Origin of the sequence: Pseudomonas sp. NFR09 (assembly GCF_900111535.1) — a bacterium.
Lineage (GTDB): Bacteria > Pseudomonadota > Gammaproteobacteria > Pseudomonadales > Pseudomonadaceae > Aquipseudomonas > Aquipseudomonas extremorientalis.
Map to the genome: position 1 here is coordinate 1 of NZ_FOIH01000007.1, position 110,303 is coordinate 110,303.

Below are 110,303 nucleotides of genomic sequence, written 5' to 3' on the forward strand. Positions count from 1 at the left end.
CGCAAGGGCGAACACCGCTACCACTACGACCCACTCAACCGCCTCACCCGCGCCGACCACACCCAAGCCGATCAGGAACGCTTCGGCCACGACCCCGCCAGCAACCTGCTCATGCAAAACCGCCCCGGCCCCGACATCGTCGCCGGCAACCGCCTGATGATCCAGGGCGACCACCACTACGACTACGACGCCTTCGGCAACCTGATTCGCGAACGACGCGGCAAAGGTCACGCACTCGTCACCGAATATCGCTACGACTGCCAGCATCGTCTGATCGGTATTAAAAAACCCAACGGCCAGACCGCCAGCTACCGCTACGACCCGTTTGGTCGCCGCATCAGCAAAACCGTCGACGGCATCACCACCGAGTTCTTCTGGCAAGGCGACAACCTCATCGCCGAACACCACGCCAATCGGCACCGCAGCTATCTCTATGAACCGGACAGCTTCCGTCCGCTGGCCTTGCTGGAAGGCTTCGGCCCCAAGGAAACCAAGCCCTACCACTACCAACTTGACCACCTCGGCACCCCGCAGGAACTCACCGCCCCGGATGGCGAAATCGTCTGGTCCGCGCATTACCGCGCCTACGGGGAAATCACCCGCCTCGACATCGGAAAAGTCGACAACCCGCTGCGTTTCCAGGGTCAGTATTTCGATCAGGAAAGCGGGCTGCACTACAACCGCCATCGCTACTACAATCCGGATGTTGGTCGTTACCTGACGCCGGATCCGGTGAAGCTGGCTGGCGGAATTAACACGTACCTGTACGTGCCTAATCCTACGGGCTGGATAGACCCAATAGGATTTGCCTGCGCGCGCGGTAATTGTCCGGGACAAAGAAGCAAATTAAAAAAACCACACGAGAAAGCGCCCCCTGAAATAGGAGATGTGGTTCACTCAGTCACTTATGAACAGGCTTTAAACAAAGCTCTAGTGTGGTTATTAGAAAATAATTTCCGGGCAGAAATACCAAAGCCAGGAAAATTCGGAAAAAGAAAAGGGGATCCCATAGGAATGCAAACATCCGATAGACAAACTGGCTTTCGTGTTGAATACGACCAAAATAGTGGCGCACATATCAATGTATGGACCCATAAAAAAAACGGCCCACATTTTACATTTGAAGGAGACGAAAAATTGGTGATCCAGCTAATTAAAAGGTTTGCAAAGTAATGAGCTATCTTGACGATGAAATCATTGCCGACTTCAAAAAAATCAAAATAAAAATCACCACCCTAACAAAAGTCAAACATGACCTCATGGTAGAAAACATCAGTCAAAACATCCCATTCTCCGTAACAAATATCGCATGGAACTTATTGAAAGATAGTATCTATCTGGGTTTAGCAACATCACAAACGTCAATGGATGCACTTGCAGAAAAAATCACACACACCACAAAAGCGGACATCATTATTATAGGCGACGCCACCGATGAGGCTTATTCAATAGGTATCAAGCAGCTCTCCCCAGCATTGAGGATATTTTCGACGATTCCGCAGCATACATACATAACTCAAGAAGGCTTAGATTGGATAGCAGGCATATCTTTTGAAGGCCATATATATTTTTGCAAACTCTAACCCCCCAAAAAACACAATCCGACATCAAGAAAAAACCGAGTAAAAATAAATGTTCCAAAACACATGCTAGATAAAACTGAAACCCAAGGGTTGCTGCGTTTACCTATCGAATTTATACATCGACTTTGATTGCGGGCCTGATGATAGGGTCGACAGTTTTGACCTCTGGCGGTTATATGTTTACGCATATTAGCTGCCGCAAAAATATAAAAAGTACACCGACAAAGAGTACCTGGCGCATGAATTCGATGAATACTTGAAACTGGGCAAAGCCAAGAAAATCCCAGGCTCCATGTCCAGTCTGTACTTCATTCAGCAATGAACATGACTGCCCAGCCTGATGAGCAATCAGGCCCTCACCCCCACGCCACCACCAACAACCCCACCCCCAACACCAAACACAACGGCGAATAAAAATACGTATACCACCTCGCGAACCCCGCTGCGCTTCCAGGGCCAGTATTTCGATCAGGAAAGCGGGCTGCATTACAACCGCCATCGTTACTACAATCCGGATGTTGGGCGTTACCTGACGCCGGACCCGGTGAAGCTGGCGGGTGGGATCAATGCGTACTAGTGCGTGCCCAACCCGGAATTATTGAGCGCTACACATCGGGTCCAAAAAATGGGGAACCTAAATACCCACCTGCTGCAACACATTATCTCAGCCATAGAGATCAGTTAAACTCGATATACAGAGCCCAGCTTATTTTCAGACGAAACGGACACGCTGCATCACTAGAACCAATGGATATGGGCAAAATTGTTGGCGAAGGATACTCAAGAGAGGGAATGGAATATAGCCAACAACGTAAAGCAAGGGTGATATTAAACAATCAAGGCCACCCAAAAACTGCGTACACGGAGAAATGACTAAAAATGAAAAACAAGCCTAGCATGTCAATAATTCGTGGATTACTGTTCACTTACGATATCGAAAACACTGACGACTTAGAGCGAGAGAAACTAATTGCATCAAAAGACGTAAATAACGAAAAAGAACTTACAGATCTTTTTGACGAATTAACCAAACCAGAATTTCTCAATTACACAAGGAGTGAGCAGGAGTGGTTCATTGCCTCGATCACACATTTCTTAGCCATCAATGATAATTTTAATGCAGTTTTCAAAAGCATGACAACCTATTTCAGCGCACCTTTAATTAATCAGAGAAAGTTTATGCAGGTCTTATTGATATGTTTAAAAAACTACTACGACTCGCCAAGATCGGTAAATTAAGAAAACAAGCGCATCTGGCTTCTGCCGGGGTAGGTATCGAAGAATTCTAAGAAGCCAGCCTCCCTCCTTGTGGCAATCGAGCTTGCTCGCGTTGGGTCGCGAAGCGGCCCCAGTCCAGGCGATGGGTTTTTTAAGTAAATCGGCATTGCCTGTTTTTTGGGCTGCTGCGCAGCCCAGCGCAGGACAAGCCTGCTCGCCACAAGAAGGCTGCGCCCGGTTTGATAGAAACAATCCCACTCGACCATTCACCGCATTCCCGAAGTGAGCAGACGATGCTGAAATGCCCATTTATGAACACTCCATACACCCCTAATATCTCTCATATACTAGGAGCTTTATCCATATACGATCTTGAGGAAACAGTTGGAAAAGAACTATGGAAATATGATCCTAACAATCAGAAAGACAGGGAAGAGATCATAGTTTCTTTTATCCTCAAAGACCTTATGTACCTATCATACAGACATCGTTTCGTATTGATGTCAGCTCTCAGGGATGCACTGGACAACCACGACTTTGACTTCTCAAAAGAATTCAAAAGCGACTACGACGAATACATAACGATGGCCTGGGACGAAACAGAAATCGCCGATCCGCGGGGCTTTTTCGCCGACATCTATCGACTAGCCAATGAGGTTTGGCGAGATGACCTCCAAAAGGCCAGCCTCGAAGACCAGTCAACCTGGTAACCGAAACACCGCCCTCCAAGGCAACACCGCCCCTCTGTGGCGAGCAGGCTTGCCCTGCGTTGGGCCGCGAAGCGGCCCCAATCCAGACGATGGGTGTTTTCAGGTAAATCGGCATTGCCTGTTTTTGGGGCTGCTGCGCAGCCCAACGCAGGGCAAGCCTGCTCACCACAGGAAGGCTGCGAACCACAACAAGCGGGATCACCCAAACAAAGGGAGTTCACCAACCCTCTTTAAGCATCCGCAACTCCAAATGCTGCAACAACATGATGGTCTTGCCATCCACAATCTCGCCGTTTTGCACCCTTGCCAAAGCCTCCTCAAAGCCCAGCTCCAGCACTTCGATATCTTCGCCCTCCTCTTCCAAGCCACCGCCAGTCCCAACCCGATCACCCGGCTGGTACTCCCCCATGAAAAAGTGAATCCGCTCGGTCACCGACCCCGGGCTCATGAACGCTACGTAGATTTTCTCGACATGGCCGACGCGATAGCCGGTCTCTTCCTCGGCCTCCAGGCGAATGCGCTCTTCGGGGCTGGCGTTATCCAGCAGCCCGGCCGCCGCTTCGATCAGGTAACCATGGTAGTCGTTGACGAACGTCGGCATGCGGAACTGGCGAATCAGCAACACCGTACGCTGGGCGCGGTTGTACAGCAGGATGGTCGCGCCATTGCCGCGGTCGTACACCTCGCGGGTCTGGGTTTGCCAGCTGCCGTCGCGGCGGCGCAGGTCGAAGCTGTACTTTTTCAGCAGGTACCAGTTCTTCGAAAGGGTCTCTTCGGCGGTGATGCGAACGGGGCTGGTGTCCATGGTCGTACTCTCAAGAAAGGGCGAGTGTTTGTTTCATGCGATCCCAGGCAAATGGATCATTGCTGGCGCGCAGGATGTAACCCACATGCGTCGCCGGTGACGATCACCCACCCTAACAATCTCTGCACGTCTTGTTCAATGCAGTAACACTTTGTAAGAAACACCCATGGGCGGCTGTCGAATTAATACCTGCCTGGGCAAGCCATCTGGTAAAACCCCTGCTTGACCTTTTACCTGGAACCTTCATGTCCTCACGTTTTTTCTCGCGCCTGAGCCTGCGCTGGTTTCCGCTGCTGTGCATGGCGCTGTTGATCGTCGGCCTGCCGGTGGGCTGCGCCGTGCTGCAACACAAGGAACGCGAACTGGTGTTTCGCATCGAGCCAGGCACCGCCAGTTGGTACAGCGGCTTGCCCAAGGCGGTGCAGGAATTCGAACTCAAGCCGGCCAGCTTCAAATCGGGGCAGAACATCCATGGCTGGTGGTACCCGGCGGACAAGAAAGATGCTCCCGCGATCCTCTACCTGCACGGCGTGCGCTGGAACCTCACCGGGCAGCTGTTTCGCATCGAGCAACTGCACGCCCTGGGTTATTCGGTGCTGGCCATCGACTATCGCGGCTTCGGCAAGAGCCACGGCGAGCTGCCGTCGGAAACCACCGTGTACGAAGACGCACGCATCGCATGGGAACGCTTCCAGGTGCTGCAACCCGACCCACAGAAACGCCTGATCTACGGGCACTCGCTGGGGGGCGCGGTAGCCATCGACCTGGCTGCCGAATTGGGCAAACAGACACCGTTGCCGGTACGTGGCCTCGTCATCGAATCCACCTTTACGTCGCTGGCGGATGTGGCCACCGCCGTGGCGAATACCTCACTGCCGGTGCGTTGGTTGCTGTCACAGAAGTTCGACTCCATCGACAAGATCGCCGACATCCATATGCCGCTGCTGGTGGTGCATGGCCTTGACGACCGCTACGTACCGCCGCGCTTCAGCCAGCAGTTGTTTGAAGCCGCCCGGGAGCCCAAGCGGCTGTTACTGGTGCCCGGTGCCAGCCACAACAACAGCATGAGCCTGGCCGGTCGCAGTTATGGCCAGGCGCTGGACAAACTGATGCAAGCGAAGATGCCGACGCAGGTTGTCACCCACTCCACAGGCCGCAACGGCGACTCGTAAAAATGTTTTTCGGCACTGGGTTCGTGCTTGCCTGTCAAGCGCAAACCCAGGCCATGCTGGGCCAAATCCGAAGTTGATCAAATATTGATCTTGGCTTAAATCGCCAACCCTGCCGGGGCTTCGCAAAGTTATCCACAGAGATACCCACGGTTTTCGTGGACAACTCTTTTTATTTTTTTACGCTTTTTTTGCTCAGTAAACGTTTTCCGGGAATGTCCCCGGCAACAAAATTTCGCGATTCACATCGCGTATATCGTTATACCCACACAGCGCCATCGTCACGTCCAACTCGCGGGCAATGATCTCGAGCGCCTTGGTCACACCCGCCTGGCCCATCGCCCCCAGGCCATACAAATGCGGCCGGCCGATCATCGTGCCTTTGGCACCCAACGCCACCGCCTTGAGCACGTCCTGGCCGGAGCGAATGCCGCCGTCGAGCCACACCTCGATGCGCTCCCCCACCGCTGCCACAATCGCCGGCAACTGGCTGATGCTCGACGGCGCGCCATCCAATTGCCGTCCTCCGTGGTTGCTCACCACCAGCGCATCGGCACCGGCATTTGCGGCCAAGCGTGCATCCTCCACATCAAGAATGCCCTTGATGATCAACTTGCCGCCCCAGCACTGCTTGATCCACTCCACATCGTCCCAACTCAGGCGCGGGTCGAATTGCTGGGCGGTCCAGGACGACAGCGAACTCATGTCGGCCACGCCTTTTACATGCCCGACGATATTGCCGAAGCCGCGTCGTTTAGTGCCCAGCATGCCCATCACCCAACGCGGTTTGGTGGCCATGTTGAGAATATTCGGCAACGTCAGTTTGGGCGGCGCGGACAGGCCATTGATCAAGTCCTTGTGGCGTTGCCCGAGGATCTGCAAGTCGAGGGTCAGCACCAATGCATCCACGCCGGCGGCCTTGGCGCGCTCGATCAATTGCTCGATAAAGGCGCGGTCGCGCATCACGTACAACTGGAACCAGAACGGCTGGCCGACGTGCTCGGCGATGTCTTCCAGCGAACAGATGCTCATGGTCGACAAGGTGTAGCGCAGGCCAAATGCAGCGGCAGCGCGGGCGGTGAGAATCTCGCCATCGGCATGCTGCATGCCGGCCAAACCGGTCGGCGCCAGCGCGAGGGGCATGGCCATGTCCTGGCCGATCATGCTGGCGCGGATCGAGCGCTCGTCGATATTGCGCGCCACCCGCTGGCGGAACTTGATGCGGGCAAAGTCGCTTTCGTTGGCGCGGTAGGTGCTCTCAGTCCAGGAGCCGGAATCGGCATAGTCGTAGAACATCCGTGGCACACGTTTTTGCGCGAGCTTGCGTAAATCTTCGATGGTTGTGATCAACGACATCTAGGTCACCTCTCCCTGGACTGAATGCTGAGAGTAACCGCCCATCGCCCGCACAACCAGCCATTGCGTTTACGGCATGAGACGACTAATCTCGCACAAACCCGCAAAAAGACGCAAAACCATGCACAACACACATCAAGCCATCGACCTGCCTTCTTTGCGCAAACAGAAGATTTTGTTGCTGCTGGAACGCGACGGCAAAGTCACCGCCTCGGAGCTGGTGGAGCACTTCGCCGTGTCCCAGGACACCATCCGCCGCGACCTTGGCGAGCTCGCCGCTGCCGGCCTGCTGCAACGCGTGCACGGCGGCGCCCTGCCCCGACCCAAAGACACCGGCAAGGATTTTTTCACCCGAGTGGGCGAAACCAACGACGCCAAGCGCCACCTCGCCCGCCTGGCCGCCGAACGGGTCGAGGATGGCCAGATCGTGCTGTTCGATTCCGGCTCCACCACCCTGCAGATCGCTCAGTCCTTGCCGCACTCGATCCGCCTGACGGTGGTCACGACCTCGCCGATGATCGCCATCGCCCTGGCGGACCATCCCGATGTAAAAGTGATCCTCACCGGCGGCCAACTCAACCCGGCGACGCTGTCCACCAGCGGCCATGAAACCGTGCGGTTGATCCAGAGCATCAAGGCCGACCTGCTGTTTACCGGCGTGTGCGCGCTGCATCCGCAAGTCGGTATCAGTTCGCTGCATTTTGACGAGGTCGCGGTCAAGCAAGCCTTGCTCGACAGTGCGTCCCATGTGGTGGCGGTGACCATGGCCGACAAGATCGGCGCCGTGGAGCCGTTTGTGGTGGCACCGTGCAGCCGCATACACACCTTGATTACCGAATGGCACGTGCCGAATGTGCAAGCGTATGAACAGCTAGGTGTGGAAGTGCTGCGGGTAGAGGTCGAGTAGGCACAGCGCATCGGAGGTTGCCAGGCCGCTGGCCGTGTTGTCGAAGATGCACCAGGTGGGCACGCCATCCTCCATGGACGCGCTGACCAAGCGGGCATAGGCCTGGACCCGTTCAGGTCCATAGCCGCTGTGATAAATGCGCGGCGTCCCGTGCAGGCGCCAATAACGCACGCCCTGCCAACCGGCCGGTGTGTCTCCCGACGCAATAAGCGGCGGGTCGGCCGCCACTCGCCCGACCTGCAGGTGGCGCAACATCTCCTCAGCCGCAAGCCAACTCCCATGACGTGGCTCAAGCACTACGTGGCCCATGAAACGTTGGCGCAACGCCGTGAAGAATGCGTTGGCAACGAGCGGTTCGTAATGCAACGAAGGCGGTAATTGCACCAACAGGCAACCCAGCTTTTCGCCCAGTTGCAGGCATTGCCCAAGAAACTCATCCAGTGCAGCCTCACAGCCTTGCAGGCGCAGCTCATGAGTGAGGCGCTTGGGCACTTTGACCGAGAAACGGAAGCCTGAGGGCACCGAATCCGCCCAGCGTGCATACGTCTTCGCCAGGTGCGGACGATAGAAGGAGCTGTTGATTTCCACCGCATTGAAGCGTGAAGCATAGCGCTGCAGGTGCGTGCCCTCACCGCTGAACCTCGGCCAGTATTCACGCGGCAAACTCCAGCCGGCACAGCCCACATAGGGAGCTGCAGTCAAAACAGCACCTTGGCAGCATCGCGCATGAAAATCTCGATGGTCTTGGGGCCCACCCCGTCGAATTCCCCAAGGCGTTTTTCGAAGGCCTCACGGCTTTCGCTGACACTGCGCATATGGGTGATCTTGCCGGCGTATTCGGCGTTCAACCTGGCGCTGAGGTCGAGCAAGCGTTGCGCGGTGGTTTCGTCATAGCGCACGTAATGCGCGCGTCCCAGCATGGCCACCAATTCACGCGATGTGCAGTGCTGCAGCTTGCGCGCAGTGTCACGGCCTTCTTCCTCGACAATCACCTTATAGGCCTGCGCGGCAATCGGTGCCTGGATACGCTTGCCCATCAGGAAGCTGGCGATAAACCACTTGAACAGACTGTGGTCGTCGCCGGGCTTGAGTTCAATGCCCAACTCCGACGCGCTGATGGCGCGGGCCATGTTCAGTGGCCCAGTTTGCGCTCGGCCTTGGCGGCCTGTTCATTGATGGCATCGGTCTGACGCTCGATGTCTTTGATCTCGGTGGGCGTCACTACTTTATCGACGGTTTCGGTCCTGGGATTCGGGCGTTCCAGAGTCTGGCCCTTGTCAGCCTTTTCGGTGCCCCGCTGGGCTTCTTCAGAGCTGATGGGTGCTGGGGTTTTATCGGCATTCATGGTGAGTCTCCAGTCAATTGAAGGCCCGTGAAAATGACGGGCGCTTAAGCAGCAGAGGCCTGCCGATGTGGATAGTTCAAGGAAATTGCCCGCGCCAACCGCCCGGAAAATAAGCGCAAATTAATTTAAACCTTTGTCGCCCGCGCTGGATCAACTCTCTCAGATCCCATTCCCCATCAGGAGACACTCGATCATGAGTTCACACCTAAACGGCAAGAATATTCTGGTTATCACCTCCAATACCGGCATTGAGCGCGATGAACTGCTCAAACCGTTGGAAGCACTGCGCGGGCATGGCGCGACGGTGACCCACGCCTCCAGCAAGGGCGGCACCACACAGACCTTCGTCGGCGACACCGAGAAAGACCAGACGGTGGAATCCGCTGCAAAACTGTCCGAGCTCTCCGGTGCTGATTTCGATGCACTGGTCATTCCCGGCGGCACCGTCAATGCGGACACGCTTCGCCAGGATGCAGCCGCACTGAAGCTGATCAACGAATTCGTGCAGGCGGGTAAAACCGTAGCGGCGATTTGTCACGGACCCTGGGCACTGATTGACGCAGGCGTGATCAAGGGCAAGACCCTGACCTCCTACAAGAGCGTGCGTATTGACCTGGAAAACGCCGGTGCCGCCGGCTGGGTCGATGCCGAGGTCAAGGAATGCAAGGCCAACGGCTGGACCCTGATTACTTCGCGTACGCCGGACGATCTGCCGGCATTCAATGAGGCAATTGCAAGGGCTGTGGCAAGCTGATGCCCGAGCGCTGAACGAAAACAGGCGCCGTCGAGGCGCCTGTTTTTTATGGGCTGATGCCTCAGCTTTTACGATGCTCCGGCATTTCCCGTTTCGGCCCGAACATCGCCCAGGCGATCAGCCCCAACAGCGGCACAAAAATCAGCACCACCAGCCATAATCCTTTGGACTCCCAGCCCCCCGTGCTGCGCAAAACGATATTGATCGCCCACAACTCCAGCAGCAACAGAATCACCGCCAGCCCAATCCAGATATATTGAATTTCCATGCTTCACCTCCTAGGTCGTATGCGTTAGGTCAAGCATCGGCCGTGAGGGTTCATTTAAATTTGCGCGAACCTTGCGCCGTGGTGGAATGCAATGCGCCACAGGGCCAACCATGCAACCTGCACGAACAGCACCGTCACGCACTCGCTGTAGGCCATTGAATTTGTAGAGGTATTTCAAAAAGCTCAGGTTGGTACACCTGATGCACTCCTGCACTGGACGAGGCGTGCATTTCGACACGCCCTGAGTTTCCCGTGAGGTGTCACCCATGAATGCGATTGACCTGCTCAAAGCCGACCACGAACGCGTCAAAGCCCTGTTGACTCAACTGAGTGAATCCACCGAACGCGGGGTCAAGAAACGCACTGAACTGCTGGCCAAGCTGGAAGCGGAAATCAGCCTGCACACCAAGCTGGAGGAAGAAATCCTGTACCCGGCGTTCAGAAAAGCCGGCGGCAAGGAACAAGACATCATGTACCACGAGGCCAAGGAAGAGCACCGTACCGTCGACGCCCTGGTACTGCCCGACCTGAAGCAGACCGAACCTTCGACAACAGAGTTTTCCGGCCGCGTCAAAGTGGTCAAGGAGCTGTTGGAACACCATATCGAAGAGGAGGAAAGCGAGATGTTTCCTCAAGCGAGAAAATTACTCGGGAAAGCACAACTTGAAGAACTGGGCGCCGAGATGGAAGCGATGAAAACAGCGCATAAAAAGCAGCAGGCAACCAAGACCCTGGCAGCCTGAAGCATGTTTCACCGAAGCCTCACGGGTAGTGCCGGGGCTTCGGTGCAGGGTGCTGGCGAAGGTTCGGGCGCCAATCCCCAATCGCCCTGTTCGTACCAGTCATCACCGAGCATTTCGGCCGGATGCATGGTGCGATCGGCACCGTTGCCGCAGGCCAGGTCAGAGGCGCCGCAATAGCGGTCACACCCCCAGCAGATGCGTTCAGGGTGTTTGGGATGCAGCGGAAATGGCTTGGCCATGAAGCAGCTTCCTACCGGTGAACTGTAGGTCAAGTCTAATGCCACGATACCAACCCGGCCTTGACACGGATCAAGCCGGGCAATCATGAAATATCCTGCAAATTTGACAAGAATCATTATTATTCACGGCAGACCTTCCTAGACTCGGGCCCTCTCCCCTTTCCCGTCAGGAAGCCCTCATGCGTACCTCATCCCTGCTGCCCATTCTCCTGTTGATGACCACCTTCGCGGTGTCCGCCAAGGAGTACCCGATCGGCGAACCGCAACACTGCCCGGGGCTGGAAATCGGTGCGGTGTACCTGCAACCGATCGAGATGGCCCCCGCCGGCATGATGCGCGCCACCGCCGATTCCGACGTGCACCTGGAAGCCGATGTGCGCGCCACGGCAGACAACGCCCAAGGCTTTCAGGAAGGCAGTTTCGTGCCTTACCTGAACCTGTCCTTCGCGCTGAAAAAACAAGGTGACACGCCGCCCATCAACGGTGACTTCCACGCCATGGTCGCCAATGACGGCCCGCACTATGGCGACAACGTCAAACTACAAGGGCCGGGCAAGTACAGCCTGACCTTCACCGTTACCCCTCCTTCCGGCCACCCCTTCCTGGGCCGTCACACCGACAAGGAAACCGGCGTCGCCCCTTGGTTCGAACGCTGCGAAGTGCATTACGAATTCGTCTATGCCGGCATCGGCAAGAAAGGCGGCTATTGATGCGCCGCGCCCTGCTGCTCGGCGTTTTTTCGCTGAACGGTGCAGCCTTGGTGGCGCCTTTGCCCAGCTATGAGCTGACTCTGCAAGACGGCCGCTTCACGCCGCCCCAGTTGGCGGTCAAGGCCGGCGAGCGTTTCAAGATCGTACTCAAGAACCTCGGCCAAGGCCCGGCCGAATTCGAGAGCACACCGTTGCGGGTGGAGAAAGTCTTGTCCCCTGGGGTGACCACCTTTGTGGTGATCCATCCTCTGAAGCCAGGCACCTATCCGTTCTTCGACGAATTCAACCCCCAACTGCCCCAAGGCAGCATCCGCGCCGAATAGGAGCTGTTGATGAACACATCGATGTTTATTGTGTGGCGCGAAAGCGTCGAGGCGCTGCTGGTGATCGGCATTCTGCAGGCCTGGATCAGCTGCCAGGCCGGTCGCTCACGCCTGGCCCGCTACCTCTGGGCCGGCATCCTGCTGGGCCTGCTCGGTTCCGCCGGGCTGGCGGGGTTGATGCTGTGGGCCGGCGAAACCATGACCGGCCCCGAGGGTGAATGGCTGCAAGCGGCGCTGACCCTGGCCGCCAGCGGCCTGATGGTGCAGATGGTGTTCTGGATGCATCGCCATGCGCCCACGCTCAAACACCGGCTGGTCAATGAAGCCGACCAGCACCTGGCCCGGCACGGCGGTTGGGGCGTGTTGCTGCTGGCCCTGCTGGCAGTGAGCCGCGAAGGCAGCGAGACCGTGGTGTTTTTGTATGGCGCCGGTGCCCGTCTGCACGACGAAGCTCTGGGCCTGTTCGCCGTCGGTGGCGTGCTGGGGCTGCTGCTGGCCGGGCTGAGCGTGGTGCTGTTGCGCAGCAGCCGACGCTTTATTTCCTGGGCACGTTTTTTTGCCGTCAGCGAAGCCTTGCTGTTGCTGCTGGGCGGCGCTTTGCTGGTGTCTGCGGTGGACCGCATCAGTGGGCAACTGTTGGCGATGGACATGCCCGACTGGGTCTACTCGGCCTTTGGCGACAGCCGCTGGGACAGCAGCCTGCTGCTCAGTGACAGCCATGGCCTGGGCGCGTTGCTGGCAGACTTCGCCGGCTACCGTGCCGCGCCCAGCCTGATCACGGTAATGGTGTTGCTCGGCTATTGGCTGCTGGTGGGTAACGGCCTGCGCCGGTCACGGCAAGCCGCATGAGCTGGCTACAGCGACTGGGCGATGGCATGCGCCGCCATGGGCGGCTGATCCGAATCGTGCAATGGATGGTGGTGCTGATGTACGCCGTGCTGCTGGTGTTGCCGACGCTGCTGCCCCTGCCGGACAGCCAGGCGCGCCTGCTCAACAACCTCACGCTGCTTGCACAATTCATCTTCTGGGGCCTCTGGTGGCCCTTCGTGTTGCTGTCGATGGTGCTGTTCGGGCGCCTGTGGTGCGGCGTGCTCTGCCCGGAAGGTGCCTTGAGCGAATGGGCCAGCCAGCACGGACGCGGCCTGGGCATTCCGCGCTGGCTACGCTGGGGCGGCTGGCCGACCCTGGGTTTTTGCTTGACCACGCTCTATGGCCAGTTGATCAGCGTGTACGACTACGCCCCGGCCGCGCTGCTGATCCTCGGTGGCTCGACTCTCGCGGCGGTTGTGGTGGGCCTGCTGTTCGTGCGCGGCAAACGCGTCTGGTGCCGCTATCTGTGCCCGGTCAGCGGCGTCTTCGCCCTGCTCGCCCGCCTGGCGCCGGTGCACTTCGCCGTGGATGAACAACGCTGGAAGGCCAACGCCGCGCCGCGCCTGCCGTTGCCCAACTGCGCGCCGCTGCTGGACATCCGTCGCCTGCAAGGCGCCAGCGAATGCCACGCCTGCGGCCGCTGCAGCGGGCAACGCGGCGCGGTGCAATTGATCGCCCGCTCATGCAACCAGGAAATTCTGCAGGCTCCGTTGCAACACGGTTCGGCCTGGGACGTACGCCTGCTGCTGTTCGGCGTGATCGGCCTGGCCATGGGCGCGTTTCAGTGGACGCTGAGCCCCTGGTTCATCGCCCTCAAGCAACACCTGGCCGAGTGGATGGTGAGCCGCGACTGGCTATGGCCGCTGCAAGACAACGCCCCCTGGTGGTTGCTCACCCATTATCCGCAACTCAATGACAGTTTCAGTTGGCTGGATGGGGCGTGCATCGTGCTGTATCTGGCCGCCAGTTCGCTGGTGGTGGGCGGCGGGTGCTGGCTGTTGTTGCACCTGGCTGCGCGCTGGGCGAGTGATGGCGCAATGTTTCGGCCCCTGGCATTGACGTTGACGCCCCTGGCGGGCGCAGGATTGTTCCTGGGGTTGTCGGCGACCACGGTGAAGCTGTTGCGGTATGAAGGCTTGGTATTGGCGTGGGTGCAACCGCTGCGAGCGGGGATCTTGATGGCGGCGATCGGCTGGTGCCTGTGGTTGGCGTGGCAACGACTCGAGGGACTGCCTCGCGGACGGGCGTTCCTATGCATGCTGATGAGTACCGGGTTGATCGGCTATGGCTGGTGGCTGCAGTTCTGGGGCTGGGCCCACTGAAGCAAGCGCTATATCAGAACCTGCCAGGATTGAAACTGTGGGAAGGGGCTTGCCCCCCGATGGCAGTGGGTCAGCCAGTCCATCTGTCACTGATACTGCGTCATCGGGGACAAGCCCCCCTCCCACATTTGCCAACCCGCGCACTGCTGCGGTGCATGGCTGGGGGCCAGCCAGGTCGTGCAAGGCGTAGGGTGATCACCCGCGCAAGACAAACGCGGGAAACAACTCGCGCAAACGGCCCCACAGCTCGGGTAACGCGGCCTGTGCCGGCGCACTCGGCAATTGCCGGTCGAGCATGCTGACGGTGCGCACCATTTGCACGGCGAAGCGCTGCACACCGGTGGCTTGCAGACGCTGGGCCAGCAGCAACAACCGGGGTGGGTCGATCAAGTGCCAATGCACCGTGGTGCGGCATTCATAGTCCACGCCACTGGCGAGCAAAGTGTCGAGGCTACGCCAATTGGCGGCGCCGCTGCCCTTGACCTGGGTGATCGACTGGCAGTCTTCGGCCAGGGCCTTCACGTCGAACCCGACCCAGTCGGCATGACGCAACGCATTGGCAAACCCTGCCGGTTTGATCCCCGCGCTGTGCAAGCCGATGTGAAAACCCATCGCCCGCACTTCATCCATCGCCGCCGGCAAGCCTTCCTGCAAGGTCGGCTCGCCGCCGCTGAACACCACGGCATCGAGCAGGTCCCGGCGCCGTTGCAGAAACAGCAGCACCCGGCGCCAATCCACTTGCGTGCTGGCGCGCGGCGGGATCAGGTCCGGGTTGTGGCAATAACGACAACGCCAGGCACAGCCCTGGCAGAACAGCACGCAGGCGAGCATGCCGGGGTAGTCGAGGGTGGTCAGGGGCACCAGGCCCCCGACCCGTAGCGCTCGGCTCATTGACGCCCGGCCGCCGCAGCCGTTTCGGTGAAGTGCACGCGCTCCTTGTGCTCGGACTGCTTGCCGGGGTTGAACGCCGACACCGGCCGGTGATAACCCATCACCCGGGTCCAGACTTCGCAGCGCTGACGTTGTGGCTGGGATACTTGCATGGTGAATCTCCTTGGGGTTGAAAAGCTTGGTTTAACGGACGGCTGCCAGCACTTCATCGCACTTGGGGCAGAACTCGTGTTCACCGGCCAGATAGCCATGCACCGGGCAGATCGAAAACGTCGGCGTCACCGTGAGGTACGGCAGGCGGAAGCGCCCCAGCGCCTTGCGCACCAACTGCTTGCAGGCCTGGGTCGAGGAAATCTGCTCGGCCATGTACAGGTGCAACACGGTGCCGCCGGTGTATTTGCATTGCAGTTCGTCTTGCAGTTCCAGGGCTTCGAACGGGTCCTGGGTAAAGCCCACCGGCAGTTGCGACGAGTTGGTGTAGTACGGCGCGACATCGCTGCCCGCCTGCAGGATGCCGGGGTAGCGCTTGCGGTCTTCCTTGGCGAAGCGATAGGTGGTGCCTTCGGCCGGCGTCGCCTCCAGGTTGTAGAGATGGCCGGTGTCCTCCTGGAAGCGCAGCAAGGTGGCGCGCACATGGTCGAGCAACTTGAGCGCAAAGGCGCGGCCCTGCTCGGTGTGCATGCCCTGTTCATCGCCGCTGAAATTGCGCAGCATCTCGTGCATGCCATTGAGGCCGATGGTGGAGAAGTGGTTGCGCAGCGTGCCCAGGTAGCGCTTGGTGTAGGGGTAGAGACCGGCGTCCATGTGATGCTGGATCACCTTGCGCTTGACCTCCAGGCTCTCCATGGCCATGTCCATCAGGCTGTCCAGGCGTTGCAGCAAGCCCGAGGTGTCACCCTTGAACAGGTAGCCCAGGCGCGCACAGTTGATGGTCACCACCCCCAGGCTGCCGGTCTGCTCCGCCGAGCCAAACAGCCCGCCGCCACGCTTGAGCAATTCGCGCACGTCCAGTTGCAGGCGACAGCACATCGAGCGCACCTGGTTGGGCTGCATGTCCGAATTGAGGAAGTTCTGGAAGTACGGCAGGCCGTAACGTGCGGTCATCTCGAACAGGCGATCGGCGTTGTCACTGTCCCAGGGAAAATCATGAGTGATGTTGTAGGTCGGGATCGGGAAGGTGAACACCCGGCCCTTGGCGTCCCCGGCCTGCATCACTTCGATGTAGGCGCGGTTGATCAACGCCATTTCGGCTTGCAGGTCGCCATAGGCAAACGGCATTTCCTCGCCGCCGATCACCGGCACCTGTTCACGCAGATCTTCGGGGCAAACCCAGTCGAACGTCAGGTTGGTAAACGGCGTCTGGGTGCCCCAGCGTGACGGCACGTTGAGGTTGTAGATGAACTCCTGCACCGCCTGGCGCACTTGCGGATAGCTCAGCTGATCCTTGCGCACATAGGGCGCCAGGTAGGTGTCGAAGGAACTGAACGCCTGTGCACCGGCCCATTCGTTCTGCAGGGTGCCGAGGAAGTTGACCATCTGCCCGAGCGCGCTGCTCAAGTGCTTGGGCGGCCCGGCCTCCACACGCCCCGGCACGCCATTGAGGCCTTCGTGCAACAACGAACGCAGGGACCAGCCGGCGCAGTAACCGGCGAGCATGTCCAGGTCATGGATATGCAGGTCGGCTTCGCGGTGCGCACGGCCGATCTGCTCGCTGTAGACCTCATCCAGCCAGTAATTGGCGGTGACCTTGCCCGCCACATTCAGCACCAGCCCACCGAGGGAGTAGCCCTGGTTGGCATTGGCCTGCACGCGCCAGTCTTCGCGGTCGAGGTATTCGTTCATGGAGGTGGCGACTTCCACCAGGGTCTTGCGGTCGCGGCGCAGGCGGCCGTGTTGTTCGCGGTAGACGATGTAGGCGCGCATCGACAGGAAGTAGCCGGCGTCCATCAACACGCGTTCGACACTGTCCTGGATTTGTTCGACGTCCAGTTGGTCGATGCCCCTCAGGCGGGCCAGGACGGCGCCCAGCAGCAGGTCGACGTCGGGGGGCTGGTATTCGCCGGTGGCGGTGCCGGCGGCGATCAGGGCCTGGCGGATTTTTTCGGCGTCGAAGGGGACGAGCGTGCCGTCGCGTTTGTGCAGGCGGGTGCTGGCCAGGGGGGTGAGCGTGGTTTGCATTGGGGAGGCTCCAAACACTACATATAGGTATTTTTTAGTCTTTAAACACAATATGCGGTGATATTACGAAGATTGGTCTTGGGTGCCCTTGATCGGGGTCAAGGTTTTTCAGATCGGGGGCATATCCGTTTCTTCGGTAACGGCGGCTCACTTTTGAAAAGCACAAAAGTAAGCAAAACGCTCTTGCCCTAACACTCGGCACCTCGCTTAGGCTCGGTGTGCCCGTAATTCGACAGTGATTTGGGGGGCCGCCTAAAATCAAAATCAAAAGCCAGATCAAAAGCAGATCAAAAGCAGGCGGATATCTAACTGATGTATGGAGATCAAACTGTGGGAGGGGGCTTGCCCCCGATGGCGGTGTGTCAGCCAACTCATCAGTGACTGACCCACTGCCATCGGGGGCAAGCCCCCTCCCACACTTTGACCGAGTACCGGCCATACAATCCGGTCGGCTCTAAGGCCGCCGCGCTCTTGCTTTTGATCTGGGATCGCCCCGTCAAACACGCTGGCCGAACGCAGGCTTGAATCCGTGGGTAACCCGGCAGGACGCCGGGTTAGCCGCACTGGGCCATGGATGGCCCATTGCGGCGGAACCATAAGCCGCCGTGACCGAAGAAACGGATATGTACACGACGACCAAACAACCCACGATCACCCCCCACTCACGCTCATAAACCTCACCACCTGCACCTCCCCCGCCCCCGTAAAATCATGCCCCAAAGGCTTCCCCCGCAATGCCCGATGCAACGCCTCAACCAACGGCCCATCCTCCAAGGGATAGCGCCTGAGCAACCCACGCAGGTCCAGCGCATCCTCCTGCCCCAGACACAACAACAACCGCCCCTCCACCGTCATCCGCACCCGATTGCAACTGCCGCAAAAACTCTGCGAATTAGGCGAAATAAACCCGATCCGCGTCCGCGGATGCCCCACCAACCGCACATACCTGGCCGGCCCACCGCTGCTCTCGGTGCTGTCGAGCAACACATGCTCACGGGCAATCACCCCACGCACGTCATCACTGGCACAGAACGTCTCCCCGCGCGAACGCCCCACATCCCCCAAGGGCATTTCCTCGATAAAACTGATATCGATCCCGTGCTTGATCGCATACCGCACCAACCCCGGCACCTCGTCGAAATTGCGCCCTTTCATCACCACGCAATTGAGCTTGACCCGCTCGAACCCCGCATCCCGCGCCGCCTCGATACCGTCCAGTACCTGGCGCAGGTCACCGTTGCGGGTGATCGCCCGAAACCGCTCGGGGTCCAGGCTGTCGAGGCTGATGTTCATGCGCTTGACCCCTGCGTCCACCAGGGGGCGCGCCAATCGCGCCAGTTGCGAGCCGTTGCTGGTCATCACCAGTTCACGCAAGCCCGGCAGCGCCGCGATGTTGCGGCACAGCCCGACAATCCCCGGCCGGATCAGCGGCTCACCGCCGGTCAGGCGGATCTTGCGCACGCCCTGGCCCACGAACAGCCGGGCCAGGCGCTCCAGTTCCTCCAGGCTCAACACCTGCTGGCGCGGCAGGAAGGTCATGGTCTTCGCCATGCAGTACACACAGCGAAAATCACACCGGTCGGTCACCGACAAGCGCAGGTAATCGATGGTACGGCCGAGCCCATCCACCAGGCTCATGTCACTGCACCAGCGGCGAGTCGGCGCCCTGCAGCGCAAGGCCACGAATGTCCGCCGCGCCGATCAGGGTTTGCAGGTACTGCACCAATGCCCTCTGCCACACGCCTTGTTGCAGCTGGGTGCGAATCGCCCCGGCCACCGCTTCATAAGGCAACGGCTGCCCTTCGATACGCTGGTCGATGCTGATCACATGCCAGCCATAGCGGCTTTCCAACGGTTTGTCGGCCAGGCCCGGTGCCAGGGTGAACAGCTGGCGCTCCAGTTCAGGCACGGTCTGGCCCTTGCTGATCTGGCCCAGCGAACCGCCCTGGGCCTTGGAGGGGCACGCCGAATACTTCAGCGCCAGCTCGGCGAAACCGCCGGGGGTCTGTGCCAGGCTCAGCAACAGGATTTGCGCCTGCACATGGGCCATCTGGCGCGCCTCGGCATCGTCTGGCGCGCACTCGAACAGGATGTGCCGCACCGCCAGCAACGGCGCGCTGTGGAAGCGCCCGCGATTGCTCTCAAAGTAATGCCGGCATGTCGCTTCGTCGCACTGCGGCACGCTGATTTCACGCTCCAGCAGCAAGCGCGTGGCCGCTTCCTCTTCGTTCTCGCCGGGGGCGATGTCCACCGTCAGGCCGAGCTCGGCAATGCGCTGTTGCAGCAACTCGCGAATCACCAGGGCGCGGGCCGCCAGGTACACCGCTGCTTCGCGGCTTTCGGCCGGGTGGTATTGCAACTCCAGGGCCATCGCCTCGGGCGTGATCGACACGCCGTTGACGCTGACGATGGGCCATTCCTGTTCACTGCTGGCAATCAATTCAGGCTGGGTCATCACGCGCTCCTCACGACTTCTGCCGCACGATTTGGTAGCGCCGCCCCAGGTACCAGATCGGCGCGCTGACCATGTGCACCAGGCGGGTAAACGGGAACAGCACGAACAGGGTCAAGCCCAATGCCACGTGGGCCTTGTAGATCAGCGACACCGGCGCAATCGATTCCGCCGCCTGCACCGGCCGCAGCAACACCACGTTCTGCGCCCAGTCGGCGAGCATCACCATCACCGAGCCGTCCATGTGCCCGGTCGAGGCGACGATGGTCAGTAAACCGAGCAGTAACTGCGCGAGCAGCACCAGCAGGACCAGGATGTCCGACGCACTCGATGTGGCGCGTACCCGCGGGTCGCTCAAGCGACGCTTGACCAGCATCAGCAACCCCACCAGACACAGCAGGCCGAAGAATCCGCCGGAGACCATCGCCAGCAGTTGCTTGTTTTCAGTGCTGATTACGTGGTGATAGACCGACGCCGGTGTGAGCAGGCCGACAAAATGCCCGGCCAGCACAAACAGCACGCCGATATGGAAAAAGTTGCTCGCCACGCGCATGCCACGGTTGTTCAGCATCTGGCTGGAGCCGGCCTTCCAGGTGTACTGCGACAGGTCGAACCGCGCCCAACTGCCCAGCAGACAGACCGCCAGGGCCACATAGGGGTACACCCCGAATACCAGCAAATTCCACTTAGACATTACCCACCTCCCCGGCCGGCATGGCGGCCGGCGCTGCTTGCTGAAAATCCACCCAATGCAGCGGCACGGCGCTTTCTTCCCGTGCCTTGCCGGGTGCGCTTGGCATCGCGCTGCAACGGTCCTGCTGCTCGGCCTGCATAAAGTCCACGGCCTCCTCTTCCCAGACCTTGTCGAGGGCTTCGAGGGAGTCGTCGCGTGGCTCGGCCGCCACTTGGGCGCGCACCTCGGCCACGGCCTGGTGCGGCTCGGTGCCGGCGATCTGCAACAGCGCACGCATGCAACTGGCGTAGGCGCTCTCACGCTCTTCCAGGCGCGCCGCAAGCAACGCCAACAGGTGCGCCACATCCGCCAGGCCTTCGCGGGCTTCGATGTCTTCGCGGGTGGAGAGGAACTCCAGGTACAGCGGGATATAGTCCGGCAGCTCCTTGACGCCGATGGCAAACCCCGCGGCCTCGTACTGGGCCATCATGTCGACCATCGCCTGGCCACGATCCCGGGACTCGCCGTGCACGTGTTCAAACAGCAGCAGCGACAGCGAACGACCACGACCGAACAACGCGCCGTAGTGTTCCTGGCCATCCATCAGGTCATTGGCGCAGATCAGCTCCAACAGCTCGAACAACGCGCCGCGTTGCTTGGGGCTGATTTCCCGCGACTCGATAATTGCCTGCTCCAGTTCATCGCGGCCATTCACCAGGGCCTCGGTGGGATAGTCCAGCAGCAACGAAATCACTTTAAGAATGCGCATGGCTCAGTCCTCCCAGATCTGGACGGTTTTCAGCACGTCGCGACGGTTGGCTTTCCTGGCACCGAACATGTTGGTGTCGGAACTGCCGCTGCAACCGCTGCCAAAGCTGAAGCCGCAACCGGAGCGTTCGGCGAAGGCGTCGCTCATGGCGTCCTCACGGTGCGCGCTCGGCACCACAAAGCGGTCTTCGTAGTTGGCAATCGCCAGGTAGCGGTACATCTCTTCCACCTGCGGCACGCTCAGGCCCACGTCTTCGAGCACTTGCAGGTCCTGCACGCCGTCCACCTGCTGCGAGCGCTTGAAAGCCCGCATCGCCAGCAGGCGTTTGAGGGCACGCTTGACCGGTTTCTCATCGCCGGCGGTGAGCATGTTGGCCAGGTAGCGCAGCGGAATGCGCAGGCTGTCCACGTCCGGAATCACCCCGTTCATGCCCACGGTGCCAGCAGCGGCAGCGTTCTGGATCGGCGACAGCGGCGGCACGTACCAGACCATCGGCAAGGTGCGGTATTCCGGGTGCAGCGGCAGTGCGAGCTTCCAGTCCACGGCCATTTTGTACACGGGGGAACGCTGCGCCGAGTCGATCACCGACTGCGGCACGCCATCGGCCAGGGCCTGGCGGATCACCGCCGGGTCATTCGGGTCGAGGAAGATCTCCAGTTGCTTTTCATACAGGTCGTGCTCGCTGGCCGTGCTCGCCACTTCGCTGATGCGGTCGGCGTCGTAGAGCAGAACGCCGAGGTAGCGGATGCGCCCGACGCAGGTTTCCGCACACACGGTGGGCATGCCGGCCTCAATGCGCGGGTAGCAGAAGATGCATTTCTCGGACTTTCCGCTCTTCCAGTTGAAGTAGATTTTCTTGTACGGGCAACCGCTGATGCACATACGCCAGCCGCGGCATTTTTCCTGGTCGATCAGCACGATGCCGTCTTCTTCACGCTTGTAGATCGCACCACTGGGGCACGACGCCGCGCACGCCGGGTTGAGGCAGTGCTCGCACAGGCGCGGCAGGTACATCATGAAGGTGTTTTCGTACTCGCCGTAGATATCGGCCTGGATCTGGTCGAAGTTCTTGTCCTTGCGGCGCTTGGCGAACTCGGTGCCGAGGATTTCCTCCCAGTTCGGGCCCCACTCGATTTTCTGCATGCGCTTGCCCGACACCACCGAGCGCGGCCGCGCGGTCGGTTGGTGCTCGCCCAACGGCGCGGTGTGCAGGTGCTGGTAATCGAAGTCGAACGGCTCGTAGTAGTCGTCCAGGCTCGGTAGGTCCGGGTTGGCGAAGATATTCGCCAGCACGCGGAACTTGCCGCCGATACGCGGGTTGATGCTGCCGTTGGCGTTGCGCACCCAGCCGCCCTTCCATTTGTCCTGGTTTTCCCACTCCTTGGGGTAGCCGATGCCGGGCTTGGATTCGACGTTGTTGAACCAGGCGTACTCCATGCCTTCGCGGCTGGTCCACACGTTCTTGCAAGTGATCGAGCAGGTGTGGCAGCCGATGCATTTGTCCAGGTTCAGCACCATGCCGATCTGTGAGCGAATCTTCATCTCAGTTCTCCTCGATATCGGTCGGCAATGGGCGCGGCAAGTCATCGCCGGTGGCACCGTCGAGCCAGTCGACCTTGGCCATCTTGCGCACCACGACGAACTCGTCGCGGTTGCAACCGACCGTGCCGTAATAGTTGAAGCCGTAGGCCTGCTGGGCGTAGCCGCCGATCATGTGGGTCGGCTTGAGCACCACGCGGGTCACCGAGTTGTGATGGCCGCCACGGGTCTTGGTGGTCTCCGAACCGGGCACGTTCACGATGCGTTCCTGGGCGTGGTACATCATCACCATGCCCTCCTTCACGCGCTGGCTGACCACCGCGCGGGCGGTCAGCGCGCCGTTGACGTTGAAGCATTCGATCCAGTCGTTGTCCTCGATGCCGGCGCGTTTCGCGTCGATCTCCGAGAGCCACACGATCGGCCCGCCACGGCTCAGGGTGAGCATCAGCAGGTTGTCGCTGTAGGTGCTGTGGATGCCCCATTTCTGATGCGGGGTAATCCAGTTCAGCACGATCTCGGTCTCACCATTGCTGCGCTTGCCCTTCACCCCTTCGATGGTGCGGGTGTTGACCGGTGGCCGGTAGCTCATCAGTTGTTCGCCGAACGCCTGCATCCACGGGTGGTCCTGGTAGAACTGCTGGCGGCCGGTGATGGTGCGCCATGGGATGTTTTCGTGGACGTTGGTGTAGCCGGCGTTGTAGCTCACGTGGTCGTCTTCCAGGCCCGACCAGGTGGGGCTGGAGATGATCTTGCGCGGCTGCGCCTGGATGTCGCGGAAGCGGATCGCCTCATGCGCCTTGGGCAGCGCCAGGTGGCTGTGGTCGATGCCGGTGAAGGCCGACAGCGCCGCCCAGGCCTTGACCGCCACATGGCCGTTGGTTTCCGGGGCCAGGGACAGGATCACCTCGGCCGCATCGATGGCGGTATCGATCTTCGGCCGGCCATGGCTGATGCCCGCGTCGCCTTCGTGATGGTTCAGCTCGCCGAGGAAGGCCACCTCGTCATCGGTGTTCCAGTTGATGCCCTTGCCGCCGTTGCCGAGTTTTTCCAGCAAGGGCCCAAGGGAGGTGAATTTCTTGTAGATGTTCGGGTAGTCACGCTCCACCACCGCCATGTTCGGCGCGTTCTTGCCGGGTACAGGCGCCACACCGGCGCTTTTCCAGTCGGTGCCACCGAACGGCTGGGCCAGTTCGCCGACGCTGTCGTGCATCAGCGGCACGGTCACCAGGTCCTGCTCGACGCCCAGGTGCCCGACCGCCATGGCCGAGAACGCCTTGGCAATGCCCTTGTAGATTTCCCAGTCGGAACGCGACTCCCACGCCGGGTCGATGGCTGCCGACAACGGGTGGATGAACGGGTGCATGTCCGAGGTGTTCATGTCGTCTTTTTCGTACCAGGTGGCGGTCGGCAAGACGATGTCGGAGTACACGCAGGTGGACGACATGCGGAAGTCCAGGGTGGTCACCAGGTCGAGCTTGCCGATGGCGCCGTCGTCGACCCATTCGGCTTCGGTGGGCTTGCTTTCGCCGCCAAAGCCAATGTCTTCGTTCATCACGCCGTTCTTGGTGCCGAGCAGGTACTTGAGCATGTACTCATGGCCCTTGCCCGACGAACCGAGCAGGTTGGAACGCCAGATGAACATGTTGCGCGGGAAGTTCACCGGGCTGTCCGGTTGCTCGCAGGCAAAGCGCAAGGTGCCGTCCTGCCAGGCCTTGATGACGTAGTCTTTGGGCTCCATGCCGGCGGCGGCCGCGTCCCGGCAGATATGCAGCGGGTTGGTGTTCAGTTGCGGCGCGCTGGGCAACCAGCCGGCGCGTTCGGCGCGGATGTTGTAGTCCAGTGCATGGGTGGGGAACTGCGACTTGTCCGCCATCGGCGACAACACGTCGTGCATGTTCATTTTTTCGTGGCGCCACTGCGAGCTGTGGCCGTAGAAGAAGCTGGTGCCGTTCATCTGGCGTGGCGGGCGGCTCCAGTCCAGGCCGAACGCCAGGGGCAACCAGCCGCATTGCGGGCGCAGTTTTTCCTGGCCGACATAGTGGGCCCAGCCGCCGCCGGTCTGGCCGACGCAACCGCAGAGCATGAGCATGTTGATCAGCCCGCGGTAGTTCATGTCCATGTGGTACCAGTGGTTCATCGCCGCGCCGACGATGATCATTGAGCGCCCCTTGGTCTTGTCGGCGTTGTCGGCGAACTCACGGGCGATCTGGATGGCTTTCTCGCGGCTGACGCCGGTGATCGCTTCCTGCCAGGCCGGGGTGCCCGGTACGCTGGCGTCGTCGTAGTCCCGGGCCACGTTGCGGCCGCCCAGGCCACGGTCGATGGCCAGGTTGGCCGCCGACAGGTCGAACACCGTGGCGACCTTGGCCACGCTGCCATCGGCCAACGTCACGTTGAGCACCGGCACGCGGCGGAACTGCACCGCGTCACCGGCCACGTGCTGGAAGTGTTCGTGGGCTTCACCGGCAAAGTACGGGAAGCCGACTTCGGCCACGTCTGCGCCGATCAGGCTGAGCTTGAGGTCGATGGCACGGCCTTCGCCGCCCTCTTTGGCGAGAATATTCCACTTGCCCTTCTCGCCCCAGCGGTAGCCGATGGAACCTTGTGGCGACACCAGCTCACCGCTCTCATCGAGGGCGATGGTTTTCCATTCCGGGTTGTTGTCCTGGCCCAGGTTGCCGGTGAGGTCCGAGGCGCGCAGGAAGCGGTCGGGCTGGAAGCCGGCGCCGGGGGCAAACCCGGTCACGGGTTTGAGCATCACCAGCACCGGCAGGTCGGTGAAGCGCTTGGCGTAGTCGGTGAAATAGGTACTCGGGTGGTCGAGATGGAACTCCTTGAAGATCACATGATTGAAGGCCTGGGCCAACGCCGCGTCGGTACCCTGCTTGGGGTTGAGCCACAGGTCGGTGAGCTTGGCCACTTCCGAATAGTCGGGGGTGATGGCCACGGTCTTGGTGCCCTTGTAGCGCACCTCGGTGAAGAAATGCGCGTCCGGCGTACGGGTCTGCGGGACGTTGGAACCCCAGGCAATGATGTAGTTGGAGTTGTACCAGTCGGCCGATTCCGGCACGTCGGTCTGCTCGCCCCACACCATCGGCGAGGCCGGTGGCAGGTCGCAGTACCAGTCATAGAAACTCAGGCACACCCCGCCCAGCAGCGACAGGTAACGCGAGCCGGCGGCGTAGCTGACCATGGACATGGCCGGGATCGGCGAGAAGCCGACGATGCGGTCCGGCCCGTATTGCTTGATAGTGTAGACGTTGGAGGCAGCGATGATCTCGTTGACCTCCTCCCAGTTGGAGCGAATGAAACCGCCCATGCCGCGCTTGCTCTTGTACGACTCGGCCTTGGCCTTGTCCTCGACAATGCTCGCCCAGGCCTCCACCGGGGCCATGGTCAGGCGCGCTTCACGCCACAGCTTGAGCAACGGCTTGCGGATCTTCGGGTACTTGAGCCGGTTGGCGCTGTAGATGTACCAGCTGTAGCTGGCGCCACGCGGGCAGCCACGGGGTTCGTGGTTGGGCAGGTCGTTGCGGGTGCGCGGGTAGTCGGTCTGCTGGGTTTCCCAGGTGATCAGGCCGTTCTTCACGTAGATCTTCCACGAGCACGAGCCGGTGCAGTTCACCCCGTGGGTGGAGCGCACGATCTTGTCGTACTGCCAGCGCGAACGGTAGACGTTTTCCCAGTCGCGGGACTCCTTGCGGGTCTCGCCGTGGCCGTCGGAGAACTCGTCTTGCTTGCGGTTGAAGAACCGCAGTTGATCCAGTAAGTGACTCATGGTGCTTTCCTCATCAGGCGTGCCGTGGGGTGCGTTGCCCCGCGAATTCAGGTCGGACTAGCAGGGTGTGGCGCAGCCCTTGCGGGCGTACCACCACCAGGTCACGACGATGCAGCTCAGGTAGAAACCGACAAACATGTAGAAGGCCATGGCCGGGCTGCCAGTGGCGGCCATGGAACTGCCGAAGGATTTGGGGATGAAGAACGCGCCGAACGCGCCCATGGCCGAGCTGAACCCCAGCACCGCAGCTGATTCCTTGCCGGCATCCTTCAGGGCCTGTTCACGCACCGCAGCGGGTCTGCCGGCACTGGCCTTCTCGTGAAGGGTGCGGAAGATCACCGGGATCATGCGGAAGGTGGAGCCGTTGCCGATGCCGGTGGTAATGAACAGCAGCATGAACAGGCCGAGAAAGCCGTAGAAGCTGCCGCCCTGCCCGTTCTGCGGCAGAAAGTGCAGCACGCCGAACACCATCGCGATCATCAGCACGAAGTTCCACAGGGTCACCCGCGCACCGCCCAGTTTGTCCGCCAGCCAGCCGCCGAGCGGGCGTACCAGCGCGCCCACCAGCGGGCCGAGGAAGGCGAATTTCAGCGCCACCACCTCGGGAAACGAGGTCTTGATCAGCAGCGGGAACGCCGCCGAAAAACCGATGAATGAACCGAAGGTCGCGAGGTACAACCAGCACATCAGCCAGTTGTGCTTGCGTTTGAAGATCACCGCCTGGTCGCTGAACGACGCACGGGCGCTGGACAGGTCATTCATGCCGAACCACGCGGCCACGGTGACGGTGAGGATGAACGGCACCCAGATGAAACCGGCGTTCTGCAACCACAGCTGGCTTCCGTCGGCCAGGGTTTGCGGTTGCCCGCCCATCAGGCCGAACACCCCGAAGGTGATCACCAGCGGCACGCAGAACTGCATCACCGACACGCCCAGGTTACCCAGGCCGGCGTTCAAACCGAGGGCGGTGCCCTGCTGCGCCTTGGGGTAGAAAAAGCTGATGTTGGACATGCTCGAAGCGAAGTTGCCGCCGCCGAAACCGCACAGCAACGCGATCAATACGAACACGCTGTACGGCGTGTCGGGGTCCTGCACCGCGAAGCCCATCCACAGCGACGGCAGCAGCAACGACGCGGTACTCAGGGCGGTCCAGCGGCGCCCGCCGAAGATCGGCACCATGAACGAGTAGAACACCCGCAACGTCGCGCCAGACAGGCCCGGCAGTGCCGCCAGCCAGAACAGTTGGTCGGTGCTGAAGCTGAAGCCGATGGCGTTGAGGCGCACGATCACCGTGCTCCACACCATCCACACGGCAAAGGCCAGCAACAGCGCGGGGATCGAGATCCACAGGTTGCGGGTGGCGGTCTTCTTGCCGCTGGCGCCCCAGAACGCCGGGTCTTCGGGGCGCCAGTCATGGATCACCGGGCCCGAGGTGGGCTTTTGCGCAATGGACATGATCATTCTCCTTGGAGCGCGGGCTTGCCGAGCAGCGGTTGTTTGCGGATTTCGCTGAAGTACATCCAGGCCAGGGACACCCAGACCACGCCGTACATCAACATGAAGCAGGAAGAGCGCACGCCGGTGAGGTCCACCAGGGCGCCGAACATAATCGGCAGCACAAAGCCACCCAGACCACCGGCCAGGCCGACGATGCCGGACACTGCGCCCATGTTTTGCGGGTAGTCATTGGCGATGTACTTGAACACCGAGGCCTTGCCGAACGCGAAGGCGATGCCCATCACGAACAGCAGCACGGTGAACAGCGCAGGGGTGAGGCCGATGTGGAAATCCAGCGGGCCGTTGACGGTCATCACCTGCAGTTGGGTCTGCGGGTAGCTGAGCAGGAACAGGCACACCCAGCTCACCCACAACACCCACCAGGTCACGCTCTGCGCGCCCCAGCGGTCGGACATCCAGCCGCCCACGGCGCGCAGCACACCACCCGGCAGCGAGAAACACGCAGCCAGCAGCGCAGCGCTTTGCAGGCTGAAACCGTATTCCTGCACGTAGTACTTGGTCACCCACAGCGCCAGCGCCACATAGCCGCCGAACACAATCGAGTAGTACTGGCAGTAGCGCCACACGGCCGGGTCTTTGAGGCACAGCAACTGCTGGCGCAAGGAAGCGCCGCCGGCGCTGCGGTGGGCCTTGTTTTCGCTGGTGAGGAACCAGAACAGCAGCGCGGTGATAAACAGGATCGCGCTGAACACCTTGGGCACCAGGTGCCAGGTGCCGAGGGCGATCAGGCCCGGCGCGAGAAACTTGGTCACCGCCGCCCCCGCGTTGCCGGCGCCGAACACGCCCATGGCGAAGCCCTGGTTGTGCTTGTCGAACCATTTGGCGACGTAGGCGATGCCCACCGAAAACGAGCCGCCGGCCAGGCCGACAAACAGGCCCAGCACCAGGAACTGCCAGTAGGCGGTGGCGTAGGTGATCAGGTACAGCGGCAACACGCAGGCGAGCATCAGCAGGAAGAACACGATGCGCCCGCCGAAACGGTCGGTGAGCAGCCCCAGTGGCAGGCGTACCAGGGAGCCGGTCAATACCGGCGTAGCGGCCAGCAGGCCGAACTGGGTTTCGTTGAGTTGCAGCAGCTCCTTGATGGGCACGCCAAGCACGGCGAACATCATCCACACCATAAAGCAGACGGTGAAGGCCAGGGTGCTCATGCCCAGCACCAGGCCTTGTCTTATACGGGGTTGAGTCACGGTATGCGCTCCAGAAAGTGATTCCATGGGCGCAGGTTAGGGGCGGCACTTGGGTGGAACTTGACCCAGGTCAACGTCCGCCGGGTGGGTATGGGGCTATGCTCGCCGCGTCTACCTCCAAGGAGGTAGGCACCAGAACAAGAGAAAGCCTTTATTTATCAATGGATTGTTCTCTTGTGCCGGCTTTTGTCCGTGGGAGGGTTCGCCGGCAATTCTTTAGAGGTAGTGCGCCAGGGAAGGCCATTGACACCCCCCTTTCCCGCTCCAGGTGCGACCATGCTGCTCTGCCATCCACTCCGACTGCACCGTCATGCTTGACTGGCTGCGCAGCTCCCTGCCCGCCCGCGCCGGCCTGGCGGTGATCCTGATCGCGATCCTGGCCCTGGCCAGCTCCCTCAGCGCCGGGCTGATCGCCTGGTTCAGCCAGGGCGACGCCGCAGCGATCAACACCGCAGGCTCGGTGCGCATGGAGACCTACCACCTCAGCTGGAAGCTGGCGGCCGGCGCGCGCGCGGATGAGGTCGCCGAGGTCAGCCAGAGCCTGCAACGCCGGCTCGACAGCCCCTCGCTCAAGGCGGCGCTGGAAGACGGCCCGCAAAGCGCCCTGTTGCAGAGTTACCAGCAGATCCGTCAGCGCTGGGACAGCGAACTGCGCCCGGCGGTAATCCGCGGTGATGCCGACTTGTTCCAGGCCCGCGCGCCGGCGTTCGTCGAGCAACTGAACCAGTTCGTCAGCCTGTTGCAGCAACAGAGCGAACAGAAGCAGAGCTGGCAGCAAGGCATCCAGGGCCTGGCATTGTTCAGCACCTTGATCATCCTGCTGCTCGGTCTGTACGAGTTGCAGTACGGCGTGGTCAACCCGCTGGAAGAACTGGTGCACGCCACCCGGCGTTTTCGCGACGGCGACTTCAAGACCCGGGTCAACCACCGCTCCGAGGATGAACTGGGTCAACTGGCCCTGAGTTTCAACGCCATGGCCGAGACCATCGAGGCCTCCCATCGCACCCTGGAAACCCAGGTACAGCTCAAGACCCTCAACCTGCAACAGGCCAATGCTGCCCTGGAGTTGCTCTACCAGAGCAGCCGCAGCCTGGCCACGCGCCTGGCCAACGCCGAGGGCCTGGATGAACTGATCCGGCGCTTCCAGAAACGCCTGCCGGGCCTGCGCCTGTCGCTGTGCCTGCAAGGTCACTTCCTTGCCCCGGCCCAGCAGATGCTGGCCCTGCACGGCGAGAACAGCCGCAACGTGTGCGCCATCGGCGACTGCGCCACCTGCCAGAAACACAAGGCCGCACCACCGCAGGTGTTCAGTATCAGTAACCAGGGCACGGAACTGGGCGAACTCAAGGCGCACTTCCTCGATGGCCACCCGCCCCAGGACTGGGAAAAACAACTGATCCAGGCCCTGGCCAACCTGATCGGCACCTCGCTGTCGCTCAAGCGCCAGCGCGAGCAGGACCACCGCCTGTTGCTGCTGGACGAGCGCACCATCATCGCCCGCGAACTGCACGACTCCCTGGCCCAGGCGCTGTCCTACATGAAGCTGCAAGTGAGCCGCATGCAAACCCTGATCCGCCGTGGCGAGCCGGTGGAAACCCTGGCCTCCGTCACCAGCGAACTGCGCGATGGCCTGAACAACGCCTACCGCCAACTGCGCGAATTGCTCACCACCTTCCGCCTGCAGATCCACGACGCCGGGCTGGTGCAGGAGCTGCAGGACACCGCCGAAGAATTCTCCCGACGCGGCGAATTCCAGGTGCACTTGCACGCGGACGCCCTGGCCTTCCAGCTGTCGGCCAGCGAGCAGATTCACATGCTGCAGATCACCCGCGAGGCGCTGTCCAACTGCCTGCGCCACGCCCATGCACAGAATGCCTGGCTGCAACTGCGCCAGGTCGGCGAAACCGTGAGCCTGAGCATCGAAGATGATGGCCGGGGCTTCTGCGGCGCCGTCGACCAGCGCGAACACCACGGCCTGACCATCATGGACGAACGCGCCCGCAGCCTGCACGGCCTGCTTGAGATCAGCCCACGCGAGCCCCAGGGCACCCGCGTGCAACTGCGTTTCCAGCCGGAATTCCTCGGCCACACCCTACAAGGCAGCACCTCATGAACGTCCCTCTTCGTCACCGGATCCTGCTGGTCGACGACCACCCGATGATGCGCCACGGCATGCGCCAGATCCTCGAACTGGAAGATGACCTGCACGTGGTCGGCGAGGCCGGCAACGGCCAGGAAGCCCTCGACCGGATCGCCAGCCTGCAACCGGACCTGGTGCTGCTGGACAACAACATGCCGCAGATGAACGGCCTGGAAACCCTGCGCCGCCTGCGGGCCATGGACTACGCGGGCAAGGTGTTGCTGTTTACCGTGTCCGACGCTGAAGACGATATTCGCGATGCGCTGCGCCTGGATGCCAATGGGTACCTGCTCAAGGACATGGAACCGGAATTGGTGGTCGAGTTTATCCGTGATGCGTTGCATGGTGCATTGGTGATCAGCCCTGGCTTGACCAGGGTCCTGGCCCAGGCGTTGCGCTCGCCGCAACCCCATGCGGCGGTGGAATTGACCGAGCGGGAGCGGCAGGTGTTGAAGACGATTGCCAGTGGCTACAGCAACAAGGTGATCGGGCATAAGTTGGGGATTACCGAGGGGACGGTGAAGGTGCATGTGAAGAATTTGCTGCATAAGCTGGGGTTGAGGTCGCGGGTGGAAGCGGCGGTTTGGGCGATGGAGCATTTGAGGCAGGTCGGGTGAGTTTTTTTTGAGGTTGAGGGGTGTGAGTACATATCCGTTATTTAGGTAACGGCTGCTGACGGTTCCGCTCTTACAGCGGGTCACTTTTGGAAGAGCGCTGTATGGACCGGACACAGGGTTGACGGGGCGCCGAAGATCAAAAGCAAGAGCGACTCGCTGCGCATCGCAGATACGCTTTTTGTGCTGTGTAACCCACTTACTGTGGCGAGCGGGCTTGCCCCGCGTCGGGCTGCGAAGCAGCCCCAAAAAACAGTGAGGTCGCCGCGTTCATCCTGGTTTGGTTACTTTTGGGCTCTTTTCAAAAGTGACCCGCCGTAAGGGCGGAACCATAGGCGGCCGTTACCGAAGAAACGGATATGCCCACCGACATATGCCCACCGAGCCCCCCAACGAGGCATACCCCAACCCCCAGGGCGCAGATGCCGTCAGGTCGCAAGCCCGCGCCCGGCCCGCTCCAGATTGCGCCACAACCAGGGCGGCAAGACCTCCGGGTCGAGGCTGTCGATCAGGTTCTTCAAACCCAACCCCAGCTCCGTGTCCCCTTCGATCACCAGGCGCCGCCGGAAGAACAACGTATCCGGGTCTTCCTGCCGACTGGCCAGCAATAGAAATTCGCGCCAATTGCCGCTGATGGTCACCTGGGCCTGCGCCTTCTGCGCAATCCGCAACCCGTCCCGCGTCAATGTCAGGTACCAGCACAAACCCAGGTCCGGAATGCGCAGGCACAGCCAGCGCCCGCGCAGCAGGTCAAAACCGCCGTCGCGCAGCGGCTCGGCCAGGCAGCGGTTGAGCCCCTGTTGCAACGCCAGGCGCTGCACTGCGAAAGGCACACGGCGAACCAGCGGCAATACCCGGTCAGCGCCCTTGAGCAACCATTGCTTGCGACTCAACACAACCCCACCTCCTCGACCCGTAACATGCCGGCCTGCCCATGCCAGTAACCGTTGCAGCCACTCACCACCAACGGCGGCGTGGCTCCCTGGCGCACCTCGTCGAAGGCACGCACCACCTCGGCCATGCCCTCGGCGCGTGGGCTCAGGCGCAACAGGTCGGCGCCACAGGCCACCAGACCGGGATAGTCCGCCAGCAAGTTGGTCACCTCGGCGGACATCGTCTGAATCCCATTCAAGGTAAACAGCGCCTGCCCCTCCTGGCTGGTCAACGCCATGCCATCCGGGTAATTGATGCAACAGAACTGACAGTCGTCCTTGGGCCGGTTTTCCGCACGGGCGCTGAAGCAGCGCGCCGAGTACGCCAGGGGCAAATGGCCGTAGGCGAAGATCTCCACCTCGGGCAGCGGCCGCCCCAGTTCGCGGACCTGCTCCAGCACATCGGCGATCAGCCCGTGGGAGCATTCCACCGGCGGCACCCAGCGTTGCATGCCTGCGTCGAGCAGTTGCACCAGAGCGTGGCCGTTGTAGAGGTTGAGCGCCGGGCCACCGACAAAGGGCACTTTGCGCTCGATCAGCAACTGCACGGCGCCCATGTCGTTGGCCTCCACCAGCAACTCGCCGTTGTCGCACAGGCGGCGCAGGCTGGAGAGTTCGGAGGCGGCTTCGATCAGGGTGAGGCTCGACAGCACGATCTGCGCCGGGCTGCACGCCTGCAACTCACGCCCCAGGCCCAGCCATTGATCCAGGTTCAGCGCGCGGCGTTTGGCGCACACGGTTTCCCCCAGGTAAATCACGTCCAGGGGCAAGGCGGCCATGTCGGCGTAGAAGCGCCCCAACTGTTCCTTGTCCCAATAAAACAGCACCGGTCCCAGGCTGAGTTTCATGTGTGTGTCCTCATTGCCATGCACGATGGTAAGCCCCCAGGGTGGTCTGGCTGCCTTCGGAAAGCCCGGCAAGCACCTGGCGCCATTGGTCCTGGACCGCGAAATGGGCCGGGCTGCTGCGATGGGCGTCGAGGGCGGCGCGCCATACGCGGGTAACTTGCTCCACATAGGCCGGGCTGCGTTGCCGGCCTTCGATCTTCACCGCTTCCACGCCGATGGCACTGAGTTCGGGCAACAGGTCCAGGGTGTCGAGGCTGGTGGGCTCTTCCAGCGCATGGAAGCGCTTGCCGCCCACCAGGAAGCGGCCCTTGCACAGGGTCGGGTAGCCGGCGGGTTCGTCCGGGGTGTAGCGGTCGATCAGCACTTCGCTCAGGCGTGCGCTGAGGCCATCGGCGTCCTCGCTCCAGCGCACCGCCTTGGCCGGCGAACACACGCCGCACAGGTTGGGGGATTCGCCGGTGATGTAGGAGGACAGATGGCAACGCCCTTCGGCCATGATGCACAGGCTGCCAAAGCCGAACACCTCGATGGGCACCGTGCCGCTGGCCGCCACCTGCTTGACCTGGGCCAACGACAACACCCGAGGCAACACGGCGCGCCGGATGCCGTAGCGCTCCACATAGAATTTCAACGCCGCCGCATGGGTGGCCGAGCCCTGCACCGACAGGTGCAACGCCAGCTGTGGATGACGTTGCGCGGCGTAGCCGAGCACGCCGGGGTCGCCGGCGATCAGGGCGTCCACGCCATGGTCGGCGGCACGGTCCACGGCGCGTTGCCAGCGCGACCAGATTTTCGGTTGCGGGTAGGTGTTGACCGCCACGTAGAGCTTGCGCTGGTGCTGGCGGATATGGGCGACAGCAGCGTCGAACTGCTTGTCGTCCATGTTCAGCCCGGCGAAGTGCCGGGCATTGGTGTCATCGCGAAAACCCACGTACACCGCGTCGGCGCCTTGGCGTACAGCGGCTTTCAGCGCAGGCAGGTTGCCTGCCGGGCAGACCAGTTGCATGGTGGCTCCTTATTGAAAATCGGCAAACGACAGGAATGGCACGGCCGCGCCCTTGAGCACCTGCTGCTCGCGCTCGACGATCACCAGGCCATCGGCCCAGCAGGCGGCGGCGAGCATCGCCGAGCTTTGCTGGGGGTGCAGGATGGCGCGCAGCTGCCCATCGCTGTCGGGGCTCAAGCGCGCACGCAGGTACTGGCGGCGCTTGTTGGGTTTGAGCCACTCGAAGGCCGCCGGCACGCTGACAGGCACCGGCAACACCCGCTCCACACCTTGGGCGCGCAGCAGGAACGGGCGCGCCACGATCAGCGTGGTGACCAGCGCGGCGGTGGGGTTGCCCGGCAGGCCGATCCAGGGTTTGCCGGCCACTTGGCCGAACGCCAGGGGTTTGCCGGGCTGGATCGCCAGGCGCCAGAACTCGACCTTGCCCAGTGCCTGGATCGCCTGTTTGAGATGGTCCTCTTCACCCACCGACACGCCGCCGGTGGTCAGCAGCAGGTCGCACTCAGACGAGGCCAGCATCAACGCATCGCGGCTGGCCGCCAGGGCGTCGGCCATCACGCCGTAGTCGTGTACCTCCACGCCCCAGCCACGCAGCAACGCCGCCACAAGGTAGCGATTGCTGTTGTAGATCTGCCCCGGCGCCAGCGACTCGCCCGGCTCGCGCAGTTCATCGCCACTGCTGAGCAGGCACACGCGCAGTGGCCGGTAGACCTTGACCCGGGGAATGCCCGCCGCCGCCAGCAGGCCGAGCTCCTGGGCGCGCAGGCGTTTGCCGGCGCTCAGTACCCGTTGCCCGCGTTGCAGCTCTTCGCCGCGCTTGCGAACGTGTTCGCCCAGGCGCAACGGCGGGCACCAGATGCGCTGGCCATACACCCGGCAGCGTTCCTGCGGCACCACGCTATCGGCGCCCGGCGGCAGCGGCGCGCCGGTGAAGATGCGCACGGCTTGCCCGGGCTGCAACGGCACATCCGTGCTGTGCCCGGCGGCGATCCGCCCGACCACTTCCAGGTAGCCGCCCTGCTCCGGCACGTCAAACGCGCGCAGGGCGTAGCCGTCCATGGCGCTGTTGTCCCAACCCGGCAGGTCGCGGGGCGAGAACACCTCTTCGGCGGTCACCCGGCCCAGGGCCTGGGCCAACGCAAGCATTTCGGTGGCCGGTGGCGGCGGCGCCTGGGCCAGCAACTGCTCGATGGCCTCTTCCACCGGCAGCAGGTCGCCGCTGTCGCAGGGGCTCATGAGCGCGTCTCACAAGCAGCGAGTATCTGATCGAGTTGCGGCTTGAGGTGCGGCGCAAAATTGCACGGGCCGGTACGGCTGTCCAACTGGCCAACCAGGATCTGGTCCCAGGCGGTGCGACAGGCCCCCGGCGAACCGGGCATGCAGCACACCAGCACGCCGTTGCTGAAACCGGCCAGGGCCCGGGATTGCAGGGTCGACATGCCGATTTCCGCCAGCGATACCTGGCGGAACAACTCGCCAAAGCCATCCACCTGTTTGTCCAGCAGCGGCAACACCGCCTGGGGCGTGTTGTCGCGCGCGGTGAAGCCGGTGCCGCCGGTCATCAGCACCACTTGCACCTGGGGGTCGGCGATCCATTGCGAGACGCGTGCGCGGATCTGGTAGATGTCATCCATCACGATGCCCCGGTCGATCAGCATGTGGCCGGCACGTTGCAGGCGGTCCACCAGGGTGTCCCCGGAGGTGTCGGTGTCGTAGGTGCGGGTGTCGCTGATGGTCAGCACCGCGATGTTCAGGGAAACGAAACTGCATTGGGTCAGATGGGCCATGATCCAGGCTCCAGGCGTTGAAAAGATGCGTCCAGCCTGCGCCGCATCGGGCGCAGGGCCTATTCCTCGAAGGAGGTATGCCGTCAGGGGGCCAGGCGCGTGCGCTGCCACCCGCTGTCATGCAGGCGGTAGTCGAGGCGGTCGTGCAAGCGGTCTGGCCGGCCTTGCCAGAACTCGATGCGCCGGGGTTGCAGGCAGTAGCCGCCCCAGTGCTCGGGCCGGGGCGGCTGGCGCCCGGCAAAACGCTCGGTGACCTCGCGCAGGCGCCCTTCCAACTCGCTGCGATGGGCCAGGGGCTGGCTCTGGGGCGAGGCCCAGCTGCCCAACTGGCTGGCGGCCGGGCGGGCATCGAAGTAGTCGTCCGACAGCTCGGCATCGGCCTTCACCACCGGGCCTTCGATACGCACCTGGCGCTCCAGGCCCGGCCAGAAGAACGTCATGGCGGCATGGGGGTTGTCCGCCAGTTCATGGCCCTTGGCGCTCTGGTAATTGCCAAAAAAGAAAAACCCGTCGGCGCTGAAGCCCTTGAGCAGCAGGATGCGGCAGTGGGCATGCCCATGGCCGTCCACCGTGGCCAGGGCCATGCTGTTGGCCTCGGCCGGCGGCACTTCGGTCTTGCGGGCCTGGTCCAGCCACTGGCCGAACAGCTCCAGCGGGTCGGCCTGCGGGCAGTCGTCGCGAAGGCCGTAGAGGGTGTAGTTGCGGCGCAATTGCGCAAGGGACAGGGGCATGGCGCGGTCCTCCAGAAAGTTCGCCACAGTGTGGGAACTGGCGCACCGTTATCCCTTGACCGCGATCAACAATCGGCCGCGGCATGACGCCGCATACCGCTTACCACAACGACTTGGCGATGATCACGATCAGCACCATGTGCGCGAGGATGCTGCGCCGAATCCACCGTGCACGCTTGGCGCTCAGGCGCTGTTTACCCAGCCAGTACGCCAGCAACAGGTAGTGCCCGATGATGCTCAGGGCCAGCAGGATTTTCAGGCTCAGCAGCCACGCAAAACGACTGTTCCACGGCACGCCCCAGTAGTGCCAGGCCAGCCCCAGGCCCGCGCCGTACAGCACGATGACCACCAGATGCAGCACCCGTCGCGAGCGCCGGGCAATCGCCTGGTCGCAGGTGAACTGCGCGGACCAGGCCAACTCCTCCCGGGCGCTGTGCCAGATCACCACTTCAAAAAACAGCGTGCCGATGAACGCGCTGGCCGCCAGCAGATGAACCATCAATAGCACTGAATACATGGATCTCTCCTAACCCGGATGCCCGTCGACACGCGCCTGCCACAGCATCGGCCCGTAGCGCCACAGGTACAGCCCCAGGCCGACGGACCAGCACAGCGCGGCCAGCCACAACGCCGCCACCGGCCACACCAGCACCAGCAGCACCCGGCACACACACGCCAGGTTCAGCAGCGCAAAGGCCAGGGTCATCCCCGAGGGCGGCTGCAATGGCCGGCCGGTATGGCCCAGGCTGACCCGCGCGATCATCGCCAGGATCAACCCGGCCATGGCGCCGATGGTCAGCGCATGCACCGCCAGGCTCGGGTTGAGCGGCACGCCAAAATGCCACAGCGCCATGCCCAGGCACGCCAGCGACAGCCAGGCATAGGCCAGGTGCAGGGACCACAGCAGCGGCACCCGCCACAGGCCGCGAGCATGCCAACGCGCCAGGCGCAACAGGTGGCCCACGCCCAGCAGCGCGAACAGCACACCGATCCAGGCCCGTGGCAACAAGGCCACCCCACCGGCATACAACAGCCCCACTAGAATCGAACCGCCCAACAGCAGGTGATCCAACCAGGGCCAGGGCTTGACCGCCGCGACCCGACCCAGGCCGCGCTGGGTGAAAAACGGGATCACCCGCCCGCCGATCAGCCCCATCATCGCCGCCACCAGCCAGAGGCCGGTCAACACCGCCTGGCGCTGCAGGCCCTGGTCATACAGTGACAAGCCATCGGCCACCGCCAGCAATACCAGCACCAGCACAATCGGATAATTGCGCGTCTGCCGCACCTGCCACAGCGTCCATCCCATCACACCCGCCACCGCCAGTGGGAAGCTCAGTTCCAGTACTGCCAGCAATGGCAGGGGAACGTCGAGCAACCAGCCCACGCGCGCCGCCAGCCACAGCGCCGCCAGTGCGCCCAACGGTGCCCCGCTGAGTCCGGGGCGACCGGTCCAGGTCTGCACCGCCGTCAGCAAGAAACCGGCGATGATCGCCAGGCCAAAGCCGAACAGCAGTTCATGCCGATGCCAGGCCAGCCAGCCGCCGGCCGGTTGCCAACTGCCGGTCATGCCGCCCAGGGCCAGCAGCCACAGCGGCACCGCCAGCGCGGCCAACAGGCAGGCACCGAGGAAAAACGGCCGGAAGGCCAGGCGAAACAGCGGGGTAATCGACATGGCCTTGCGTCGATCCAGTACGTGCATGGCAGGGCTCCTGAATTTATCACTGCGCCGATGGTGCGCCGGTGTGCGCATCTTGCCCTTGTCGCAGATCAAGCTGCGCCAAGGGCAACCGGATTAACCTCGGAGCAAGTTCGCCTTGCTCGGCACGCTGTGCGTGCGCCTGCACCAGCGGGTCAACAAGATCGAGTTTGCCGAGGGCACGTCCCGCTAGTGTCAGCCGAACAGACCCAGACCAATGCGGCTGCAATCACCGTGCACCGTGAAACCCTCATCGGTGCGACGCCACGGCGTACCTTGATGTGCATCAAGGGCTTTACCAGGTCAGGTAAAACACGCTCTTGGCCAACAGCACGATGGCGACCATATGCCCGAACAGGCTCAGATGGATAACCCGCAGGTAAGCCGCACTCACCCGGCCACGGCGCATGCGCAGCATCGTCAGCAGAAAGTGCAGCAGCACACTGGCGGCGAGGATCAGCTTGAGGGTCAACAGGGTGCCGAACGACGACGCGAACGGCGCGGCCAACACCGGCAGGTAACGCAAGCCGACCATGCCCAGCCCGGCGCCGAACAGCACCAGCAACACCCACGGCATAAGCGCCCGGGCACGCACACCGATGCCTTGCTCGACCTGCAGCATCACCCGCGCCGGCAATTGCCGATGCAGACCGCCCAGGATCAGCACTTCGAAAAACACCGTGCCGATGAAGATCAGCGCGGCGAACAGATGGGCCAGCAGAAACAGCAGGTAAAGCATGGTGGCCTCGCAGGTGGCGTCGAGGCGCCAGTGTGGCGGCCTGGAGGCTTGCGCGCCTTGACGTCGGTCAAGCCCGTTACAGCCACGGGATGCTGTAGCTGACAATCAGCCGCGTCTCGTCCTTGTCCGCCGTGTCATTGCCGCGCAATACCGCACTGCGCCAGGTAAAGCCCAGCCCTTTCAAGGCGCCGGTGGGGATCACGTAGTCCAGGCGCAGGTCGCGCTCCCATTCGCTGTTGTCGCGGCCGGCGGTGCGGATATGGCTGCCGTGAATGTAAGTCACACTGGAGCGCAACCCCGGTACGCCCAGGCTGGCAAAGTCATAGGCATAACTGCCCACCATGGCCTGTTCGCCGGCATTCACAAACTTGAGCGACTGGGAGTTGGTGATCAGGTAAAGCGAACGGCCCTGCCCCTGGTTGATGTGCGGGAAGTCGCTTTGCCCGGTGGTTTTCTGGTAGCCCAGGCTCAGCGAATGCCCGCTCAAGCCATAGGTGAACAGTGCGCTCCACAAGCGGTTGTCGACCTTGCCTGTGGTGACGCCGGGCGCGTAGTAGCCCGAGCCGACATAACCTTCGCTCCGGCCCGACGCACTGCCGTTCTTACCGTCGGCGGTGCTGTAGAAATACCGCAGGTCGCTCTTGAGCTGCCCCACCGGCAGTTGCCAGTTGTGCACCAGGCCCAGGAAGTGCTGTTGGTAGAAGTTCTCCAGGCTGGCGTAGTAGTACTGCACCTGCAGTTGCTTGCTGACGGTGTAATCCACGCCGCCGTAGTAGAACTGGTGACTGGACTTGCCCTTGACCGGGTCATTGGCGCCGGCAATCGACAGGCCTTGGCCGTTGCTGGAATTGCGGTCCACGACCTGCTCGATCTTGCCCGCGATCAGGTTGATGTCCTTGAAGTCCCTGGACTCCACCTGATAGCCGCGGAAAGTCTGGGGCAACAGGCGCCCGTCTTCGGTGGTCAGCACCGGCAGCCTGGGCGTCAGGCTGCCAGCCTTGAGTTGGGTCTGGGCAATGCGCAGTTTGCCGGTGACGCCGGTCTTGCTGAAGTCATGGGCGGCCTTGCCATCGTCCAGCGGGAAGACGCTGCCGGGGGTGTTGTCGGCACCGGACTTGCCGGCCCGGCCGGAGGCGTCCAGGCGCAGGCCGTACCACTCTTGCAGGTCCAGACCCAGGCCGACCGTGCCTTCGGTGAAACCGGACTGGTAGTTGAACATAAAGGCCTGGCCCCATTCCTTGTCCGAGGCGGCCTTGGCGTTGCGGGTGTCCTGGTTGTAGTAGAAGTTGCGCAGGTCGAGGCTGGCTTTGCTGTCATCGATAAAACCCGACGCAGCCGCCTGCTGCGCAGCGCCGATAGAGACGGCGAGCGCTAGGCAAGTCTTGTGGTTCATGAAGGCTCCGAGAAGTGATTGAGGCGCCCCGTCGCAGCGCTGTTTTTGTTGTGCCAGGGGGGCTGCAGTCAACGGGAGCGCGCACGGTATAGCGTTGCGTGGCCGGGAAAAAGCCGGCAAAACCGCCAATCACTTTTTCAGTTTGGGTAACAATCCAGCGAATGGCGAGCGCGTGTCCAGCAGTGAGGTACGGATGAAGTGCAGGTAACTTTCCACCCGGCGCAAGGCCGAGGTCTCAAAGTGCGCTTCGAAAGGTTCGACGGTGTCCTGCACGCACTCGATTGCGTGTTCGACGCGTGCCAGTGCACGTTGCCACCGTGCATGCCCCGGCTGGGTGAACAAGCGCACCAATGCCCGCCCCATGGCACGTACCGCCTGGCGCCACGCGGTGGTTTCGGCGTAGCAGGCCAGCGCCGGCAACTGCGCCTGCTCGCGGCGCAGTTCGATCAGGGCATGGCCGACGTCAAGCACCACGAACGTCCAGCGCAGCAGGCGGTGTTGCACCTGCGGCTGGCCGGCGGACAAGCCATGGGCCTGGTTAAGCAGGTCACGGGTGCCGCTTTCGAAACGCGAGCCCAGCGCCGGCAAGGGTGCGTGGAGGGCGAACACGACCCGCCGGCGCAGGTCCTGTTCCAACCGACGCCACAACCAGGGGCTGTTGGGCGGCAGAATGATCGCCCCTGCTGCCGCGCACACCAGCATGCCGAACACCATGGCGAGGTAGTCATTGATCAAGCCATAAGGGTTGTAGAGCGTGAGGTTGCCGGGCACCGAACTGGTGCCGAAAAACACCAGCATGCCCAGACCGTAGCCCGCCCACTGAGGTTTGGCCAACCAAAAGGATCCCAGCATGATCACCGGCGCAATCACTAGGCACAGTAACGGGAACCCGTCGATCCGGGGATAGACGAAGAACACCTCGAAAATCCCGATGACCGCCGCCAACACTGTCCCACAGGCAATCTGGAACGACATGCGCCGGGGGTTGGGGGAGAACGCCGAGAGCCCCACCGTGAGCGCGGACACCAGGGTCATCGCCGCGCCACTGGGCCAGCTGGTAGCGATCCACAGCGCACACAACACCAACAGCACCACTGCGGCACGCAGGCCGGCGCCTACCGCTGCCAGCCAGTGGGTCTGTGGCTGAAAAGGCTCGGCCCAACGCTCACGCCGGGGGCTGTGATCGGTCAGGGAAGCATGGGTCTGAGCGTAGCTGAGCACCTCGTCGACGAAGCGATAAAGCAGCTCGCAGGCCGTGTGGAAATCCAGCAGGTCATCGGCGGGCGGATGCGCCTGCGCCAGCTCGGCGCGCAGGTGGCGGACCTGGCTCGGCAGCCCGTGGATATAATGCTTCAGGCGTGTCGACAGGTACGCCGCATCCAGGTCTGTGAGTACCTGTCCGGCGAACGGTTCCAGCACATTGACCAGCGCCTTGAGTGCCGGGCCCACAGCTTCCAGCACCGCCGTGGCACCGCGCATCTGCACTCGGTCGAGCAACTGATGCAGGGCATTGAAACGCGTGGTGATGGCCATGAACTCGACGTTGAGCCGATCCAGCCGCCCCTTGCGTCGGCGCATGTAAGGGTCTTCGAACACACTGACGCTGCGCATCCCTTCCAGGCCCACAGCCTCGGCGATGAAGCGCAGGTTGGCGACCTCGAACGCCGCCTGGTCGTGGGTACTGCGCAGACCGCTCACGACAAATCCGGCGAAACGACCAAAGCGTTGGTACAGGGTATTGCGCATGGCGGCGCCCGCCGTGCTGGGCAGCAGCGTTGCGCTGATCGCGGTGGCGCACAGCACGCCCAGGGTGATCTCCAACACCCGCCACACCGCCGCCATGAACACCTGCTCCGGGTGCCCCACCACCGGCAAGCCGACCATCACCGCGGTATACCCCGCCAGCACCCACCCATAGGCGCGAAAATGACGATTGCGCGCCGCGCCATATGAGCACACGCCCACCCACGCGGCCAGCCCGGCCAGGAACAGCTCGGTGTTCTGGGCGAACAGCGCCATCAACAGCACCATGAACGACGACCCCACCAGCGTACCCATCACGCGGTAGACGCTTTTGGCCAGGACATGCCCGCTATAGGGCTGCATCACGATGAACACCGTGGTGATCGTCGTGCCGGGCTGCGGCAACTCCAGGCGCATCGACAGCCACAAGGCCAGGTACGAAGCGATCAACACCTTGAACAGGTAGACCCACATCACCCCGTCGGTGCGCGCCCATTCCAGGAAACCCCGGCGCCAGGGCAGTGCTCTGAGCCGGCGTGAAAAATCAGTGAGCGGTGGCACGAAACAGGGACTCCCGACAAGCTGGCTGGCACACAAGGCCGGCGACTTTAGGCGGTTGCGCCAGGGTCGGTAAGTCATCCAGAACGTGAATGACTGTTACGCGAAATACCACAATAAATAGCGTTTACAGCGGCCCGCGACTTCATGCCACACTGGAAAAATCCGTTATCCCTGGTAGCCATCGATGGACATTCTGCAGAACATGCGCATCTTCCGTTGCGTCGCCGAAGCCGGCAGTTTTACCGGCGCGGCGACGCGGCTGAACACCAACACCACCCATGTATCCCGCTCCATTTCCAACCTGGAAGCCCACCTGCGCACGCGCCTGTTCAATCGCACCACACGCCGCATCGCCCTCACCGAATCGGGCCAACGCTACCTGGTGCGATGCGAGCAGATCCTGCATTCGATCGCAGAAGCGGAGGTAGAAGCCGGCGACGCCCATACCCGCCCCATCGGCCAGCTCAAGGTGCATTCGATGACCGGTATCGGCCAGCATTACGTGGTGGACGCCATCGCTCGTTATCGCCAGCACTACCCGGATGTGACCTTCAACCTGAGCATGAGCAACCGTACGCCGGACCTGGTGCACGAAGGCTTCGACGTATCGATCGTGCTGGCCATCGACCTGCCTGACTCCAGCCATGTGTCGCAGAAGCTCGGCAGCACCTACAGCATCGTTTGCGCATCACCGTCCTACGTAAAAAGCCACGGCATCGCACAGGTTCCCAAGGACCTGCTCGACCACGCTTGCCTGCGCCTGGTCAGCCCGGTGATCCCTCTCGAGGACTGGACCTTCGACGGCCCCAATGGCAAGGAAAACGTGATCATCAGCCACTCGCCCTTCCTGGTGGATTCGGTTGACGCGATGAAAACCGCCATCAGCAATGACATGGGCGTCGGCATCCTGCCCGTGCATGCGGCGATCAAGGGGCTGCGCAGCGGCAGCCTGGTGCGCGTACTGCCCGAGTACCGCCTGGAGGAGCTGAGCCTGTACGCCATCTACCCTTCCCGGCATTACCTGGACGCAAAAATCAAAACCTGGGTGGAGTACCTGCGCAGCTCCCTGCCGGAGGTGCTCGCCGACCATAAGGCTGTGCTGAAGACCCGCCCGTTGCTCAGCGCTGTTGAGTCATAACGACTACATCGGGTCATAGCGACTACAGGACGCCAGAGTCATAACGACAACAAAAATCGCAACCGACTGATTTTCATAACGTTATTCATTGGCATGATTTCTGACTCGGAAATGGCAGGACAAATCGTCGAAACCCACAGAGAGATCACCATGAGCAATGAATTTAACCAGCGCCTCGCCGTCGTCACCGGTGCCAGTTCAGGCATCGGCCTGGCCGTGACCCAACGTTTGCTCGAACGCGGCGCGAAGGTGGTCGCGATGTCGCGCCAACTGGGCGGGCTTGGCGTGTTGGCCGAGCAGTTTGGCGAGCAGCTCAGGTGGCTGGCCGGGGATGTGACCGAGGCAGCCGACCTTGCGCGCCTGGCGCAGGTGGCGGCACCGATGGGGCCAGTGGATTTGCTGGTGCCGAATGCGGGCATTGCCCAACTGGCCGATGGCCTGGACCTGGCCGCCTTCGACCGGCAGTGGGCGGTCAATGGGGCCGGCGCGTTGAACACCTTGGGCAGCCTGCGCGGGCAGTTGGCGGCGCAGGCATCGGTGGTGTTCATCGGCACGTTCCTGGAGCAAGTGACCTTTCCCGGCCTGGCCGCCTACATTGCGTCCAAAGCCGCCCTGCGCGCCCAGGTGCGCACCCTTGCGGTGGAGCTGGCGCCCCACGGCATCCGCCTGAACATGGTATCTCCCGGCCCCACCGCCACGCCGATCTGGAGCACCCTGGGGCTCAATGACGAAGCCTTGGGCTCGGTGGCGAAGACCGTCAACGCCCGCCTGCTCAACGGGCAGTTCCTGGAGCCGGGCGCCGTGGCCGATGTGATCCTGTTCCAGCTGGGCCAGGGCGCACGCAGCGTGTTCGGCCAGGATTGGGTGGTGGACGGCGGTTATACCTTGCGCTGATCAGGCCAGTACAGGCACGGTCTTGGTCCCTCCAAATGCCAGGGCCTTCCAGCCGATCACCAACAGCGACAACCCGGCAAAGATCAGCCCGCAGCCAATCACCCCGCTGGTGCCGAAGGCATTGATGAACAGCCCGCCCACCGATGACCCGATCACCACCCCGGCATTCGCCGATGACACATACAGGCTGGTGGCGAACTCATGCGCCTCGGGTGCCGAAGACGTGAGCCAGACTTGCGTGACTACCAGGCCGCAGGTATGCGCCGCGCCCCAGAGCAACACGATCACACTCATCGACGCCCACGACAGGCTGCCAAAGGCATACAACACCAGGTATGCCGCCGCCAGTACCACCGGATACAGCACGGCCGTCACAACCAAATGCCGGCTGAGCGCGCGCCCCACCCATAGGTTACCGATGACGCCGCCGATGCCGAAGATCACCAGCATGACGCTGATAGTCCGGCCATCCATACCGACCTGGGTCTTGAGGTATTCGGCGGCGTAGCTGTACACCGAAAACATCGTGGTAAACACCAACACGGTAGCGAGGATCGCCAACCACACCGAGAGGCTGCGCAGCACCGCCAGTTGCTTGCCGAAGCTCAGGGGTGCCGAACGCGGGTGATCGGGCAGTTTGAGCCACAAGCCCAACGCCGCCACTGCCGTTGCCACGGCGCAAAAATAGAACGAGGCCTCATAGGAAAGACTCGCCCCCACCCACGTGGTCAGAGGCACGCCCAACACCAGCCCAAGCGTGGTGCCCACCACCGCCAGCGCTGTGGCATGGGCCGCTCGTTCGCGGGGGTACAGCGACACCGCCGTGGAAAACGCGGCGGCAAAAAATACCGGGTGGAGCATGGCCGGCACCACGCGCAGCGCCATCAGTGTCTCGAAGTTCGGCGCAAACGCCGACAACACACTGCTGATCGAGAACGCCACCAAGGCACCCACCAGGATTTTCTTGCGCACTACCCGCGAGGCCAGCAGCACCAGGAACGGCCCCGACACCGCCACTATCAGCGCAAACAAACCCATCAACCACCCGGCCTGGGATACGCTGATCGCAAACCGCTCGACGATCATCGGCAGGATGCCGACCACACCAAACTCCAGGGTATACAGGCCGAACAACCCCAGGATGATGTAGATCACGGGCCGACCTCGATCACGACTTTACCGAAGGCGCCGCGCTGCAAATGGGCGAAGGCCCGGGGCGCTTCGGCAAAGCGGTAGGTGTGGTCGATCACCGGTTCGAGGCTGTGTCGCTCCACCATGCGAACCAGGTCTTCAAGGGCACGCCGTGGCCCCACCGCTACACCGACGATGGCGGCGCGCTTGGCCAGCAGGCTCATCAGCGACGCGCTCAACTGGTCGCTCTCGAGCAGGCCGATCACTGAGACACGCCCACCGTTGCTCACCGCTTGCAGTGAACGCGCCAGGTTGTCGCCACCGGCCATTTCCAGCACGTGCTCGGCGCCGCGTCCGCCGGTCAGTTCCAGCACGGCGTGGTGCCAGTCCGGCACCCGGCCACGGTGGATGCCATGGGTGGCGCCCAGCTCGACGGCACGGGCGATTTTTTCATCGCTGCTGCTGGTGATGATCACACGGGCGCCATGGGCCGCCGCCAGTTGCACGGCAAACAGCGAGACGCCACCGGTGCCCTGCACCACCACAGTCTGGCCGGCATGCAAGTGACCGAGTTCGATCAGCGCCATCCAGGCCGTCAATGCCGCCACCGGCAAAGTGCTGGCCTGGGTGGCGTTCAACGAGCGCGGCGCGAGCACGCACCATTCGGCGGGGGTGGCCACGTACTCGGCAAGCATGCCGGGGATCGGGCCGCCTTGCGGTGGCGCGTCGGCCCAGGACAACGGCCTGCCGTCGACCCAGCCGGCAAAGAAACTCGACAGCACCTTGTCGCCCACCTTGAACCGGCTCACACCCTCCCCCACTGCCACCACCGTGCCCGCCATGTCGGACGCCGGGGTGAAAGGGAATTGCAGGCTGGCGCCCATGCCGTTTTCCGATACCTCGGCGTCACGGTAGTTGAGCGACACCGCCGCGACGCGCACCAGCACCTCCCCGGCCTTGGCCAGCGGTCGCGGCACACGGGCCAGGCGCAGGGTATGCAGGCCAAAGGTCGGGATTTCCCAGCGTTGCATCAAGTCGGTCATGTTCAGGTCTCTCGTGAGGGTTTTGCGCAAGGATAAGAACCTCGCTCCACGGGATTAAGTAGGGGGCGATTCCTGGGTCTGCGGAGCTTTCATTCCGCAATGCTGGCAATTGCGCTAGGGTATCGGGCAATTCCCGTCGGCAATCGGTGCATCAGATGGACAACCTCACGACCCTGAATGCCTTTGTGCAGGTCGCACACACTCACAGCTTTGTCGCCGCCGGGCGGGTGTTGGGGGTGACGGCGTCGGCGGTCGGCAAGAGCGTTGCGCGCCTGGAGGAGCGCCTGGGTGTGCGGCTGTTCCACCGCAGTACGCGCAGCGTGACGCTGACTGCCGAGGGCGAGCTGTTTTTGCAGCGCAGCCGGCGCATCCTGCGGGAAATCGAGGAAGCCGAGGCGGAGTTGTCCCAGGTCAGCCAGGCGCCCCGTGGTCGCCTCAAGGTCAGCCTGCCGTTGGTGGGCCATCCGTTTTTGCCGGTGCTGGCCGACTTCAAGCAGGCCTACCCCGACGTCGAGCTGGACCTGAGCTTCACCGACCGTCGCGTGGATGTGGTTGAGGAAGGCTACGACGCGGTGTTGCGCAGCGGCGAGGCGCCGGACTCGCGCTTGAGTTCACGGTTGGTGGGGGATTATCGGATGATCGTCGTGGCGGCCCCCGCCTACCTCGAGCGTCACGGCACACCGCAGCGCTCCAGCGACCTGGCCCAGCACAGTTGCATCCTGTTCCGCTTCCCGAATACCGGCAAGTTGCAGCGTTGGCCGTTGCACACCCAGGGCATCGAACTCGACCAGCACCTGCCGGCGGCGATGATCTGCAACAACCTCGAAGCCCGGGTATGTTTTGCACTGCACGGCATTGGTATCGCCTACCTGCCGGACTTCGCCATTCGCGAGGCCCTCGACAGCCGGCAATTGCTGCAGGTGCTGCCTGACTGCACCGAGCATGGCAGCTTTCGCATGATGTGGCCGTCGAGCCGGCACCCGTCGCCCAAGTTGCGGGTGTTTATCGACTTTCTCAAGGAACGCCTGTTTCCCTGATCAGGCGTTGTCGAACCGCTGCCGCGCCTGGCGAAATTCATCGCCCTTCTCTACCACCCAGGTCCATAGCGGGATCATGTGTACCAGCAGTTCCGTACCCAGGCTCGACAGCTCGTACTCGACCCTGGGCGGCACTTCCTGGAAGTCATGGCGCAGCACCAGCCCATCGCGCTCCAACTGGCGCAACGTACGGGTCAGCATGCGCTGGGTCACGCCCTGCATGCGCCGGCCGATCTCGGCGTGACGCAAGCGGCCGGACACACCCAGCACGTGCACGATGCCCAATGACCAGCGGTTGCCCGCGTGGGTCAGCACCTCGCGCTTGAGGCCGTCATCGTCGGCGCTGAGGGCGTCGCAGGCGGCTTGGGAGCGGCGGATGATCTCGTCGTTATCCATGGGGAGCTCTCGGTATCACGGGTGTGCCTTCTTATGCGCGGCGATGAATTCTGCAAGCATGCCACGACTTTCAATCCAGACGGAGTTCCTATGACCCCCTCTTCCATCCTGGTACTCGGTGCCGGCGAACTGGGCATGGCCGTAGTGCAAGCACTGGCCGACCTGGCCGCACCGGGCGACACACGCCTCGCCGTGCTGCTACGCCCCGCCAGCCTGCACTCGGCTGCGGCCAACGCTTTGCGTGCGCGGGGTATCGAGCCCGTTGCCGGTGACCTGCAGAACGACAGCCAAAGCGTGCTCGCCGAGCGCTTCGCGCCCTTCGACACGGTGATCTGCTGCACCGGTTTTGCCGCCGGCCCCGGCACCCAGCGCAAACTGGCACGGGCCGCCATCGAGGGTGGAGTGCGGCGTTATGTGCCGTGGCAATTCGGCGTGGACTATGACCTGATCGGCCGTGGCAGCCCGCAGGATACCTTCGACGAACAGCTCGACGTACGCGACCTGCTGCGCGCCCAGCACGGCACGCAATGGCTGATCATCTCCACCGGCATGTTCACCAGTTTTCTGTTCGAGCCCTCGTTCGGCGTGGTCGACCTGGCGCAGAACACCGTGCATGCGCTGGGCAGTTGGGACACCGCCGTCACCGTCACCACGCCTGAGGACATCGGCCGGTTAACCGCACACATCGTGCTTGCCGAACCGGCGCTGGGCAACCAGGTGGTGTTCACCGCCGGTGACACCCTGACCTATGGGCAACTGGCCGATACCGTCGACGCCACCCTCGGCATCCGGCTGCAGCGCGAGCCCTGGCCGGTGCCGAGGTTGCTGGCCGAACTGGCGAAGGACCCCGATGACAACCTGAAGAAATACCGCGCAGTGTTCGCCCAAGGCCACGGCGTGGCCTGGGACCCCGCCGTGACCTTCAACGCCCGCCATCACATCGCCATGACGGACGTTGTCACGTGGATCCGCCAACACCTCAGGGCACCGGCAACCATCGACTGAATTCACCCCGGCTGTTCAACGGGCACCAGGCGAAGTCCGTTTGCGCAGGGGGCAATGCCTGGCGTTCAACCATCGCGTACGGCGAGCCCTTCCAATCAAACAGCGTTGCGCCCTGCCAGGCCAGGACCACACCCCTGGCCTGGCTTTTATCCGTCTGCACCCAACGCGCGGCAGCCGCCGCCATGAACGCCTCGATGGGTTCGTCATCGATCTGCGCCCGATACTCCGAGCCCAGCAGCCAGCGGCAGACGTTCACGTGGTAGGTCCAATCCAGCGGCGGCCGGTGGCGATAGGCCCAGGTCATGAAGCTACGAAACAGGTTCAGGCCCTCGGGCGGGTCCAGCTTGAGCAGCGCCGGGCAGATGTCGAACAAAGTGTGCCAGTACGGCAGCAGGCGAGCATCCAGGTGCACGAAACTGCGGGAATTGCTGGGGTATTCAGGCGGCGCCGGCTCCGCGTGCAGGCGGCGGGACGCCTTGCTGACCAGGCGGTTGGCGCCTGTGGGCAACAGGGGGTTCATGAAACGCACTCACAGTCATGACGATGGGACGCCTCCTGTTTTCAGGAGGCCCAAGGCAAACGTCAGAATGCAGGGGAAGCGCGGGGGTTGGCCGAGGGCCAGGAATATCGTGGCGGCGCCTTGTTGCGCCGTTCATGGGCCGGACGCGGGGGTTGGCCCAGGCCCAATAGCCAGGCCAGGCCGACCAGGAACACCAGCGCAACGGTCAGTGCGTTGCAGACCGGGCAGGCAAAGTAGTTCGAGATGTTGCTGGAAGATGGGCTACCCAACCCTTTGTCGGAAAGTGGCGCCTGGTTGCCGCTCACCGAACAGAACGCCCCGCCGATGCCATTGAGCGTCTGCCCCGTCATCTGCCCATGCCCCAAACCGCAGACGAACAGGTTCATGAGCACGCAGAAGTACAGGGCCCAGGCGATCAGCGAACGGTCGGGGTGGCTCGATTTCATGGCGGCGACTCTACCACCCGCGCCGCAAAAGGATGAAGCGCGACATGCCCCTGTGGCAGAACGTCGCAGATTACGTGCGCTTCCCAGGGTTGGTAGACTGGGCGCCCTCAAAGCCTGACGTATTGATCCAGAGCAATGCAGGCGCTTCACAGGATGCACAGTTGATGAGTACGTTATTCACCCGCCGCAAGGTGCTGACCGGTATGGGCCTGTTGGGCCTGGGCAGCCTGCTGGGCGGCTGTGACTACAGCCCCAGGCTGAACTTCAAGTACGGCAAGGACCTGAGCGACAAGATCATGGGCCGCACCTTCAAGCTCAAGAACACCGACGGCGAAACCGTCACCCTGAGCTCGTTCCGTGGCCTGATGCCGGTGGTGTTCTTCGGTTTCACCCAGTGCCCGGCCGTGTGCCCGACCACCCTGGCGCGCGCCGCCCAGGCCAAGAGGCTGATGGGCCGCGACGGCGAAATCATGCAGGTGGTGTTCATCACCCTGGACCCGGAACGCGACACGCCCGAGATTCTCGACAAGTACGTCAAGGCCTTCGACCCCAGTTTCGAAGCGCTGTACGGCACCCCGGAAGAAATCGCCGTGGCCGCCAAGGAATTCGGGATCTTCTATGAAAAGATCCCCGCCGGCGACACCTACACCCTGTCCCACACCGCCACCAGTTTCGTGTTCGACACCCGTGGCAACCTGCGCCTGGGCCTGCAGGCATCCCTTACCGCTAAAGAGTGCGCAGAAGACCTGCTCACCGTCATGGAGGTCTGCTAATGACTGCCGTTCAACACCTCAAGCGCACCCTTATCGGCATGACCCTGCTGGGCCTCGCCGCGCACGCCAGCGCCCAGGTGCAAGTCACCGACGCCTGGGTACGCGCCACCGTGCCGGGCCAACCGTCCAGCGGCGCGTTCATGACCGTCACCGCCGACAGCGACAGCAAGTTGCTGAGCGTGGCCTCGCCAGTGGCCAAGGACGTGCAGATCCATGAAATGAGCATGAAGGACGACGTGATGCGCATGGGCCCGGTGGACTCGGTAGCCCTGCCGGCCGGCAAGGCCGTGACCCTCGACCCCGACGGTTACCACGTGATGCTGATGGGCCTGACCGGCCAGATCAAGGAAGGCGACCAGGTGCCGCTGACCCTGACGGTGCAGAACGCCAAGGGCGAAAAGCAGGCGATTGAAGTGAAGGCGCCGGTGCGTGGCCTGGATGGGATGGACCATAGCAAGATGGACCATGGCAAGATGCACTGAGACGTGCGCACCCGCCTCAATCCACGATAAATAGCCTTGCCCCGGCACTCGTCGAAGATCGATGCCCTTCCATGTCAGTGCCCACCTGGTAACTCATCCCGGCCGTCAGCGTAAACTGACGGCCGTCTTCCAGTTCCGTGTGCAACTCGCCTTCCAGGCATAACAGCACATGCCCCCGCCAGCACCAATGGTCCGCCAGGTAGCCAGGCGTGTATTCGACCATGCGCACACGTGTTGTGCCGAAGTGGCAGGTGCGCCACAGGGCATTGCCAGTGATACCTGGGTGAATCACCGGTTCGACCGTGGACCAGTCGGTGGTGCCAAAAGGAACAGCAGTGAGATCCATGGCGAGCTCTCGCGTTGATCGATGTGTCTTGAGGCTATTCACAAGACACGGTGGACGGTAGACACAGATCGACCCGTTTTATGAGATACGGGTATCCTGCCCGCACAGAGCTCACGGACACGCTTATGCAGATCGACCCTGCCTACATCCTTCACGAAACCGAACACTGGCGGCTCAACCATCATCTGGCATCTGCGTTGCCCGGCTACCTGATGCTGGCGGCCAAGGCGCCGATCCACTCCCTGGCTGACATGCCGGAACCGGCGCTGGCCGAGTTGGGCGGGTTGCTCGCGAAGGTCCAGCGGGTAATGGAGGCGCAGCTGGAGCCGAAATGGCTGTACATCAGCCGGTATGGGCACATGCCGGGCTTCCCGCTGCACTTTCATTTCATCCCCGTGTATGACTGGGTAGAGGCGGCGTTTTGGCGTGATGAGCGTTATCGGGTGCTGCAGGGTTTTGGAACACAGGAACTGGCGCAAACATCGACCGATGGGGCTGAGTTGACGCTGTTTGTATGGCGTGAGTTTGGAGAACGCCTCACCCCACCGCAGGTCCAGGGAGACACGGTGCATCAAGTCATTGAGAGGCTGCGCGTAGCGTTTGCGGGTCAATGACGAGTGGTCTCAGGGGATCAGTTGTTTTGTCATCGGGATACACGCCAACGTCAGCCCCGACGGCGAGTAATAAACCGCCTGTTCATCCCCCGCATAGCCACACGCCCGGTAAAAGCTCGCCGCATTCAACGTCGCATCCAGCACCACGGTCTTAACCGCCATCTCCCGCGCAACCGTCTCAAGGTGATCGAGCATCGCCTTGCCATATCCGCGCCCGGTGCACTCGGGCAATACGAACAGTGCGCCGACTTCATTGTTGTCCAGATCAAGCATTCCAGTGACGACCGCCCTACCGTTCAGCCACCCCAGGTAAAACGGTTTATCCATCAGCGCACTGTAACCATCCTCGGCCTTGCCCCGCGTCCACAGCAGCATTTGCTCGCGCGTGTAAGCGCCGATGCATTGGCCGCGAATGGCCTGCAAGCGGATGTCGAACGCCACCTGGGCGTGTTCTGGGGTAGCCCGTTTTATCTCCAGCATTTCACGCTCCTTCCATGAAATCATCGTGCCATTAGCACACTTGTGCTAATCGACCCCTCCCCCCTGCGGCGCTATATTCCCCGGCACTTCCAGCGCTCCTCCGGCACCGTGCATTTCTTGCGCGTGGGCGCGTTGTGCGCTGGAAAAACCATAACAACCCCAAGGAAGAAGCACCATGAAACTGCAATCCTCCGTTACCCGCCTCACCCTGCTGGGCGCCCTGATCATCGGCGTCGCCGGCTGCAGCAACATCAAACCTACCGAAGATCACCTCAAGACGCTGTCGGAGACCAACCTGGGCGAACCGGTCAAGCGTATTTCCAATGTGCGCAGCGACTCGATGACCACCTACTACGTCGCCAGTGCCGCCTCCGGCGAGTACAACTGCTCAGTGCCCAGCGGTGCCAGCGGCGGTATGTTCGCCGTGGCCAGCTTTGGCATGATGAAGCCTGCGGCCTACTGCCAACCCAAAGGTGCACGCGGCAACCCACTGCAGGGCTTCACCCAGTAACCGTCTGCTGGCTCAGGTCGCGCAAGGTCCCGCGCAGTTCGGCGGGACGCACCGGCTTGGAGAGAATGGCGATCCGGCGGTCGTGCAAGGCGGCCTGGATTCTCTCCACGTCATGCCCGGTGAGGATCAGCGCAGGGACGGCCCAGCCGCGTTGCTCGCGCAGGGCATCGATGCATTCGATACCAGTAGCGTGGTTGCCCAGGTCGTAGTCGGCGACGATGATGTCGCAGTCACTGACCAGAGCACGCCCCGAAGACTCCGCCTGCACCTCGCAACCCCAGCGCTCCAGCAGGGCCTGGGTGGCGAGCAGCACGTTGTGGTCATCTTCTACCAGGCACACCTTCAACCCGGTCAGCAGCCCGGCCTGGCGCGTGTCGTCGCGCGGTGCCGTGGCACGTGGCGCAGAGGCCAGGGTCAAACCATACAGGCTTACAGAAGTACCATGGCCCACCCGTGAGCGCAGGCCTACCTGCACTCCCATCAACTGCCCCAGGCGCTTGACGATGGACAGTCCAAGGCCGACGCCTTCGACGTCCTTGTCACGCAGGTGGCGCACTCGATAAAACTCCTCGAAGACCTTTGATAGATGCTCCTCGGCAATCCCCCGGCCCCGGTCATGAATCTCCACCGCCAAGCCGCCGTCGCGAACGCGCACGCCGATCAGCACAGGCCGTTGCGCGCCGTATTTGAAGCAGTTGGACAGCACGTTCTGCACCATGGTCGCCAGCAGCGCAGGGTCGACCAGCACCCAATGCGTGCAGGGCCGCAGGCGCAGCTCCACCCCGGCCCAACGCGCGGCCTCGGCGTTCTGGCGCACCAGGTCGGCCAGGAACTCGCCCAGGTGCACCGCCTGGTACTTGGGCAACACGCGGCCGTTGTCGAGGGTGTAGAGATCGAGAATCGAGCGGAACAATTGCGATACGTTGAGCAGCGAACGGTCGATGTTGTCGACCAGGCGCCGCTCTTCATCACCCAGCCGGGCTTCGCGCAGGCAAGCGGTGAACAGGCCGATGGAATGGATGGGTTGACGCAGGTCATGGCTGGCCTGGGCAAGGAAACGGGATTTTTCCAGGTTGGCGGCAATGGCCTGCTCGGAAGCCTTGCGCGTGCGCTCCAGCAGGATATGCGCGTACACCGGGATCACCGTGCTGGTGATCATCAACATCAGCACCATGAAGGGTTGCGCCTGCCACACCGGCGTCAGCCGATACACGATCAGCAGCGCCAGCAAGGCCAGCGCCGTGGCGATCGCCAGGTAGCGCGAGCCGTAGCGCATGCCGTTGCCCAGGTTGACCCATACCATCACCGCATACAACGGCAACGCCGCTTCACCGCCCACCACCATGCCGAACGAGGTGCCGGTGTAGTCGTGGATCATGCCGAAGATGCGCCGCGCCGGGTAATGCCCCGGCCAGCGCACGATGACTTGGCGCAAGGCAATGGAGGCCAGCAGGAACAGGAAGATATACAGGATCACCGGCAGGTAGGTGTCCACCGACTGTCCCGGCAGGAAGCCCAATGCACCGATGTAGACGATTGCAATGCTGGCGACCACGATGCGCAGGTTGGCCTGGTCGAGTTCGGAGTTAGTCTCAAGACTCATGGGTTTACGTCCTTGTGCGGCAGTCATCAATTCCTTAACGCACCGCAGGCAGGCCCTGGGCACGGTGGTAAGGTAGCATGCAACGGCACAACCTTGCCCCAGGGAGGAGCACCCCCATGACCGGCCGTATCATCATCGCCGATGACCACCCGATGTTCCGCGAAGGTATGGTGCGCACCGTGCAGCGCCTGCTGCCGGACGCCCTGGTGCAGGAAGCCGGCGACCTCGACGGTGTGCTCGCGCTGATCCGCGACGGCGGCGAGATCGACACGCTGATCCTCGACCTGCGCTTCCCCGGCCTGACCTGCATGAGCCAACTGGTCGAACTGCGCCAGCAATTGCGGCGCACCACGCTGATCGTGGTATCGATGGTGGACGACCCGGCGCTGATCGACCAAGTCATGGCCCTGGGCACGGACGGGTTCATCGGCAAGAACATTGCCCCCGAAGAGATCGGCCAGGCGCTGCTGGCGATCCGCGAAGGCGAAGTACTGGTCAAGTTCGCGCCCTCTGGCCTGCTGCCACTGGACACCCATACCCTCACCGCCCGCCAGCAAGACGTGCTGCGTCTGATCGCCCAGGGCAAGACCAACAAGGAAATCGCCAAGGCCCTGGATATCTCGCCGTTTACCGTGCGTATCCATGTGTCGTCGCTGTTGCGCGCGCTGGATGTGCCCTCGCGGGCGGCAGCTGCGGTCAAGTATTCCGGGGAGTTCTAGGCGTTTTCGTCGCCTGTGCGGGTAAACGAATAGCGGTCGATATCGGTGCGCAGTGTCCAGCCCTGGCCTTGCCAATACTGGGCGGCGCTGGTGTTGCTCTTGAACACGTCGAGGTGGCATTTGTAGATGCCCAACTGCTCCAGCGCGCCTAGGCAGCGCTGCGTCAGCATCTGGGCGATGCCTTGGCGGCGACAGTCCGGCACTACCAGCAGGTGTTGCAGGTAACCGCGACGCCCGTCGTGGCCGCACATCACGCACGCGATCAATCGGCCATCGGCTTCGGCGACAAAACTCATCTCGGGATTGCGCGCCAGGTAGCGCTCGGTGGCCTCACGGGAGTCGGCGTCGCGCAGGGAGATGCCGGGGGTGCCTTGCATCAGGGCGAGGATGGCGTCGTAGTCGGCTGGGGTCATGAAACGGATGCTGGGCATAGTGGTCAGAAACCTTTGAAGTCCGAGGCAACTTGTCGCCATTTCGATCTGACCCGGCTCAGGCGCTCATAGATCAAGGCGAAATTGAATTGCTGCAAGGATGCACGGCCATGTGCCAACACATTGCGATCAACGTATAGCCCTCGCAGTTCGGCCAGATAGTTTTTGAAATAGCTATCGCGCCCAAGCGCCCCCTGCCAGGCATCGATGATACTTCTTAAGGAAATATGGCCTACGCCGCTATTCAAACGTTGAAACCTGCGATGGTGGACGTTCCCGCTGTTACTGTCTGCGCCCCGCCATGCACAGTCCCTGCGAATCCCACCTTCACAGGCTGCCAGTAACGCCAATGATGCAAACGCTTCATGCTCATCTTCCCGACGGCGAATGAAGGCTTTCCACTCTTCCTGGGTCATGAACATGATTTGATCCAGCGTTTCTTCCGAGACATGCTGCGGTTTGGCCCCATCCACTACACGCTTGAGATGTCGCAGGCCGTCCAAGCTGACGACGTACCAGTTCCGGGCTTCATCAATAGTGGGAAATCGTTCTGTCATCAGCACTCATTCTCCAACCATCAATTCAAACAGGCGTACCAGACCCTTGTCGTCGAAGTCGAACCCGCCTCTGGCACCAACACCCGGATAGACCCGCCATACCCACTCTCGATCGTAGGGGGGCCGAGTGTCGTCGACAGGTGACTCGTCAGGTTGCTGAGCAATCAACTTGACCCGCTCGCCACGCCCCGCCTCAATCACATCTACCCGGCCAAACCCACCAATGATCACGCTGGCTACTGGCGTGAACTGCACCACGCCGGTCGGCATTTCAACACGCAGCCCACAGACCTGATATGAGCCAAGGGTTTCTTCCTGGAGAGCATGGGTGGTGGGCGTGAACGCCGACTCATCAAGCCCGGCTTCGACCAATGCCAGGCGGATCCGAACGAAAAGCTGCTCAAGCTCATCCAGCCATCGCGCTTTGCGTTGAGCCCAATCGACATGTCGCTCCTGCGACTGTTTTTTTGCCTGCTGCTCGCTGATAAAACGTTTCAAATCGGTCATGACAGTTCTCCTTGGGTTAAGCCTACCCCAGTTGGCATTGCGCCGGTAACCGTCATTAAGTAACGGCATGCATTTGACCTGAGCAATCACTCTTGCATCCGATATTTATGCTCACTTCCCAGCTTAATAATATTTTATTAATAACCGCCCTCCCCCTAGCCTTGAAGTCATGCCAACGCTGAATCCAACGGCATTACGCAAGGACAGAGGACATGACTGAAGCAATAACAAAAACAGACACGCTGGTGGTGGGCGCCGGCCAGGCTGGCGTGGCCATGAGCGAGCATCTGAGCAAGCAAGGCGTGCCCCACCTGGTGCTGGAGCGCAGCCGCATCGCCGAGCGCTGGCGCACCGGGCGCTGGGATTCGCTGGTGGCCAACGGGCCGGCGTGGCATGACCGCTTTCCCGGCCTCGCATTCGACACCGTCGCCCCGGACGGCTTTGCGCCGAAGGAACGCGTGGCCGATTACTTTGAAGCCTACGCCCGCAAGTTCAACGCGCCGATTCGTACCGGCGTCGAGGTGCTGTCCGTGGTACGCAATGTCGGCCGCCCCGGCTTCACCGTGCACACCAGTGAAGGTGTGATCGAAGCCAACCGGGTGGTGGCCGCGACCGGACCATTCCAGAAACCGGTGATCCCGGCGATTGCGCCGAAAGATACGGCCCTGCACCAGATCCACTCCGCCGAGTATCGCAACCCCGCGCAACTGCCGACCGGCGCCGTGCTGGTGGTGGGCGCCGGCTCATCCGGCGTGCAGATTGCCGATGAATTACAGCGTTCCGGGCGCCAGGTGTACCTCTCCGTCGGCGCCCACGACCGCCCGCCCCGCGCCTACCGCAACCGCGATTTCTGCTGGTGGCTGGGGGTGCTGGGTGAGTGGGACCAGGCGGCGATGAAGCCCGGCCGCGAGCACGTGACCATTGCGGTCAGCGGCGCGCACGGCGGCAAGACCATCGACTTCCGCGAGCTGGCCCAGCAAGGCATGACCCTGGTGGGCCTGACCCAGGCGTTCAAGGGCAGCGTCGCCACGTTCCAGCCGAACCTGGTGGAAAACCTGGCACGCGGCGATGAAAACTACCTGGCCCTGCTGGATGCCGCCGATGCCTACATCGAACGCAACGGCCTGGACTTGCCCCTGGAGCCCGAAGCCCGTCGCGCCTTCCCAGATGCGGACTGCATCAAGAACCCGATTCTGGAACTGGACCTGGCCAGGACCGGCGTCACCTCGATTATCTGGGCCACCGGTTTTGCCGTGGACTACAGCTGGCTGAAAGTCGCAGCCTTCGACGAGGCCGGCAAGCCCCGGCACCAGCGCGGCGTGTCCAGCGAGGCCGGGGTCTACTTCCTCGGGTTGCCGTGGCAGTCGCGCCGGGGGTCGTCGTTCATCTGGGGCGTGTGGCACGACGCCAAATACGTCGCCGACCACATCGCCATCCAGCGTCAATACCTTGAATACCGCGAAGCCGCCCCGCTGGCTCGCCCATCCCCTGTCAACGCCTGAGCCTTCATTGCCGGAGTTTTCTCGATGCCCACTCACACCCGAATCCGCATGTTCAACACTAAAGAAACCTACCCCAACCAGAGCCTGGACAACGACCTGTGCCAGGCCGTGCGCGCCGGCAATACCGTGTATGTGCGCGGCCAGGTCGGCACCGATTTCGAGGGTAACCTGATCGGCCTTGGCGACCCACGCGCCCAGGCCGAGCAAGCGATGAAAAACGTCAAGCAACTGCTGGAAGAAGCCGGCAGCGACCTCAGCCACATCGTCAAGACCACCACCTACCTGATCGACCCGCGCTACCGCGAGCCGGTGTACCAGGAAGTCGGCAAGTGGCTCAAGGGTGTGTTCCCGATCTCCACCGGGCTGGTGGTGTCGGCCCTCGGCCAGCCACAGTGGCTGATGGAAATCGATGTGATCGCCGTTATTCCCGAGTAAGGAGCCACACATGACCTTTTCAATCGTCGGTCGGTGCGCCGAAACCGGCCAACTGGGCATTGCCATCAGTTCCTCGAGCATTGCCGTGGGCGCCCGCTGCCCTTGGTTGCGGCCCGGAGTGGGCGCGGTGTCGACCCAGAACATCACCTTGCCGGCGTTGGGCCCAGACGTGCTGGACCTGCTGGAGCAAGGCCTGGCCCCTGCCGACGCCCTCGACAAAGCGCTGACTCGCAACGGCTACAGCCAGTACCGGCAACTGACGGCGATTGATCACCTGGGACGCAGCGTGCATTTCAGCGGCAGTGAGACCCTCGGCACGCACAACGCGGTATCGGGCGAGCAGTGCGTGGCGGCGGGCAACATGCTGGCCGACCGTGCGGTGATCGAGGCAATGGTCAGCGCTTTCGAGCAGGGCGAAGGCCAATTGGCCGACCGACTGCTGGCGGCCATGCACGCCGCGATTGCCGCCGGTGGCGAAGCCGGCCCGGTGCATTCGGCCGCGCTGGTGGTGGTGGGCGAATTGACCTGGCCGATCATCAACCTGCGGGTGGATTGGGCCGATGAACAGCCGATCGTTGCACTGCAAACACTCTGGGACGCCTACCGTCCGCAGGTGCAGGACTACATCGACCGCGCCCTCGCCCCGGACCGCTCCCCCGGTTACGGCGTGGCCGGAGATGACCGATGAATACCAGCCGCGAACTGCTGCAGACGCTGGTTGCATTCGACACCACCAGCCGTGAATCCAACCTGCAACTGATCGAATTCGTGCGCGACTACCTGGCGGGTTTCGGAGTGGCCTGCGAGTTGGTCTACAACCCGGAACGCAGCAAGGCCAACCTGTTTGCCAGCGTTGGCCCGGTGGAGTTGCCCGGCATTGTGCTGTCGGGGCATACCGATGTAGTGCCGGTGGACGGCCAGCCCTGGACAGTGCCGCCGTTCGAGCTGACCGAACGCGATGGCAAGCTGTTTGGCCGTGGCACCGCCGACATGAAGGGCTATATCGCCTGCGTGCTGGCGCTGGTGCCGGCATTGGTCGCGGCGCCGCTGCGGGTGCCGGTGCACATCGCCCTGTCCTATGACGAAGAAGTCGGTTGCCTGGGCGTGCGTTCGTTGCTCGCGGTGCTGGAGCAACGCCCGGTCAAACCCATGCTGTGCATCATCGGCGAACCCACCGAACTCAAGCCGGTGCTCGGGCACAAGGGCAAGTTGGCGATGCGTTGCGATGTGCATGGCGAGGCGTGTCACTCCGCCTATGCGCCGTATGGGGTGAATGCGATTGAACATGCCGCCGAGTTGATCGGTGAGCTGGGGCGAATTGGCCAGCGCCTGCGCGATACCCAGGATGCGCGGTTTGACCCGCCGTTCAGCACGGTGCAGACCGGGGTGATCAGTGGCGGCAAAGCACTGAACATCGTACCGGCGGATTGTCGGTTTGATTTTGAGGTGCGCGCGTTGCCGTCGCAGGACCCGGCTGAGATGGCTGACGAATTGAAGGCTTACGCCGAGCAGCAGGTGCTGCCGCGTATGCAGTCGGTGAGCGCGCAGAGTGTAATCCGGTTTACCGAGTTGTCGGCCTACCCCGGGTTGGCGACCGATGAGCGCAGCCAGGCGGCGCAATTGATTGCCGCGTTTTCCGGTTCACGGGAATTCGGCACAGTGGCGTTTGGCACCGAGGGTGGTTTGTTTGATGCGGTGGGCATTCCCACGGTGGTGTGCGGGCCGGGCAGCATGGACCAGGGGCATAAGCCGGATGAGTTCGTGGGTGTGGAACAGCTCGACGGCTGTGATCGGATGTTGCAGCGGATGCTGGCAACATTGCTGTAGCACGTCCGAGCTGAAGTATCCCGCCTCTGAATGAGGATGAAACACTTGAAACGGGGCTTTATCCAATGATCAGGAACCAAGCCTGTTGAGTCACCACCTATTGTCGCCATCAGCTCATAGGTCCGATTATGCCAAGTATCCATTCATCTTCCACTCCTTCGTCACTTCAAGGAGCACATCAGGCGTCGCACGTGCGCACTCCTTACAACATGCTGCACGAAACCGGGATGCGCTTCACGATACAACTGCATGACTACCAAAGCGCGAAAAAGATCTTCGATGAACTCGCCAGGTCAAAAGACATCGGTGTCAAACAACAATCTGACATCTATGATCTCAATGATTTTGGTGGCGGGTTTGGTATGTACAACACACTTCATTTCAGTTTCAAACCTGACTCACGTGACGGTAGCTTCAGCCTTGCCTTACAGATGAGAATCAGTGATTTCCATCGAGAGTTCCAACAAAAGCTTGATGAGGCCGGCATCAGGAATTACGCCCCATCAGAATAAAGATTGATTGTTCCCTGGTGCCGCAAAGAAACGCATCCTCAGGACGAATTTGATACATCTGTGAGTAGCAGTCCGGTCAGGAGACACCCAGTACCCTGCGAGCATTCACGATGTAAAACATTCAACCCTCTTTCCCACGTTCTGCGTGAGAACGATCATGTCAGCCGAGCAAGCGGGCAAGTTCTTCGCGGCAGTAGTCGACAAATAGCTGCACCGGCTTGGTCAGCGGTGCGCGGCGCAGCCAGACTGCCGACAGGCCGGAACCGGTGACGGTCTCGGCCAACGGCACACACACCACCTTCTGCCCATCGTAGGTGTACTCGGTGAACGGCTTGGTCACCAGAATCGAAAACCCGAACCCCCGCCCCACCATGCCCCTCACCATCTCGATCGACGGCGAGCTGAACACGATATTCGGCGTCAGCCCGCGCTCTTCGAAAATGCTCACGAAGTAGGTGCGGCTGGGCAGCACGTCCAGCAGGATCATCGGCTCCAGCACCAGGTCTGCCAGCGACACCCTGGCCTGTTGCGCAAAGCGATGATCGGCTGGCAACAGCGCATAGGGCTGCTGCGGCGGCATCAACGGGGTGGTTTCGATAGTCGCGCCCAGGTCGTGCTCGAACAGCATGGCCACGTCGATACTGCCCGCCGTCAGCGCCTGCACCAGCTCCTGTTGTTCGCCATCGCGGATACGGATTTCCACCCCCGGCCAGCGCGCCTTGAAACCGGCGATAAGACGCGGCAGGTACAGCGGCGCCACGGTTTCAAAGCAGCCGATATCGATCTGCCCCGCCACCACGTCATTGTCCGCCAGGGCGTTCTGCTCGAACTCGTGGGCCACCCGCAACAGCTCCAGCGCCTTGCGATAGAAGCGTGCGCCGCTGGGCGTCAGCGACACGCCCTGGGCGTGATGACGGATAAACAATTGCACGCCAAAGCTGTCTTCCAGCTGCTTGATCGCCGTGGACACCGACGGCTGCGCGATATACAGCTTGCGCGACGCCTCGGCGACGCTGCCGCACTCGGCCGTGGTGACGAAATATCTGAGCTGGCGCAGGTTATAGGCAGCCATCGGGACCTCCAGAAACGTGGGGCTTCGCCCTTCAATCAGGTGTAGGCAACATACCGGAGCGCGACAAGACGCGAGCTATATTTTTTAAGGTCTATAGCAACAAACTTACTAATTTACCTCCCCGCGCCCATTGCAGATGATCACGCCAACAACAAAGCGCCGCGCAGGTGGCGCACAGCGAAGTACGTCAACGTACTCACCTTGCCTTGGAGCTCGTCATGGTTACCACTGCAACATCCTCCGCCCCGCTTATCGAAAAACACACGATTGGATACGTGCCCCCGGAAGACCGCCATGGAAAGGTCAGAGACCTGTTCACCCTGTGGTTCGGCGGCAACATCGCGCCGTTGCCGATCGTCACGGGGGCGCTGGGGGTGCAACTGTTCCACCTCAACCTGCTCTGGGGCATCGTCGCGATCCTCGTCGGCCATCTGGTCGGCGGCGTGTTGATGGCGTTGCACTCGGCCCAGGGCCCGCAGATGGGCATCCCGCAAATGATCCAGAGCCGTGCCCAGTTCGGCTCACTCGGTGCCCTGCTGGTGGTGGTGATTGCCGGCGTCATGTACGTCGGCTTCTTCGCCTCCAACATCGTGCTGGCGGGCAAGTCCCTGCACGGCGTGGTCGACGCCGTGCCCGTGCCGGTGGGCATCGTGATCGGCGCCATCGGCTCCGGCATCATCGGCATCATCGGCTACCGCTTCATCCACGTGCTCAACCGCATCGGCACCTGGGTGCTGGGCGCCGGGATCGTGCTGGGGTTCGGCTACATCTTCACCCATGTACAGACCACCGACTTCCTGACCCGCGGTGAGTTCAACATCTCCGGTTGGCTGGCAACGGTGTCCCTGGCGGCGCTGTGGCAAATCGCATTTGCGCCCTACGTCTCCGACTACTCGCGCTACCTGCCGGCCGACGTGCCCGTAGCGTCGACGTTCTGGACCACCTACCTCGGCTCGGCCCTGGGCTCCAGCCTGTCGTTCATCTTCGGCGCCGTCGCCGTACTCGCCACCCCGGTCGGCATGGACACCATGGACGCCGTCAAACTCGCCACCGGTGCCATCGGCCCGTTGATGCTGGTGCTGTTTCTGCTCAGCGTGATCAGCCACAACGCGCTCAACTTGTATGGTGCGGTGCTGTCGATCATCACCCTGGTGCAGACCTTTGCGTACCGCTGGATTCCCACCGCCAAAAGCCGCGCGGTGATCTCGATCCTGGTGCTGGGGGCCTGTGCGATTGCGGCGGTGTTTGCCTCCAAGGACTTCATCGGCCACTTCGTCGACATGGTGCTGGTGCTGCTGGTGGTGTTGGTGCCGTGGACAGCGATCAACCTGATCGACTTCTACGCGATCCACAAAGGCCAGTACGACATTGCCTCGATCTTCCGCGTGGATGGCGGGATCTATGGCCGATACAACCCACAGGCACTGCTGGCCTACGCAGTGGGGATCGTGGTGCAGATTCCGTTCATGAACACGCCGCTGTATGTGGGGCCGATTTCGGCACACATCAACGGGGCGGACCTGTCCTGGGTGGTGGGGTTGGTGGTGACGTCGCCGTTGTACTTCTGGTTGGCGAGTCGGGACAGTGCGTATAAGCGCCGGATGGACGGAGGGAAGTTGGTGGGTGGGGTTTGATGGACTCCCTGTGAGCTGAGTGATGAAGTCATTGTGGCGAGCGGGCTTGCCCCGCGTTGGGCTGCGCAGCGGCCCCAGTAAGGTTGAATGCGGTGTGCCAGGCAGGTCTCCTGTGCTGAATTTGGGGCTGCTTCGCAGCCCAACGCGGGGCAAGCCCGCTCGCCACAGGGGATCTGTGTCGCTCGGGTCGATGTTTGTCTATCATGTGGCCTCTCGCTAAACGCCTCAGGAAACGCCCATGCCCGCCCTCACCTTGCGCAACGCCCCCCCCGCCGATGCCGCCCGCTGCTTTGAAATCGAGATCGGCGCCTACGAAGGCGACGAAGCCGCCACCCTGGAAAAGATCGGCACGCGTATTGCGCAATACCCGCAAGGCTTTCTGATCCTGGAAGCGGCTGGCGAAGTGGTGGGTTTCATCAACTGCGGCTGCGCCCACCACGTGGTGATGTCGGACGACGCGTTCAAGGAGTTGGTAGGCCATTCGGCCGACGCACCGAATGTGGTGATCATGTCGGTGGTGGTCGACCCGGCGCACCAGGGCAAGGGCTATTCGAAAATACTGATGACCGAATTTGTGCAGCGCATGCGCGGCATGGGCAAGCAGACAATTCACCTGATGTGCAAGGAGCAACACGTGCCGCTGTATGAGCGCATGGGCTACCAGTATGTGCAGCCGTCGCCATCGGATCACGGTGGCATGGCGTGGCATGAAATGGTCATGGCGCTCTAGAGATGAACGCACCGCACATTGAAATCAGCGACCAACCCGACGCCGAGCGCGTCGTAATGCTGTGCTGTACACCCTGAGCTTTCAAGCACCAGGGTTTTACGAGAAGCATGGCTGGGTGCGCTTTGGTGAGATTCCATGCGAACCGGACGGCAGCAGCCGGGTGTTTCTGTCTAAGACGCTGTGATGTTTTACCAGCTCCCTGACGCCCCGCCGCCGCCACTGGAACCACCGCCGCCCGATGAACTGCTGCTGGAACTGGACCGGGAGCTGCCGGAGCTGGAACCGGAACCTCCGCCCGACCCCGAGCCGCCCTCGGAAATACTCTGGATAAACACAATAAACGCCACGATCGTCGCAGCCGGTATCGCCACTATCCAGCCTTGGTAACCCTGCCCCAGCAACATCCCCACGGCCACATAGACCGCCAGCACCACCAACACACGCAGGATGAAAAAGCGTGGGCGTTTTTTCCAGGATTCACGGATGACGAAAAACAGCCCCACGTACAATCCCAGCACCAAGGCGCTGCCAAACGGCCACACCAGCCAATGGACGAAGTTGACCTCGACGAAGTGGTTCGCGACCAGCACCGCGACGATGTACGCCAGCAGTCCCAACACGCTGTAAAACACCCCACGCGCCAACCACAATGCGCCGAATGTGGCGCCGCCGATCAGCAACGTCAGCGGCACTACAAACAGGTACATCGGCCAATCGCGCCCGCCGCCATAGATCGCCAGAAGCGCTGTCACTACCGCGGTGGCAATCAACGCGCGGCGCCAATGCAGCTTGCCGGCGGCGATGAGCACACCGCCGATAGCGCCGATAACAAACGCCAGCAGTATCGCAATGAACTGTGGATTAAGCCCCGGCGCCGCAATCGCGGACAGGTCACCGCCGTCGACCAGCACCACCAGATCGTTCACGCCCTGGGAGACACCGCCCGCGAAATCGCCCTGGCGAAACGCCGGCGTGATGTGTTCTTCGATGATGCGATGGGCCAGCAGGTCGGTCACCGTGCCTTCCAGGCCGTAGCCCACTTCGATACGCACCTTGCGATCGTCCTTGGCCACCACCAGCAGGATGCCGTCGTTGATGTCCTTGCGCCCCAGCTTCCAGGCACGGAACAGCTGGTTGGCGTAGTCCTCGATACTCGCGCCGCCAGTGGTGGGCACCAGCAGCACCGCAATTTGCGCGCCTTTGCGCTGTTCAAGGTCGGCGAGCTGGTTTTTCATACGGGTGGCGGTGGCAGCGTCCAGGGTGTTGGTGAGGTCGATCACCCGCTGGTCGAGGGCCACGCCGATGGGCGAATCCTCCGCATGGGCGGTGCTCAACAGGCCGATGAGCACCAGCGCCACCAGGCCCAGGATCGATTGCCGCAAAATCGCCATCATGCTTTGTTACCCGAAGTTTCTTCCTGAAGGCGCCGACTTTACCTTATCAACGCTATAACGCGTGACCCCACGGCGTTGACTATCTAAACTGCGCACATACATAGCAATACGCCATAACCGAGAAGCCCATGGATCTACGTCAGCGCAACAACGTCAATGTGATGGGCACCGGCGCGTCGACTTTGGTGTTCTCCCATGGTTTTGGCTGCAACCAGGCCATGTGGAACTACCTGGCACCGCATTTCCTCGAGCGTTTTCGTGTGGTCCTGTACGACCTCGTCGGTGCAGGCCTGTCGGACCTGAGCGCGTACGACAAAGACAAATACAGCACGCTGGACGGCTATGCCCGGGACCTCAATCAGATCATCGACGCCCATGCCGCAGGCCCGGTGATTCTGGTGGGTCACTCGGTCAGCGCGATGATCGGCACCCTCGCCGACCGCCAGGCACCGGGACGGATCGCCGCTCACGTGATGATCGGCCCGTCGCCGCGCTATATCGATGAAGACGGCTATATCGGCGGTTTCAAGCGTAGCGATATCGAAGACCTGCTCGACACCCTCGACAGCAACTACCTCGGCTGGTCCAGCGCCATGGCCCCGGTGATCATGGGCGCGCCTGATCAGCCCGCGCTGGGCGAAGAGCTGACCAAGAGTTTCTGCCGCACCGAGCCGGATATCGCCAAGCAATTCGCACGGGTGACGTTCATGTCGGACAACCGTCAGGATGTGATCGACCTGGCCACCCCGGTGCTGATCCTGCAATCGACCGACGACCTGATCGCACCGGTGGCTGTCGGCGAATACCTGCACAGCGTGTTGCCCAACAGCACCTATCACCTGGTGGATAACGTCGGCCATTGCCCGCACATGAGCGCGCCCCAGGCTTGCGCGGTGGCCATGGACAGCTTCCTTGCGCCGTGGGCAACTGCACGTGCCAGCTGATCTATTCGATAGCGCCGCTTGCGCACTGGCCGTCACCTCGGAAGATGGCACCCTGGTGCAAACCAACGCACGCTTCAGCGAATGGCTGGGGTTCAGTGCCGCCGAGCTGTGCGGCAAGCGCTTCCAGGACCTGCTGACCATGGGCGGCCGGATTTTCCACCAGACCCACCTGGCGCCCATGTTGCGCATGCATGGCAGCATCACCGAAGTGAAGCTGGACATGCTGCACCGTGACGGCCACAAGATCACCGTGCTGCTCAACGGCAACAAGCGCGAGCAGGCCGACGCTACGGTGTACGACCTGGCTCTGTTCGGCACCACCGACCGCGACAAGTACGAACGCGAGCTGCTCAACGCACGCAACCTGGCCGAAGCCCTGCTGCAGGAAAAAACCGCCACCGAACTGGCCTTGCAGCAAGCCCAGGCCGAACTGCGCGAGGCCTATGCCATCGCCCAGCGCCGCGCACTGTTCGCCGAGCAGATGGTGGCGATTGTCAGCCATGACCTGAAAAACCCGCTCACCGCCATCCGCATGGCCTCCGACTTTCTCAGCCGCAGCGAACGCACGGCCAAGGAGCGCCAGTTGCTGGGGCACATCGGCCAGTCGTCCGAACGCGCCCAACGCATGATCGCCGACCTGCTGGACTTCACCCAGGCCCGGGTCGGCCAGGGCATCTCCATCAAGACCCTGCCGTTGGACTTGCATGGCGTGATTCATCGCACCGTGGACGAACTGCGCGTGGCGTTTCCCAAGGCGACGTTGGAACATCACGCAGAAGGCCATGGCGACGCCTGCCTGGACGCCGACCGCGTGCAGCAGATCATCGGCAACCTGGTGGCCAACAGCGTGGCCTATGGCGACCTGCAACGGCCGATCCGGATTACCTCACGCCTGGGCGTTGGCGGCTGCGAAGTGGCGGTACACAACCACGGCGCGGCCATTCCCGAAGCGTTGCTGGCCGGGCTGTTCGAGCCCATGACCCGAGCTACCGACCAGGGCAGTGATGTGCGCAGCGTGGGCCTGGGCCTGTATATCGTGCGCGAGTTGGCCAAGGTGCACGGCGGGGATGTGGCGGTGAGTTCCTGCGCCACCGGCGGCACCACCTTCACCGTGACGTTTCAGAACACGTAGGCGCTGCCTTGCATCACCGGCTCGACACTGCCGGTCAGCACCACACCGCCCTCACCCGCCCAGTGCACGGTCACGATGCCGCCGTCGCACTCCACCTGCACCGTGGCATCCAGGAACCCGCGCCGGATCCCATTGACCACCGCGCCGCAGCAGCACGAGCCGGAGCCCAGCGGCACGCCGCCGCCACGCTCCCAGATGCGCAGGCGGATACGGCCACGGTCCAGCACCTGCACGAAATGCACATTGGTCTTGTCCGGGAACAACCGATGTTTTTCCAGTGCAGGGCCCACGGCGGCGACCTTGATCGTGGTGAGGTCATCCACGAAAAACGTACAGTGCGGATTGCCCATGCTGCACGCGGCCGGTTCGCCCTCGATAGGCAGAACAAGCGTATCCATGGCCCCGGCCAGCGGCACTGCATGCCAGTCCAGCGACGGCTCGCCCATGTTCACCGAGACTTGCCGCCCGGGGGCACGTACGCAGGTCAGCAGGCCCCGGTCGGTACGCAACAGCACCGAATCCGTAGCGGCCTCATGCATCAAGCGATCAGCCACGCCACGGGTCGCGCTGCCGCAGGTGGCCAGCGGCGTACCGTTGGGGTTCCAGAACTTGATGCGCGCAGCGGCGTCATCGCAGTCGAGTACCACGGCAAGCTGGTTGAAACCGATACCGGTGTGACGGTCGCCCAGGCGGCGGGCGATCTGCGCGGTGATGGGATCGTGCAAGCCACGGCGGTCGATGATGATGAAGTCATCGCCATGGGCGTGCATTTTCACGAACGGCAAAAGCATCGGTTGTCCTGTGGTCGACCTGTGGGGGAACTGAAGGATACTCTGAACCGGCCCACTCTTATGAGACCCACCTATGCTAATTGTCTTCAGTGGCCTGCCCGGCACCGGCAAAACCACGATTGCCCGCGAACTCGCACGCCAGACCGCGGCGGTTTACCTGCGTATCGACTTGATTGAACAGGCTATACGCGAGGCCGGTGTGCTGGCAGGGGACGTGGGTGCCAGCGGTTACGGCGTGGCGAATGCACTGGCGCTGAGCAGTCTGCAACTGGGCCACACCGTGGTGGCGGACTGCGTAAATCCGGTCAGGGAAAGCCGGCAAGCGTGGAAGGCCGTCGCTGCAGCAGCAAAGGTGGCATTACTGAATGTTCGGGTGATCTGCTCAGACCAGCAGGAACATCAACGACGGGTGGAAACCCGCACGGGGGATATTCCCGGCCTGGTTCCGCCCTCCTGGGCGTCTGTGTTGGCGCATGAGTATGAGGTTTGGGATGAAGTGCCCTTGACGCTCGATACCGCCTGCATGACACCGGAGCAAGCCGTGACAACAACGATGGCGAACCTCACCTCTGTGGCGAGCGGGCTTGCCCCGCGTTGGGGCGCGAAGCGGCCCTGAAACCAGGCAATGCGTTCTGACAGGGGAAATGCAGGGGCTTACCGGGGCTGCTGCGCAGCCCAACGCGGGGCAAGCCCGCTCGCCACAACAGGCCTGCTCGCCACGAGGTTGAGCCGCCTACAACACGCTGCCCATCGCCTTCATCAACACCAGGTCCCGCCCATAGATATCCGGCGCGTATACCAACCCGCCCTCACGGTTGACCTCAACCGTCCAGTAACTCAACAACACCGGCACCGGCGTGGCCAGCCTGAATTCGTGGGTCACGCCGGTGGCCAGCAGTTCATCGGTGCGCGCGCGTTCGGCCGGGCTCACCAGCAGATCGCGCAGGAGCAGCGGTTGCTCGACCCGCACACACCCCGAACTGAACGCCCGTGGCCCTTTGGTGAACAGCGGCTGGCTCGGCGTGTCGTGCAGGTACACCGAGTACGGGTTGGGAAAGCGCATCACGATCTTGCCCAGCGGGTTGCGCGGGCCAGCTTCCTGGCGCAGCAGGATGTTGCCCGGGCGCGCCCAGTCGATCTGTTCCGGCGCCAGCGGGTGGCCTTCGGCATCGAGCACTTGCAGGTTCTGTTGGCGCAGGTATTCAGGGTTGAGGCGGATGGCCGGGAGTTTGTCCTCGCGCATGATGGTGGGCGGGATGGTCCACGTGGGGTTGAGGGTCAGCCGGGTAATACGCGATTTGAGCAATGGCGTCTGGCGCTCGGCGCGGCCCACTTGCAGGCGGGTCTGCCACACCGGGATGCCGCTCTGGTACACGCTCAATTGCGCAGCCGCGACGTTGACCAGCACGCCCTCGGGCTCCAGGTCCTGGGCCAGCCAGCGGAAGCGTTCGAGGTTGATGCGCAGTTGCTCGCGACGGATCGCCGGGCTGATATTGAGCTCGGCCACCGTACCGGCGCCGATCACACCGTCGGCCTGCAACGAATGACTCAGCTGGAAGGCCTTGACCGCCTTGACCAACTCGTCACCGTACTGCCTGCCGCCGGGGGCCTTGGCCAGGTAACCTCCGCCGATCAGGCGCCGCGCCAGTTCCGGTACGCGCGGGTCGTCCATCCCGGGGCGCAACAGCGGGCCGTTGGCGACCGGGTCCCAATGCGGCAATGGCTGCTGGCGCACAGTGGCATAGGCATTGCGCAGGCTGCGGTAGAGGTCCGCGCTGGGGCGTGCCTGATCGAACGCCTGGGCCATGTCTTGCAGGCCGGTGGCGGCAAACGCCAGCACTTCAATATTGGGGTCGCGGGTCGGCGGCTGGGAATGCCACAGCGGCTCGAAGCGCGATTGCTGCAGGCGCCCGTAGTGCAAATCCTGCAGGGCTTGCAGGTAGTGCTGGCTGCTGGCGATGTCGCTGCACAGCACGTTGGCCGTGGCATCTGGCGCAGGCAGGCTATAGTGGGTGGGGTCCAGGCCGTCATCGGCGAGCATCAGCAACTGAGATTGCAGGGCTTGCCGGCGCTCGTCGGCGGACCACAGTGGCCCATTACCCTGCTGCTGGTAGAACGCTTGCAGACGCAGTTGGGCAGCCGCGTCAATCTGCGGCACCAGGCCGGGGCAGACGCTCGGCAATTGCGCCAAGGCCTGCTGCACGGGTGCCAGGTCGACCGGTGCGGGCGTGGTCACCGGCAACGGCTCGACCGGCAGCGCATCGGCTGTCGCGACCAATGGTGCAACGAGCAGGCAAATGCTCAAGTAACATGCGTGTTTTTTGAACAATTGACCTGGCTCCAATCCACAGCGGGGGGATACTTTGTAGATGCTGACTTTCATGCGCCGCCTCGGCTTGATGACCGTGACGTTGGCCACGCTGAGCAATTTCGCGCTCGCCGCCAATCAGACCTCGCCTAACTTGTATAGCAGCCTGGCGCGCTCGGCTCCAGAACTCAATCCCACTGTACTCAAAAGCGCCCTGAACGCGGTGCAGTGCGCAGTCAATAACGGCGAAGAGCGCTCCGAACGCCTGGCGGTCATTGACTACTCCCAGCCTTCCACCGCCCGTCGGCTGTGGATCTTCGATTTGCGCAAGAAGACCCTGGTACTGCGCGACCTGGTGGCCCACGGCGCCAAGTCCGGGGAAAACTTCGCCACCCAGTTTTCCAACCTGGAAGGCAGCCACCAGTCCAGCCTGGGTCTGTTCCGCACCCAGGAAAGCTACCTGGGCACCCACGGTTACTCGTTGCGCATGGACGGCCTGGAGCCGGGTTTCAACGATCAGGCCCGCGACCGCGCCATTGTGATCCACGCCGCCGACTACGTAAGCCCCCTGTGGAGCAAGCGTGAAGGTCGTATCGGTCGCAGCCAGGGTTGCCCGGCCGTGCGCCCGCAGGTAGCCCGCCAGGTAGTGGACAAGCTCAAGGATGGGCAGTTCATGTTTTCGTGGTACCCCGACCAGCGTTGGTTGAAGTCTTCGACCTACCTCAATTGCAAACCCCAACAGGTGGCGAGTAGTCGTACAATCCGTGGCGGATAGCCTGTCCCCATAGATAAGAGAGCGCCGCATGCTTCTACATAAGTCCACCTGGATCGAGATCGGGCAGTTTCTGGAACGCAGCTGCACGGTGGTGATTCCCATCGGCTCCAACGAGCAGCACGGCCCCACCGGCCTGCTCGGCACCGACTGGATGTGCCCGGAAATCATCGCCCATGAGGCGCAAAAGAGCGCCGACATCCTAATCGGCCCGACCTTCAATATCGGCATGGCCCAGCATCACCAGGGGTTTCCCGGCACCATTTCCCTGCGCCCGTCCACCTTTATCGCCGCGATTGGCGACTGGGTGCGTTCGCTGGCCGGGCATGGTTTCGAGAAGATTCTGTTTCTGAACGGCCATGGCGGCAATATCGCCACGATTGAAGCGGCGTTTTCCGAGCTGTACGCCGAAGCAAGCTTCGCCCGCCGCCCCGCCGGGTTTGCGTTGAAGCTGGTGAACTGGTGGGACCTGGAAGGCGTGACCGACCTGGCCCAGCGCCAGTTCCCGGTGGGCCATGGCAGCCATGCCACGCCGTCGGAGATTGCGGTGACCCAATGGGCCTACCCGGACGCGATCAAGACCGCCGACTACTCGCCGCAAATCGCCAACACCGGGCCGATCCGCGAAGCCCTGGACTTCCGCGCGCGCTTCCCGGATGGGCGCATGGGCTCGGACCCGGCGCTGGCGACGGTGGAAAAAGGTGGTGAATTGGTGGCGTTGGCGGCGCAGGGGTTGGTCAAGACAGTGAACAGCTTCAGCAACGAAGCCAAACCTTAAGCCCTACGCAAATCCAATTGTGGGAGGGGGCTTGCCCCCGATAGCAGTATGGCAGTCACAGATGTATTGACTGATCCACCGCTATCGGGGGCAAGCCCCCTCCCACATGTGGTTTTATGTATGGCCTGGGATTACTGGCAGTCCTTTGCCGCCAGCTCAAGCCGCGACGGCGTGATCGTCGACGCCAGCGGCTTGCGCTCATACAGGAACACCTTGGCGCCCTCTCCGGCCTTGTAGGCTTCCAGCACATCATCGGCGGCTATCTTGCTGGTCAGCACCACTTTGGCATGGCGCGAGTTCTGGGTGACGGTCGAGGTGATCCCGTGTTTTTCCAGCTTGGGCAGCACGCACTGCACATAGGCTTGCGGGCTCTTGCCGGTTTGCAGGGTCAGGCTCGGGGCGTTGGGGGCGGTTACACAACCAGCCAACAACAGGGAAGCAATGGCCAAGGCCGGGGCGAAAAAAGCGCGCATGAAAAATTCCTGACTATAAAAATAAAGGTTCACATCAACCGGCGCGGACCAACGCTTTGAGCGACGCATCGAACTGCTTCAAGGCATCGAGTTGCACATCACGCTGCTGCTCGATCTGCGCGGCAATCTCCGGCGCGGCCTTGTCATGTACCCACACCGATGGCACCTGCTTGTGCACCGAGCCTTCGGCCTTGGCGATGTACTGCAGGTTCGCGTCGTAGAACCGCGCGATAAAACGCGCCTCCACCACATCGTTACGCTGGGTCAGCAGCTGGTTATGGGTATCGAGCATCACCACCACATCGGGGTGCGCCTGCACCAGGGCGTCCAGGTTGTCGTAGACCGTTACCGACAAAAAGGTGCCTTGCAGCGAGCTCATCAACCAATCGATGGCCAGTTCCGGGTCGGAACTGTTGACGAACGCCTGGCGGATACGTCCGTCGAGGGCATCCTTGGCGCCATTCAAGGCCATATCGTGGTAGCGTTCGAGGTAGCTGAGGTTGTCGCGGGTGTTGTCGCTCAACAACACACCCACTGACTGCGCGTGCTGCAGGGAGTCTACGCTACCGATGATAGGTAGCAAATGGCTGGTATGCAGATCATCGGCGATTGCCGCGTTGTTGATGACCACCGTGCCAAGCATCAGAGCCATCAAAGCCACCTGAATAAACGTCCTCATCGCGCATTTCCTTGAACAGCGTCTCGATGGGGCGATTTTCCGCTTTTCCTGCAAAAACAGAACTTGCGATGCTTGATGGTGACTATTATCTGAACCGATAGTGCTGACATAAAACCTATAAGGACAACGCCATGAAGCCCTACCAGAAAACCTTCGACCGCATCCGCGAAGCCGTACTACCGGAGTTCCGCGAACGGGTCGCCGATTACCTGGTCGACTATGAACACGTGCTGCAGGACGAGGCGGCGGACGCGGATCGGATCAGCGCCAGTGCCCAGCAACTGCGCGGCTACCTGCGCGGCCTGAACACCACGCGGGTACTGGGCATGGCCGACTGGGAGGAGCTGGACCGTCGTGTGAAAGAGGATTGGCTACGGGTGGTCGAAGCCGAATAACGCGCGAGGCGTATCGATCAGCAAGGCCTGCGCGACCGGTGTCGACCAGCCCAGGGCTTGGCGTTGCTCGATCACCGTGGGGTAGTCGACTGACGTTTCATGCTGGGTGTGCGGCCAGTCACTGCCCCACACCAAGCGGTGCAGACCGAAACTCTGCTGCAGCAACGGCATGGCCTGGCGGGCGAACTCAAGGTTCTGCGCCGGGCTGCCGCCCAGGCGATAGATCCCCGAGACTTTCAACCACAACTGGCCGCTGAGGCCCAAGTCCAGCAACTCGGCAAAATCGCGCTGGGCGACGCCGAGTCGTGCATCCGGCCGGCCAAAATGGTCGACCACCAGCTTGATCCCGAACGGCAGCAACTGGCGCACCAATTGCGGCAGGTCGGCCACCTCGCGGTGCAATTCCACATGCCAGCCCAGGGCGACAAGGTGCTCGAAAAAAACCTTCCAGCCGGGCTCGGCAAAGTCTGGCAGCGCCCGGCCCACCAGGTTCAAGCGCACGCCAACCACGCCTGCGCGGGCCATCGCCCGTAAAGCGTCGTGCGGGATATCCCGCTCCAGCACCACCACGCCGCGCAACTGATCCGGGGCTTGCTGCAAAGCGGCCAACAGATAGCCGTTGTCGGTGCCCAGGAAACTGGGCTGTACCAGCACACCGTGGCTCAGGCCATTGGCGTGCAAGTGGCCGAGGTAGTCCGCCAGCGTGGCGTCGTAGCGTGGGGTGTAGCGACGCTCACCGGCCAGGGTCAGCGCCTGGCTGAATACATGGGCGTGGGCGTCGATGCCGGTGATGGAACGGTTATCAAGCATGGGGTCGTCTTTCAAAAGTAAAAAGGATCAGGCCTGGGCGCGCTGGCCGGTCACGACGCTCTCGGCGGGTGCCGCTTCCAGCACACGGCCACGGGTTTCCGGCAGGCACAGCGCGGCGATCACCGCGACGCCGTAGGCGATCCCGGCATCGATGCCGATGGCCGAGCCGAGGGACATCGAGTCGCTCATATGCCCCACCAGGAAGGGAAACACCGCCGACAGCACGCGCCCGAAGTTGTAGCAAAAGCCCACGCCGGCGCCGCGCACATCCGCCGGGTACAACTCGTTGAACAACGCCCCCAGGCTGGCCGGGATACCGGCGGCGAAAAAGCCCAGCGGGAAGCCAAGGAACAGCATCTGCGTATTGCTCAGCGGCAGGAACACATAGGCCTGCACGGTGATCACGCAGCACAGCGCAAACAGCACGATGTTCTTGCGGCGACCAATGCGGTCGATCAGCCAACCACTGGCGATGCAGCCACACCAGAAGGCAAAGATGATCACCGCCAGGTAGCCGCCCGAGTTGAGTACCGACAGGTTGCGCTCGGTCTTGAGAAAGGTCGGCAGCCAGGTCATCACCGCATGGTAACCACCGTGGGCACCCAGGCCCAGCAGGCCGCCGAACAGCGTGACGCGGATCAGCTCAGGGCGAAAGATGCCCGCCAGCGACTTGAAGAAACTCTGGGGAATCGCCTGTTCCTTTTGCAGGCGCTGAAAGCTGTCGGGTTCTTCAACGTTACGCCGCACCCAGATAATCAGGAACGACGGCAGCAGGCCCACCACGAACATCACCCGCCAGGCCATGTCCTGGGGCACAAACGAATAGATCAGCGCAAACACCCCGACCGCCACGCCCCAGCCCACGGCCCAGGCGCTCTGCACGGTGCCCATCACCTTGCCGCGATATTTCGGGTTGATGGTCTCGGCCATCAACACCGCGCCCGCCGCCCATTCACCACCGATGCCGAAGCCTTGCAGCGCCTTGACGATCAGCAGTTGGTGGAAGCCAGTGACGAACGCCGACAAAAACGTGAAGAACGAGAACCACAGGATCATCCACTGCAACGTGCGCACCCGGCCGTAGCGGTCGGACAAGGTACCGCCGACCCAACCTCCGATGGCCGAGGTCACCAGCGTGACGCCGCTGATCAGCCCCGCATCGCCCTTGCTCAAGGCGAAGGCCGCGATGAGTGCCGGGATCGCCAGGCCGAACATCTGCACTTCCAATGCATCCAGGGACCAGCCGCCGAAGCAGGCCCAGAACGTTTTGCGCTCCCGAGGAGTGACTTGGCGATACCAACTGAACATGATTTTTATCCTTATAGGTCAAACGCGAGGCAGCCGGGCGCGAACCGCGCCACAGCCGGGCCAGTGTTGGGCAAACAGTTAACGGTGCGGATGTGCGGTCAGCGAATGTCCACGCGGTAGCGGAAGTGTTCGGCATGCCCACGGGAGCGTCGCCACTCCAGGGGCTGGCCGGCGTAGTCGCGGGCCAGGCGCTCGATCACCACCACCGGGCTGTTGACCGGTACTTGCAGCAAGCGCGCGTACACCGCGTTGACCGATTCGGCCGTGAGGGTTTCCTCGGCCGAGGCCACCACCTGCCCGCAGACACTCTCATACACCGGATACAGCAACGGGCCTTGCACGGCCAGGTCGATGTCGAGCAGCGCCTGGAAGCGTGCGCGCGGCAGCCAGATTTCTTCGGCGAGCAGCGGCTGCACGTCAAACAGACGGGTCCGGACGATGCGGATCACTTGGGCTTCGGAGGCCAGGCCCAGCGCCTCGCTGACCGCCGACGGCGCGGCCACGGACTCGACCGTGAGGATGCGGCTTTGCGGCACCTGACGCTCGCCCGACGGGCCTTGAAAACGGAAGAAGCGAAACAGCGACGACTGGAATTGCGGGCGGCGCACAAAGGTGCCACGGCCCTGCTGACGCTCCAGAATGCCCTCGCTGACCAGTGCATCCACGGCCTTGCGCACGGTACCGGTCGACAGCGCGTACTCGGCGGACAACACCGCTTCGGTGGGAATCGCTTCGCCGGGGCGCCAGCGATTGTTGGCGATCTGCTCGATCAGCTGGTCGCGCAAGCGTTGGTAAAGCGGCAGGCGGGCATCACTGGACAGCGTATTCATGGGGTCACATTCACTTTGTTATGTAGTCATATATATGAATATGACCAGAGTATTCTTCCGCCGGGTGATGCCTGTCAAGCGCCTCACCGCAGACGGAAGATGAATGGTGGTTACTGCGCCGGGCGTTGTTGCTGCACCCACGCCTGCACGGAGGGCCGCTGCCACTGGCGTCGGGCGTATGCCACCAACTCGGCAGGCACGCTGTCACCGTTGAGGATCAGGCGATTGAGCATCACCGCCAGGTCCACATCAGCGATGCACCACTCACCGAACAAGTACGGCGGATTACCCGCCAACAGCGTCTGGGCCGCACTGATCAACTTCGTTGCCGCCGCTTGAGCCACAGGCGACAGTGCGGGCATCTTCTGCCCATAGAACACCACCATCGTCGAGCGCTCCTGACGGATCGGCAGCAAATCGCTGCGCAGCCATGCCTGGACCTGCCGCGCCCTCGCCCGCTGTTTTGGATCGGCCGGATACACCGGCACTTCAGGGTAGGCCTGCTCCAGGTACTCGGTGATCGCCGACGACTCCGACAAGGCAAAGTCGCCCTCCAGCAAGGTCGGTACGCGTTGGGTCAGGGACAGTCGGGCAAAGTCGGCCGCGTGCTGCTGCGCGGCATCCAGGTCCAGGGTAACCGTGTCGAAAGCCAGGCCTTTTTCGCGCAGGGTCACGAACACCGACATGGCGTAGGGGCTGGTGTACAGATGATCCACATACAGGCGCATAACGATTCTCCTTGAGGGGGAACACCACGCTACGAGATGCGCCACAAGAAAGACAATGCGCTGTATTTATGGGGGCATTCCTGGGTGGAATACCGGGTTAACCGGCAAATCCGCCCTCGTCCAGAAAGGCACGTTCCTCATCCGTGGTCTCACGCGCCAACACCTCGTTTCGATGGGGAAAACGCCCGAATTGCTCGATGATGCGCGCGTGCTCCTTGGCCCAATGGTAGGTGTTGGCATCCAGTTGCCGGTTCAGGTCCAGGGAGCGCTGTTGATCGGCCGGGTCTTCCGAATGCTCGAACGGCAGGTAGCAGAACGCACGCAATGCCGGTTCGACCTGCCGGTCCAGCCCGGCGTCCACCATGCGCCGCGCATACAGCCGCGCCAACGGGTCGGTGGCGAACATATGGGCGGTGCCACGGTAGGCATTGCGCGGGTACTGGTCGAGCAGGATCAGCAACGCCAGGGCACCGTGCGCCGAGTCCAGCCAGCTTTCCAGCTCACGCCGGGCGGCTTGCAGATGCGCGCTGTGGAAAGTGTCGCGGAAGCTGGCGTCGAAAGCAGCGTCCTTGGCAAACCAGCGCTTGGGGCCGGCGTGTTGCCAGAAGTCGATGACATCCTGCGGCGTCGTCATGGTGAGTACCTGGAAAAATGATTTAGCTGACGGTATCAGAATCCAATGTTATAGGATAACGCTCCCTTGCCACCTTGCCCTGTGATCACGCCCATGACCGACGCTGTTCCCCTGCGCCAACGCTTGCTTTCCATCGACGCCCTGCGCGGCCTGGTGATCCTGTTCATGCTCCTCGACCATGTGCGCGAAACCTTCCTGCTGCACCGCCAGGTCAGCGACCCGATGGCCATCGACAGCACCGAGCCCGCACTGTTTGCCAGCCGCACCCTCGCCCATCTGTGCGCGCCCGTGTTTGTGTTGCTCACCGGGCTGTCGGCCTGGCTCTACGGCCAGAAGTACCAGGGCCGTCGCGATGTGTCGGTGTTCCTGTTCAAGCGTGGGCTGTTCCTGGTGGTGCTGGAGTTCACCCTGGTCAACTTTGCCTGGACCTTCCAGTTGCCGCCCAGCGTGATCTACCTGCAGGTGATCTGGGCTATCGGCGTGAGCATGCTCGCCCTGGCGGCGCTGGTGTGGTTGCCGCGCCCGCTGGTGGTCGTGTTGGCGCTGCTGATCATTGGCGGGCATAACCTGCTGGATGGGCTGCACTTCGAGGCCGGTTCGGCACTGCATATTCCGTGGACAATCCTGCATGAGCGCAGTTGGATCGAAGTGGGCGAGTCGCTGCGCCTGCGCGTCACTTATCCGGTGCTACCGTGGATCGGCGTGATCGCCCTGGGCTACAGCCTCGGCCCCTGGTTTGCCAAAGACATGCAGCCGGCGCAGCGCCAGCGTTATCTGTGGCTGGGCGGTGCAAGTGCATTGATAGGGTTCGTGGTAGTGCGAGCGGTCAATGGGTATGGCGAAAAACCATGGCAAGCCTATGACAACGGCGTGCAAACCCTGATGAGCTTTTTCAACATCACCAAGTACCCGCCTTCGCTGCTGTTTCTGGCGCTGACGCTGGGGATTGGGCTACTGCTGTTGCTGGCGTTCGAGAAGGCGGGAAGCAAGCGCTGGATCAGCATGCTCGCCACCTTCGGTGCAGCGCCTATGTTCTTCTATCTGCTGCACCTGTACGTGCTGAAAATCCTCTACGTCACGTGTGTGGCACTGTTTGGCCTGACTCACGGCAACTACTTCGGCTTCGACGGCATGGGCGCCATTTGGCTGGTGGCGTTGCTGCTGCCGCTGGCGCTGTACGCGCCGGTACATTGGTTCGCCGGGCTCAAGGCCCGGCGCCGCGACCTGGTCTGGCTCAAGTACCTGTAGAAACTCGATCTATGCGTGAGTCGAGGTGACAAGATCCATTCATGTTGCGACCAGATGCGCATAAAACGCGTGAAACATGAAATACGCACACACCGCCAGTGCCAGCCCCATGCACCGGTTGAACACGGTGAACGCCGACGTCCCGTTGATCCGCCGCCCCAGCACCGCCCCCAGCAGCGCATAGACCCACGGCGCGCCGAACGCCCCGAAGGCCAGCACCGCCGAGACCACGGCAATGGACGCCCCGGTGATATGCGCCGCCGGCAGCATCACACTGGTGATCGGCAACACGGCCATGATGCCCTTGGGGTTGAGCAACTGGATCACCAGGCCATTCCAGAACGTAAGGGTTCTGACGGGTGCCGATGAGGCGCTTTCATCCACCACCGTGCGTGCGGTGAACACTTGATAGGCCAGGTACAGCGTGTACACACCGCCGACCAACGAGATATACGGCAACGCGGCCTGGGAGATGATCGCCTCGCCGGTGTAGCCGAACAGCACGAACAACACCAGCATCGCGCAGCCCACGCCAATGAAGAATCCAGTGGAGCGGCGGAACTGACCGGTGAGCCCGGCGTTGAGGCCCATGAAATTCACGGGACCGGGGCTGTACATGACGCTGAAGGCGTAGAGGAAGATGTCCATGGAAACCCTGCAGTAGAAGAAGTCGAGCGAGTCTACTGAGGAGGGTCGGGGCGTATCTTGTACGTTTGTGGTCGGCCCGTACCTATCCATTACCCACACTTGAATCACAAAAACACTCACATGAGCACGCTGAACTGCTGCCTGGCACGACCGATGGCGAACCCCTGCGTTTTATCGACTGGTGGCCAGGGGCTTGACGTGGTGAGCGGGCTTGCCCCTCACCACAGGTTGGTGCTTTCCTCAAACCGCTTACATCAACGGAATCGAATAACTCACGAACACCCGATTCTGATCCTGGTCCCGCGCCACTTCACTGCGCGACACACCGTTGCGCCAGCCGAACCCGACGTTCTTGAACGTGCCGCTCTGCACCACGTAATCCAGTGAGATATCGCGCTCCCACTCGCTGGCATCGTTGCCGCTGGCAGTGAGAATGTGCTCGCCCTTCAAGTACATCACCGACGCCTTCAGGCCCGGCACGCCAAGCGAGGCGAAGTCATAGGCGTATTGGGCAAAGGCCGTGCGTTCGCCGGCCTGGATGAAGGTCTGCACGGTACGGTCGGTGTAGAGGTACAGGCTGGAACCGCCCTCCCCTTTGTTGACCAGGCCGCCCTGGTTGAGTTGGGCGAAGTTGCTGTCATCCGAGACTTGCTGGTAACCGGCGGTAACCGCGTGCGGGCCCAGGGAGTAGATGAACGCTGCGCTCCAGGTGTTGTTGTCGATTTCACCCGTGCCATTTTTGGTATAGCCGCCGAGCTTGTAGCCTTCGGCACGGCCGGCGACGCTGCTGTTCTTGCCGTCGGAGCTGGTCTTGAAGTAGCGCAGGTCGGTTTTCAATGAGCCGTAGTCGCCCAGCGGCAATACATGGATCAAACCGGCGAAGTGCTGTTGGTAATAGTCTTCAAGGTTGGCGTAGTAGTACTGGACCAGCAGGTCCTTGGTCACCTGGTAATCGGCACCGGCGTAGTTGAATTTATTGCTTTCCTGGGTGCCACCGGCCGCCGCCAGGCCGCTGCGGTCGCTGGAACCACGACCGGTGGTGTGCTGCAGTTGGCCGCCGATCAGGGTCAGGTTGTCGATGTCCTTGCTGGTGATCTGCCCGCCTTCGAACGACTGCGGCAACAGGCGCCCGTCGTTGCTCACCAGGATCGGCAGGTTCGGGCGCAGGTAGCCGTAGCGCAGTTCGCTCTTGGCGAAACGCGCCTTGGCCGTCGCGCCGCCACGGGCCCAGGTGTCGGCGGCCTTGCCGTCGTCGGTGGGGATCATCGAACTGCCCACATGACGACCGGCGCCACTGTCGAGGGTGACGCCGAGCATGCCCACGGCATCCAGGCCGAAGCCGACAGTGCCGTCGGTAAAGCCCGACTGGTAGTTGAGGATAAATGCCTGGCCCCACTCTTCGGTCTTCGACGGTGCGGCGGCGCCGTCACGGTTGTCGTTGTTGAAGTAGAAGTTGCGCAGGCTCAAGTTGGCTTTGCTGTCACTCAGAAAATCAGCCGAGGCCAGGGGGCTCAGGGCAATGCCCAGGCCGCCGGTCAATACGCTTAACACATGCAAAGTGGCTTTCATCACAACCTCAGTCAATTAATCCATGGGCGTCATAGAACGGATACGGCCCCGGGTACTCCCCGAACACGCCGTTGTGGCTGATCAAACCCTGCTGCACCTCCCAGCGATGCAACAGATAGCCCGCCGGCTCCAGGTTGAAATGCGCGGGCGCCGCTTCTTGCAAATCCAGCACGATCTGGTGGGAGGTGCCGGGGCACACACAACTCAGGCTGCCACCGAAACGCCGCTGCATCGGCCGGTGCAGATGGCCGCACAGCAAGCGCTCCACTTGCGGATGGCGGGCAACGACTTGCTCCAGGGCGCTGGCATTGATGAAGGGTTCGCGGTCCATGTGGCCGATGCCACTGATGAACGGCGGGTGATGCAGGATCAGCAGCGTCGGTGCATCCGGGCGCAACGCCAGTTGCTCGTCCAGCCAGTGCAATTGGCTATCGAGCAACTGGCCGCCGTGGCCGCCAGGAATGGTCGAGTCGAGGCCGATCAGACGCAGCGGATGATCGTCGACCACCCAGTCCAGCGGGCCCTCGGCAGACAATGGTAAATACGCGTGATCACGGAACGCCTCCAGCAACGGCCCACGGCTGTCGTGATTGCCCGGCACCAGGTAGCACGGCATGTGCAGGCGCGCGAGTTCGGGGTGCAGCACGGCGTATTCATCGGCGCGGCCGAAGTCCACCAGGTCACCGCTGATGACCACAATGTCGGGCCGTGGGTGGCTGGCGTTCAAGTGGTCGACGGCGCGGCGCAGGGCGCCTAACGTATCGACAACCCCGTAAGTGAGACGCTGGCCGGCTTTAAGGTGCAGGTCGCTGATCTGCGCGACGAGAAACGGACGATTCACGATAGAGTCTCAAGCATTCAGGGTGAACAACATGTGCGGCGCGATCGCCAGGGCAATCGGTGCGCCGACGGCGTACAGCTGGTTGTCGCTGCTGTCGACCAGCAGCGGTTGCGGGCCGCCCACATCCACCAGCAGGCGGCTTTGCGCGCCTTGGAAGAACTGCGCCAGCAGGTGGCCGTGCAAGTGCCCTTCGCTCTCCATCACCCTCAGGTGTTCGGGGCGGCAATAGACGGTGCTGGGCAGGTTGACGTCATGCCACGGCAACTCGCCGCCACAGACTTTCAAACCATGGGCCGATGGCTCGAGCACGGCAAAGGCATTGAGGTTGCCGACAAAGCCCGCGACGAAGGCATTGGCCGGTTTCTGGTAGATATCGCGCGGACTGGCCAATTGCGCGACACGTCCGTGCTCCATCACCAGGATGCGGTCGCCCAGGGCCATGGCTTCTCCCTGGTCGTGGGTGACGAACACCGAGGTGATGCCCAGGCCGCGCAGCAACTCATTCAGCTCGCTGCGCAGGCGTTCGCGCAGTTGCGCATCCAGGGCGGCCAGCGGTTCGTCCAGCAGCAACACTTTCGGGCGCGGCGCCAACGCACGCGCCAAGGCCACGCGCTGGCGCTGGCCGCCGGAGAGCTCATGGATGCTGCGTTTGCCGTGGTGCTGCAAGCCCACCAGTTCCAGCAACTCGTCGCAGCGCTGGTTACGCTCCACCACCGACATACCGCGAATCTTCAAGCCATAAACGATGTTCCCGGCCACATCCAGGTTGGGAAACAGCGCGTAATTCTGGAACACCATGCCCACATCGCGGCGTTCGATGGGCAGGCGCGTCACGTCCTGGTCGCCGAACCACACCTGGCCCACATCCGGGCGTTCGAGGCCGGCGATCAGGCGCAAGGTGGTGGTCTTGCCACAGCCGGACGGACCGAGAATGGCCAGGGTTTCGCCGCCTTCGACGGTCAGGTTCAAGTCATGCACGGCCACAGTGCCGTCGGCGAACGACTTGCGACAGCCTTGCAGGCGGATAGTGATAGCGGTCATCGACGCTCTCCACGGGACAAACGGGCACTGATGGCCTGCAGCGCAATCAACAGCGGCACGATCATCAGCAAAAAGATAAGGGTGTAGGCGCTGGCGATTTCCAGGCGCGCCGAGGCGTAGCTGTCGGCCAGGCCCACGGGCAAGGTCTTGGTCATCGGCGTGTGGAGCATCCAGGTCAGGTTGAATTCACCCAGGGACAAGGTGACGACCATCAGCACACCGGCCAGGATCCCGGCCCGGCAGTTGGGCACCACCACGCTGAAAAAGCGCTTGATCGGACCGGCCCCCAGGCTGGCCGCCGCTTCCTCCAGCACCGGCAGTTGCTGGCGCTGCATCACCGCCATCACCGGGCGTACCAGGAACGGCAGGGTGAACAGCACATGGCCGACCAGGATGAACAGCCAACTGCTGCGAAAACTGCCGAATTGGCCGTAGGTCAACAGCAAAGCCAACGCACTGGCCAACCCCGGCATGGCCACCGGCAGCACCATCAATTCTTCAAAGGCGCGGCTGAAGCGGTTGTTCATGCGCACCAAGGCGTAGGCCGCCGGCACGCCAATCACGCAGACGCACACCGCGCAGGCCAGCGCCAGTTGCAGCGACAACCACACGGTGGGCGAATATGCCTGCCACACCTGCACCAGCCAATCGAAGGTCAAGCCACTGGACAGACCGACGAAGAAATTGCGGGTCAGCCCGGCCAGCAGCGACATCAGCACCGGCACCAGCATGAAGGCGCACACCATCAGGGTGAACAGCAATTGCAACACAAACAGCGATGAGCGCTTCACAGCACAGTCCCCGAATTTTTCACCAACCGTCGCGTGAGCAGCAGCACGGCCCAGGTCACCGCGCCAAGCACCACCGACAGTGCGGCCGCCACGGCGAAGTTGGCGTAGTTGGTGAACACGTTGTAGATGGCCACCGGGGTGACGTTCAGACGCGTGCCCAAGGTAAAGGCGGTGCCGAAGGCGCCCATGGAGGTGGCGAAACAGATCGCCCCGCAGGAGGCCAGCGCCGGCGCCAGGCCTGGCACGATCACATCGCACACCACTCGCCAATGCCCGGCGCCCAGGGAATGGGCGGCTTCTTCCAGGCTGCGGTCGAGGCTCTCGCATGCCGCCATTACCGTGAGGATCACCCGTGGGATCGAGAAATACAGGTAGCCCACGAACAGCCCCGCCAGCGAGTAGGCGAAGATCCAGCGCTCACCGGCCAATTGCAGGCCCAGTGAGGCGAGCAGGCCTTGACGGCCAGCCAGCAGAATCACCAGGAAACCCACCACCACACCGGGAAACGCCAGGGGAAACGTGAGCAATGCCACCAGCGCCGAACGCCCGAAAAACTGCTGCCGGGCGAGGAACACCCCGCTGATGCCGCCGATCAGCAGCGCCACCAGTGTCACCACCACCGCCAGCAGCAGGGTTTGCCCAAGGCTGCCCAGGTACTGCGCACTGCTGAGCACCTGCCAGTAGCCGCTGCCATGGCTGTCGCGGCTCTCGGCGCCGAGCACCATCAGGTGCGCCAGCGGCAGCAGCCAGAACGCGAGCAGCACCGCAAAGGCCGGGGCCAGCGCCCAGGCTGCGTGTCTTGCCGATGCGGCCACTTACTTGACCTCGTTCAGGTAACGGGCGGCGAAGGCTTCCTGCACAGCGGCCATTTTTTCGTAGTCCACCACACCGGCACGGGCGTAGTCGCTGTCGGGCAGGAACTGTGCGGCCACCTCCGCCGGCATCTTCATCGGCCGTACCGGGCGCAGGTAGGCTTTGGCCCAGAGCGCCTGGCCTTCGTCCGATAGCACGAAGTCGAGGACCTTTTCTGCGTTGGCGCGGTGCGGCGCGTTGGCCACCAGGCTCATCACGTAGGGCACGCTGATGCTGCCTTCCTGGGGAATCACGAAGGCGACGTTGGCCTTGTCTTTGTAGCGCGCGCGGTAGGCGTTGAAGTCGTAGTCCACCAGGATCGGCAACTCGCCGGACAGCACCCGCGCATAGGCGGTCTGCTTGGGCACGATGGGCGCGTTTTTCGCCAGTTTCTGGAAGTAGTCGATGGCCGGCGCGAAGTTGTCCAGGTCGCCGCCCATGGCGCGGTTGATGGCCACCGCCGACACGTAGCCGACAAAGGCACTGGACGGGTCGAGGTAACCGACCATGCCTTTGTATTCAGGCTTGAGCAGGTCGGCCCAGCTTTGCGGCACCGGCAGACCACCGAGCGCATCGACGTTGACCATGATGCCCAAGGTGCCGGAGTGAATCGCGAACCAATGGCCGGCCGGGTCTTTCAGCCCGGCGGGAATCTGGTCCCAGGCCTTGGGTTTGTAGGTGCCGACCACCTCGGCTTTTTGCGCCTGCAGGCCGAAGGTCACGCCGTAGTAAACGACGTCGGCCACCGGTGCGGCTTTCTCTGCCACCAACTGCGCCAGGGATTGGCCGGAGTTCTTGTTGTCCAGGGGCACTTGCACGCCGGTGCTGGCGGCGATGGCCTTGAGCTGGGTAGCCCAGTCGGCCCAGTCCGGCGGGCAGTTGTAGCAGATCGCGGTTTCGGCGGCCTGGGCCAGGCTGGCCACACCGCACAGCAGCACGGCTGCCAGGGTTTTACGGAATGCGCGCATCAGGGGTTTCCTCGTGGGGTTGAGTGCTTTCGCCCGGCCGGATATGGCAAGGCAGGCAATGGGACGTCGGGGCATGGCCGGCGATCTGCGCCAGCAGTTGGTCAATCACGGTGCTGGCCAGCAGCGCAATCGGCTGCACCACGCTGCACAGGGTCGGGTGCATCTGGGTGCCGAGGCTGATGCCATCGAAGCCCATCACCGACAGTTGCCCGGGCACGTTCCAGGCGTTGCGGCGCAGTTCGGCGATCAGGCTGATGGCCAGGAAGTCGTTGGAGCACACCAGTGCGGTGGGTGCATCCTCGCCTTGGAGGAATGGCGCGATGGCGGCGAATTCCGCCTGGGTGTGTGCCGGCATTTCGATGACCGGACGCGCTGGCAAGCCGCATTCGCGCATCGCCTCGCAATACCCGGCGTACCGCAGGCGCGCACGGTCCGACTGCAAGGCGGGACCGGCGACCATGCTGATGCGGCGGTGCCCCGCTTGCAGCAAATAACGCGTGGCCAAGGCCATGCCCGCGCGGTTGTCCACCGACACAGCGCTGTAGCTGGGGTTGCTGGGTTGGTGGTAGGCCAGCACAAACGGGGTTTTCTCTGTATTCAGGCTGCTGAGCACGACGTTGCTTTCAGCATCCGTGACCGTCAGCACCAGGCCGTCCACGCGCTGGCGCAACAACTCTTCCACCACAATGCTTTCGCGCTCGCTGTTGTAGTCGGTAGTCGCCAACAGCAGGCTGTAGCCGCGTGCACGTGCCGCGCGCTCCATGGCCTGGAACTGTTCGGCGAACACCGGGTTGAGCAGGTTGGGCACCACCACGCCGATCAACCGGGTGGTTTGCAGGCGCAATTGGCGGCCCAGCAGATTGGGCCGGAACCCCAACTCACGGGCGGCGGCGAACACCTGCTCACGGGTGGTCGGGCGCACCTGGTCGGGGGAGGCAAAAGTGCGGGCGGCGGTGGCGCGGGATACGCCGGCCAGCCGCGCGACGTCTTTCAAGTCAGTCATTGTCACTCGCTTGAGATCGATCTCATTGGCGAGGACAGTAGCGGCGGAATGTGGCAATTCGGCGGTAGGGTGATGACAGTTTGATGTCGGTGGACCCGATATACAGGGGCCAAACTGTGGGAGGGGCTTGCCCCCGATGGCAGTGGTCAGTACTGGATTGGGTGGCTGACACACTGCTATCGGGGGCAAGCCCCCTCCCACATTGGACCGGTACCCATCCATAGGGTCACAAACCGGACGCAGCAAAATCCGCCCACTAACCTTTCGATTCGATCCAAGTGCGGGCACAATGCGTGTCCTTTTTTGGCAGGCACCGCCGCAGGCTCTCAAAAATGATCAAAACGCCGTACTACCTCATCGATAAACAGAAGCTTCTGGTCAACATGCAGAAGATTGCTTACGTGCGCGAACAGTCCGGCGCCAAGGCTCTGCTGGCGCTCAAGTGCTTTGCCACCTGGTCGGTGTTCGACCTGATGCAGCAATACATGGACGGCACCACCTCGTCGTCGTTGTATGAGCTCAAGCTCGGCCGCCAGAAGTTCGAAGGCGAGGCGCACGCCTACAGCGTGGCCTGGGCCGACGACGAAATCGAAGAGATGCTGGATAACTGCGACAAAATCATCTTCAACTCCATCAGCCAGCTGCAGCGCTTTGCCGAGCGCAGCGAAGGCAAGACCCGCGGCCTGCGCGTCAACCCGCAGGTGAGCAGCTCCGACTACCTGCTGGCCGACCCGGCGCGTCCGTTCAGCCGCCTGGGCGAATGGGACCCGGTGAAGATCGAAGGTGTGATCGAGCAGATCTCTGGCTTCATGTTCCACAACAACTGCGAGAACGGCGACTTCAGCCTGTTCGACAAGATGCTCGGCGTCATCGAAGAACGCTTCGGCGCGCTGCTGCACAAGGTCGAGTGGGTCAGCCTCGGCGGCGGCATCCACTTCACCGGTGAAGACTATGCCGTGGACGCGTTCTGCGCCCGCTTGAAGGCGTTCTCCGAGAAGTACGGCGTGCAGGTGTACCTGGAACCCGGCGAAGCGGCGATCACCAACAGCGCTTCCCTGGAAGTCACCGTGCTCGACACCCTCTACAACGGCAAGCACCTCGCCGTGGTCGACAGCTCCATCGAAGCCCACCTGCTGGACCTGCTGATCTACCGCCTCAACGCCAAGCTCGCGCCGAGCGACGGCGAACACACCGTCATGGTGTGCGGCAAATCCTGCCTGGCCGGGGACATCTTCGGCGAGTATCAATTTGATCGTCCGCTGGCCATCGGCGATCGGCTGTCGTTCATCGACACCGCAGGCTACACCATGGTCAAGAAAAACTGGTTCAACGGCCTGAAAATGCCGTCCATCGTAGTGAAACAACTCGACGGTACAGTCGAGGTGGTTCGTGAATTTGGTTACGACGACTACCTGTCCAGCCTTTCGTAAGCTGGCGGATAAAGGAGAGATAAAGCAATTGAAAAAGAACGTTCTTATCATTGGTGCAGGAGGTGTCGCCAAGGTGGTGGCCCACAAGTGCGCGCAGCACAACGACGAACTCGGTCGTATTGCTATCGCGTCGCGCAACATCTCCAAATGCCAGGCCATCATCGACAGCGTCAAGGCCAAGGGTAGCCTCAAGGTACCCGCCGATATCCAAGCCTTCGCGCTGAACGCCCTGGACGTGGAAGCGACCAAGGCCCTGATCCGCGAGACCGACTCGCAGATCGTCATCAACGTCGGTTCCGCGTTCCTCAACATGTCGGTTTTGCGGGCCTGCATCGACACCGGCGTTGCGTACCTCGACACCGCCATCCACGAAGAGCCGGGCAAGGTCTGCGAGACCCCGCCGTGGTACGGCAACTACGAGTGGAACCACCTGGAAGAGTGCAAACAGAAGAACATCACCGCCATCCTTGGCGTGGGCTTCGACCCGGGTGTCGTCAACGCGTATGCCGCGCTGGCGCAGCAACAGCATTTCGACCGCATTGATTCGATCGACATCCTCGACGTCAATGCCGGCTCCCATGGCAAATACTTCGCCACCAATTTCGACCCGGAAATCAACTTCCGCGAGTTCACCGGACAGGTGTGGAGCTGGCAGAACAGCCAGTGGACCAGCAACACCATGTTCGAAGTCAAACGCACCGATGACCTGCCGGTCGTCGGTTCGCAGAACCTCTACCTGACCGGCCACGATGAAGTGCACTCGCTGTCGAAAAACCTCGACGTGCCCAACGTGCGTTTCTGGATGAGCTTCGGCGAACACTACATCAACGTGTTCACCGTGCTGAAAAACCTCGGCCTGCTTTCCGAAAAACCGGTCACCACCGCTGAAGGCCTGGAAGTCGTGCCGCTGAAAGTGGTCAAGGCCGTGTTGCCCGACCCGTCCTCGCTGGCCCCCGGCTACACCGGCAAGACCTGCATCGGCGACCTGGTCAAGGGCACCAAGAACGGCCAGCCCCACGAGATGTTTATCTACAACGTGGCGTGCCATGAAGAAGCCTTTGCCGAGACCGACAGCCAGGGCATCTCCTACACCGCCGGCGTACCACCGGTGGCCGCAGCGCTGCTGGTGGCTCGTGGCGAATGGGATGTGAAGCACATGGCCAACGTCGAGGAACTGCCGGCCGAGCCGTTCCTGAAGGCGCTGGATGTGATGGGGTTGCCGACTCGGATCAAAGACGAGAACGGTGATCGGGCTTGGGATGCGATTGCCTGAATAGGCAGCTGCAAGTGGGAGGGGGCTTGCCCCCGATAGCGGTGGATCAGTCACAGCTGTATTGACTGACCCAACGCAATCGGGGGCAAGCCCCCTCCCACATTGGGTTTCAGGGTGTCTGTTATTCCAGGTTACGGGCCGAGTTGCTCAGTGCCCTTGAGCATTGCAGAAGCGCCGGCGCCAACTGTTTCTCTGCATCCGCCCGAGTCCAGCGGCTGGTCGGCGCCACCACATGCACCGCCGCCACCGGTCGACCATTGGCACCCAGTACCGGCGCGCCGATGGTCATGTCGCCCAGGAACAGTTCCTGGCCGTTGACCGCATAGCCCTGCTCGCGCACCTGCTGCAACGACGCCATGATTTTGTCGACTTCCGTCAGCGTCTGGCTGGTATGCGCAATGCGCTGACTGTTCTCGATCAACACCAGCGCTTCCTCCTGCGGCAACGCGCTCAAATACGCCCGCCCCGACGCCGTGCAGTACATCGGTACCCGCGAGCCGATCGGCATGTGCACCGGCACAAAGCCCGCGCTGACGAACCGTGCGATGTAGGTCATGTCGTAGCCCGCAGGCTCGGTGAGGCACGAGGTCTCGCCGGTCAGCCGGGTCAACTCCGACAGGAACGGATTCGCCACCTCGATCAACGAATGCGCATCCAGGTAACTGAAGCCCAGCTCCAGCACCCGGGGTGTGAGTTGGTAATGCCGGGTGCGGGAGTGTTTCCGAAGGTAACCCAGGCTTTCGAGGGTAAACACCATGCGCTGGGCCGAGCTCTTGGTCATGCCGGCGGCCTCGGCCACCTCTGCAAGGCTCATGCTGCGGCGCTGTGCGCTGAATGCCTTGAGAACCGACAGGCCTTTTTCCAGGGATTGGTTGTGCAGACTGTTGCGTTCTTCGGACATGGCGGACTCGCGGTCAGGTCGATCAGGCGTGGTGATATTTCTACCTCAAATCACAGAAATAGACCAATTAATATCGCATAGCGATACGAACAGTTCATTTTGTCGATTTTCTATAGCGATATTCGATTCCAATCAATCGAAATGGCACAGAGCTTGCGATTTCATCGGCAGCCGCTTGCGGTACTGACTATCCGTTTTCCTTCTGGAGTAACCCGATGAACAGTCTTTCGCCCTTGTTTCGCCGCCTCGCCTTCGGTCTTTGCGCCACGCTGTGCGTCACCGCGGTGCACGCAGAAAGTGCGTCCTCGTACAAAGTCGGTGCAACGGCCAGTGGTTCGCCGTTTACCTTCCTCGACATCAAGAGCAACAGCATCCAGGGCGTGATGGTCGACGTGGCCGAGGCCGTGGGCAAGGCTGGCGGCTTTACCAGCCAGATCGAGCAGACCAACTTCGCTGCGCTGATCCCCTCTCTCACCTCCGGCAAGTTGGATTTTATTTCCGCCGGCATGCTCAAGACCGAAGAGCGCACCAAGGTCGTCGACTTCAGCGCCCCGGTGTATGCCTACGGTGAAGGCCTGATCATCAACGCCGACGACAACACCGCCTACCCTGACCTGATGCCGCTGAAGGATCAGGTGGTCGGCGTACAGGCCGGCACCGTCTTCTATGACCAGTTGAACAAGCTCGGCATCTTCAAGGAAATCCGCACCTACGACTCCATCGGCGAGATGGTCCGCGACCTGTCCCTGGGCCGCATCAAGGCCGCCGTGGGTGACCAGCCGGTGGTCGCCTACCAGATCCGCCAGAAGTTGTTCAAAGGCGTGAAACTCGCCCCTGACTACAAGCCCACCAACGTCGGCCAGGTGTGCCTGGTGGTGCGCAAGGGGGACGCGCAAACCCTGGAGCGCCTGAACACCGCCATTGCCAGCATCAAGGCAGACGGCACCCTCGACAGCATTCTCAAGAAGTGGGGCCTGGATACCCAGGTGCGCCCATGAAACCGGCGGAGTTCCTGCAGAACGCCCAGGACTTTTTGCCGATTCTGCTGCAAGGCGCGTGGGTGACGATCCAGATCACCGTGCTGTCGTTCCTGCTCAGCAGTGCCATCGGCCTGGTGCTGGCGTTGCTCAAGCTGTCGCCGATCCGTGCACTGTCGTGGGCGGCGAGCACCATCATCAATGTGATCCGTGGGCTGCCGATCATCGTGCAGTTGTTCTACATCTACTTCGTGCTGCCGGACATGGGCGTGCACCTCACCGCGTTCTACGCGGGCGTGATCGGCATGGGCATCGCCTACTCGGCGTACCAGGCCGAGAACTTCCGCACCGGCATCATTGCCGTCGAACAGGGCCAGCGTGAAGCCGCCGAAGCGCTGGGCATGCGCTCGGCGCTGATGATGCGCCGGGTGATCCTGCCGCAGGCGTTTCGCATCGCCCTGCCGCCGTACGGCAACACGTTGGTAATGATGCTCAAGGACTCGTCGCTGGTGTCCACCATCACCGTCGCGGAGATGACCCGCCAGGGCCAACTGATTGCCTCGTCGACCTTTCAGAACATGACCGTCTACACCCTGGTCGCCCTGCTCTACCTGCTGATGAGCCTGCCGCTGGTGTACGGCCTGCGCCGCATGGAACAACACCTGGGCCGGAGGAAAAAAGCATGATCGAGATTCGCCAACTGCAAAAACATTACGGCAGCCACCGCGTGCTGCACGGCGTAAACCTCGACGTGGCCAAGGGCGAAGTGGTGTGCCTGATCGGGCCGTCGGGCTCAGGCAAATCCACCTTGCTGCGCTGCATCAACGCGCTGGAAGCCTATGACGGCGGGCACATCAACGTGTTCGGCGAAACCGTGCAGCGCGGCAGCAAGACCGTACACGCCCTGCGCAGCCGCATGGGCATGGTGTTCCAGCGCTTCAACCTGTTCCCCCACCGCACCGTGCTGGAGAACGTGATGGAAGGCCCGGTGTACGTCAAAGGCGAGCCGCCCAGGCAGGCTCGCGAAGAAGCACTGGTGCTGCTGGAAAAAGTCGGCCTGAGCGCCAAGGCCGAGGCCTACCCGGAGCAGCTCTCCGGCGGCCAGCAACAACGCGTGGCCATCGCCCGTGCCCTGGCGATGAAACCCGAAGCCATGCTGTTCGATGAACCCACCTCGGCCCTCGACCCTGAACTGGTCGGTGATGTGCTGGCGGTGATGCGCACCCTCGCCGATGAGGGCATGACCATGATCGTGGTCACTCACGAAATGGGCTTTGCCCGCGAAGTGGCCGACCGCGTGTGCTTCCTGCATGGCGGCTACATCGTAGAAAGCGGGCCGGCCGAACAGGTGCTGGGCAACCCGCAGCATGCGCGGACCCAGGACTTCCTGCGGCGCGTGCTGCACCCCACCGGCAACACGCGGAGCCTGTCATGAAGTCATTGTGGTCAGCGACTGCGCCCTCAGTGGTGCCGACGCCTGCGTTGAGCGAGTCGGTGAAGGTGGACGTGGCGATTGTCGGCGCCGGGTATACCGGCTTGTCGACGGCGCTGCATTTGGCCGAGCGCGGCGTCAGCGTGTGCGTACTGGAGGCCAACGAGCCGGGCTGGGGCGCATCCGGACGCAACGGTGGGCAAGTCAACCCGACGCTCAAATACGACCCGCAGCAACTGGTGCAGATGTACGGAGCGGAGCGCGCCGAACCGTTGATCTCGACTGTATCGAACTCGGCCGACCTGGTGTTCAAGCTGATCGAAAAACACGGCATCGATTGCGCGCCGGTACGCAAAGGCTGGATGCAGGTGTCGTACAGCGAAAAAGGCGTCGCCGGGTTGCACGCACGGGCAGATCAATGGGCCAGGCGCGGTGTACCGGTGCAGCGCCTGAATGCCGCAGCGGTGGCTTCGCGCATGGGCAGTGAGGCGTTTGCGGGTGGCTGGCTGGACGGTCGCGCCGGGGCGATTCAGCCTTTGGCCTATGCCCGTGGGCTGGTGGGCGCGGCGTTGGTGGCGGGTGTGCGGATCCATGGGCAGAGCGCGGTGACCGGGTTGCAGCGCCAGGGTTGCGGCTGGCAATTGCAGACGGCTGGCGGTGCGCAGGTCACGGCCGATCAAGTGGTGTTGGCCACCAACGGCTACAGCGGCAACCTGTGGCCGGGCATGGCGCAGAGCATCCTGGCGGCGAACAGTTTTATCGTCGCCACCAAACCCTTGAGCGGGCGAGCGGCGGACAGCATCTTGCCGGGGCAGGAAACCGTCTCCACCGCACAACGGCTGCTGCTGTACTTTCGCAAAGACAGCCATGGCCGCTTGCTGATGGGCGGACGCGGGCTGTTCAACGACCCCACGTCACCCACGGATTTCGCCCACCTGGAACGCTCGCTGGCACTGCTGTTTCCGCAATTGGGGCCACTGGAATTCGAATATCGCTGGGCGGGCCGTATTGCGATCACGCGGGACTTCATGCCCCATGTGCACCAGCCCGCGCCAGGGTTGACGTTGGCACTGGGCTGCAATGGCCGTGGCATCGCGCTGTGTACCAGCCTGGGGCAGCAATTGGCGGGCAAGTTGTGTGACAGCCAGGCGGAGTTCGCCTACCCGGTGACGCCGTTGCAGCGCTTGCCGATGCATGGGTTGCAGCGGTTTTACATTGGCGCGGGGGTGGCGTGGTACAGCTTGCTGGATCGGCTCAATGTGAGCTGAACAGAGCCCTCACTCACACCACTCCCCATGTGAGAGTGGGCTTGCCCGCGACAGCGGTGTGTCAGCCGCTGGATGTGCTGGCTGATGTACCGCCATCGCAGGCAAGCCAGCTCCCACACTGGATCTCCTTTTCCGGGAGAACCTATTGCACGCGTAAAGCGATTAATACTCTCAATCGCCAACGGCGATCGCTCCCATGAACGGGGCGCACCCTCAAAACACCGACCACCCAATCCGCTCACTCAACAATTCCAACGCCTTCATCCCCGCCAGCGAGTTCCCCGCCGTATTCAACTCCGGCGACCACACGCACACCGTAAATTGCCCCGGCACCACCGCGACAATCCCGCCGCCCACCCCGCTCTTGCCCGGCAACCCCACGCGATAGGCAAAATTACCCGCTTCGTCGTACAGCCCGCTGGTGGCCATGATCGAGTTGACCTGCTTGGTCTGGCGCGCCGTTAAAATCTGTTCGCCGCTGTGGGCACTCGTGCCTTCATTGGCCAGGAAGCTGAATGCCTTGGCCAAGTCCAGGCAGCTCATCTGCAAGGCGCAGTAGTTGAAGTAGCTGTGCAGCACCGCGTCCACGTCGTTGTGGAAGTTGCCAAAGGATTTCATCAGGTAGGCCATGGCCGCGTTGCGGGCACCGTGCTGGGCCTCGGATTCGGCGACGACGCTGTTGACCAGGATCTGCGGGTTGCCCGACAGGCGCCGGACGAAATCGCGCATTGACAAGATCGGCACGGCGAAGCGCGATTGGTTGATGTCGCAGATCACCAGCGCACCGGCGTTGATGAACGGATTACGCGGGCGGCCACGTTCGAATTCCAGCTGCACCATGGAGTTGAACGGCTGCCCGGAAGGCTCGTGCCCCAGGCGCTCCCAGATGGTTTCGCCACCGTGGTCGATGGCCTGCACCAGGCTGAACACCTTGGAAATGCTCTGCACCGAGAACAGCGTGTCGGCGTCACCGGCGCAGTAGGCCGAGCCGTCGTTGCCGTACACGGCGATGCCCAATTGGTTGGCAGGCACATCGGCCAATGCCGGGATGTAATCGGCGACTTTGCCGAGGCCGATCAGGGGGCGCACTTCGTCGAGGATCGACTCCAGCAGCGCCTGCATGTCTTGTCCAGTCATCTGTCTTTGAATCGGTGGTAAGCGGGGCGCGGAGGATACCTGAAACACGCAGGTCAAGCTTCATCAGGGGCGCTTCGCCCCCCAACGCGGGGCAAGCCCGCTCGCCACAGAGGGAGTGGGGACTCCCTCGCCACAGCTCGATGTTGCGTGCGTTCAAAAGTGCGCCACATCCGACACCCGCTCATCCAGCACATCCCGCGCCAGTGCCCAGGCCCGGTCACGGGATTCCACCACCAGCAACGGATAACCCCAGGCCTTGCCGAACATCGCGGCAAACGGCTTGAGCGCCAGGCGCTGCGCGGCACTGGGCTCGACCTGGATCATGCCTTTGACGTAGGTATGCAGCGCCTGTTTGTTTTTCTTCATCCAGATCGACGCTTGCTTGCGCTCCTCATGGGAGTGTTGGTGATTGTTCTCGTCCACGGATTTTTCGTGCAGCAGCAGGAACGGTTGCTGCCGGGCCAGCAGGCTTTCGAACACGGCGAAGGCATCCTCCGGCCCACCTTCATTGGGCGCATCAAAGACGATTTTCACCACCGGGAATGTTGAACTGTCGAGTCGCATGGCCGAGCTCCTTGTTGAGAATTGATCTCACTATAAGGTTCAAGCCGCTGGACGGCATTGCACAGAATAGCCAGACTGTTTCGCAATTCAGCCAACCTGCGATCCCTTGTCATGAAACACCATCGCCTGGAAATGCACGATCCGTCACTGTCCAGAGACGCCGACGTATTCCCCCGCGCCGTAGTGGCCGTAGGGGCCACCGCCACGTCGGATACCTGGGAACATACCCAGCATGCCCATCGCAAAGGCCAACTGATGTACACCTTGCGCGGGGTCATCCATTGCGAGATTGAGGCCGGTATCTGGATCGTGCCGCCGCAATGCGCGCTGTGGATTCCCGGCGGAACGCCTCACGCGGCACGGGGGGCTGGCGCTGCGGAAGTCTATTGCCTGCTGATCGACCCCGATGCCGCCTGCGCCCTGCCCCGGCAATGCTGCACGCTGGCGGTGTCGGCCCTGTTGCATGAGCTGATCAGCAAGGCGTTGAGTTTCCCGCAACTGTATGACGAGCACGGCGCCCAGGGCCGTTTGATCAGTACCTTGCTGGATGAATTGGCCGTCGCGCCTGTTGAAGCCCTGCACCTGCCCATGCCACAAGATCCGCGCCTGCGTCGCCTGGCCGACAGCCTGCTGGCTGAACCGGCGGACAAGTCCACCCTCGGTCAATGGGCGGTGCGCATCGGCATGAGCGAACGCAGCATGACGCGCCTGCTGCTGGAGGAACTGGGCCTGAGTTTTGGCCGTTGGCGCCGGCAGTTGCATGTAATCCTGTCGCTGCAACGCCTGGCCAGGGGTGAGAGCGTGCAACGCGTGGCCCTGGACCTGGGCTATGAGAACGCCAGCGGTTTTATCACCATGTTCCGCAAGACGGTAGGCCAGCCGCCGGCGCGTTACCTGGCGGACCGCGCCGGGGCATTGAGCTCGCTGGCCCCGGCGACGATTGCGCTGAACTGAAGGGGCTGGCTACCCGGATCTGCAGGCCTGCTCGCCACACAGTCAACTGTCCAGATCAGCCAAGCCCAAATGCTCACGCAACGTCGCCCCTTCATACGCGGTGCGGAACAGCCCCTTGCGCTGCAAATGCGGAATCACGCTCTCGACAAACTCCGTGAACGAGCCCGGCAAATACCCCGGAGAGATCACAAACCCGTCGCAACCGCCCTGCTCGAACAGCTCGGCCAGTTGATCGGCAATCTGCGCGCCGGTACCCACCAATTGCGGCACGCGCACGCTGCTGGCCAAGATGCGCCCGAGTTGTTCCAGGGTGGTTTGCGGGCCTTGCATCAACAGCTTTTCCGCCGCAGCCGGGTGGATCAGCGGCGACTGGGCGATCTCGGCCAGTGTCGCCGAAAGCGGGAATGGCGACAGGTCCACATTCAACTGCGAGGCCAGTGTCACCAGCCCCAGTTCCGGACGGGCCAGCGCATTGTGCCGATCGCGCTTGGCGCGGGCCTCGGCCTCGCTGCCACCCATGAACGGCATCACCGCCGTCAGCACTTTGCAGCTGTCGGCGTCACGCCCCTGCTGCACCACCTGGGCACGCACGTCATCGCGGAACGCACGCATGGCCGCCAAGTGCGGATGGATAGTGAAGATCGCCTCGGCCCAACGCGCACCGAAGCGCCGACCACGCCCGGAAGAGCCGGCCTGGATCAGTACCGGTCGGCCCTGGGGCGTGCGCGGGATATTCAGCGGGCCTTCCACCCTGAACCACTCGCCCTGGTGCTGCACCGAACGGATCAATCCAGGGTCTGCCAGCACGCCGCTTTCGCGGTTCAGTTTCAGCGCGTCCTTGCCCCAGCTGTTCCACAGTTTCAGCGCAACTTCGACAAACTCATCGGCGCGGTCGTAGCGCAGGTCGTGCTCCAGGTGCTTGTCCTTGCCGAACAGGCGACCCTCGCTGTCGTTCATCGAGGTGACGATGTTCCACGCCGCGCGGCCCCTGGACAGGTGGTCGAGGGTGGCGAATTCACGGGCGATGTGCGCCGGTTCGTAATAGGTGGTGGACCGCGTTGCGCCCAGGCCCAGCCTGCTGGTCTTGCCGACCAGGTAAGACAGGATCGGCAACGGGTCCAGACGCGTGGCGTCCTGGGCGCCGTAGCGCAAGGCCAACTCGCGCGAGCCGCCCATCTGGTCGCCCACGGCCAGGCGGTCGGCGAAGAACAGGAAGTCGAACAGCCCCTCTTCCACCACCTTGGCGACCCGCGCGTAGTACTCGGGGTCGAGGTAATTGCCGACGGTTTCCGGGTGGCGCCACACCGCGTGGCTGTGCACCACCGGCCCACTCAACAGGAACGCGGATAAATGGATCTGGCGGCTCATGGCTTGGGCGTCCACACGGTGATGGCGCTGACCTGCAACGGCTTGGGAATCAGCTTGGCGGCGTAATAGGTGTCGGCGATGCGCTGTTGCTCGGCGAGGTTGTCCAGCTTGACCGGGATGATGTCGTAGCTGCGACGGCTATTGGCGCGCTCGACCGTGGCCGGGGCGATATTGCCCCACAGCGGGCCAAGGATGGCGGCGGCTTCCTTGGGATGGGCCTTCACCCATTGGCCGGTCTCGCGCAGGGTGTCGAAGGTCACCTGCAACACGTCCGGGTGGGCCTTGGCGAACGTCGTCGTCGCCAGATAGAAACGGTTGTAGTCGGCCAGGCCGTCCTTGCCGTCGGCGATTACCCGCACATGGTGATCCAACTGTTGGGTGGCGAAGAACGGGTCCCAGATCACCCACGCGTCGACACTGCCATTAGCGAAGGCCGCGCCGCCATCCGGGGCTTCCAGGTAACGCGGGGTGATATCGGCCAGGGTCAGCCCAGCCTTTTTCAACGCCGAGATCAGCAGGTAGTTGCTGCCCGAGCCCTTGGACACGGCAACGGTCTTGCCCTTGAGGTCGGCGATGCTGTGGATCGGCGACGAGTCCTGAACGATGATCGCCTGGGCGCCCGGCGATGCGTTTTCCTGGGCGTAATAGGTCAGCGGTGCATCGGCGGCCTGGGTAAACAGCGCGAATGCGTCAGCCACATCGGCGTGCAGGTCGACGCTGCCGGCATTCAGCGAGCTAAGCAGGCCGGTGCTGAATTCATGCCAGTTCACCGTGAAGCCCAGGGGCTTGAGGCGCTGTTCCAACTGGCCATTTTGCTTGAGCAGGATCCACAGGGTGGATGAGCGCTGGTAGCTGATATCCAGGGTTTGCTCGGCCTGGGCCGCCGTGGCGGCGAACAGCAGGCTGGCGGCGACGATTAGTTTTTTGAACGTCATGGGAGGCCTTGGCGAGGAAGAAATGAAGGGCGCTGCTTATGCCAAAAAACCGCGTCAGGCCTGGCAATAAAGCTTGTTCGATTATATTAACGATGAGCAATGATGAAAGAATCTTATAATTCTATGGTTATGCCCAATTCATAGGCGGCAGGGAAAAGCGTCCTAAGCTCAGATCGAAAGAGTATTTAACGAATAGTTTTTAGAACTTTAAGCTCAGGCCTATTTCGTCACAGATCGAGCTCGCCATGTCCCTACGTCACCCCTTCGCCGCACTCCTCGGCTTGCTGGCTCTGTCCGTCGCCATCAGCGCGCAGGCCCAGGAAACCGTACGCATCGGTTACCAGAAGTCCTCGACCCTGATCACCCTGCTGAAAACCCAGGGCACCCTGGAAAAAGCCCTCAAGGCCGACAACATCGACGTGAGCTGGCACGAGTTCCCCAGCGGCCTGCCGCTGCTCGAAGCACTGAACGTGGGCAATGTGGATATCAGCGCCGACGTGGCCGACACCGTGCCGATCTTCGCCCAGGCGGCCCAGGCCAAACTCACCTACTTCGCCCAGGAAGCGCCCTCGCCCGCCGCCCAGGCCATCGTGGTACGCAAGGACTCGCCGATCCAGAACCTGGCGGACCTCAAGGGCAAGAAGATCGCCGTGACCAAGGCCGCTGGCACCCACTACTTGCTGATCGCCGCACTGGCCAAGGCGGGGCTGGCCTTTTCGGATATCGAACCGGCCTACCTGTCACCCGCCGACGGTCGCGCGGCGTTCGAGAACAACAAGGTGGACGCCTGGGTTACCTGGGAACCCTTCCTGACCAGCGTGCAGCGCCAATTGCCCACACGCACCCTGGCGGACGGCGCAGGGCTGGCCAGCTACAAGCGTTACTACCTGACCGGTACGCCGTACGCCAAGGCGCACCCGGAAGTATTGAGGGTGGTGTACGAGCAGTTGGAAAAAGCCGGGCAGTGGGTGAAAACCCACCCCCAGGATGCGGCCAAGGTGCTGGGGCCTTTGTGGGGCAACCTGGATGTAGCGACGGTGGAAGCAGCCAATGCGCACCGCAGCTACCTGGTGCAACCGGTAACGCTCGATCAATTGGGCGAACAGCAAAAAATCGCCGATGCGTTCTTCAAGGCGGGGTTATTGCCCAAGGCGGTGGATGCCAAGGATGTACAGACCTGGAAACCTTGAGGGCGTAACAGGGAATACTTCAACTGTGGCGAGCGGGCTTGCCCCGCGTTGGGTTGCGAAGCGACCCTGGAAGGAGGAATGCGGTGAGTCAGGCACTCTTCGGCCGCTGGTGTGGGGGCTGCTTCGCAGCCCGACGCGGGGCAAGCCCGCTCGCCACAGATTTGGATCACGATGGTCACAACAGGGTGCGGGCCAGGGCCTTTTTCCATTCGCTGTAACGCCCCGCCATCGCGGGATCATCCTGCGGCTCAAACCGCTCCCGCTGCCGCTCCAGCGCCCCCAGCGCTGCATCGCTCGCCCACACCCCCGACGCCCTCCCCGCCAGGTGCGCCGCGCCCAATGCCGAGACTTCGGGTGACAGGCTGCGCACCACCGGGCGTTGCAGCAGGTTGGCCAGGAACTGCATCAGCCAACGGTTGCGCGTCGCGCCGCCGTCCACCCACAGCTCTTTCAACGGGCTGCCGATGTCCTGCTGCATGGCCTCGAACACATCGCGGATCTGATAACCGATGGACTCCAGCGACGCCCGCAGGATATGCGCACCAGAGGTGGCCTCGGTCAGCCCACAGATCAGGCCCCGTGCATCGGCCTTCCAGTGGGGCGCGCCCAGCCCGGACAACGCCGGCACGAAATACACGCCGCCGTTATCCGACAGTTGCGCCGCCTGTTCGGTGAGGGCATCGAGGGATTCCCCCGCCACCAGGCGCGAGGCCCACTGCACGGCGGCGCCGGTATGGACGATGTTGCCTTCCATGCCGAACGTCGGTTGACCACCATCGTGCCAGGCCAGGGTGGTGGACAAGCCGTGAGTCGAGGCAATCGGGCCGCCCATGGGCGTCATCAACGACGACCCGGTGCCCAGTGTCGCTTTCACCAGCCCCGGCGCAAAGCCGCCCTGCCCGTACAGCGCGGCATGGGAGTCGCCAATCATCGACATTACCGGGATGCCGGCGGGCAACCCGCCCGCCGCAACGGTTTCGGCAAAAAAGCCTGCACTGGGCTGGATGGGGGCCAATGCGGCCAATGGAATCTTGAACAGCGCCAGCAGCGCCGGGTCCCAGGCACAGGTGTGCAGGTTGAACAGTTGCGTGCGGGCGGCATTCGAGTAGTCGGTGGCGAACGCCTGGCCGCCGCTGAGCTTCCACAGCAACCAGCTGTCCACCGTGCCCAGGCAGATATCACCGGCAGCGGCGCGTGCGTGGCCATCCTCAAGGTGGTCGAGAATCCAGCGGAACTTGCCGGCCGAGAACATCGGGTCCAAGGCCAACCCGGTTTTTTCCAGGATCAGCGCTTCATGCCCCTGCTCATGCAACTGGGCACACAACGCGGTGGAGCGCCGGCATTGCCAACTGATGCACGGCGACAGCGCTTCGCCGGTATGCCGGTCCCAGGCCACCACCGATTCTCGCTGGTTGCTGATGGCCAGCGCGGTGATCGGCCGGTCCACCTGGGCCAGGCACTCCTCAATGGCGGCCAGGGTGCTGTGCCAGATCAGCAGCGGGTCCTGCTCGGAAAACCCCGGCTGCGGATGGGTAATGCTCAGCGGCCGCGAGCCCCGCGCAATCACCTGTCCGCGCTCGTTGACCAGCACCGCCTTGGCGTTGCTGGTGCCTTCATCTATCGCCAGGATCAGCGGCGTATTGTCTGTCATCGCATTCACCGCAACCGAGTGGCAGCCGCCACAATCCCAGCCGCGTCGATGTTATGCAAGGCGCGGGTCGGTTCGCGAGCGCCGGCGGCGGCATATTCACCATCGCCGATGCCCAGGCGCACCAGGGCAATCCCCAGCCCGGCTTCGGCCAGCACTTCGGCCACCAGGCTGCCGACGCCACCGTTGATGTTGTGCTCTTCGACCGTGATGACCGCCCGCGTGCCTCGCAGGGCGCTGAGCAACACGTCACGCTGCAATGGCCGGATCGACGACAGGTTGATCACCTGCGCCTGGACACCCTGCTCCGCCAGCACCCGTGCCGCATCCAGCGCTTCATGCACCACCGAGCCCAGGGCGACGATGCTCACGTCCGCGCCCTGGCGCAGGATATCCACCTGCCCTGGGGCAAATTGATAGTCGCCCGTGTGCAGGTCCGGCAACGCTTTGCCGTCAAGCCGGATATACACCGGGCCGTGGTAGCGCAGCGCGTAGTCGACGATCTGCCGGCATTCAAGCGCGTCGGCCGGAGCAAAGATCTGCACGTTGCCAAAGCCGCGCATTACCGAAATATCGTCGAGGCTGTGGTGCGTGCTGGCCAACGGGCCGTAACTGGCACCGGCATTCAGGCCGAACATCTTCACGTTGGCCTGGTTGTAGCAGACGTCGACTTTGATCTGCTCATTGGCCCGCGAAATCAGGAATGGCGCTGCGTTGCAGGTCGCAGCGATCTTGCCGCCCAGGGCCAGGCCCGCCGCGACGCTGACCAGCGACTGCTCGGCAATCCCCACATTGATCAGACGCTCGGGAAAGCGCTGCACAAACGGCCCGATCTTGGCCGTGGAGGTGGAATCGCTGACCACCGGCACCACGTCCAGCCCGGCATCGACGGCGGCAATAAAGGCTTCCACCATGACGCTCGCCAGATGTTCACTCGCCATGATTCAACTCCTCCAGTGCCGCGTTGATTTCATCACCCTTGGGCACGCGGTGGTGCCATTCGGGACGGGCTTCGATAAACGACACGCCCTTGCCTTTGATGGTGTGGGCGATCAGCACCTGGGGCGCGCCGGTCTTGGCATGCATGCTTTCCAGGGCTTCGATCAACTGGCCCGCGTCGTTGCCGTCGCACTCGCTGACACGAAAACCGAAGGCCGCCCATTTCACGTCCAGCGGGTCCAGCGGCATGATGTCCGCCGTCAGGCCCGCCAGTTGCAGCTTGTTCTTGTCGACGATCACGAACAGGTTATCCAGGCCGTATTTGGCCGCCGCCATCGCCGCTTCCCAGTTGGAGCCTTCAGCCAATTCACCGTCGCCGGTCAGCACATAGATGCGTTTTTTGCTGCCGGACATCTTCGCCGCCAGCGCCAGCCCCACCGCCACCGGCAGGCCGTGGCCGAGGGCGCCGGTGTTCAGTTCGATGCCAGGGGTTTTCTGTCGCACCGGGTGACCCGGCAGGTGGGAGTTGAAGTGCTGGTAGGTGGGCAGCCAGTCGACGGGGATGTAGCCCGCCTGCGCCAGGCAGCAATACAAACCACCGACACCGTGGCCCTTGCTCTGGATATAGATATCGCGCTCAGGGTCTTCAGTGCGTTCCGGCCCGGTATTGAGAATGCGGAAATACAGGGTGGCAAGAATATCGGTTTCCGAGAGATCGGCCCCGGTGTGGCCGCCGGCCGGTGAGTCGGCATTCAGGCGGATCACATGGCGCCGGATCAGGCGGGCCTGTTCTTTGATCTGGTGGGCGTCGTACTGGAAGGCATTCATGCAGCGGCTCCTTTGAGGCTGACCACGCGGGGTAAAAGTGTGAAAAGCTGTATTTGAATATTTATTCAGCAGTGACAATATATTTCTATTTAGACGCCGAACGCTCGACAGGTCAAGTGAATGACCGGTGGAAAAATCAAATAAAACCTGGAAATGTCCCTCGGACAAACGGCCGAAATCCCACACGCGCGTATCTATCCCGTGGCTTTGCGCCGGATGAAAGTCGCGATCCAGAGGCCTGTTGGAAAAATTAAGCGCTTGACATTGCCACGGTGGCACTGGAATCTGAATTAACAGTCAAGCACGCATAAATATTCAGCGCACTTGAAAGCACTCCAAAAAAAATAAATCAGGAGAACACTGTGGACGCCAAAGCTACTGTCCAGCACCCGGCCGAACTCAAGCCGCCCCACCGCCCCCGGTTGGTGAAACTGCTTCCCAGCAATATCGGCGGCCCGCTGATCGGCCTGGTGTTGCTGGTGCTGGTCTTCTCCTTCAGTTCCGAATTCTTCTTCTCGCTGCGCAATGGCCTGAACATTCTTGATCAGGTCACAGTGCTGGGCATCCTCGCAATTGGCATGACCGCCGTGATCGTGATCGGCGGCATCGACCTGTCGGTGGGGTCGGTGCTGGCCTTCTCGATGATGATGCTCGGCTGGCTGTACCAGGATCAGGCGGTGCCACTGGGGTTTGCGATCCCGATCTCGATAGCCAGCGGCATGCTCGCCGGGCTGGTGTCCGGCGCCTTGATCACCTATGCCAAGCTGCCGCCGTTCATTGCCACGCTGACCATGATGTCGGTGGCCCGTGGCCTGGCGAACATCCTCACCGAAGGCCGGCAGATCGTCGGTTACCCGGACTGGTTCACCAGCCTGGCCACGGTGCGTCACTTCGGCTTTCTCTCGGCAACCGTCGGGCTGTTCCTGGTGATGCTGGTGGTGGCCTGGGTGTTCCTGCGCTTTCGCGCCGGCGGCCGTAACCTGTACGCCATGGGCGGCAGCCCGGAAGTGGCGCGCCTGTCCGGCATCAAGGTGCGGGCGATCACCCTGTGGGTATACGCCATCAGCGGTGCGCTGGCCGGCATCGCCGCCGTGACCCTGGCCGCGCGCCTGGACTCGTCTCAACCCAGCGCCGGCCTGAGCCTGGAACTGGACGCCATCGCCGCCGTCGTAATTGGCGGCGCCAGCCTCAGCGGTGGCGTCGGCAGCATCGGCGGCACCCTGGTCGGTGTGCTGATCATTGGCGTGCTGCGCAATGGTCTCAACCTGCTGGGCGTTTCGCCCTTCATTCAACAAGTGGTGATCGGCGTGGTCATCGCCCTCGCCGTGACCATCGACACCCTGCGACGCCGCTCCAGCACTGCCCGTTAAACCTGTTCGACAGTTGACACCCTCCAACAATAAAACCAGGAGTCACCGACATGTTCAGCCCCAAGAAACTGCTGTTGGCCACCGCCCTCGCGGCTGCCACCCTCACCGCTGCCGGCACCACCTGGGCCAAGGACCTGACCATCGGCCTGGCCGTGGCCAACCTGCAGGCCGACTTCTTCAACCAGATCAAGCAATCGGTGGAAGCCGAGGGCAAGGCCAAGGGCATCAAGGTGATCACCGTGGATGCCCAGGGCAACTCCTCCACCCAGGTCAGCCAGATTGAAGACCTGATCACCCGCCAGATCGATGTGCTGATCTATATCCCTGCTGGTGCCACTGCCGCCGGCGTCCCGGTAAAAGCCGCCAAGGCCGCCGGCATCCCGGTGATCGCCGTGGACCGCAACGCACCCGATGCACCGGGTGACACCTTTATCGCCAGCGACAGCGTGGCCGGGGCCAAGACCCTGGCCGAATACGTCGGCAAGATCACCGATGGCAAGGGCCGCATCGCGATCCTGCAAGGCCAGCTCGGCACCACCCCCGAGAACGATCGCGCCAAGGGTTTCGAAGAAGGCTTGAAAGCTTTCCCGGACCTCAAGGTCGTCGCCCAGCAACCCGCCGAGTGGGCCCAGGACAAAGGCTTCGCCGTGGCCCAGGACCTGCTCCAGCGTGACCCGAACATCACCGTGTTCTTCGGCCGTGCCGATGCAATGGCCTTGGGCGCTGCCCAGGCGGTGAAGGTCGGCAACCTCGACCACAAGGTCGTGGTGGTCGGTTTCGACGGTGACGTCGCCGGGCTCAAGGCCGTGGAAAGTGGCGTGCTGAATGCAACCATGACCCAGCAGACCCAGAAGATGGGCCGCCTGGCCGTGGCATCGGCCATCGACCTGAACGCCGGCAAGGCCGTGCCCAAGGAGCAACTGTTGCCCACTGTGCTGACCACCAAAGAAAACGTCGCGCCGTTCCTGCAACAGCACCCGTAAGCCTTGGAGGTCGTCATGCAAGCAGCAGCCCTGGACACCGCCCACGCCGACGCGGTGCTGTGCCTGCGCAATATCGGCAAGGCCTATGGGCCGGTGCAGGTACTGTCGCAGGTCAATGTGGACATCCGCCCCGGCGAAGTGCTGGCCCTGCTCGGTGAGAACGGTGCGGGCAAGTCGACCTTGTCGTCGATCATCGCCGGGCTGGTACAGCCTGAAGCCGGGGGCAGCATGACCTGGCGCGGCGCGCCTTACGCGCCCGCCTCGCCCGGTGCGGCGCTGGGCGCCGGGATCGGTCTGATCCACCAGGAAATCCGCCTGCTGCCGCAATTGTCGATCGCCGAGAATATCTTCGTCGGTCGCCTGCCCATGCGTCATGGGCGGGTGGACCGCGCGTACATGGAGGCCCAGGCGCAGATCCAGCTGGAGCGCCTGGGGCTCAAAGTGCCGGCATCGCGCAAGGTCGAAGGCCTGAGCGTGGCGGCCCAGCAATTGGTGGAAATCGCCAAGGCGCTGACCCTCAAGGCCAGCCTGTTGATTCTGGATGAACCCACTGCGGCATTGGGCGGCGAAGAAACCGAGTTGCTGTTCAAACAGGTGGAACGGCTCAAGGCCGAGGGCGTGTCGTTTATCTATATCAGCCACCGCCTGGAAGAAATCGCACGCATCGCCGACCGTGTGCTGGTACTGCGCGACGGACGCCAGATCGCCTTGCACGCCACCGCCCAGGTGCCGGTGCGCGAACTGGTGGAACAGATGGTCGGGCGCAGCCTGGAGCGGATTTTCCCCGCCCTTCAAGCGCCACAGGATCGCGTGATGTTGCAGGTCAAGGACCTCGGCTGCCGCGAATTTGCCTTGCACGGCATCGACTTCAGCGTGCGCGCCGGCGAAGTGTTCGGCATTGCCGGCGTGGTCGGCGCCGGGCGGACCGAACTGGTGCGCACTATTGCCGGCGCAGCACAGGATGTCCAAGGCCACCTGGTACTCGACGGTCAAGTACGCCAGCTGCGCTCGCCCTTCGAGGCGATCCAGGCCGGCGTGGTGCTGGTGCCCGAGGACCGCAAGCAGCAAGGCGTGGTGGTGGAACACCGCATCGAAGACAACCTGATCTACGGCAACACCGACCTGCTGGACAAGCGCGGCTGGGTATTCCCTGCCCCGCTGCGCGAATTCGCCCGCACGGCGGTGGCCCGGCTGGGGGTGAAAGGTGCGCCGCAGTCGCGCATCTCCAGTTTGTCCGGTGGTAACCAGCAGAAGGTGATCATCGCCAAATGGCTGGCGCGCAACCCCAAGGTCTTCATCCTGGATGAACCGACCCGCGGCATCGACGTGGGTGCGCGGGCGGCGATCTATGAAGTGATCGCGGACCTGGCGGCCAAAGGCATGGCGGTGATTGTGGTGAGCTCGGATCTGGATGAGGTGCTTGGTTTGTCGCACCGCGTCCTGGTCATGAGCCGGGGCCGGCAGATGGGGATTCTGGAACGTGGCGAGGCCACCCCCGTGTCGGTGATGGAAATGGCGACTGCCTGACCCACAAACAATGAAGATCCAATGTGGGAGGGGGCTTGCCCCCGATAGCAGTGGTTCAATTGAAAAATTTATAACTGATACACCGCCATCGGGGGCAAGCCCCCTCCCACAGGGGTCGGCTGTGATTTCAAATAACGGAGTTATCCATGCAGCTTTTTAGTCTTCAAGGCCAAGTGGCCTTTGTCACCGGCGCCGGCAGCGGCATTGGCCAGGCGATTGCCGTGGGGCTGGCCGAGGCCGGCGCGGATGTGGCCTGCTTCGATCTACCGGGCAGCCCCGGCATCGCCAGCACCGTCGAACGCATCCAGGCCCTGGGCCGTCGTGCCCTGGCCTTGAGCGGTACGGTCACCGAGCGCGCCGCACTGGACGCGGCGGTGGCACGCACCGAAGCCGAACTGGGCCAACTGAGCGTCGCGGTCAACTGCGCCGGCATCGCCAATGCCCAGGCCGCCGAAGACCTGGACCTGCAACGCTGGCAGACCACCCTGGACATCAACCTCACCGGAATTTTCCTCAGTTGCCAGGCCCAGGCCGCCGTGATGTTGCCCCGTGGCAAAGGCGCCATCGTCAATATCGCCTCGATGTCCGGCAGTATCGTCAACCGTGGCTTGCTGCAAGCGCACTACAACACCTCCAAGGCCGGTGTGATTCACCTGAGCAAGAGCCTGGCGATGGAATGGGCCGACAAGGGCTTGCGGGTCAACTGCATCAGCCCCGGCTACACCGCCACGCCGATGAACTCGCGCCCGGAAGTCGCCGACCAGGTGAAGATCTTTGAACAGACCACGCCCATG

The 110,303-nt window shown here is 62.3% G+C and carries 115 protein-coding genes and 5 pseudogenes (1 of these 120 running past the window's edge); 52 read left to right on the top strand and 68 right to left on the bottom strand.

The features are described 5' to 3' along the window. The 3 genes from BMX59_RS16240 to BMX59_RS31150 all read left to right on the top strand — a co-directional run. The coding region (locus BMX59_RS16240; protein WP_139212894.1) for an RHS repeat-associated core domain-containing protein at window positions 1-1,173 on the top strand (1,173 nt) is incomplete at its 5' end. Beyond that, window positions 1,173-1,583: a hypothetical protein gene (locus BMX59_RS16245; protein ID WP_093123396.1), complete on the top strand. Its 411-nt coding sequence runs from the start codon at window positions 1,173-1,175 to the stop codon at window positions 1,581-1,583. The genes BMX59_RS16240 and BMX59_RS16245, both read left to right, overlap by 1 nt. Window positions 1,584-1,659: 76 nt before the next feature. Continuing rightward, on the top strand, window positions 1,660-1,776 hold the full coding sequence (locus BMX59_RS31150) for a DUF6896 domain-containing protein (RefSeq protein ID WP_371914380.1): 117 nt from the start codon (window positions 1,660-1,662) through the stop codon (window positions 1,774-1,776). A gap of 163 nt (window positions 1,777-1,939) precedes the next feature. On the opposite strand, the pseudogene BMX59_RS30185 reads toward BMX59_RS31150, so the two are convergent. Beyond that, window positions 1,940-2,020: pseudogene (locus BMX59_RS30185) on the bottom strand (DUF3995 domain-containing protein); the annotation flags it as partial. A 2-nt stretch (window positions 2,021-2,022) separates the two neighbouring features. Here BMX59_RS30185 and BMX59_RS31155 point away from each other — a divergent pair. The 3 genes and pseudogenes from BMX59_RS31155 to BMX59_RS16270 form a co-directional block, all read left to right on the top strand. Further along, window positions 2,023-2,456: pseudogene (locus BMX59_RS31155) on the top strand (RHS repeat-associated core domain-containing protein); the annotation flags it as partial. 6 nt (window positions 2,457-2,462) lie between these two features. Continuing rightward, entirely contained in the window at window positions 2,463-2,822 is a 360-nt protein-coding gene (locus tag BMX59_RS16260; protein ID WP_092245497.1) for a hypothetical protein, read from the top strand. A gap of 272 nt (window positions 2,823-3,094) precedes the next feature. After that, on the top strand, window positions 3,095-3,511 hold the full coding sequence (locus tag BMX59_RS16270) for a hypothetical protein (protein ID WP_092245491.1): 417 nt from the start codon (window positions 3,095-3,097) through the stop codon (window positions 3,509-3,511). A 217-nt stretch (window positions 3,512-3,728) separates the two neighbouring features. Here BMX59_RS16270 and BMX59_RS16275 read toward each other — a convergent pair whose 3' ends face one another. Further along, window positions 3,729-4,316 carry an NUDIX domain-containing protein gene (locus BMX59_RS16275; protein ID WP_093123400.1) on the bottom strand — a complete coding sequence of 196 codons (588 nt, stop codon included), beginning with the start codon at window positions 4,314-4,316 and terminating at the stop codon, window positions 3,729-3,731. 245 nt (window positions 4,317-4,561) lie between these two features. On the opposite strand from BMX59_RS16275, the gene BMX59_RS16280 reads away from it, so the two are divergent. Beyond that, on the top strand, window positions 4,562-5,488 hold the full coding sequence (locus BMX59_RS16280) for an alpha/beta hydrolase (RefSeq protein ID WP_092245485.1): 927 nt from the start codon (window positions 4,562-4,564) through the stop codon (window positions 5,486-5,488). A 192-nt stretch (window positions 5,489-5,680) separates the two neighbouring features. Here the strand turns inward: BMX59_RS16280 and BMX59_RS16285 are convergent, their stop codons facing one another. After that, a complete protein-coding gene (locus BMX59_RS16285; RefSeq protein WP_093123403.1) occupies window positions 5,681-6,841 on the bottom strand; it encodes an alpha-hydroxy acid oxidase in 1,161 nt (386 codons plus the stop codon). A gap of 121 nt (window positions 6,842-6,962) precedes the next feature. On the opposite strand from BMX59_RS16285, the gene BMX59_RS16290 reads away from it, so the two are divergent. Next, window positions 6,963-7,748 (top strand): DeoR/GlpR family DNA-binding transcription regulator, encoded by a 786-nt coding sequence (locus BMX59_RS16290; protein WP_093123406.1) that lies wholly within the window; start codon window positions 6,963-6,965, stop codon window positions 7,746-7,748. On the opposite strand, the gene BMX59_RS16295 is transcribed toward BMX59_RS16290, so the two are convergent. From BMX59_RS16295 to BMX59_RS16305, 3 genes are read right to left on the bottom strand one after another with little or no spacing between them, the layout of a single operon-like run. After that, entirely contained in the window at window positions 7,713-8,450 is a 738-nt protein-coding gene (locus BMX59_RS16295; protein WP_093123411.1) for a DUF72 domain-containing protein, read from the bottom strand. The two genes, BMX59_RS16290 and BMX59_RS16295, sit on opposite strands and share 36 nt — an antisense overlap. Then, window positions 8,447-8,878 (bottom strand): DNA methylase, encoded by a 432-nt coding sequence (locus tag BMX59_RS16300; RefSeq protein ID WP_071491704.1) that lies wholly within the window; start codon window positions 8,876-8,878, stop codon window positions 8,447-8,449. The genes BMX59_RS16295 and BMX59_RS16300 overlap by 4 nt, the downstream gene beginning before the upstream one ends. A 2-nt stretch (window positions 8,879-8,880) precedes the next feature. Next, on the bottom strand, window positions 8,881-9,093 hold the full coding sequence (locus tag BMX59_RS16305; RefSeq protein ID WP_092245474.1) for a hypothetical protein: 213 nt from the start codon (window positions 9,091-9,093) through the stop codon (window positions 8,881-8,883). Window positions 9,094-9,286: 193 nt separating this feature from the next. Here BMX59_RS16305 and BMX59_RS16310 point away from each other — a divergent pair, with 193 nt between their 5' ends. After that, on the top strand, window positions 9,287-9,847 hold the full coding sequence (locus BMX59_RS16310) for a type 1 glutamine amidotransferase domain-containing protein (protein ID WP_071491706.1): 561 nt from the start codon (window positions 9,287-9,289) through the stop codon (window positions 9,845-9,847). A 61-nt stretch (window positions 9,848-9,908) separates the two neighbouring features. Here BMX59_RS16310 and BMX59_RS16315 read toward each other — a convergent pair whose 3' ends face one another. Further along, the gene (locus BMX59_RS16315; protein ID WP_071491707.1) at window positions 9,909-10,115 is read right to left on the bottom strand and encodes a PLDc N-terminal domain-containing protein; all 207 of its coding nucleotides are present in this window, start codon (window positions 10,113-10,115) and stop codon (window positions 9,909-9,911) included. A gap of 266 nt (window positions 10,116-10,381) precedes the next feature. Here BMX59_RS16315 and BMX59_RS16320 point away from each other — a divergent pair, with 266 nt between their 5' ends. After that, window positions 10,382-10,858 (top strand): hemerythrin domain-containing protein, encoded by a 477-nt coding sequence (locus tag BMX59_RS16320; protein ID WP_092245471.1) that lies wholly within the window; start codon window positions 10,382-10,384, stop codon window positions 10,856-10,858. An 8-nt stretch (window positions 10,859-10,866) separates the two neighbouring features. Here BMX59_RS16320 and BMX59_RS16325 read toward each other — a convergent pair whose 3' ends face one another. Beyond that, on the bottom strand, window positions 10,867-11,097 hold the full coding sequence (locus tag BMX59_RS16325) for a DUF3079 domain-containing protein (RefSeq protein WP_093123420.1): 231 nt from the start codon (window positions 11,095-11,097) through the stop codon (window positions 10,867-10,869). 179 nt (window positions 11,098-11,276) lie between these two features. Here BMX59_RS16325 and BMX59_RS16330 point away from each other — a divergent pair, with 179 nt between their 5' ends. Genes BMX59_RS16330 through BMX59_RS16345 form a run of 4 tightly spaced genes read left to right on the top strand, consistent with a single transcriptional unit; the run spans window position 11,277 to window position 14,322 of the window. Continuing rightward, complete coding sequence (locus BMX59_RS16330; RefSeq protein ID WP_093123425.1) at window positions 11,277-11,807, top strand: iron transporter; 531 nt, start codon at window positions 11,277-11,279, stop codon at window positions 11,805-11,807. Then, the gene (locus tag BMX59_RS16335; RefSeq protein ID WP_093123429.1) at window positions 11,807-12,130 is read left to right on the top strand and encodes a cupredoxin domain-containing protein; all 324 of its coding nucleotides are present in this window, start codon (window positions 11,807-11,809) and stop codon (window positions 12,128-12,130) included. Before BMX59_RS16330 ends, BMX59_RS16335 begins: the two co-directional genes overlap by 1 nt. A gap of 9 nt (window positions 12,131-12,139) precedes the next feature. Further along, the gene (locus BMX59_RS16340) at window positions 12,140-12,979 is read left to right on the top strand and encodes an FTR1 family iron permease (protein ID WP_093123433.1); all 840 of its coding nucleotides are present in this window, start codon (window positions 12,140-12,142) and stop codon (window positions 12,977-12,979) included. Beyond that, window positions 12,976-14,322: a 4Fe-4S binding protein gene (locus BMX59_RS16345; RefSeq protein WP_093123436.1), complete on the top strand. Its 1,347-nt coding sequence runs from the start codon at window positions 12,976-12,978 to the stop codon at window positions 14,320-14,322. The genes BMX59_RS16340 and BMX59_RS16345 overlap by 4 nt, the downstream gene beginning before the upstream one ends. Window positions 14,323-14,517: 195 nt before the next feature. Here BMX59_RS16345 and BMX59_RS16350 read toward each other — a convergent pair whose 3' ends face one another. The 11 genes and pseudogenes from BMX59_RS16350 to BMX59_RS16400 form a co-directional block, all read right to left on the bottom strand. Then, a complete protein-coding gene (locus BMX59_RS16350; RefSeq protein ID WP_092245454.1) occupies window positions 14,518-15,213 on the bottom strand; it encodes an anaerobic ribonucleoside-triphosphate reductase activating protein in 696 nt (231 codons plus the stop codon). Beyond that, a complete protein-coding gene (gene nrdD / locus BMX59_RS16355; RefSeq protein WP_093123442.1) occupies window positions 15,210-15,365 on the bottom strand; it encodes an anaerobic ribonucleoside-triphosphate reductase in 156 nt (51 codons plus the stop codon). The genes BMX59_RS16350 and nrdD overlap by 4 nt, the downstream gene beginning before the upstream one ends. Before the next feature lie 31 nt (window positions 15,366-15,396). After that, window positions 15,397-17,405: pseudogene (locus tag BMX59_RS16360) on the bottom strand (ribonucleoside triphosphate reductase). 637 nt (window positions 17,406-18,042) lie between these two features. Continuing rightward, window positions 18,043-19,029 (bottom strand): GTP 3',8-cyclase MoaA, encoded by a 987-nt coding sequence (gene moaA, locus BMX59_RS16365; protein ID WP_093123450.1) that lies wholly within the window; start codon window positions 19,027-19,029, stop codon window positions 18,043-18,045. A 1-nt stretch (window position 19,030) separates the two neighbouring features. Continuing rightward, window positions 19,031-19,846 (bottom strand): peptidylprolyl isomerase, encoded by an 816-nt coding sequence (locus BMX59_RS16370; RefSeq protein ID WP_092245442.1) that lies wholly within the window; start codon window positions 19,844-19,846, stop codon window positions 19,031-19,033. Between the two features lie 10 nt (window positions 19,847-19,856). Next, window positions 19,857-20,537 carry a respiratory nitrate reductase subunit gamma gene (narI, locus tag BMX59_RS16375; protein WP_093123456.1) on the bottom strand — a complete coding sequence of 227 codons (681 nt, stop codon included), beginning with the start codon at window positions 20,535-20,537 and terminating at the stop codon, window positions 19,857-19,859. Next, complete coding sequence (gene narJ / locus BMX59_RS16380; RefSeq protein ID WP_092245436.1) at window positions 20,530-21,285, bottom strand: nitrate reductase molybdenum cofactor assembly chaperone; 756 nt, start codon at window positions 21,283-21,285, stop codon at window positions 20,530-20,532. The genes narI and narJ overlap by 8 nt, the downstream gene beginning before the upstream one ends. Before the next feature lie 3 nt (window positions 21,286-21,288). Further along, window positions 21,289-22,827: a nitrate reductase subunit beta gene (narH, locus tag BMX59_RS16385; RefSeq protein WP_092245433.1), complete on the bottom strand. Its 1,539-nt coding sequence runs from the start codon at window positions 22,825-22,827 to the stop codon at window positions 21,289-21,291. 1 nt (window position 22,828) lies between these two features. Further along, window positions 22,829-26,602 carry a nitrate reductase subunit alpha gene (locus BMX59_RS16390; protein ID WP_093123462.1) on the bottom strand — a complete coding sequence of 1,258 codons (3,774 nt, stop codon included), beginning with the start codon at window positions 26,600-26,602 and terminating at the stop codon, window positions 22,829-22,831. 57 nt (window positions 26,603-26,659) lie between these two features. Then, entirely contained in the window at window positions 26,660-28,057 is a 1,398-nt protein-coding gene (locus tag BMX59_RS16395) for a NarK family nitrate/nitrite MFS transporter (protein ID WP_093123467.1), read from the bottom strand. 2 nt (window positions 28,058-28,059) lie between these two features. Next, entirely contained in the window at window positions 28,060-29,310 is a 1,251-nt protein-coding gene (locus BMX59_RS16400) for an MFS transporter (RefSeq protein WP_093123471.1), read from the bottom strand. A gap of 310 nt (window positions 29,311-29,620) precedes the next feature. On the opposite strand from BMX59_RS16400, the gene BMX59_RS16405 reads away from it, so the two are divergent. Both BMX59_RS16405 and narL read left to right on the top strand, forming a co-directional pair. Then, entirely contained in the window at window positions 29,621-31,423 is a 1,803-nt protein-coding gene (locus BMX59_RS16405) for a HAMP domain-containing protein (protein ID WP_093123475.1), read from the top strand. Beyond that, window positions 31,420-32,067 (top strand): two-component system response regulator NarL, encoded by a 648-nt coding sequence (gene narL, locus BMX59_RS16410; protein WP_092245419.1) that lies wholly within the window; start codon window positions 31,420-31,422, stop codon window positions 32,065-32,067. Before BMX59_RS16405 ends, narL begins: the two co-directional genes overlap by 4 nt. Window positions 32,068-32,492: 425 nt before the next feature. Here narL and BMX59_RS16415 read toward each other — a convergent pair whose 3' ends face one another. The 11 genes from BMX59_RS16415 to BMX59_RS16465 all read right to left on the bottom strand — a co-directional run bounded on the left by BMX59_RS16415 (window position 32,493) and on the right by BMX59_RS16465 (window position 43,503). Next, on the bottom strand, window positions 32,493-32,960 hold the full coding sequence (locus BMX59_RS16415; protein ID WP_092245416.1) for a ubiquinone anaerobic biosynthesis accessory factor UbiT: 468 nt from the start codon (window positions 32,958-32,960) through the stop codon (window positions 32,493-32,495). Continuing rightward, complete coding sequence (locus BMX59_RS16420; protein WP_092245413.1) at window positions 32,954-33,844, bottom strand: U32 family peptidase; 891 nt, start codon at window positions 33,842-33,844, stop codon at window positions 32,954-32,956. The genes BMX59_RS16415 and BMX59_RS16420 overlap by 7 nt, the downstream gene beginning before the upstream one ends. A 10-nt stretch (window positions 33,845-33,854) precedes the next feature. Continuing rightward, window positions 33,855-34,850: a ubiquinone anaerobic biosynthesis protein UbiU gene (locus tag BMX59_RS16425; protein WP_092245410.1), complete on the bottom strand. Its 996-nt coding sequence runs from the start codon at window positions 34,848-34,850 to the stop codon at window positions 33,855-33,857. A gap of 9 nt (window positions 34,851-34,859) precedes the next feature. Further along, a complete protein-coding gene (glp, locus tag BMX59_RS16430) occupies window positions 34,860-36,086 on the bottom strand; it encodes a molybdopterin molybdotransferase MoeA (RefSeq protein ID WP_093123481.1) in 1,227 nt (408 codons plus the stop codon). Beyond that, on the bottom strand, window positions 36,083-36,637 hold the full coding sequence (gene moaB / locus BMX59_RS16435) for a molybdenum cofactor biosynthesis protein B (RefSeq protein ID WP_093123484.1): 555 nt from the start codon (window positions 36,635-36,637) through the stop codon (window positions 36,083-36,085). Before moaB ends, glp begins: the two co-directional genes overlap by 4 nt. Window positions 36,638-36,720: 83 nt before the next feature. Beyond that, entirely contained in the window at window positions 36,721-37,368 is a 648-nt protein-coding gene (pdxH, locus tag BMX59_RS16440; RefSeq protein WP_093123487.1) for a pyridoxamine 5'-phosphate oxidase, read from the bottom strand. Window positions 37,369-37,468: 100 nt separating this feature from the next. Beyond that, window positions 37,469-37,885, bottom strand: coding sequence for a hypothetical protein (locus BMX59_RS16445; protein WP_092245398.1), 417 nt, complete (start codon window positions 37,883-37,885; stop codon window positions 37,469-37,471). Between the two features lie 9 nt (window positions 37,886-37,894). Then, on the bottom strand, window positions 37,895-39,070 hold the full coding sequence (locus BMX59_RS16450) for an NnrS family protein (protein ID WP_093123490.1): 1,176 nt from the start codon (window positions 39,068-39,070) through the stop codon (window positions 37,895-37,897). Window positions 39,071-39,362: 292 nt separating this feature from the next. Beyond that, window positions 39,363-39,806, bottom strand: a complete 444-nt coding sequence (locus tag BMX59_RS16455) for a hypothetical protein (protein WP_093123495.1) — start codon at window positions 39,804-39,806, stop codon at window positions 39,363-39,365. A 76-nt stretch (window positions 39,807-39,882) separates the two neighbouring features. Continuing rightward, on the bottom strand, window positions 39,883-41,199 hold the full coding sequence (locus tag BMX59_RS16460; RefSeq protein WP_092245389.1) for an OprD family outer membrane porin: 1,317 nt from the start codon (window positions 41,197-41,199) through the stop codon (window positions 39,883-39,885). Between the two features lie 129 nt (window positions 41,200-41,328). Next, window positions 41,329-43,503 (bottom strand): FUSC family protein, encoded by a 2,175-nt coding sequence (locus tag BMX59_RS16465; protein WP_371914379.1) that lies wholly within the window; start codon window positions 43,501-43,503, stop codon window positions 41,329-41,331. Window positions 43,504-43,687: 184 nt separating this feature from the next. Between BMX59_RS16465 and BMX59_RS16470 the strand changes: the two genes are divergently transcribed. Next, window positions 43,688-44,641, top strand: coding sequence for a LysR family transcriptional regulator (locus BMX59_RS16470; RefSeq protein WP_071493269.1), 954 nt, complete (start codon window positions 43,688-43,690; stop codon window positions 44,639-44,641). Window positions 44,642-44,791: 150 nt separating this feature from the next. Next, window positions 44,792-45,535 carry an SDR family NAD(P)-dependent oxidoreductase gene (locus tag BMX59_RS16475; protein ID WP_093123503.1) on the top strand — a complete coding sequence of 248 codons (744 nt, stop codon included), beginning with the start codon at window positions 44,792-44,794 and terminating at the stop codon, window positions 45,533-45,535. On the opposite strand, the gene BMX59_RS16480 is transcribed toward BMX59_RS16475, so the two are convergent. Together BMX59_RS16480 and BMX59_RS16485 are read right to left on the bottom strand one after the other, a co-directional pair. Further along, on the bottom strand, window positions 45,536-46,690 hold the full coding sequence (locus BMX59_RS16480; protein ID WP_093123508.1) for an MFS transporter: 1,155 nt from the start codon (window positions 46,688-46,690) through the stop codon (window positions 45,536-45,538). After that, on the bottom strand, window positions 46,687-47,709 hold the full coding sequence (locus tag BMX59_RS16485) for a zinc-dependent alcohol dehydrogenase family protein (RefSeq protein ID WP_093123513.1): 1,023 nt from the start codon (window positions 47,707-47,709) through the stop codon (window positions 46,687-46,689). Before BMX59_RS16485 ends, BMX59_RS16480 begins: the two co-directional genes overlap by 4 nt. Before the next feature lie 155 nt (window positions 47,710-47,864). Between BMX59_RS16485 and BMX59_RS16490 the strand changes: the two genes are divergently transcribed. Continuing rightward, complete coding sequence (locus tag BMX59_RS16490) at window positions 47,865-48,746, top strand: LysR substrate-binding domain-containing protein (protein WP_093123517.1); 882 nt, start codon at window positions 47,865-47,867, stop codon at window positions 48,744-48,746. On the opposite strand, the gene BMX59_RS16495 is transcribed toward BMX59_RS16490, so the two are convergent. Next, entirely contained in the window at window positions 48,747-49,142 is a 396-nt protein-coding gene (locus BMX59_RS16495) for a winged helix-turn-helix transcriptional regulator (RefSeq protein ID WP_058423941.1), read from the bottom strand. A 90-nt stretch (window positions 49,143-49,232) separates the two neighbouring features. On the opposite strand from BMX59_RS16495, the gene BMX59_RS16500 reads away from it, so the two are divergent. Continuing rightward, complete coding sequence (locus BMX59_RS16500; RefSeq protein ID WP_093123521.1) at window positions 49,233-50,147, top strand: aromatic alcohol reductase; 915 nt, start codon at window positions 49,233-49,235, stop codon at window positions 50,145-50,147. On the opposite strand, the gene BMX59_RS16505 is transcribed toward BMX59_RS16500, so the two are convergent. Continuing rightward, window positions 50,122-50,667, bottom strand: a complete 546-nt coding sequence (locus tag BMX59_RS16505; RefSeq protein WP_093123524.1) for a putative natural product biosynthesis protein — start codon at window positions 50,665-50,667, stop codon at window positions 50,122-50,124. The two genes, BMX59_RS16500 and BMX59_RS16505, sit on opposite strands and share 26 nt — an antisense overlap. Before the next feature lie 62 nt (window positions 50,668-50,729). Beyond that, window positions 50,730-51,113: a DUF2946 domain-containing protein gene (locus BMX59_RS16510; RefSeq protein WP_093123528.1), complete on the bottom strand. Its 384-nt coding sequence runs from the start codon at window positions 51,111-51,113 to the stop codon at window positions 50,730-50,732. 164 nt (window positions 51,114-51,277) lie between these two features. Between BMX59_RS16510 and BMX59_RS16515 the strand changes: the two genes are divergently transcribed. Together BMX59_RS16515 and BMX59_RS16520 are read left to right on the top strand one after the other, a co-directional pair. Continuing rightward, window positions 51,278-51,886, top strand: coding sequence for an SCO family protein (locus BMX59_RS16515; protein ID WP_093124176.1), 609 nt, complete (start codon window positions 51,278-51,280; stop codon window positions 51,884-51,886). Continuing rightward, window positions 51,886-52,368 carry a copper chaperone PCu(A)C gene (locus BMX59_RS16520; protein WP_071491715.1) on the top strand — a complete coding sequence of 161 codons (483 nt, stop codon included), beginning with the start codon at window positions 51,886-51,888 and terminating at the stop codon, window positions 52,366-52,368. The genes BMX59_RS16515 and BMX59_RS16520 overlap by 1 nt, the downstream gene beginning before the upstream one ends. Window positions 52,369-52,384: 16 nt before the next feature. Here the strand turns inward: BMX59_RS16520 and BMX59_RS16525 are convergent, their stop codons facing one another. Beyond that, window positions 52,385-52,714, bottom strand: a complete 330-nt coding sequence (locus tag BMX59_RS16525; protein ID WP_093123532.1) for a DHCW motif cupin fold protein — start codon at window positions 52,712-52,714, stop codon at window positions 52,385-52,387. A gap of 125 nt (window positions 52,715-52,839) precedes the next feature. Between BMX59_RS16525 and BMX59_RS16530 the strand changes: the two genes are divergently transcribed. Beyond that, entirely contained in the window at window positions 52,840-53,328 is a 489-nt protein-coding gene (locus BMX59_RS16530; protein ID WP_093123535.1) for an HIT family protein, read from the top strand. A 9-nt stretch (window positions 53,329-53,337) separates the two neighbouring features. Here BMX59_RS16530 and BMX59_RS16535 read toward each other — a convergent pair whose 3' ends face one another. Further along, window positions 53,338-53,808: a GNAT family N-acetyltransferase gene (locus tag BMX59_RS16535; protein ID WP_071491718.1), complete on the bottom strand. Its 471-nt coding sequence runs from the start codon at window positions 53,806-53,808 to the stop codon at window positions 53,338-53,340. A gap of 175 nt (window positions 53,809-53,983) precedes the next feature. Between BMX59_RS16535 and BMX59_RS16540 the strand changes: the two genes are divergently transcribed. Beyond that, the gene (locus BMX59_RS16540) at window positions 53,984-54,319 is read left to right on the top strand and encodes a hypothetical protein (protein WP_033896666.1); all 336 of its coding nucleotides are present in this window, start codon (window positions 53,984-53,986) and stop codon (window positions 54,317-54,319) included. Here the strand turns inward: BMX59_RS16540 and BMX59_RS16545 are convergent. Beyond that, window positions 54,309-55,922 (bottom strand): ATP-binding response regulator, encoded by a 1,614-nt coding sequence (locus BMX59_RS16545; RefSeq protein ID WP_071491719.1) that lies wholly within the window; start codon window positions 55,920-55,922, stop codon window positions 54,309-54,311. The genes BMX59_RS16540 and BMX59_RS16545 overlap by 11 nt on opposite strands. A gap of 116 nt (window positions 55,923-56,038) precedes the next feature. Between BMX59_RS16545 and BMX59_RS16550 the strand changes: the two genes are divergently transcribed. Beyond that, window positions 56,039-56,641: a LuxR C-terminal-related transcriptional regulator gene (locus BMX59_RS16550; protein WP_093123539.1), complete on the top strand. Its 603-nt coding sequence runs from the start codon at window positions 56,039-56,041 to the stop codon at window positions 56,639-56,641. On the opposite strand, the gene BMX59_RS16555 is transcribed toward BMX59_RS16550, so the two are convergent. The 3 genes from BMX59_RS16555 to BMX59_RS16565 are packed head-to-tail and all read right to left on the bottom strand — an operon-like array spanning window position 56,638 to window position 58,136. Beyond that, a complete protein-coding gene (locus tag BMX59_RS16555) occupies window positions 56,638-57,072 on the bottom strand; it encodes a GNAT family N-acetyltransferase (protein ID WP_093123543.1) in 435 nt (144 codons plus the stop codon). The two genes, BMX59_RS16550 and BMX59_RS16555, sit on opposite strands and share 4 nt — an antisense overlap. 5 nt (window positions 57,073-57,077) lie before the next feature. Beyond that, window positions 57,078-57,629, bottom strand: coding sequence for a hypothetical protein (locus tag BMX59_RS16560; RefSeq protein WP_093123546.1), 552 nt, complete (start codon window positions 57,627-57,629; stop codon window positions 57,078-57,080). Between the two features lie 6 nt (window positions 57,630-57,635). Then, window positions 57,636-58,136: a hypothetical protein gene (locus BMX59_RS16565; RefSeq protein WP_092245344.1), complete on the bottom strand. Its 501-nt coding sequence runs from the start codon at window positions 58,134-58,136 to the stop codon at window positions 57,636-57,638. A gap of 169 nt (window positions 58,137-58,305) precedes the next feature. Here BMX59_RS16565 and BMX59_RS16570 point away from each other — a divergent pair. The 5 genes and pseudogenes from BMX59_RS16570 (at window position 58,306) to BMX59_RS16590 (ending at window position 62,412) form a co-directional block, all read left to right on the top strand. Then, window positions 58,306-59,638: pseudogene (locus BMX59_RS16570) on the top strand (flavin-containing monooxygenase). A gap of 24 nt (window positions 59,639-59,662) precedes the next feature. After that, window positions 59,663-60,073, top strand: coding sequence for a RidA family protein (locus BMX59_RS16575; protein WP_016969085.1), 411 nt, complete (start codon window positions 59,663-59,665; stop codon window positions 60,071-60,073). A 10-nt stretch (window positions 60,074-60,083) separates the two neighbouring features. Further along, on the top strand, window positions 60,084-60,761 hold the full coding sequence (locus BMX59_RS16580; RefSeq protein WP_093123555.1) for a DUF1028 domain-containing protein: 678 nt from the start codon (window positions 60,084-60,086) through the stop codon (window positions 60,759-60,761). Then, window positions 60,758-61,900, top strand: a complete 1,143-nt coding sequence (gene argE, locus BMX59_RS16585; RefSeq protein ID WP_093123558.1) for an acetylornithine deacetylase — start codon at window positions 60,758-60,760, stop codon at window positions 61,898-61,900. The genes BMX59_RS16580 and argE overlap by 4 nt, the downstream gene beginning before the upstream one ends. A gap of 191 nt (window positions 61,901-62,091) precedes the next feature. Further along, window positions 62,092-62,412, top strand: a complete 321-nt coding sequence (locus tag BMX59_RS16590) for a hypothetical protein (protein WP_093512673.1) — start codon at window positions 62,092-62,094, stop codon at window positions 62,410-62,412. Between the two features lie 160 nt (window positions 62,413-62,572). Here the strand turns inward: BMX59_RS16590 and BMX59_RS16595 are convergent, their stop codons facing one another. Next, complete coding sequence (locus tag BMX59_RS16595; RefSeq protein WP_071491725.1) at window positions 62,573-63,484, bottom strand: LysR family transcriptional regulator; 912 nt, start codon at window positions 63,482-63,484, stop codon at window positions 62,573-62,575. Window positions 63,485-63,702: 218 nt separating this feature from the next. On the opposite strand from BMX59_RS16595, the gene BMX59_RS16600 reads away from it, so the two are divergent. From BMX59_RS16600 to BMX59_RS30805, 3 genes and pseudogenes are all read left to right on the top strand, one after another. Next, window positions 63,703-65,118: a purine-cytosine permease family protein gene (locus BMX59_RS16600; RefSeq protein ID WP_093123564.1), complete on the top strand. Its 1,416-nt coding sequence runs from the start codon at window positions 63,703-63,705 to the stop codon at window positions 65,116-65,118. 238 nt (window positions 65,119-65,356) lie between these two features. Further along, on the top strand, window positions 65,357-65,848 hold the full coding sequence (locus BMX59_RS16605; protein WP_093123569.1) for a GNAT family N-acetyltransferase: 492 nt from the start codon (window positions 65,357-65,359) through the stop codon (window positions 65,846-65,848). Window positions 65,849-65,885: 37 nt separating this feature from the next. Then, a pseudogene (locus tag BMX59_RS30805) lies at window positions 65,886-66,032 on the top strand (GNAT family N-acetyltransferase); the annotation flags it as partial. 4 nt (window positions 66,033-66,036) lie between these two features. On the opposite strand, the gene BMX59_RS16615 reads toward BMX59_RS30805, so the two are convergent. Beyond that, window positions 66,037-67,242, bottom strand: coding sequence for a TPM domain-containing protein (locus BMX59_RS16615; protein WP_093123572.1), 1,206 nt, complete (start codon window positions 67,240-67,242; stop codon window positions 66,037-66,039). 128 nt (window positions 67,243-67,370) lie between these two features. Between BMX59_RS16615 and BMX59_RS16620 the strand changes: the two genes are divergently transcribed. Together BMX59_RS16620 and BMX59_RS16625 are read left to right on the top strand one after the other, a co-directional pair. Continuing rightward, entirely contained in the window at window positions 67,371-68,186 is an 816-nt protein-coding gene (locus BMX59_RS16620; RefSeq protein ID WP_093123575.1) for an alpha/beta fold hydrolase, read from the top strand. Further along, window positions 68,176-69,318: a PAS domain-containing sensor histidine kinase gene (locus BMX59_RS16625; RefSeq protein ID WP_093124179.1), complete on the top strand. Its 1,143-nt coding sequence runs from the start codon at window positions 68,176-68,178 to the stop codon at window positions 69,316-69,318. Before BMX59_RS16620 ends, BMX59_RS16625 begins: the two co-directional genes overlap by 11 nt. Here the strand turns inward: BMX59_RS16625 and dapF are convergent. Continuing rightward, window positions 69,306-70,109: a diaminopimelate epimerase gene (gene dapF, locus BMX59_RS16630; RefSeq protein WP_093123577.1), complete on the bottom strand. Its 804-nt coding sequence runs from the start codon at window positions 70,107-70,109 to the stop codon at window positions 69,306-69,308. The genes BMX59_RS16625 and dapF overlap by 13 nt on opposite strands. Before the next feature lie 73 nt (window positions 70,110-70,182). On the opposite strand from dapF, the gene BMX59_RS16635 reads away from it, so the two are divergent. Continuing rightward, on the top strand, window positions 70,183-70,725 hold the full coding sequence (locus BMX59_RS16635; RefSeq protein ID WP_092245314.1) for a P-loop nucleotide/nucleoside kinase family protein: 543 nt from the start codon (window positions 70,183-70,185) through the stop codon (window positions 70,723-70,725). A gap of 117 nt (window positions 70,726-70,842) precedes the next feature. On the opposite strand, the gene BMX59_RS16640 is transcribed toward BMX59_RS16635, so the two are convergent. Beyond that, complete coding sequence (locus BMX59_RS16640) at window positions 70,843-72,438, bottom strand: L,D-transpeptidase family protein (RefSeq protein ID WP_093123581.1); 1,596 nt, start codon at window positions 72,436-72,438, stop codon at window positions 70,843-70,845. Between the two features lie 40 nt (window positions 72,439-72,478). Here BMX59_RS16640 and BMX59_RS16645 point away from each other — a divergent pair, with 40 nt between their 5' ends. Together BMX59_RS16645 and BMX59_RS16650 are read left to right on the top strand one after the other, a co-directional pair. Beyond that, window positions 72,479-73,192, top strand: a complete 714-nt coding sequence (locus BMX59_RS16645) for a murein L,D-transpeptidase catalytic domain family protein (protein ID WP_071491735.1) — start codon at window positions 72,479-72,481, stop codon at window positions 73,190-73,192. Between the two features lie 28 nt (window positions 73,193-73,220). Beyond that, window positions 73,221-73,967 carry a creatininase family protein gene (locus BMX59_RS16650; protein ID WP_093123584.1) on the top strand — a complete coding sequence of 249 codons (747 nt, stop codon included), beginning with the start codon at window positions 73,221-73,223 and terminating at the stop codon, window positions 73,965-73,967. A gap of 131 nt (window positions 73,968-74,098) precedes the next feature. On the opposite strand, the gene BMX59_RS16655 is transcribed toward BMX59_RS16650, so the two are convergent. Together BMX59_RS16655 and BMX59_RS16660 are read right to left on the bottom strand one after the other, a co-directional pair. After that, on the bottom strand, window positions 74,099-74,440 hold the full coding sequence (locus tag BMX59_RS16655) for a hypothetical protein (protein WP_093123587.1): 342 nt from the start codon (window positions 74,438-74,440) through the stop codon (window positions 74,099-74,101). 34 nt (window positions 74,441-74,474) lie between these two features. Next, entirely contained in the window at window positions 74,475-75,119 is a 645-nt protein-coding gene (locus BMX59_RS16660; protein ID WP_092245301.1) for an ATPase, read from the bottom strand. A gap of 131 nt (window positions 75,120-75,250) precedes the next feature. Between BMX59_RS16660 and BMX59_RS16665 the strand changes: the two genes are divergently transcribed. Then, on the top strand, window positions 75,251-75,514 hold the full coding sequence (locus BMX59_RS16665) for a hypothetical protein (protein ID WP_071491739.1): 264 nt from the start codon (window positions 75,251-75,253) through the stop codon (window positions 75,512-75,514). On the opposite strand, the gene BMX59_RS16670 is transcribed toward BMX59_RS16665, so the two are convergent. The 5 genes from BMX59_RS16670 to BMX59_RS16690 all read right to left on the bottom strand — a co-directional run bounded on the left by BMX59_RS16670 (window position 75,491) and on the right by BMX59_RS16690 (window position 79,824). After that, the gene (locus tag BMX59_RS16670; RefSeq protein ID WP_093123590.1) at window positions 75,491-76,324 is read right to left on the bottom strand and encodes an amidohydrolase family protein; all 834 of its coding nucleotides are present in this window, start codon (window positions 76,322-76,324) and stop codon (window positions 75,491-75,493) included. The two genes, BMX59_RS16665 and BMX59_RS16670, sit on opposite strands and share 24 nt — an antisense overlap. Window positions 76,325-76,351: 27 nt before the next feature. Continuing rightward, entirely contained in the window at window positions 76,352-77,632 is a 1,281-nt protein-coding gene (locus BMX59_RS16675; RefSeq protein ID WP_093123593.1) for an MFS transporter, read from the bottom strand. A 98-nt stretch (window positions 77,633-77,730) separates the two neighbouring features. Then, complete coding sequence (locus tag BMX59_RS16680; RefSeq protein ID WP_092245293.1) at window positions 77,731-78,462, bottom strand: GntR family transcriptional regulator; 732 nt, start codon at window positions 78,460-78,462, stop codon at window positions 77,731-77,733. A gap of 110 nt (window positions 78,463-78,572) precedes the next feature. Then, a complete protein-coding gene (yfcF, locus tag BMX59_RS16685) occupies window positions 78,573-79,190 on the bottom strand; it encodes a glutathione transferase (RefSeq protein ID WP_093123599.1) in 618 nt (205 codons plus the stop codon). A 97-nt stretch (window positions 79,191-79,287) separates the two neighbouring features. Continuing rightward, on the bottom strand, window positions 79,288-79,824 hold the full coding sequence (locus BMX59_RS16690) for a DUF924 family protein (RefSeq protein WP_092245287.1): 537 nt from the start codon (window positions 79,822-79,824) through the stop codon (window positions 79,288-79,290). A 93-nt stretch (window positions 79,825-79,917) separates the two neighbouring features. Between BMX59_RS16690 and BMX59_RS16695 the strand changes: the two genes are divergently transcribed. After that, the gene (locus BMX59_RS16695) at window positions 79,918-81,072 is read left to right on the top strand and encodes an acetyltransferase domain-containing protein (protein WP_093123604.1); all 1,155 of its coding nucleotides are present in this window, start codon (window positions 79,918-79,920) and stop codon (window positions 81,070-81,072) included. 39 nt (window positions 81,073-81,111) lie between these two features. Here the strand turns inward: BMX59_RS16695 and BMX59_RS16700 are convergent, their stop codons facing one another. The 8 genes from BMX59_RS16700 to BMX59_RS16735 form a co-directional block, all read right to left on the bottom strand. After that, a complete protein-coding gene (locus BMX59_RS16700; RefSeq protein WP_092245281.1) occupies window positions 81,112-81,720 on the bottom strand; it encodes a LysE family translocator in 609 nt (202 codons plus the stop codon). A 249-nt stretch (window positions 81,721-81,969) separates the two neighbouring features. Next, window positions 81,970-83,289 carry an OprD family porin gene (locus BMX59_RS16705; protein ID WP_093123609.1) on the bottom strand — a complete coding sequence of 440 codons (1,320 nt, stop codon included), beginning with the start codon at window positions 83,287-83,289 and terminating at the stop codon, window positions 81,970-81,972. Window positions 83,290-83,296: 7 nt separating this feature from the next. Further along, the gene (locus BMX59_RS16710) at window positions 83,297-84,130 is read right to left on the bottom strand and encodes a phosphodiesterase (protein ID WP_092245275.1); all 834 of its coding nucleotides are present in this window, start codon (window positions 84,128-84,130) and stop codon (window positions 83,297-83,299) included. A gap of 9 nt (window positions 84,131-84,139) precedes the next feature. Further along, window positions 84,140-85,171: an ABC transporter ATP-binding protein gene (locus tag BMX59_RS16715; protein WP_093123614.1), complete on the bottom strand. Its 1,032-nt coding sequence runs from the start codon at window positions 85,169-85,171 to the stop codon at window positions 84,140-84,142. Then, window positions 85,168-85,962 carry an ABC transporter permease gene (locus BMX59_RS16720; RefSeq protein ID WP_093123618.1) on the bottom strand — a complete coding sequence of 265 codons (795 nt, stop codon included), beginning with the start codon at window positions 85,960-85,962 and terminating at the stop codon, window positions 85,168-85,170. Before BMX59_RS16720 ends, BMX59_RS16715 begins: the two co-directional genes overlap by 4 nt. Then, a complete protein-coding gene (locus BMX59_RS16725) occupies window positions 85,959-86,777 on the bottom strand; it encodes an ABC transporter permease (protein WP_071491752.1) in 819 nt (272 codons plus the stop codon). Before BMX59_RS16725 ends, BMX59_RS16720 begins: the two co-directional genes overlap by 4 nt. Next, window positions 86,778-87,782, bottom strand: coding sequence for an ABC transporter substrate-binding protein (locus BMX59_RS16730; protein WP_071491753.1), 1,005 nt, complete (start codon window positions 87,780-87,782; stop codon window positions 86,778-86,780). Continuing rightward, window positions 87,766-88,785, bottom strand: coding sequence for a LacI family DNA-binding transcriptional regulator (locus tag BMX59_RS16735; RefSeq protein WP_093123622.1), 1,020 nt, complete (start codon window positions 88,783-88,785; stop codon window positions 87,766-87,768). Before BMX59_RS16735 ends, BMX59_RS16730 begins: the two co-directional genes overlap by 17 nt. A 332-nt stretch (window positions 88,786-89,117) precedes the next feature. On the opposite strand from BMX59_RS16735, the gene BMX59_RS16740 reads away from it, so the two are divergent. Beyond that, entirely contained in the window at window positions 89,118-90,215 is a 1,098-nt protein-coding gene (locus BMX59_RS16740) for a carboxynorspermidine decarboxylase (RefSeq protein WP_093123626.1), read from the top strand. A 28-nt stretch (window positions 90,216-90,243) separates the two neighbouring features. Continuing rightward, window positions 90,244-91,488 carry a saccharopine dehydrogenase family protein gene (locus BMX59_RS16745; protein WP_093123631.1) on the top strand — a complete coding sequence of 415 codons (1,245 nt, stop codon included), beginning with the start codon at window positions 90,244-90,246 and terminating at the stop codon, window positions 91,486-91,488. Window positions 91,489-91,609: 121 nt separating this feature from the next. Here BMX59_RS16745 and BMX59_RS16750 read toward each other — a convergent pair whose 3' ends face one another. Continuing rightward, on the bottom strand, window positions 91,610-92,389 hold the full coding sequence (locus tag BMX59_RS16750) for an IclR family transcriptional regulator (RefSeq protein WP_071491757.1): 780 nt from the start codon (window positions 92,387-92,389) through the stop codon (window positions 91,610-91,612). Between the two features lie 215 nt (window positions 92,390-92,604). Between BMX59_RS16750 and BMX59_RS16755 the strand changes: the two genes are divergently transcribed. From BMX59_RS16755 to BMX59_RS16770, 4 genes are read left to right on the top strand one after another with little or no spacing between them, the layout of a single operon-like run. After that, window positions 92,605-93,387, top strand: a complete 783-nt coding sequence (locus BMX59_RS16755; RefSeq protein WP_093123635.1) for an ABC transporter substrate-binding protein — start codon at window positions 92,605-92,607, stop codon at window positions 93,385-93,387. Continuing rightward, entirely contained in the window at window positions 93,384-94,052 is a 669-nt protein-coding gene (locus BMX59_RS16760; RefSeq protein WP_092245245.1) for an amino acid ABC transporter permease, read from the top strand. Before BMX59_RS16755 ends, BMX59_RS16760 begins: the two co-directional genes overlap by 4 nt. Beyond that, a complete protein-coding gene (locus tag BMX59_RS16765) occupies window positions 94,049-94,801 on the top strand; it encodes an amino acid ABC transporter ATP-binding protein (protein WP_093123641.1) in 753 nt (250 codons plus the stop codon). The genes BMX59_RS16760 and BMX59_RS16765 overlap by 4 nt, the downstream gene beginning before the upstream one ends. Continuing rightward, a complete protein-coding gene (locus BMX59_RS16770; protein WP_093123645.1) occupies window positions 94,798-96,066 on the top strand; it encodes an NAD(P)/FAD-dependent oxidoreductase in 1,269 nt (422 codons plus the stop codon). The genes BMX59_RS16765 and BMX59_RS16770 overlap by 4 nt, the downstream gene beginning before the upstream one ends. A gap of 213 nt (window positions 96,067-96,279) precedes the next feature. On the opposite strand, the gene glsB is transcribed toward BMX59_RS16770, so the two are convergent. Beyond that, on the bottom strand, window positions 96,280-97,188 hold the full coding sequence (gene glsB / locus BMX59_RS16775; RefSeq protein ID WP_071491761.1) for a glutaminase B: 909 nt from the start codon (window positions 97,186-97,188) through the stop codon (window positions 96,280-96,282). Between the two features lie 168 nt (window positions 97,189-97,356). Continuing rightward, a complete protein-coding gene (locus tag BMX59_RS16780; RefSeq protein ID WP_093123649.1) occupies window positions 97,357-97,767 on the bottom strand; it encodes a hypothetical protein in 411 nt (136 codons plus the stop codon). A 111-nt stretch (window positions 97,768-97,878) separates the two neighbouring features. On the opposite strand from BMX59_RS16780, the gene BMX59_RS16785 reads away from it, so the two are divergent. After that, on the top strand, window positions 97,879-98,721 hold the full coding sequence (locus BMX59_RS16785; protein WP_092245240.1) for an AraC family transcriptional regulator: 843 nt from the start codon (window positions 97,879-97,881) through the stop codon (window positions 98,719-98,721). 42 nt (window positions 98,722-98,763) lie between these two features. Here the strand turns inward: BMX59_RS16785 and BMX59_RS16790 are convergent, their stop codons facing one another. Together BMX59_RS16790 and BMX59_RS16795 are read right to left on the bottom strand one after the other, a co-directional pair. Next, window positions 98,764-100,089, bottom strand: a complete 1,326-nt coding sequence (locus tag BMX59_RS16790) for an LLM class flavin-dependent oxidoreductase (RefSeq protein ID WP_093123656.1) — start codon at window positions 100,087-100,089, stop codon at window positions 98,764-98,766. Continuing rightward, entirely contained in the window at window positions 100,086-101,024 is a 939-nt protein-coding gene (locus BMX59_RS16795; RefSeq protein WP_093123661.1) for an aliphatic sulfonate ABC transporter substrate-binding protein, read from the bottom strand. The genes BMX59_RS16790 and BMX59_RS16795 overlap by 4 nt, the downstream gene beginning before the upstream one ends. 245 nt (window positions 101,025-101,269) lie before the next feature. Here BMX59_RS16795 and BMX59_RS16800 point away from each other — a divergent pair, with 245 nt between their 5' ends. Beyond that, window positions 101,270-102,214, top strand: coding sequence for an aliphatic sulfonate ABC transporter substrate-binding protein (locus BMX59_RS16800; RefSeq protein WP_071491766.1), 945 nt, complete (start codon window positions 101,270-101,272; stop codon window positions 102,212-102,214). 175 nt (window positions 102,215-102,389) lie between these two features. Here BMX59_RS16800 and BMX59_RS16805 read toward each other — a convergent pair whose 3' ends face one another. The 3 genes from BMX59_RS16805 to BMX59_RS16815 are packed head-to-tail and all read right to left on the bottom strand — an operon-like array spanning window position 102,390 to window position 105,629. Then, window positions 102,390-103,865: an FGGY family carbohydrate kinase gene (locus BMX59_RS16805; protein ID WP_093123666.1), complete on the bottom strand. Its 1,476-nt coding sequence runs from the start codon at window positions 103,863-103,865 to the stop codon at window positions 102,390-102,392. Window positions 103,866-103,870: 5 nt separating this feature from the next. After that, complete coding sequence (locus BMX59_RS16810; protein ID WP_093123670.1) at window positions 103,871-104,803, bottom strand: transketolase family protein; 933 nt, start codon at window positions 104,801-104,803, stop codon at window positions 103,871-103,873. Further along, window positions 104,793-105,629, bottom strand: coding sequence for a transketolase (locus tag BMX59_RS16815; protein WP_093123675.1), 837 nt, complete (start codon window positions 105,627-105,629; stop codon window positions 104,793-104,795). The genes BMX59_RS16810 and BMX59_RS16815 overlap by 11 nt, the downstream gene beginning before the upstream one ends. Before the next feature lie 362 nt (window positions 105,630-105,991). On the opposite strand from BMX59_RS16815, the gene BMX59_RS16820 reads away from it, so the two are divergent. From BMX59_RS16820 to BMX59_RS16835, 4 genes are all read left to right on the top strand, one after another. Further along, the gene (locus BMX59_RS16820) at window positions 105,992-106,999 is read left to right on the top strand and encodes an ABC transporter permease (protein WP_071491770.1); all 1,008 of its coding nucleotides are present in this window, start codon (window positions 105,992-105,994) and stop codon (window positions 106,997-106,999) included. Window positions 107,000-107,049: 50 nt separating this feature from the next. Beyond that, window positions 107,050-107,982, top strand: a complete 933-nt coding sequence (locus tag BMX59_RS16825; protein ID WP_092245215.1) for a sugar ABC transporter substrate-binding protein — start codon at window positions 107,050-107,052, stop codon at window positions 107,980-107,982. Between the two features lie 15 nt (window positions 107,983-107,997). After that, entirely contained in the window at window positions 107,998-109,509 is a 1,512-nt protein-coding gene (locus tag BMX59_RS16830; RefSeq protein WP_093123681.1) for a sugar ABC transporter ATP-binding protein, read from the top strand. Window positions 109,510-109,640: 131 nt separating this feature from the next. Then, window positions 109,641-110,303: the 5' portion of an SDR family oxidoreductase gene (locus BMX59_RS16835; protein WP_256572978.1), read on the top strand. The gene runs 117 nt beyond the window's last position; 663 of the gene's 780 nt are visible here — the first part of the coding sequence; the start codon lies at window positions 109,641-109,643; its stop codon lies off the right edge, out of view.

Excerpts from the sequence above, each read along its gene's own strand:
- BMX59_RS16660 (WP_092245301.1), bottom strand. The coding sequence starts at position 75,119 with ATGAGGACGTTTATTCAGGTGGCTTTGATGGCTCTGATGCTTGGCACG.
- BMX59_RS16755 (WP_093123635.1), top strand. The coding sequence starts at position 92,605 with ATGAACAGTCTTTCGCCCTTGTTTCGCCGCCTCGCCTTCGGTCTTTGC.
- BMX59_RS16335 (WP_093123429.1), top strand. The coding sequence starts at position 11,807 with ATGCGCCGCGCCCTGCTGCTCGGCGTTTTTTCGCTGAACGGTGCAGCC.
- BMX59_RS16595 (WP_071491725.1), bottom strand. The coding sequence starts at position 63,484 with ATGGCTGCCTATAACCTGCGCCAGCTCAGATATTTCGTCACCACGGCC.
- BMX59_RS16760 (WP_092245245.1), top strand. The coding sequence starts at position 93,384 with ATGAAACCGGCGGAGTTCCTGCAGAACGCCCAGGACTTTTTGCCGATT.
- BMX59_RS16500 (WP_093123521.1), top strand. The coding sequence starts at position 49,233 with ATGACCCCCTCTTCCATCCTGGTACTCGGTGCCGGCGAACTGGGCATG.
- BMX59_RS16645 (WP_071491735.1), top strand. The coding sequence starts at position 72,479 with ATGCTGACTTTCATGCGCCGCCTCGGCTTGATGACCGTGACGTTGGCC.
- moaA (WP_093123450.1), bottom strand. The coding sequence starts at position 19,029 with ATGAGCCTGGTGGATGGGCTCGGCCGTACCATCGATTACCTGCGCTTG.
- BMX59_RS16740 (WP_093123626.1), top strand. The coding sequence starts at position 89,118 with ATGATCAAAACGCCGTACTACCTCATCGATAAACAGAAGCTTCTGGTC.
- BMX59_RS16260 (WP_092245497.1), top strand. The coding sequence starts at position 2,463 with ATGAAAAACAAGCCTAGCATGTCAATAATTCGTGGATTACTGTTCACT.
- BMX59_RS16530 (WP_093123535.1), top strand. The coding sequence starts at position 52,840 with ATGCAGATCGACCCTGCCTACATCCTTCACGAAACCGAACACTGGCGG.
- BMX59_RS16475 (WP_093123503.1), top strand. The coding sequence starts at position 44,792 with ATGAGCAATGAATTTAACCAGCGCCTCGCCGTCGTCACCGGTGCCAGT.
- BMX59_RS16285 (WP_093123403.1), bottom strand. The coding sequence starts at position 6,841 with ATGTCGTTGATCACAACCATCGAAGATTTACGCAAGCTCGCGCAAAAA.
- BMX59_RS16485 (WP_093123513.1), bottom strand. The coding sequence starts at position 47,709 with ATGACCGACTTGATGCAACGCTGGGAAATCCCGACCTTTGGCCTGCAT.
- BMX59_RS16790 (WP_093123656.1), bottom strand. The coding sequence starts at position 100,089 with ATGAGCCGCCAGATCCATTTATCCGCGTTCCTGTTGAGTGGGCCGGTG.
- BMX59_RS16425 (WP_092245410.1), bottom strand. The coding sequence starts at position 34,850 with ATGCAACTGGTCTGCCCGGCAGGCAACCTGCCTGCGCTGAAAGCCGCT.
- narI (WP_093123456.1), bottom strand. The coding sequence starts at position 20,537 with ATGTCTAAGTGGAATTTGCTGGTATTCGGGGTGTACCCCTATGTGGCC.
- BMX59_RS16700 (WP_092245281.1), bottom strand. The coding sequence starts at position 81,720 with ATGGACATCTTCCTCTACGCCTTCAGCGTCATGTACAGCCCCGGTCCC.
- BMX59_RS16495 (WP_058423941.1), bottom strand. The coding sequence starts at position 49,142 with ATGGATAACGACGAGATCATCCGCCGCTCCCAAGCCGCCTGCGACGCC.
- BMX59_RS16615 (WP_093123572.1), bottom strand. The coding sequence starts at position 67,242 with ATGATGGCGATTTTGCGGCAATCGATCCTGGGCCTGGTGGCGCTGGTG.
- moaB (WP_093123484.1), bottom strand. The coding sequence starts at position 36,637 with ATGGCCCATCTGACCCAATGCAGTTTCGTTTCCCTGAACATCGCGGTG.
- BMX59_RS16510 (WP_093123528.1), bottom strand. The coding sequence starts at position 51,113 with ATGAAATCGAGCCACCCCGACCGTTCGCTGATCGCCTGGGCCCTGTAC.
- BMX59_RS16680 (WP_092245293.1), bottom strand. The coding sequence starts at position 78,462 with ATGAATACGCTGTCCAGTGATGCCCGCCTGCCGCTTTACCAACGCTTG.
- BMX59_RS16330 (WP_093123425.1), top strand. The coding sequence starts at position 11,277 with ATGCGTACCTCATCCCTGCTGCCCATTCTCCTGTTGATGACCACCTTC.
- BMX59_RS16390 (WP_093123462.1), bottom strand. The coding sequence starts at position 26,602 with ATGAGTCACTTACTGGATCAACTGCGGTTCTTCAACCGCAAGCAAGAC.
- BMX59_RS16490 (WP_093123517.1), top strand. The coding sequence starts at position 47,865 with ATGGACAACCTCACGACCCTGAATGCCTTTGTGCAGGTCGCACACACT.
- BMX59_RS16705 (WP_093123609.1), bottom strand. The coding sequence starts at position 83,289 with ATGAAAGCCACTTTGCATGTGTTAAGCGTATTGACCGGCGGCCTGGGC.
- BMX59_RS16540 (WP_033896666.1), top strand. The coding sequence starts at position 53,984 with ATGAAACTGCAATCCTCCGTTACCCGCCTCACCCTGCTGGGCGCCCTG.
- BMX59_RS16455 (WP_093123495.1), bottom strand. The coding sequence starts at position 39,806 with ATGCTTTACCTGCTGTTTCTGCTGGCCCATCTGTTCGCCGCGCTGATC.
- BMX59_RS16290 (WP_093123406.1), top strand. The coding sequence starts at position 6,963 with ATGCACAACACACATCAAGCCATCGACCTGCCTTCTTTGCGCAAACAG.
- BMX59_RS16320 (WP_092245471.1), top strand. The coding sequence starts at position 10,382 with ATGAATGCGATTGACCTGCTCAAAGCCGACCACGAACGCGTCAAAGCC.
- BMX59_RS16650 (WP_093123584.1), top strand. The coding sequence starts at position 73,221 with ATGCTTCTACATAAGTCCACCTGGATCGAGATCGGGCAGTTTCTGGAA.
- BMX59_RS16525 (WP_093123532.1), bottom strand. The coding sequence starts at position 52,714 with ATGGATCTCACTGCTGTTCCTTTTGGCACCACCGACTGGTCCACGGTC.
- BMX59_RS16545 (WP_071491719.1), bottom strand. The coding sequence starts at position 55,922 with ATGAGTCTTGAGACTAACTCCGAACTCGACCAGGCCAACCTGCGCATC.
- BMX59_RS16600 (WP_093123564.1), top strand. The coding sequence starts at position 63,703 with ATGGTTACCACTGCAACATCCTCCGCCCCGCTTATCGAAAAACACACG.
- BMX59_RS16765 (WP_093123641.1), top strand. The coding sequence starts at position 94,049 with ATGATCGAGATTCGCCAACTGCAAAAACATTACGGCAGCCACCGCGTG.
- BMX59_RS16735 (WP_093123622.1), bottom strand. The coding sequence starts at position 88,785 with ATGACTGACTTGAAAGACGTCGCGCGGCTGGCCGGCGTATCCCGCGCC.
- BMX59_RS16300 (WP_071491704.1), bottom strand. The coding sequence starts at position 8,878 with ATGGCCCGCGCCATCAGCGCGTCGGAGTTGGGCATTGAACTCAAGCCC.
- BMX59_RS16655 (WP_093123587.1), bottom strand. The coding sequence starts at position 74,440 with ATGCGCGCTTTTTTCGCCCCGGCCTTGGCCATTGCTTCCCTGTTGTTG.
- BMX59_RS16310 (WP_071491706.1), top strand. The coding sequence starts at position 9,287 with ATGAGTTCACACCTAAACGGCAAGAATATTCTGGTTATCACCTCCAAT.
- BMX59_RS16800 (WP_071491766.1), top strand. The coding sequence starts at position 101,270 with ATGTCCCTACGTCACCCCTTCGCCGCACTCCTCGGCTTGCTGGCTCTG.
- BMX59_RS16665 (WP_071491739.1), top strand. The coding sequence starts at position 75,251 with ATGAAGCCCTACCAGAAAACCTTCGACCGCATCCGCGAAGCCGTACTA.
- BMX59_RS16750 (WP_071491757.1), bottom strand. The coding sequence starts at position 92,389 with ATGTCCGAAGAACGCAACAGTCTGCACAACCAATCCCTGGAAAAAGGC.
- pdxH (WP_093123487.1), bottom strand. The coding sequence starts at position 37,368 with ATGCCCCTGTCCCTTGCGCAATTGCGCCGCAACTACACCCTCTACGGC.
- BMX59_RS16550 (WP_093123539.1), top strand. The coding sequence starts at position 56,039 with ATGACCGGCCGTATCATCATCGCCGATGACCACCCGATGTTCCGCGAA.
- argE (WP_093123558.1), top strand. The coding sequence starts at position 60,758 with ATGAATACCAGCCGCGAACTGCTGCAGACGCTGGTTGCATTCGACACC.
- BMX59_RS16275 (WP_093123400.1), bottom strand. The coding sequence starts at position 4,316 with ATGGACACCAGCCCCGTTCGCATCACCGCCGAAGAGACCCTTTCGAAG.
- BMX59_RS16770 (WP_093123645.1), top strand. The coding sequence starts at position 94,798 with ATGAAGTCATTGTGGTCAGCGACTGCGCCCTCAGTGGTGCCGACGCCT.
- BMX59_RS16270 (WP_092245491.1), top strand. The coding sequence starts at position 3,095 with ATGCTGAAATGCCCATTTATGAACACTCCATACACCCCTAATATCTCT.
- BMX59_RS16730 (WP_071491753.1), bottom strand. The coding sequence starts at position 87,782 with ATGCGCGCATTCCGTAAAACCCTGGCAGCCGTGCTGCTGTGCGGTGTG.
- BMX59_RS16350 (WP_092245454.1), bottom strand. The coding sequence starts at position 15,213 with ATGAGCCGAGCGCTACGGGTCGGGGGCCTGGTGCCCCTGACCACCCTC.
- BMX59_RS16605 (WP_093123569.1), top strand. The coding sequence starts at position 65,357 with ATGCCCGCCCTCACCTTGCGCAACGCCCCCCCCGCCGATGCCGCCCGC.
- BMX59_RS16780 (WP_093123649.1), bottom strand. The coding sequence starts at position 97,767 with ATGCGACTCGACAGTTCAACATTCCCGGTGGTGAAAATCGTCTTTGAT.
- BMX59_RS16420 (WP_092245413.1), bottom strand. The coding sequence starts at position 33,844 with ATGAAACTCAGCCTGGGACCGGTGCTGTTTTATTGGGACAAGGAACAG.
- BMX59_RS16785 (WP_092245240.1), top strand. The coding sequence starts at position 97,879 with ATGAAACACCATCGCCTGGAAATGCACGATCCGTCACTGTCCAGAGAC.
- BMX59_RS16810 (WP_093123670.1), bottom strand. The coding sequence starts at position 104,803 with ATGGCGAGTGAACATCTGGCGAGCGTCATGGTGGAAGCCTTTATTGCC.
- BMX59_RS16690 (WP_092245287.1), bottom strand. The coding sequence starts at position 79,824 with ATGACGACGCCGCAGGATGTCATCGACTTCTGGCAACACGCCGGCCCC.
- BMX59_RS16675 (WP_093123593.1), bottom strand. The coding sequence starts at position 77,632 with ATGTTCAGTTGGTATCGCCAAGTCACTCCTCGGGAGCGCAAAACGTTC.
- BMX59_RS16565 (WP_092245344.1), bottom strand. The coding sequence starts at position 58,136 with ATGACCGATTTGAAACGTTTTATCAGCGAGCAGCAGGCAAAAAAACAG.
- BMX59_RS16560 (WP_093123546.1), bottom strand. The coding sequence starts at position 57,629 with ATGACAGAACGATTTCCCACTATTGATGAAGCCCGGAACTGGTACGTC.
- BMX59_RS16805 (WP_093123666.1), bottom strand. The coding sequence starts at position 103,865 with ATGACAGACAATACGCCGCTGATCCTGGCGATAGATGAAGGCACCAGC.
- narH (WP_092245433.1), bottom strand. The coding sequence starts at position 22,827 with ATGAAGATTCGCTCACAGATCGGCATGGTGCTGAACCTGGACAAATGC.
- BMX59_RS16620 (WP_093123575.1), top strand. The coding sequence starts at position 67,371 with ATGGATCTACGTCAGCGCAACAACGTCAATGTGATGGGCACCGGCGCG.
- BMX59_RS16695 (WP_093123604.1), top strand. The coding sequence starts at position 79,918 with ATGACCGACGCTGTTCCCCTGCGCCAACGCTTGCTTTCCATCGACGCC.
- BMX59_RS16670 (WP_093123590.1), bottom strand. The coding sequence starts at position 76,324 with ATGCTTGATAACCGTTCCATCACCGGCATCGACGCCCACGCCCATGTA.
- BMX59_RS16580 (WP_093123555.1), top strand. The coding sequence starts at position 60,084 with ATGACCTTTTCAATCGTCGGTCGGTGCGCCGAAACCGGCCAACTGGGC.
- BMX59_RS16515 (WP_093124176.1), top strand. The coding sequence starts at position 51,278 with ATGAGTACGTTATTCACCCGCCGCAAGGTGCTGACCGGTATGGGCCTG.
- BMX59_RS16305 (WP_092245474.1), bottom strand. The coding sequence starts at position 9,093 with ATGAATGCCGATAAAACCCCAGCACCCATCAGCTCTGAAGAAGCCCAG.
- glp (WP_093123481.1), bottom strand. The coding sequence starts at position 36,086 with ATGAGCCCCTGCGACAGCGGCGACCTGCTGCCGGTGGAAGAGGCCATC.
- narL (WP_092245419.1), top strand. The coding sequence starts at position 31,420 with ATGAACGTCCCTCTTCGTCACCGGATCCTGCTGGTCGACGACCACCCG.
- BMX59_RS16315 (WP_071491707.1), bottom strand. The coding sequence starts at position 10,115 with ATGGAAATTCAATATATCTGGATTGGGCTGGCGGTGATTCTGTTGCTG.
- BMX59_RS16635 (WP_092245314.1), top strand. The coding sequence starts at position 70,183 with ATGCTAATTGTCTTCAGTGGCCTGCCCGGCACCGGCAAAACCACGATT.
- nrdD (WP_093123442.1), bottom strand. The coding sequence starts at position 15,365 with ATGCAAGTATCCCAGCCACAACGTCAGCGCTGCGAAGTCTGGACCCGG.
- narJ (WP_092245436.1), bottom strand. The coding sequence starts at position 21,285 with ATGCGCATTCTTAAAGTGATTTCGTTGCTGCTGGACTATCCCACCGAG.
- BMX59_RS16470 (WP_071493269.1), top strand. The coding sequence starts at position 43,688 with ATGGACATTCTGCAGAACATGCGCATCTTCCGTTGCGTCGCCGAAGCC.
- BMX59_RS16715 (WP_093123614.1), bottom strand. The coding sequence starts at position 85,171 with ATGACCGCTATCACTATCCGCCTGCAAGGCTGTCGCAAGTCGTTCGCC.
- BMX59_RS16445 (WP_092245398.1), bottom strand. The coding sequence starts at position 37,885 with ATGTATTCAGTGCTATTGATGGTTCATCTGCTGGCGGCCAGCGCGTTC.
- BMX59_RS16405 (WP_093123475.1), top strand. The coding sequence starts at position 29,621 with ATGCTTGACTGGCTGCGCAGCTCCCTGCCCGCCCGCGCCGGCCTGGCG.
- BMX59_RS16245 (WP_093123396.1), top strand. The coding sequence starts at position 1,173 with ATGAGCTATCTTGACGATGAAATCATTGCCGACTTCAAAAAAATCAAA.
- BMX59_RS16460 (WP_092245389.1), bottom strand. The coding sequence starts at position 41,199 with ATGAACCACAAGACTTGCCTAGCGCTCGCCGTCTCTATCGGCGCTGCG.
- BMX59_RS16575 (WP_016969085.1), top strand. The coding sequence starts at position 59,663 with ATGCCCACTCACACCCGAATCCGCATGTTCAACACTAAAGAAACCTAC.
- BMX59_RS16535 (WP_071491718.1), bottom strand. The coding sequence starts at position 53,808 with ATGCTGGAGATAAAACGGGCTACCCCAGAACACGCCCAGGTGGCGTTC.
- BMX59_RS16280 (WP_092245485.1), top strand. The coding sequence starts at position 4,562 with ATGTCCTCACGTTTTTTCTCGCGCCTGAGCCTGCGCTGGTTTCCGCTG.
- BMX59_RS16325 (WP_093123420.1), bottom strand. The coding sequence starts at position 11,097 with ATGGCCAAGCCATTTCCGCTGCATCCCAAACACCCTGAACGCATCTGC.
- BMX59_RS16395 (WP_093123467.1), bottom strand. The coding sequence starts at position 28,057 with ATGTCCATTGCGCAAAAGCCCACCTCGGGCCCGGTGATCCATGACTGG.
- BMX59_RS16340 (WP_093123433.1), top strand. The coding sequence starts at position 12,140 with ATGAACACATCGATGTTTATTGTGTGGCGCGAAAGCGTCGAGGCGCTG.
- BMX59_RS16370 (WP_092245442.1), bottom strand. The coding sequence starts at position 19,846 with ATGACCCAGCCTGAATTGATTGCCAGCAGTGAACAGGAATGGCCCATC.
- BMX59_RS16555 (WP_093123543.1), bottom strand. The coding sequence starts at position 57,072 with ATGCCCAGCATCCGTTTCATGACCCCAGCCGACTACGACGCCATCCTC.
- glsB (WP_071491761.1), bottom strand. The coding sequence starts at position 97,188 with ATGCAGGCGCTGCTGGAGTCGATCCTCGACGAAGTGCGCCCCCTGATC.
- BMX59_RS16450 (WP_093123490.1), bottom strand. The coding sequence starts at position 39,070 with ATGCACGTACTGGATCGACGCAAGGCCATGTCGATTACCCCGCTGTTT.
- BMX59_RS16345 (WP_093123436.1), top strand. The coding sequence starts at position 12,976 with ATGAGCTGGCTACAGCGACTGGGCGATGGCATGCGCCGCCATGGGCGG.
- BMX59_RS16520 (WP_071491715.1), top strand. The coding sequence starts at position 51,886 with ATGACTGCCGTTCAACACCTCAAGCGCACCCTTATCGGCATGACCCTG.
- dapF (WP_093123577.1), bottom strand. The coding sequence starts at position 70,109 with ATGCTTTTGCCGTTCGTGAAAATGCACGCCCATGGCGATGACTTCATC.
- BMX59_RS16795 (WP_093123661.1), bottom strand. The coding sequence starts at position 101,024 with ATGACGTTCAAAAAACTAATCGTCGCCGCCAGCCTGCTGTTCGCCGCC.
- BMX59_RS16505 (WP_093123524.1), bottom strand. The coding sequence starts at position 50,667 with ATGAACCCCCTGTTGCCCACAGGCGCCAACCGCCTGGTCAGCAAGGCG.
- BMX59_RS16825 (WP_092245215.1), top strand. The coding sequence starts at position 107,050 with ATGTTCAGCCCCAAGAAACTGCTGTTGGCCACCGCCCTCGCGGCTGCC.
- BMX59_RS16830 (WP_093123681.1), top strand. The coding sequence starts at position 107,998 with ATGCAAGCAGCAGCCCTGGACACCGCCCACGCCGACGCGGTGCTGTGC.
- yfcF (WP_093123599.1), bottom strand. The coding sequence starts at position 79,190 with ATGCGCCTGTATGTGGATCATCTGTACACCAGCCCCTACGCCATGTCG.
- BMX59_RS16815 (WP_093123675.1), bottom strand. The coding sequence starts at position 105,629 with ATGAATGCCTTCCAGTACGACGCCCACCAGATCAAAGAACAGGCCCGC.